109 protein-coding genes and 2 pseudogenes (2 of these 111 cut by a window edge) are annotated in these 112,790 nt (G+C 66.9%); 46 read left to right on the top strand and 65 right to left on the bottom strand.

Annotated elements, in window-relative coordinates; translation table 11 throughout:
* Together RJ1_RS08225 and RJ1_RS08220 are read right to left on the bottom strand one after the other, a co-directional pair.
* On the bottom strand, positions 1-33 hold the beginning of the coding sequence (locus RJ1_RS08225; protein WP_073359454.1) for a response regulator transcription factor. It extends 273 nt beyond the left edge of the window; 33 of the gene's 306 nt are visible here — the first part of the coding sequence; the start codon lies at positions 31-33; the stop codon falls past the left edge of the window.
* 106 nt (positions 34-139) lie between these two features.
* Entirely contained in the window at positions 140-1,231 is a 1,092-nt protein-coding gene (locus RJ1_RS08220) for a GmrSD restriction endonuclease domain-containing protein (protein ID WP_073359453.1), read from the bottom strand.
* 143 nt (positions 1,232-1,374) lie between these two features.
* Between RJ1_RS08220 and RJ1_RS08215 the strand changes: the two genes are divergently transcribed.
* The 3 genes from RJ1_RS08215 to RJ1_RS08205 all read left to right on the top strand — a co-directional run bounded on the left by RJ1_RS08215 (position 1,375) and on the right by RJ1_RS08205 (position 3,460).
* Entirely contained in the window at positions 1,375-2,394 is a 1,020-nt protein-coding gene (locus RJ1_RS08215) for an alpha/beta hydrolase (RefSeq protein ID WP_073359452.1), read from the top strand.
* Positions 2,391-2,852: an alternative ribosome rescue aminoacyl-tRNA hydrolase ArfB gene (gene arfB, locus RJ1_RS08210; RefSeq protein WP_073359451.1), complete on the top strand. Its 462-nt coding sequence runs from the start codon at positions 2,391-2,393 to the stop codon at positions 2,850-2,852. Before RJ1_RS08215 ends, arfB begins: the two co-directional genes overlap by 4 nt.
* A gap of 125 nt (positions 2,853-2,977) precedes the next feature.
* Positions 2,978-3,460, top strand: a complete 483-nt coding sequence (locus RJ1_RS08205) for a sigma factor-like helix-turn-helix DNA-binding protein (protein WP_073359450.1) — start codon at positions 2,978-2,980, stop codon at positions 3,458-3,460.
* Here RJ1_RS08205 and RJ1_RS08200 read toward each other — a convergent pair.
* From RJ1_RS08200 to RJ1_RS08190, 3 genes are read right to left on the bottom strand one after another with little or no spacing between them, the layout of a single operon-like run.
* Entirely contained in the window at positions 3,440-3,817 is a 378-nt protein-coding gene (locus RJ1_RS08200) for a VOC family protein (protein WP_073359449.1), read from the bottom strand. The genes RJ1_RS08205 and RJ1_RS08200 overlap by 21 nt on opposite strands.
* Before the next feature lie 40 nt (positions 3,818-3,857).
* Positions 3,858-4,421 (bottom strand): SRPBCC family protein, encoded by a 564-nt coding sequence (locus RJ1_RS08195; RefSeq protein ID WP_073359448.1) that lies wholly within the window; start codon positions 4,419-4,421, stop codon positions 3,858-3,860.
* A gap of 1 nt (position 4,422) precedes the next feature.
* Positions 4,423-4,734, bottom strand: a complete 312-nt coding sequence (locus tag RJ1_RS08190; protein ID WP_073359447.1) for an ArsR/SmtB family transcription factor — start codon at positions 4,732-4,734, stop codon at positions 4,423-4,425.
* 137 nt (positions 4,735-4,871) lie between these two features.
* Between RJ1_RS08190 and RJ1_RS08185 the strand changes: the two genes are divergently transcribed.
* From RJ1_RS08185 to RJ1_RS08135, 11 genes are all read left to right on the top strand, one after another.
* Entirely contained in the window at positions 4,872-5,798 is a 927-nt protein-coding gene (locus RJ1_RS08185) for an AurF N-oxygenase family protein (RefSeq protein ID WP_073359446.1), read from the top strand.
* Positions 5,795-7,582, top strand: a complete 1,788-nt coding sequence (locus RJ1_RS08180) for a DUF4873 domain-containing protein (RefSeq protein ID WP_073359502.1) — start codon at positions 5,795-5,797, stop codon at positions 7,580-7,582. The genes RJ1_RS08185 and RJ1_RS08180 overlap by 4 nt, the downstream gene beginning before the upstream one ends.
* 72 nt (positions 7,583-7,654) lie before the next feature.
* Positions 7,655-8,797, top strand: coding sequence for an XdhC family protein (locus tag RJ1_RS08175; RefSeq protein WP_073359445.1), 1,143 nt, complete (start codon positions 7,655-7,657; stop codon positions 8,795-8,797).
* A gap of 75 nt (positions 8,798-8,872) precedes the next feature.
* Positions 8,873-9,778 carry an FAD binding domain-containing protein gene (locus RJ1_RS08170; RefSeq protein ID WP_073359444.1) on the top strand — a complete coding sequence of 302 codons (906 nt, stop codon included), beginning with the start codon at positions 8,873-8,875 and terminating at the stop codon, positions 9,776-9,778.
* Positions 9,779-9,780: 2 nt separating this feature from the next.
* On the top strand, positions 9,781-10,365 hold the full coding sequence (locus RJ1_RS08165) for a (2Fe-2S)-binding protein (protein ID WP_073359443.1): 585 nt from the start codon (positions 9,781-9,783) through the stop codon (positions 10,363-10,365).
* The gene (locus RJ1_RS08160; protein WP_073359442.1) at positions 10,362-12,764 is read left to right on the top strand and encodes an aerobic carbon-monoxide dehydrogenase large subunit; all 2,403 of its coding nucleotides are present in this window, start codon (positions 10,362-10,364) and stop codon (positions 12,762-12,764) included. The genes RJ1_RS08165 and RJ1_RS08160 overlap by 4 nt, the downstream gene beginning before the upstream one ends.
* Positions 12,765-12,793: 29 nt before the next feature.
* The gene (locus RJ1_RS08155) at positions 12,794-13,687 is read left to right on the top strand and encodes an XdhC family protein (RefSeq protein WP_073359441.1); all 894 of its coding nucleotides are present in this window, start codon (positions 12,794-12,796) and stop codon (positions 13,685-13,687) included.
* Positions 13,684-14,571 (top strand): AAA family ATPase, encoded by an 888-nt coding sequence (locus tag RJ1_RS08150; RefSeq protein WP_073359501.1) that lies wholly within the window; start codon positions 13,684-13,686, stop codon positions 14,569-14,571. The genes RJ1_RS08155 and RJ1_RS08150 overlap by 4 nt, the downstream gene beginning before the upstream one ends.
* 12 nt (positions 14,572-14,583) lie before the next feature.
* Complete coding sequence (locus RJ1_RS08145; RefSeq protein WP_073359440.1) at positions 14,584-15,234, top strand: SRPBCC family protein; 651 nt, start codon at positions 14,584-14,586, stop codon at positions 15,232-15,234.
* Entirely contained in the window at positions 15,231-16,451 is a 1,221-nt protein-coding gene (locus RJ1_RS08140; RefSeq protein WP_073359439.1) for a vWA domain-containing protein, read from the top strand. Before RJ1_RS08145 ends, RJ1_RS08140 begins: the two co-directional genes overlap by 4 nt.
* 480 nt (positions 16,452-16,931) lie before the next feature.
* Positions 16,932-18,689, top strand: a complete 1,758-nt coding sequence (locus RJ1_RS08135; protein ID WP_073359438.1) for an MOSC domain-containing protein — start codon at positions 16,932-16,934, stop codon at positions 18,687-18,689.
* A gap of 6 nt (positions 18,690-18,695) precedes the next feature.
* Here RJ1_RS08135 and ligD read toward each other — a convergent pair whose 3' ends face one another.
* The 14 genes from ligD to RJ1_RS08065 all read right to left on the bottom strand — a co-directional run bounded on the left by ligD (position 18,696) and on the right by RJ1_RS08065 (position 34,457).
* Positions 18,696-19,667 carry a non-homologous end-joining DNA ligase gene (gene ligD / locus RJ1_RS08130; protein ID WP_073359437.1) on the bottom strand — a complete coding sequence of 324 codons (972 nt, stop codon included), beginning with the start codon at positions 19,665-19,667 and terminating at the stop codon, positions 18,696-18,698.
* 116 nt (positions 19,668-19,783) lie between these two features.
* Positions 19,784-20,218 carry a PAS domain-containing protein gene (locus tag RJ1_RS08125; protein WP_073359436.1) on the bottom strand — a complete coding sequence of 145 codons (435 nt, stop codon included), beginning with the start codon at positions 20,216-20,218 and terminating at the stop codon, positions 19,784-19,786.
* Positions 20,219-20,306: 88 nt separating this feature from the next.
* Positions 20,307-21,539 (bottom strand): class I SAM-dependent methyltransferase, encoded by a 1,233-nt coding sequence (locus tag RJ1_RS08120; RefSeq protein ID WP_073359435.1) that lies wholly within the window; start codon positions 21,537-21,539, stop codon positions 20,307-20,309.
* Positions 21,523-22,332 (bottom strand): glucose-1-phosphate cytidylyltransferase, encoded by an 810-nt coding sequence (rfbF, locus tag RJ1_RS08115; RefSeq protein WP_073359434.1) that lies wholly within the window; start codon positions 22,330-22,332, stop codon positions 21,523-21,525. The genes RJ1_RS08120 and rfbF overlap by 17 nt, the downstream gene beginning before the upstream one ends.
* Positions 22,329-23,519, bottom strand: a complete 1,191-nt coding sequence (locus RJ1_RS08110; protein WP_083400645.1) for a DegT/DnrJ/EryC1/StrS family aminotransferase — start codon at positions 23,517-23,519, stop codon at positions 22,329-22,331. Before RJ1_RS08110 ends, rfbF begins: the two co-directional genes overlap by 4 nt.
* Positions 23,516-24,544, bottom strand: coding sequence for an NAD-dependent epimerase/dehydratase family protein (locus tag RJ1_RS08105; protein ID WP_073359433.1), 1,029 nt, complete (start codon positions 24,542-24,544; stop codon positions 23,516-23,518). The genes RJ1_RS08110 and RJ1_RS08105 overlap by 4 nt, the downstream gene beginning before the upstream one ends.
* Positions 24,545-24,592: 48 nt before the next feature.
* Positions 24,593-25,522: a hypothetical protein gene (locus RJ1_RS08100; RefSeq protein ID WP_073359432.1), complete on the bottom strand. Its 930-nt coding sequence runs from the start codon at positions 25,520-25,522 to the stop codon at positions 24,593-24,595.
* Positions 25,523-25,848: 326 nt separating this feature from the next.
* Positions 25,849-27,987, bottom strand: a complete 2,139-nt coding sequence (locus RJ1_RS08095) for a hypothetical protein (protein WP_240319921.1) — start codon at positions 27,985-27,987, stop codon at positions 25,849-25,851.
* The gene (locus RJ1_RS08090; protein WP_073359431.1) at positions 27,980-28,825 is read right to left on the bottom strand and encodes a glycoside hydrolase family 16 protein; all 846 of its coding nucleotides are present in this window, start codon (positions 28,823-28,825) and stop codon (positions 27,980-27,982) included. The genes RJ1_RS08095 and RJ1_RS08090 overlap by 8 nt, the downstream gene beginning before the upstream one ends.
* Positions 28,809-30,143 (bottom strand): lipopolysaccharide biosynthesis protein, encoded by a 1,335-nt coding sequence (locus RJ1_RS08085; RefSeq protein WP_174694950.1) that lies wholly within the window; start codon positions 30,141-30,143, stop codon positions 28,809-28,811. The genes RJ1_RS08090 and RJ1_RS08085 overlap by 17 nt, the downstream gene beginning before the upstream one ends.
* The gene (locus RJ1_RS08080; RefSeq protein WP_073359429.1) at positions 30,140-31,525 is read right to left on the bottom strand and encodes a glycosyltransferase family 2 protein; all 1,386 of its coding nucleotides are present in this window, start codon (positions 31,523-31,525) and stop codon (positions 30,140-30,142) included. Before RJ1_RS08080 ends, RJ1_RS08085 begins: the two co-directional genes overlap by 4 nt.
* Positions 31,525-32,529, bottom strand: a complete 1,005-nt coding sequence (locus tag RJ1_RS08075; RefSeq protein WP_240319922.1) for a glycosyltransferase family 2 protein — start codon at positions 32,527-32,529, stop codon at positions 31,525-31,527. Before RJ1_RS08075 ends, RJ1_RS08080 begins: the two co-directional genes overlap by 1 nt.
* Positions 32,519-33,373, bottom strand: a complete 855-nt coding sequence (locus RJ1_RS08070) for a glycosyltransferase family 2 protein (RefSeq protein ID WP_073359428.1) — start codon at positions 33,371-33,373, stop codon at positions 32,519-32,521. The genes RJ1_RS08075 and RJ1_RS08070 overlap by 11 nt, the downstream gene beginning before the upstream one ends.
* 127 nt (positions 33,374-33,500) lie before the next feature.
* A complete protein-coding gene (locus RJ1_RS08065) occupies positions 33,501-34,457 on the bottom strand; it encodes a glycosyltransferase (protein WP_073359427.1) in 957 nt (318 codons plus the stop codon).
* Positions 34,458-34,745: 288 nt separating this feature from the next.
* Between RJ1_RS08065 and RJ1_RS08060 the strand changes: the two genes are divergently transcribed.
* Positions 34,746-35,234, top strand: a complete 489-nt coding sequence (locus tag RJ1_RS08060) for an FBP domain-containing protein (RefSeq protein WP_073359426.1) — start codon at positions 34,746-34,748, stop codon at positions 35,232-35,234.
* A gap of 106 nt (positions 35,235-35,340) precedes the next feature.
* Here RJ1_RS08060 and RJ1_RS08055 read toward each other — a convergent pair whose 3' ends face one another.
* Positions 35,341-36,471, bottom strand: coding sequence for an AbrB family transcriptional regulator (locus RJ1_RS08055; protein WP_073359425.1), 1,131 nt, complete (start codon positions 36,469-36,471; stop codon positions 35,341-35,343).
* A 93-nt stretch (positions 36,472-36,564) separates the two neighbouring features.
* Between RJ1_RS08055 and RJ1_RS08050 the strand changes: the two genes are divergently transcribed.
* The 6 genes and pseudogenes from RJ1_RS08050 to RJ1_RS08025 all read left to right on the top strand — a co-directional run bounded on the left by RJ1_RS08050 (position 36,565) and on the right by RJ1_RS08025 (position 41,474).
* Positions 36,565-37,263 carry a GntR family transcriptional regulator gene (locus RJ1_RS08050; protein ID WP_073359424.1) on the top strand — a complete coding sequence of 233 codons (699 nt, stop codon included), beginning with the start codon at positions 36,565-36,567 and terminating at the stop codon, positions 37,261-37,263.
* Between the two features lie 22 nt (positions 37,264-37,285).
* Positions 37,286-37,555 carry a hypothetical protein gene (locus tag RJ1_RS08045; RefSeq protein WP_143048936.1) on the top strand — a complete coding sequence of 90 codons (270 nt, stop codon included), beginning with the start codon at positions 37,286-37,288 and terminating at the stop codon, positions 37,553-37,555.
* 19 nt (positions 37,556-37,574) lie between these two features.
* Positions 37,575-37,793 (top strand): annotated as a pseudogene (locus RJ1_RS08040) (SLC13 family permease); the annotation flags it as partial.
* 141 nt (positions 37,794-37,934) lie between these two features.
* Entirely contained in the window at positions 37,935-38,996 is a 1,062-nt protein-coding gene (locus RJ1_RS08035; RefSeq protein WP_073359497.1) for a LacI family DNA-binding transcriptional regulator, read from the top strand.
* A gap of 248 nt (positions 38,997-39,244) precedes the next feature.
* Positions 39,245-40,432 (top strand): Gfo/Idh/MocA family protein, encoded by a 1,188-nt coding sequence (locus RJ1_RS08030; protein ID WP_073359422.1) that lies wholly within the window; start codon positions 39,245-39,247, stop codon positions 40,430-40,432.
* 40 nt (positions 40,433-40,472) lie between these two features.
* Positions 40,473-41,474 (top strand): sugar phosphate isomerase/epimerase family protein, encoded by a 1,002-nt coding sequence (locus RJ1_RS08025; RefSeq protein ID WP_073359421.1) that lies wholly within the window; start codon positions 40,473-40,475, stop codon positions 41,472-41,474.
* A gap of 3 nt (positions 41,475-41,477) precedes the next feature.
* On the opposite strand, the gene RJ1_RS08020 is transcribed toward RJ1_RS08025, so the two are convergent.
* Positions 41,478-42,371: a LysR family transcriptional regulator gene (locus tag RJ1_RS08020; protein WP_073359420.1), complete on the bottom strand. Its 894-nt coding sequence runs from the start codon at positions 42,369-42,371 to the stop codon at positions 41,478-41,480.
* 83 nt (positions 42,372-42,454) lie between these two features.
* Here RJ1_RS08020 and RJ1_RS08015 point away from each other — a divergent pair, with 83 nt between their 5' ends.
* The 8 genes from RJ1_RS08015 to RJ1_RS07980 are packed head-to-tail and all read left to right on the top strand — an operon-like array spanning position 42,455 to position 49,218.
* Positions 42,455-43,366, top strand: coding sequence for an EamA family transporter (locus RJ1_RS08015; protein ID WP_073359419.1), 912 nt, complete (start codon positions 42,455-42,457; stop codon positions 43,364-43,366).
* The gene (locus tag RJ1_RS08010) at positions 43,363-43,947 is read left to right on the top strand and encodes a biotin transporter BioY (RefSeq protein ID WP_174694949.1); all 585 of its coding nucleotides are present in this window, start codon (positions 43,363-43,365) and stop codon (positions 43,945-43,947) included. The genes RJ1_RS08015 and RJ1_RS08010 overlap by 4 nt, the downstream gene beginning before the upstream one ends.
* Entirely contained in the window at positions 43,944-45,065 is a 1,122-nt protein-coding gene (locus RJ1_RS08005; RefSeq protein ID WP_073359417.1) for an AMP-binding enzyme, read from the top strand. Before RJ1_RS08010 ends, RJ1_RS08005 begins: the two co-directional genes overlap by 4 nt.
* The gene (locus tag RJ1_RS08000; protein ID WP_073359416.1) at positions 45,062-46,189 is read left to right on the top strand and encodes a thiolase family protein; all 1,128 of its coding nucleotides are present in this window, start codon (positions 45,062-45,064) and stop codon (positions 46,187-46,189) included. Before RJ1_RS08005 ends, RJ1_RS08000 begins: the two co-directional genes overlap by 4 nt.
* The gene (locus tag RJ1_RS07995; protein ID WP_073359415.1) at positions 46,186-46,866 is read left to right on the top strand and encodes an energy-coupling factor ABC transporter ATP-binding protein; all 681 of its coding nucleotides are present in this window, start codon (positions 46,186-46,188) and stop codon (positions 46,864-46,866) included. The genes RJ1_RS08000 and RJ1_RS07995 overlap by 4 nt, the downstream gene beginning before the upstream one ends.
* Entirely contained in the window at positions 46,863-47,465 is a 603-nt protein-coding gene (locus tag RJ1_RS07990) for an energy-coupling factor transporter transmembrane component T family protein (RefSeq protein WP_073359414.1), read from the top strand. The genes RJ1_RS07995 and RJ1_RS07990 overlap by 4 nt, the downstream gene beginning before the upstream one ends.
* Positions 47,458-48,843 carry an AMP-binding protein gene (locus RJ1_RS07985; RefSeq protein WP_073359413.1) on the top strand — a complete coding sequence of 462 codons (1,386 nt, stop codon included), beginning with the start codon at positions 47,458-47,460 and terminating at the stop codon, positions 48,841-48,843. Before RJ1_RS07990 ends, RJ1_RS07985 begins: the two co-directional genes overlap by 8 nt.
* A 9-nt stretch (positions 48,844-48,852) precedes the next feature.
* Positions 48,853-49,218, top strand: a complete 366-nt coding sequence (locus RJ1_RS07980; RefSeq protein WP_073359412.1) for a VOC family protein — start codon at positions 48,853-48,855, stop codon at positions 49,216-49,218.
* On the opposite strand, the gene RJ1_RS07975 is transcribed toward RJ1_RS07980, so the two are convergent.
* Positions 49,215-50,195 (bottom strand): LacI family DNA-binding transcriptional regulator, encoded by a 981-nt coding sequence (locus RJ1_RS07975; protein ID WP_174694951.1) that lies wholly within the window; start codon positions 50,193-50,195, stop codon positions 49,215-49,217. The genes RJ1_RS07980 and RJ1_RS07975 overlap by 4 nt on opposite strands.
* A gap of 187 nt (positions 50,196-50,382) precedes the next feature.
* Between RJ1_RS07975 and RJ1_RS07970 the strand changes: the two genes are divergently transcribed.
* Both RJ1_RS07970 and RJ1_RS07965 read left to right on the top strand, forming a co-directional pair.
* Entirely contained in the window at positions 50,383-51,438 is a 1,056-nt protein-coding gene (locus RJ1_RS07970) for a Gfo/Idh/MocA family oxidoreductase (protein ID WP_073359411.1), read from the top strand.
* Positions 51,439-51,443: 5 nt separating this feature from the next.
* Entirely contained in the window at positions 51,444-52,226 is a 783-nt protein-coding gene (locus RJ1_RS07965) for a TIM barrel protein (protein WP_073359495.1), read from the top strand.
* 6 nt (positions 52,227-52,232) lie between these two features.
* On the opposite strand, the gene RJ1_RS07960 is transcribed toward RJ1_RS07965, so the two are convergent.
* The 3 genes from RJ1_RS07960 to RJ1_RS07950 are packed head-to-tail and all read right to left on the bottom strand — an operon-like array spanning position 52,233 to position 55,297.
* Positions 52,233-52,556 carry an AtuA-related protein gene (locus tag RJ1_RS07960; protein WP_073359410.1) on the bottom strand — a complete coding sequence of 108 codons (324 nt, stop codon included), beginning with the start codon at positions 52,554-52,556 and terminating at the stop codon, positions 52,233-52,235.
* Entirely contained in the window at positions 52,553-53,926 is a 1,374-nt protein-coding gene (locus RJ1_RS07955; RefSeq protein ID WP_073359409.1) for an acyclic terpene utilization AtuA family protein, read from the bottom strand. Before RJ1_RS07955 ends, RJ1_RS07960 begins: the two co-directional genes overlap by 4 nt.
* 60 nt (positions 53,927-53,986) lie before the next feature.
* Positions 53,987-55,297, bottom strand: a complete 1,311-nt coding sequence (locus tag RJ1_RS07950) for a CitMHS family transporter (protein ID WP_073359408.1) — start codon at positions 55,295-55,297, stop codon at positions 53,987-53,989.
* A gap of 155 nt (positions 55,298-55,452) precedes the next feature.
* On the opposite strand from RJ1_RS07950, the gene RJ1_RS07945 reads away from it, so the two are divergent.
* Positions 55,453-56,355, top strand: coding sequence for a LysR family transcriptional regulator (locus RJ1_RS07945; RefSeq protein WP_073359407.1), 903 nt, complete (start codon positions 55,453-55,455; stop codon positions 56,353-56,355).
* Positions 56,356-56,389: 34 nt separating this feature from the next.
* On the opposite strand, the gene RJ1_RS07940 is transcribed toward RJ1_RS07945, so the two are convergent.
* Positions 56,390-56,761: a hypothetical protein gene (locus RJ1_RS07940; protein WP_073359406.1), complete on the bottom strand. Its 372-nt coding sequence runs from the start codon at positions 56,759-56,761 to the stop codon at positions 56,390-56,392.
* A gap of 77 nt (positions 56,762-56,838) precedes the next feature.
* On the bottom strand, positions 56,839-57,321 hold the full coding sequence (locus tag RJ1_RS07935) for a DUF1707 SHOCT-like domain-containing protein (protein ID WP_073359494.1): 483 nt from the start codon (positions 57,319-57,321) through the stop codon (positions 56,839-56,841).
* A gap of 103 nt (positions 57,322-57,424) precedes the next feature.
* On the opposite strand from RJ1_RS07935, the gene RJ1_RS07930 reads away from it, so the two are divergent.
* Both RJ1_RS07930 and RJ1_RS07925 read left to right on the top strand, forming a co-directional pair.
* On the top strand, positions 57,425-57,949 hold the full coding sequence (locus RJ1_RS07930) for a PadR family transcriptional regulator (RefSeq protein WP_073359405.1): 525 nt from the start codon (positions 57,425-57,427) through the stop codon (positions 57,947-57,949).
* A 106-nt stretch (positions 57,950-58,055) separates the two neighbouring features.
* Positions 58,056-58,346, top strand: coding sequence for a hypothetical protein (locus RJ1_RS07925; RefSeq protein WP_073359404.1), 291 nt, complete (start codon positions 58,056-58,058; stop codon positions 58,344-58,346).
* A 22-nt stretch (positions 58,347-58,368) separates the two neighbouring features.
* Here RJ1_RS07925 and RJ1_RS07920 read toward each other — a convergent pair whose 3' ends face one another.
* The 3 genes from RJ1_RS07920 to RJ1_RS07910 form a co-directional block, all read right to left on the bottom strand.
* Positions 58,369-59,403: a Gfo/Idh/MocA family oxidoreductase gene (locus tag RJ1_RS07920; RefSeq protein ID WP_073359403.1), complete on the bottom strand. Its 1,035-nt coding sequence runs from the start codon at positions 59,401-59,403 to the stop codon at positions 58,369-58,371.
* A 72-nt stretch (positions 59,404-59,475) separates the two neighbouring features.
* Positions 59,476-60,441, bottom strand: coding sequence for a sugar phosphate isomerase/epimerase family protein (locus tag RJ1_RS07915; RefSeq protein WP_073359402.1), 966 nt, complete (start codon positions 60,439-60,441; stop codon positions 59,476-59,478).
* A 205-nt stretch (positions 60,442-60,646) separates the two neighbouring features.
* Positions 60,647-61,204, bottom strand: a complete 558-nt coding sequence (locus tag RJ1_RS07910) for a TetR/AcrR family transcriptional regulator (RefSeq protein ID WP_073359401.1) — start codon at positions 61,202-61,204, stop codon at positions 60,647-60,649.
* Between the two features lie 89 nt (positions 61,205-61,293).
* Between RJ1_RS07910 and RJ1_RS07905 the strand changes: the two genes are divergently transcribed.
* From RJ1_RS07905 to RJ1_RS07890, 4 genes are all read left to right on the top strand, one after another.
* A complete protein-coding gene (locus RJ1_RS07905; protein WP_073359400.1) occupies positions 61,294-61,692 on the top strand; it encodes a nuclear transport factor 2 family protein in 399 nt (132 codons plus the stop codon).
* A 34-nt stretch (positions 61,693-61,726) separates the two neighbouring features.
* Entirely contained in the window at positions 61,727-62,011 is a 285-nt protein-coding gene (locus RJ1_RS07900) for a putative quinol monooxygenase (protein WP_073359399.1), read from the top strand.
* A 311-nt stretch (positions 62,012-62,322) separates the two neighbouring features.
* Positions 62,323-62,778 carry an SRPBCC family protein gene (locus RJ1_RS07895; RefSeq protein WP_083400756.1) on the top strand — a complete coding sequence of 152 codons (456 nt, stop codon included), beginning with the start codon at positions 62,323-62,325 and terminating at the stop codon, positions 62,776-62,778.
* A gap of 348 nt (positions 62,779-63,126) precedes the next feature.
* Positions 63,127-64,731 carry an AMP-binding protein gene (locus RJ1_RS07890; RefSeq protein WP_083400648.1) on the top strand — a complete coding sequence of 535 codons (1,605 nt, stop codon included), beginning with the start codon at positions 63,127-63,129 and terminating at the stop codon, positions 64,729-64,731.
* Positions 64,732-64,775: 44 nt separating this feature from the next.
* On the opposite strand, the gene RJ1_RS07885 is transcribed toward RJ1_RS07890, so the two are convergent.
* The 5 genes and pseudogenes from RJ1_RS07885 to RJ1_RS07865 form a co-directional block, all read right to left on the bottom strand.
* Positions 64,776-68,030 (bottom strand): protein kinase domain-containing protein, encoded by a 3,255-nt coding sequence (locus RJ1_RS07885; protein WP_073359398.1) that lies wholly within the window; start codon positions 68,028-68,030, stop codon positions 64,776-64,778.
* A 208-nt stretch (positions 68,031-68,238) separates the two neighbouring features.
* Positions 68,239-69,519 (bottom strand): annotated as a pseudogene (locus RJ1_RS07880) (NAD(P)/FAD-dependent oxidoreductase); the annotation flags it as partial.
* A 58-nt stretch (positions 69,520-69,577) separates the two neighbouring features.
* The gene (locus RJ1_RS07875; RefSeq protein WP_073359396.1) at positions 69,578-71,011 is read right to left on the bottom strand and encodes an aromatic amino acid lyase; all 1,434 of its coding nucleotides are present in this window, start codon (positions 71,009-71,011) and stop codon (positions 69,578-69,580) included.
* Between the two features lie 83 nt (positions 71,012-71,094).
* Positions 71,095-72,477 (bottom strand): MFS transporter, encoded by a 1,383-nt coding sequence (locus tag RJ1_RS07870; protein ID WP_143048937.1) that lies wholly within the window; start codon positions 72,475-72,477, stop codon positions 71,095-71,097.
* 306 nt (positions 72,478-72,783) lie between these two features.
* On the bottom strand, positions 72,784-73,962 hold the full coding sequence (locus RJ1_RS07865) for a PucR family transcriptional regulator (RefSeq protein ID WP_073359395.1): 1,179 nt from the start codon (positions 73,960-73,962) through the stop codon (positions 72,784-72,786).
* A 340-nt stretch (positions 73,963-74,302) separates the two neighbouring features.
* On the opposite strand from RJ1_RS07865, the gene RJ1_RS47540 reads away from it, so the two are divergent.
* Entirely contained in the window at positions 74,303-74,767 is a 465-nt protein-coding gene (locus tag RJ1_RS47540) for a hypothetical protein (protein ID WP_240319924.1), read from the top strand.
* Positions 74,768-74,834: 67 nt separating this feature from the next.
* Here RJ1_RS47540 and RJ1_RS07855 read toward each other — a convergent pair whose 3' ends face one another.
* The 13 genes from RJ1_RS07855 to RJ1_RS07795 form a co-directional block, all read right to left on the bottom strand.
* Entirely contained in the window at positions 74,835-79,136 is a 4,302-nt protein-coding gene (locus RJ1_RS07855) for an NAD-glutamate dehydrogenase (protein WP_240319925.1), read from the bottom strand.
* 52 nt (positions 79,137-79,188) lie between these two features.
* Positions 79,189-80,127: a D-isomer specific 2-hydroxyacid dehydrogenase family protein gene (locus RJ1_RS07850; RefSeq protein ID WP_073359393.1), complete on the bottom strand. Its 939-nt coding sequence runs from the start codon at positions 80,125-80,127 to the stop codon at positions 79,189-79,191.
* 32 nt (positions 80,128-80,159) lie between these two features.
* The gene (locus RJ1_RS07845) at positions 80,160-81,176 is read right to left on the bottom strand and encodes an L-idonate 5-dehydrogenase (RefSeq protein ID WP_073359392.1); all 1,017 of its coding nucleotides are present in this window, start codon (positions 81,174-81,176) and stop codon (positions 80,160-80,162) included.
* Positions 81,177-81,217: 41 nt separating this feature from the next.
* Entirely contained in the window at positions 81,218-81,991 is a 774-nt protein-coding gene (locus RJ1_RS07840) for a glucose 1-dehydrogenase (protein WP_073359391.1), read from the bottom strand.
* Entirely contained in the window at positions 81,988-82,509 is a 522-nt protein-coding gene (locus RJ1_RS07835; RefSeq protein WP_143048997.1) for a gluconokinase, read from the bottom strand. The genes RJ1_RS07840 and RJ1_RS07835 overlap by 4 nt, the downstream gene beginning before the upstream one ends.
* 20 nt (positions 82,510-82,529) lie before the next feature.
* The gene (locus RJ1_RS07830) at positions 82,530-83,171 is read right to left on the bottom strand and encodes a TetR/AcrR family transcriptional regulator (protein WP_205415382.1); all 642 of its coding nucleotides are present in this window, start codon (positions 83,169-83,171) and stop codon (positions 82,530-82,532) included.
* 17 nt (positions 83,172-83,188) lie between these two features.
* Positions 83,189-84,334 carry a pyridoxal phosphate-dependent aminotransferase gene (locus RJ1_RS07825; RefSeq protein WP_205415383.1) on the bottom strand — a complete coding sequence of 382 codons (1,146 nt, stop codon included), beginning with the start codon at positions 84,332-84,334 and terminating at the stop codon, positions 83,189-83,191.
* A gap of 69 nt (positions 84,335-84,403) precedes the next feature.
* A complete protein-coding gene (locus RJ1_RS07820) occupies positions 84,404-85,219 on the bottom strand; it encodes an SDR family oxidoreductase (protein ID WP_073359388.1) in 816 nt (271 codons plus the stop codon).
* Between the two features lie 99 nt (positions 85,220-85,318).
* The gene (locus tag RJ1_RS07815; protein WP_073359387.1) at positions 85,319-86,632 is read right to left on the bottom strand and encodes an MFS transporter; all 1,314 of its coding nucleotides are present in this window, start codon (positions 86,630-86,632) and stop codon (positions 85,319-85,321) included.
* A 56-nt stretch (positions 86,633-86,688) separates the two neighbouring features.
* Positions 86,689-87,327 (bottom strand): RraA family protein, encoded by a 639-nt coding sequence (locus RJ1_RS07810; protein WP_073359386.1) that lies wholly within the window; start codon positions 87,325-87,327, stop codon positions 86,689-86,691.
* Positions 87,328-87,559: 232 nt separating this feature from the next.
* A complete protein-coding gene (locus RJ1_RS07805; RefSeq protein ID WP_073359385.1) occupies positions 87,560-88,573 on the bottom strand; it encodes a 5-oxoprolinase subunit C family protein in 1,014 nt (337 codons plus the stop codon).
* Positions 88,570-89,301, bottom strand: coding sequence for a 5-oxoprolinase subunit B family protein (locus tag RJ1_RS07800; protein ID WP_073359384.1), 732 nt, complete (start codon positions 89,299-89,301; stop codon positions 88,570-88,572). Before RJ1_RS07800 ends, RJ1_RS07805 begins: the two co-directional genes overlap by 4 nt.
* Positions 89,302-89,305: 4 nt before the next feature.
* Positions 89,306-90,103 (bottom strand): LamB/YcsF family protein, encoded by a 798-nt coding sequence (locus RJ1_RS07795; RefSeq protein WP_073359383.1) that lies wholly within the window; start codon positions 90,101-90,103, stop codon positions 89,306-89,308.
* A 234-nt stretch (positions 90,104-90,337) separates the two neighbouring features.
* Here RJ1_RS07795 and RJ1_RS46695 point away from each other — a divergent pair, with 234 nt between their 5' ends.
* Positions 90,338-90,487, top strand: coding sequence for an NADPH-dependent FMN reductase family protein (locus RJ1_RS46695; protein ID WP_162850365.1), 150 nt, complete (start codon positions 90,338-90,340; stop codon positions 90,485-90,487).
* A 111-nt stretch (positions 90,488-90,598) separates the two neighbouring features.
* Positions 90,599-90,778 (top strand): hypothetical protein, encoded by a 180-nt coding sequence (locus RJ1_RS45790; RefSeq protein WP_143169549.1) that lies wholly within the window; start codon positions 90,599-90,601, stop codon positions 90,776-90,778.
* Here the strand turns inward: RJ1_RS45790 and RJ1_RS46690 are convergent.
* The 17 genes from RJ1_RS46690 to RJ1_RS07710 form a co-directional block, all read right to left on the bottom strand.
* Positions 90,775-91,371: a hypothetical protein gene (locus tag RJ1_RS46690; RefSeq protein ID WP_162850366.1), complete on the bottom strand. Its 597-nt coding sequence runs from the start codon at positions 91,369-91,371 to the stop codon at positions 90,775-90,777. The genes RJ1_RS45790 and RJ1_RS46690 overlap by 4 nt on opposite strands.
* 561 nt (positions 91,372-91,932) lie before the next feature.
* Positions 91,933-93,042: an acyl-CoA dehydrogenase family protein gene (locus RJ1_RS07785; protein ID WP_073359381.1), complete on the bottom strand. Its 1,110-nt coding sequence runs from the start codon at positions 93,040-93,042 to the stop codon at positions 91,933-91,935.
* Positions 93,035-94,213, bottom strand: coding sequence for an acyl-CoA dehydrogenase family protein (locus RJ1_RS07780; protein ID WP_073359380.1), 1,179 nt, complete (start codon positions 94,211-94,213; stop codon positions 93,035-93,037). Before RJ1_RS07780 ends, RJ1_RS07785 begins: the two co-directional genes overlap by 8 nt.
* 1 nt (position 94,214) lies before the next feature.
* Entirely contained in the window at positions 94,215-94,988 is a 774-nt protein-coding gene (locus RJ1_RS07775) for an enoyl-CoA hydratase-related protein (protein WP_073359379.1), read from the bottom strand.
* Positions 94,989-95,046: 58 nt separating this feature from the next.
* Entirely contained in the window at positions 95,047-95,850 is an 804-nt protein-coding gene (locus RJ1_RS07770) for an SDR family NAD(P)-dependent oxidoreductase (protein ID WP_073359378.1), read from the bottom strand.
* A gap of 28 nt (positions 95,851-95,878) precedes the next feature.
* Complete coding sequence (locus RJ1_RS07765; protein ID WP_073359377.1) at positions 95,879-96,262, bottom strand: MaoC/PaaZ C-terminal domain-containing protein; 384 nt, start codon at positions 96,260-96,262, stop codon at positions 95,879-95,881.
* Positions 96,259-96,714 (bottom strand): MaoC family dehydratase N-terminal domain-containing protein, encoded by a 456-nt coding sequence (locus RJ1_RS07760; RefSeq protein ID WP_073359376.1) that lies wholly within the window; start codon positions 96,712-96,714, stop codon positions 96,259-96,261. The genes RJ1_RS07765 and RJ1_RS07760 overlap by 4 nt, the downstream gene beginning before the upstream one ends.
* A 1-nt stretch (position 96,715) precedes the next feature.
* Positions 96,716-97,903 (bottom strand): lipid-transfer protein, encoded by a 1,188-nt coding sequence (locus RJ1_RS07755; protein ID WP_073359375.1) that lies wholly within the window; start codon positions 97,901-97,903, stop codon positions 96,716-96,718.
* A gap of 59 nt (positions 97,904-97,962) precedes the next feature.
* On the bottom strand, positions 97,963-99,120 hold the full coding sequence (locus RJ1_RS07750; protein ID WP_073359374.1) for an acyl-CoA dehydrogenase family protein: 1,158 nt from the start codon (positions 99,118-99,120) through the stop codon (positions 97,963-97,965).
* 127 nt (positions 99,121-99,247) lie between these two features.
* On the bottom strand, positions 99,248-100,411 hold the full coding sequence (locus tag RJ1_RS07745; RefSeq protein ID WP_073359373.1) for an acyl-CoA dehydrogenase family protein: 1,164 nt from the start codon (positions 100,409-100,411) through the stop codon (positions 99,248-99,250).
* Positions 100,412-100,425: 14 nt separating this feature from the next.
* On the bottom strand, positions 100,426-101,625 hold the full coding sequence (locus RJ1_RS07740) for an acyl-CoA dehydrogenase family protein (RefSeq protein ID WP_073359372.1): 1,200 nt from the start codon (positions 101,623-101,625) through the stop codon (positions 100,426-100,428).
* Between the two features lie 59 nt (positions 101,626-101,684).
* Complete coding sequence (locus tag RJ1_RS07735; protein ID WP_240319926.1) at positions 101,685-102,986, bottom strand: MFS transporter; 1,302 nt, start codon at positions 102,984-102,986, stop codon at positions 101,685-101,687.
* Positions 102,987-103,030: 44 nt separating this feature from the next.
* Positions 103,031-103,825, bottom strand: a complete 795-nt coding sequence (locus tag RJ1_RS07730) for an enoyl-CoA hydratase/isomerase family protein (RefSeq protein WP_073359488.1) — start codon at positions 103,823-103,825, stop codon at positions 103,031-103,033.
* Between the two features lie 86 nt (positions 103,826-103,911).
* Entirely contained in the window at positions 103,912-105,120 is a 1,209-nt protein-coding gene (locus tag RJ1_RS07725) for a CaiB/BaiF CoA transferase family protein (protein ID WP_073359371.1), read from the bottom strand.
* A 179-nt stretch (positions 105,121-105,299) separates the two neighbouring features.
* Positions 105,300-106,205, bottom strand: a complete 906-nt coding sequence (locus tag RJ1_RS07720; protein ID WP_073359370.1) for a LysR family transcriptional regulator — start codon at positions 106,203-106,205, stop codon at positions 105,300-105,302.
* Between the two features lie 107 nt (positions 106,206-106,312).
* Positions 106,313-107,449 (bottom strand): CaiB/BaiF CoA transferase family protein, encoded by a 1,137-nt coding sequence (locus tag RJ1_RS07715; RefSeq protein ID WP_073359369.1) that lies wholly within the window; start codon positions 107,447-107,449, stop codon positions 106,313-106,315.
* The gene (locus RJ1_RS07710) at positions 107,446-108,225 is read right to left on the bottom strand and encodes an enoyl-CoA hydratase/isomerase family protein (protein WP_240319927.1); all 780 of its coding nucleotides are present in this window, start codon (positions 108,223-108,225) and stop codon (positions 107,446-107,448) included. The genes RJ1_RS07715 and RJ1_RS07710 overlap by 4 nt, the downstream gene beginning before the upstream one ends.
* Positions 108,226-108,701: 476 nt before the next feature.
* Between RJ1_RS07710 and RJ1_RS07700 the strand changes: the two genes are divergently transcribed.
* The 5 genes in view from RJ1_RS07700 to RJ1_RS07680 are tightly spaced (at most 14 nt apart) and all read left to right on the top strand, a layout consistent with a single transcriptional unit that may run on beyond the window.
* Positions 108,702-109,835 carry an acyl-CoA dehydrogenase family protein gene (locus tag RJ1_RS07700; RefSeq protein WP_073359367.1) on the top strand — a complete coding sequence of 378 codons (1,134 nt, stop codon included), beginning with the start codon at positions 108,702-108,704 and terminating at the stop codon, positions 109,833-109,835.
* Complete coding sequence (locus tag RJ1_RS07695; protein ID WP_073359366.1) at positions 109,832-110,902, top strand: acyl-CoA dehydrogenase family protein; 1,071 nt, start codon at positions 109,832-109,834, stop codon at positions 110,900-110,902. The genes RJ1_RS07700 and RJ1_RS07695 overlap by 4 nt, the downstream gene beginning before the upstream one ends.
* Positions 110,902-111,843, top strand: coding sequence for an SDR family oxidoreductase (locus RJ1_RS07690; RefSeq protein ID WP_073359365.1), 942 nt, complete (start codon positions 110,902-110,904; stop codon positions 111,841-111,843). The genes RJ1_RS07695 and RJ1_RS07690 overlap by 1 nt, the downstream gene beginning before the upstream one ends.
* A complete protein-coding gene (locus tag RJ1_RS07685) occupies positions 111,840-112,688 on the top strand; it encodes a MaoC/PaaZ C-terminal domain-containing protein (RefSeq protein ID WP_073359364.1) in 849 nt (282 codons plus the stop codon). Before RJ1_RS07690 ends, RJ1_RS07685 begins: the two co-directional genes overlap by 4 nt.
* 14 nt (positions 112,689-112,702) lie before the next feature.
* A protein-coding gene (locus RJ1_RS07680) for an acyl-CoA dehydrogenase family protein (protein ID WP_073359363.1) crosses the window boundary here: on the top strand, positions 112,703-112,790 show its 5' portion. Its footprint extends 1,136 nt past the window's final position; the window shows 88 of its 1,224 coding nt (coding positions 1-88); the start codon lies at positions 112,703-112,705; the stop codon falls past the right edge of the window.

The following is a 112,790-nucleotide window of genomic DNA, read 5'->3' as shown; positions in this document are numbered from 1 at the left end:
GGGGTGCCCGAGTGCGTCGGGTGCAGTGGTCATGCCGTTTCCATCTTTCTGACATGTACAGAGAGCTACAGGTACCCGACGTCCCTGCAGGCAGTTCAGGTTAACCTGCGGCGGCGGTGCGTGTCTCGGCAGGCCCGGATCAGCTCTCACAGCCGACACCGTCGCCGTCGCGATCCAGATGTGTCCCGTAGCCCGGCTCGCCGATCCGGACCGGCGCCGCACCGGCCGCCTTCGCCGCGGAGCAGTTCTTGTAGTAGACGTCGCTCGGCGGTGCCGTGTCGACGAACGGGACGGGTGCGGGCGCCGGTGCCGGAGCGGGAACGGGTGCCGGCGCAGGTACCGCTTCCGGCACCGTGGTGGTCGTCGGAGCAGGCGCCGCGGCGGGCGCTGCGGCCCCGCAGTCCTGCAGTACCCGGGCGATCGCGTCGTGCTCGGCCTGGGTGACCCACAGCCTGTACGCGGCCTTCACCTCCACCTGATCGGCCACGTAGGTGCACCGGTAGCTCTTGTTCGGGGGCAGCCAGGTGGCGGCGTCGCCGTCCGATTTCTGCTGGTTGGCGGGTCCGTCGACGGCCTTGAGGTTCCGCGGGTCGTTCGCGAAGTTCACCCGGGTCGCGGTGTCGAGCTGCTGGGCGCCCTTCTGCCAGGCATCGGACAGCGCGACGACGTGATCGATCTGCACGGCGTTCGACGTGCCCTCGCCGCGGACGAAGGAGATGGTGGTTCCGGTGTACGGGTCGCTCAGCGTTCCGGTCTGCACCGCGCAGTTTCCGGTTCCCGGCTTGAACACGATCTGGTCGAGATCGCGTCCGAGGATGTCGTTGCGCGTATCGCATCCGTTGTGACCGCCCTCGACCGTGACGTCGTCGGTCCAGGCCTGGCCGAAGAGATCCCGGTCGTAGCCGGTCTTCGGCGCGCGCCCCTTGATCTCGAGGCCTGCGAGCTGCTGGAGCGCGGCGGTCGCGTCGGCGCCGCCGACCGCGGGTTCGACCGGGGAGAGTGCGAGCGCAGACGAAATCGGCGCCGGTGTCGAGGAACTCGACGCGGCACGTGCAGTCGTCGACGCGGCGACCGCGGGCGTCGCGGACGCGGATACCGCTGTGGCCTGGGCCGATTGGTCGTCCTGGGTCGGGCTGAGGAAGGAGAACACGGCCACGGCTACGACGATGCCGCCGGTGATCCAGGGCCACTTCTTGCGAGTGACGGTTGATGTGGGCGGGGGGAACGTCATGCCGGTCCTTCAATGAACTTGGGGGGTCCGGTGTTCATCGCACGGAAAGCCTCTTCCGTTACTCGGCATCGGGAGAACTGTTAGCATCCCCCGGGACCGGAATTCGTGCGGGTGGAGGGCGGTAGACGGTCGTGAGACGACACATGTTTCGGGGGAAATTGCGCACAGCGGCCGTCGCGGCCGTGACCGTGGCGTCCCTCGGCCTCGGCGGCGCGGTTGCGACCGCCGATCCGATCATCGACACCGGTCGGGTGCTCGATTCCGCGGAGGCGCCCAACGGTTCGAAGATCGATCACGTCACCGTGATCGATCCGAGACATCTGACGCTGCACGTCTTCTCGGCGTCGATGCAGCGGGTCGTGCCGGTGGACGTCCAGCGCCCCGCAGACACGAGTGTGCCGAGGCCGACGCTGTACTTCCTCGACGGCCAGGTCCGCAGGGAGAAGACCGACGTCGAAGAGTTCCTCGCAGGTCAGAACGTGAACGTCGTGAGCCCTTCGGGCGGCGAGAACGCGTATTGGACGGACTGGAAGAGCCCCGACCCGGTGATGGGGGTCAACAAGTGGAAGACCTTTATGACTCAGGAACTTCCGCCGGTGGTCGACGCCGCCCTCGGCACCAACGGGGTCAACGCGCTGGCCGGCATGTCGCGGGTGGGCACGGCGGCTCTGCAGTTGGCGATCGCCGCTCCCGGCCTGTTCCGCGGCGTGGCGGCCTACAGCGGTTGCGCCCTGACCAGTGATCCGCTCGGTCAGCTCTTCATCAAGATCACCATGGACAACTACGGGTACGGCAGTCCGGTCAACATGTACGGCGAGTCGGACGATCCGGCGTGGGCGGCGAACGACCCCTACGTCAACGCCGGCAAACTGCAGGGAACGGAACTGTTCCTCTCCAACGGCAACGGTCTTCCGGGACGCTATGAAACCCTGGACGGTCCCGGGATCGACGGGAACGTCGCGCAGCTCGCGCGTCAGATCTACGCGGGTGGACCCATCGAGGCGGTGACCAACTACTGCACCCATCGATTCACGGACCGCCTGGGAGAGCTGGAAATACCTGCAACCGTGAGTTTCCGTAACTCGGGCACACACTCATGGGGGTACTGGCAGGACGACCTTCACGATTCGTGGCCGGTGCTGGCTCGGGCGCTGGGAGTGTGAGCGGAGTACCTCCCGAATCTCCCGGCGGCGACGTCACCGACGACCTCGAGATCACGCGGTCGCTCGTCGTCCCGGCCGCGGAGTTGCAGTGGCGGTTCTCCCGCTCCGGTGGTCCCGGCGGGCAGGGCGTCAACACCACGGACTCGCGGGTGGAGCTGCGGGTGAATCTGTGGACGCTGTCGACTCTGTCGCCCGCTCGACTCGAACGCATGCAGCTACAGCTGGGGCACAGGCTGGTCGACGGGGTGGTCACCGTGACGGCGTCCGAAACCCGTTCGCAACTACGCAATCGGCGCGCCGCCCGGGCACGGATGGCGGCGCTGCTGCGCGCAGCCGTTCTGGCCGAACCCCGCACCCGTCGTCCGACCAAGGCGACCAAGGGGTCGCACCGACGAAGACTCGAGGCCAAGAAGCAACGCGGCCAGACGAAGAACCTCCGGAAGAGGCCGGACGTGTAAGGGGGTTTACGCACCGGGAAATGGGGAATCTCCCGGATGTGTCCACTCCTCGTGTGTCGGAAGATGAGTACGGAAGCGCCGTGACGGGTCACCGGGTGCGGCGAGGTCGGGGGAACGAGGGCGACATGAGTGTGCTTGACGAGGAACTGCATTCGGCGGCCGCGGCCGCGGCGGCGGGGGACCGCGAGGCAGTCGAGCGCGTGATGACGACGCTGTGGCCGCAGGTGGTGCGTTATTGCCGGACGCGCGTGGGGAATTCCCTGCAGGCCACACGGCCGGCCGACGAGGTCGCGCACGAGGCCCTGCTCGCGGTGGCGCGAAAGCTTCCGTTCCTCGCGCGTAGCGACCATCCCGTGCGGGAGGTGTACCGCGCGGTGAGCAGGACCGTCGCGGACGCGTACCCCGGCGGGGCCGGAAGTTCCGACGTCCCGCCGGAAGTCGCGCGGGTGCTGCACCGTCTCGACCCCACCGCCCGAGAGATCGTCCTGCTGCGCGTCATCGACGGGCTGTCCGTTCACGACACCGCGGGCCTGCTCGGACTGCCGGTGGGCCGAGTCCTCGTCGTGCAGCACGAGGCCCTGCGGACGCTACGGCCGACGGCGGCCTGATCGGACGTAGCGCCGACCGGAGAGCACGCAGAACTCGTTACCCTCGGGATCGGCGAGCACCACCCAACTCTGCTCGCCCTGACCGACATCCGCGTGCCGGGCGCCGAGCGCGAGAAGCCGCTGGACCTCGGCTTCCTGATTCTCGGGGCGGAAATCGAGGTGGAGGCGGTTCTGAATCTGTTTCGGATCCGGCACCGCCACGAACAGAATTTCCGGGTGGCTGTCGGCGTCGGGCCGGATGTGAACGTCACCGTCGGAGTCGGTCACGGCGCCCCAGCCCAGGGCGTCGGCCCACCACCGCCCCAGGGACGTCGGATCGACGGCGTTGACCACCACGGCTTCCCACTGCAGTCCCATGTGTCGACGGTACTGGGGCCGGGGGACCGCCGTCGGGGATTTACTGCAGCGGTGGATCGATCGGTTCGATGCCGAGGCGCTCGGAGTACTGCTCGTTGAGTTCGCGCCAGCCGTAATTCATCGCGTCGGCGCCGACGATCGGTCCGATGGGGTTGCCGTCGAGCAGTGCCTCGGCGACGTCGAGACACATGTGCCACCCGGCGGCCGTCATCGCCGCGGTGCGCTGGTCGTCGAGCGTGTGACGCAAGGTCAACCGGGTACCCGAGTCGGTTGCCTCGACGGTCCACAGCAGGACGTCGTCGCCCCAGGCGTGTTCGAGGACGTGGGGTGCGTCGGCTCGGGTGACGGTGCCGTCGAGTTCGATGCGGTCCTCACCGTCGACCATGATCAGGGTGGCGGGTCCGACGGATCCGAGGTCGCGGTCGGCGGTGTAGGGCGCCCACTGTGGAAGTTCGCCGGGATCGGTGAGCGCCGTCCACAGCGCCGGGGCGGAGTGGGTGAAGTCGCGGACGAAGGTCAGCGCCCACCGGGTGCCGTCGGGGCTCGCCTCGACGTGCCGGAGTGGGCCGGGGCGGTAGTCGCGTCGCGCGTCGGGCTCGGTCATGTCAGTTCTCCTTCGAATCGAGGTGCCGCTCGAGGGCATCGAGGTGGTGGGTCCACAGCCGGCGGTACGGCTGCAGCCACGCGTCGAACTCGTCGAACGGCTCACGGTGCAGGCTGTAGATGCGCTGCTGGGCCGCGGTGCGGCAGGTGACGAAACCGGCCTGTCGCAGTACCCGCAGGTGTTTCGACACGGTCGGCTGCGGCAGGGCGAGCTGGTCGACGAGTTCGCCGACGCTGGCGTGACCGTTTCGCAGCCGTTCGAGGATCCTGCGCCGCTGCGGTTCGGCGACCACGGTGAACACATCGGGTGCCATGCTCCGAGTATGCGCTCACGCGTATATACGCGTCAAGGAATATGACCGTCGAGAACTGCAAATGTGAACGCGAGTCACACATAACCATTGACCTGCGTCACACCCGGGTTTACGTTTTACCTATCAACGGCCATGAGATGAAATCGCTCTCGACGAAGGGACCAGCGATGTCTCAGCGTTCACACACGATCGACCGCGAGGAAGTCGCCGGCCGGCTCGTCGCGGGATCCGTCAAGCGGTCGTACGCGCCCGTCGTCGACATCGACTGGGATGCGCCGCTCGAGGACGGAAAGTACTTTCTGCCGCCACGGGTCCTGTCGCTGTGGGGAACCGAGATGTGGGACCGGATGAGCGAGACGCAGCGCATCGAGCTGTCCCGGCAGGAATCGGCGAACATTCTCAGCGTCGGAATCTGGTTCGAGAACATTCTCAACCAGGCGCTCCTGCGCGCGCTGCTCCACAACGACCCGAGCTCACTCCACGCGCGGTACATGCTCACCGAGATGGGCGACGAATGCCGGCACATGACGATGTTCGGGCGGGCCATCGAGCAGATGGGCGCCAAGCCGTTCCAGCTCCGGTGGTATCAGGCCGTCGTGGTCAATCTGCTGCCCAAGACATTTCGCGGAACCATGCTCTGGGTCGCGGCTCTGATCGGCGAGGAGATCTTCGACGCCACGCAGCGGCGCGTCCTCGAGGACCCGCAGTTGCAGCCGATGATCTCCCGGTTGATGCGGATCCACGTCACCGAGGAGTCCCGGCACATCCGATTCGCCCGGGAAGGCGTGCGCAGACGCGTCGCGGAAGGCCATCGGATCGACCGGCTGTGGGTCGGGACGCTGCAGGGCGTCGGAGGACCGCTGTTCCAGCGGCTGTTCACCAACCCAGCCATGTACGAGCGGGCCGGACTGGACCCGAAGGAAGCGCGTCGACAGGCGCTGGCAAACCCCAATTTTCGCGAGAATCAGCGACGTGGGTTCGAGTCGCTGGCGGCGTTCCTCGAGGAGAACGGGTTGATGCGAGCCACCTCCCGCGCGCTGTGGCGGCGCGGGGGATTCCTGTGAGCCCCGGGACCTCCGAGCCGGACGTCCTCGTCGTCGGTACCGGTTTCGCCGGGTTGTGCATGGCGATCAAGCTGAAAGAGGCGGGGGAGGAGAACTTCGTCGTCCTCGAGAAAGCCGACCGGGTGGGCGGAACGTGGCGGGAGAACACGTATCCGGGGTGCGGCTGCGATGTGATGTCGCTGATGTACTCGTTCTCGTTCGCGCCCAACCGGAACTGGACCCGGATGTACGCGCGGCAGCCGGAGATTCTCGAGTACATCGAGAGGGTGGTCCGCGACTACGACCTGACGCCGCACATCCGGTTCGGCTCCGAGGTGATCTCCTACGATTTCGATGACACCACCGACCGGTGGCGGGTGGAGACCGGGTCGGGTGCCGTCTATCACCCACGCATCGTCGTTGCGGGCCCTGGGCCGCTGCACAAGCCCAGCGTCCCGGCATTTCCGGGGCGAGAGTCGTTTGCGGGTACGGCATTCCATTCGGCCGAGTGGGATCACTCGGTGGACCTGGCGGGCAAGCGGGTGGCGGTCGTCGGTACGGGTGCGAGTGCCGTGCAGTTCGTGCCGGAGGTGGCGAAGACGGCAGCGCACGTCGACGTCTTCCAGCGGACCCCGCACTGGATTCTGCCGAAGCTGGACCGTCCGATCACGACCGCCGAGAAGGCGGTCTTCGCGGGCGTTCCCGGTGTCCAGAAGGCCTACCGCGGGGCGATCTACTGGAGTCACGAGTCGCTGATCGCCGGCTTCCTGCATCCCCGACTGATGACGGTGCTCGAGTCGGCCGCGAAAGGGCTGTTGCGGAGGCAGGTGCGCGACCCCGCACTGCGCGCCACGCTGACCCCCGGCTACACCATCGGGTGCAAACGAATTCTGGTGTCCAGCAACTATTACCCGGCGCTGCAACGCGAGAACGTCGACCTGGTCACCTCAGGTATCGAGGAGATCACCGCCCGGGGGATCCGCACCGAGGACGGGACGACGCACGAGGCGGGCGTCATCGTCTACGGCACAGGATTCGCGGTCGGTGACCGGTTCGCGAACGAGCACCTCGTCGGCCGTCGCGGGCTGACGATCCAGCGGGCGTGGCGCGACGGAATGGAGGCGTATCTCGGGGTCGCGGTGTCGGGCTTCCCGAATTTCTTTCTCATGATGGGGCCGAACTCCGGCGGCGGCAATCAGTCCATCGTCTTCGTCATCGAGGCACAGGCGCACTACGTCATCCGGTGCCTGGCGCTGATGAAGAAGCGCGACGCGACGCGGATCGAGGTGCGCGCAGGCGCCCAGCGCGAGTTCAACAGGGTGGTACATCGCAAACTCGAGGGCTCGGTGTGGAATTCGGGGGGATGCGACAGCTGGTACCTCGACGCCACCGGCCACAATCGGGCGGCCTGGCCCGGTTCGAGCGCGTCCTACTGGAGGCGCCTGCGGACCCCTGACGACCGGCACTTCGAGCTGAGTTCACTCGCGGAGCGCGAAGACGACACGGAGTACACCGGGCCCGGCGTACTCACGTCCGGCGACCTGACGGTGCCGGTCGAGGTCTTTCTGAACGGCCACGTCGAACCGCTGGACGGGCAGTACCACTGGTACGGCCGGGTCGTCGGGGACGGCGTCGACGCGGCGAAACAGCGTGGCCGCATCCCGCTGTTCCTCACGATCGGTGACGGTTCCGCGGCGCCCGCCGCCCTCGCCGAACGTGACCCGTGGGGTCATTTCCGGATCGCAGGGGTCGGGGCGCCGCCGTTTCCTCTGGCACCGGTCGAGGTCGATGTTCCGGTCTCCTGAACCGAACTCGCCGCGGCGATAGTCTTGTAACCGAGCGTGTATCCCACGCCGGACTCGACTGGGAGGCTGCTGATGCGGGACGTACTGGCAGACCTGATGACCGTGTGGACCGCGGGTGGCACGGCGGGCGTCGGAACGGTGGTCCGCACGTTCCGATCCGCCCCGCGGCCGCCGGGGGCGTCGATGGTCGTGGCACCCGACGGGACCGCGTCGGGCTCGGTGTCGGGCGGGTGCGTCGAGGGGGCCGTGTACGAACTCGCGACCGAGGTCGCGGAGTCGGGGGTCCCCGTGTTGCAGCGGTACGGGATCAGCGATGAGAACGCATTCGAGGTGGGCCTCACCTGCGGCGGAATCATCGACATCTTCGTCGAGCCGGTGGCCCGTCACAGCTTTCCGGAACTGGGCGCGATCGTCGACGACATCGAGAACCACCGACCGGTTGCGGTGGCGACGGTGGTCGCGCATCCCGACGCCTCGTGGGTGGGGCGCCGGCTGGTGGTCCGGACCGAGGAGGCGAGCGGCTCACTCGGCTCGGGGCGCGCCGATTCCGCGATCACCGATGACGCCCGAGGGCTCCTCGCGGCGGGCGGAAGCATGGTCCTGACCTACGGCGCCGACGGTCAGCGCCGCGGCGAGGGGATGGAGGTGTTCGTCGCCAGTTACGCGCCGCGGCCGCGCATGCTCGTGTTCGGGGCCATCGACTTCGCGGCCGCGGTGGCGCGGCAGGGTGCGTTCATGGGATATCGGGTCACGGTCTGCGACGCCCGTCCGGTGTTCGCGACGCACGCGCGATTTCCGACGGCCGACGAGGTGGTGGTCGACTGGCCGCACCGGTACCTCGCTGCCCAGGTCGAGGCCCGGGCGATCGACGGCCGGACCGTCATCTGCGTCCTCACCCACGACCCCAAGTTCGACGTCCCTCTTCTGGAGACGGCACTGCGGATCCCCGACGTCGCGTTCATCGGCGCGATGGGATCGCGCCGAACCGACCTGGACCGGCGGGAACGCCTGCGCGAGGTCGGTCTGACCGACACCGAACTCGCCCGGCTGTCCAGTCCCATCGGCCTGGACATCGGTGCCCGGACGCCGGAGGAGACGGCGGTGTCGATCGCCGCCGAGATCATCGCCCGCCGGTGGGGTGGCACCGGGCGCCCGCTGGGGGAGTCCAGTGGTCGGATCCACCACGAGGAACCCGTCGAATCCGGCGTCGAATAGGGCGGTTCGCCGGGGTTGACGGACCACCGGTTCTTGCGGAGGCTGAGAGCATCCACATTTGTGAGGTAGGTCACAATGCAAGTACCAGGATCCTTCGAATACGAGAGGGCAACGGGCGTCGAGGACGCCATCGCCCTGCTGGACCGACTGGGCGACGAAGCCCGACTCGTCGCGGGCGGCCACAGCCTGCTCCCCATGATGAAGCTTCGCCTCGCCAACCCCGAGTACCTCATCGACATCAACGACCTCGAGGGCGAACTCGGATACATCACCACCGAGCGGGCGATGCTGCGGATCGGTGCGATGACGCGGCACCGCCGGCTTCTCGAATCGGACGAACTCGCGGCGGTGTTCCCACTCTTCCGCGACGCGGAGAAGGTGATCGCCGACCCGGTGGTGCGCAACCGCGGGACGATCGGCGGGTCGCTGTGCCAGGCCGACCCGGCCGAGGACCTCACCACCGTCTGCGGCGTCCTCGACGCCACGTGCGTGGTGCGCGGACCCGGCGGACGCCGCGAGATCCCGATGGCCGAGTTCCTCGTCGGCCCGTACGAGACGGCACTCGCACACAACGAGATGCTCATCGAGATCGTGATACCCGTCCACGGCCACAGCTCCAGCGCGTACGCCAAGGTCGAACGGCGGACCGGGGATTGGGCAGTCACCGCGGCCGGCGCCGCCGTCACGGTCGAGGGCGGCGAACTCGCCCGCGCCGCGGTCGGCCTGACCGCGGTCAACCCGGATCCGTCCGGACTCGCGGATGTCGCCGACTACCTGACGGGGCGGCCGCCCTCGGAGGAGGCGTTCGCCCAGGCCGGACGGATGGCCGCGCAGGCCTGCGAGCCCGTGGGAGACGCGCGCGGCACCGCCGACTACAAACGCCATCTCGCGTCCGAACTCACGATCCGCACACTCCGTACAGCGGTCGACCGGGTGCTCCGCAGCGATGTGGAGCACGAACCGACCGGAGAAGAGGCATAGCCATGCAGGTGAACATGACCGTCAACGGTGACGCGGTAAGCGCCGAGGTGGAACCGCGCATGCTGCTGGTCCATTTCCTCCGCGACCAACTGGGGCTGACCGGGACCCACTGGGGCTGCGACACCAGCAACTGCGGCACGTGCGTCGTCACCGTGGACGGCGATCCGGTGAAGTCGTGCACGATGCTCGCGGCGATGGCGGGCGGGCACGACGTCCGCACGGTCGAGGGCCTCGAACACGACGGCGAACTCGATCCCGTCCAGCAGGGCTTCATGCAGTGCCACGGACTGCAGTGCGGGTTCTGCACCCCTGGAATGATGATGACCGCCCGGGCACTGCTCGACCGCGTCGAGAGCCCGGACGAGCACACCATCCGCGAAGCGATCTCCGGGCAGATCTGCCGCTGCACCGGGTACACCACGATCGTGCGGTCGATCCAGTGGGCGGCGGACCATCGGGCGGGCGAAGCCGCCGAACCGGAACCGGCCGGCGACTTCGACGCGGAGGTCCAGGAAGACACGACGCGGGGCGCCGAAGGTGCACCGATGACCGTGGAGGAACACGCGACAACGGGAAGTAAGTCATGACCACCGTCGAATCGCGTCCGCCTTCGGGCGACGCCGACGTCGTAGACAACGACAAGAAGCCCTGCGGCCACGGTCGCATGCTCCGCAAGGAGGATCCCCGCTTCATCCGGGGGCTCGGAAATTACGTCGACGACATCACCCTCCCCGGCATGCTGCACCTGGCGATCCTGCGGTCACCGGTTGCGCACGCCCGGATCGTGAGCATCGATACCAGTGCGGCGCAGGAGCACCCGAAGGTGACGGCGGTCGTGACGGGCGCCGATCTCGCCTCGAAGAACCTCGCGTGGATGCCGACGCTGTCCAACGACGTGCAGGCCGTGCTGGCCACCGACAAGGTGCGGTTCCAGGGCCAGGAGGTCGCGTTCGTCATCGCCGAGGACCGCTATTCGGCCCGGGACGCACTGGAACTGATCGACGTCGAGTACGACATGCTCGATCCCGTCGTCGATGCGCGCGCGGCACTCTCGCCCGACGCTCCGGTGATCCGCGACGACCTCGACGGCAAGACGGACAACCACTGCTTCGACTGGGAGACAGGCGATGCCGCGGCCACCGAGGCCGTGTTCGCGAAGGCGGACGTGGTGGTGAAGCAGGAGATCGTCTACCCCAGGGTGCATCCCGCCCCGATGGAGACGTGCGGTGCGATAGCGGACGTCGACCGGGTGTCCGGCAAGCTCACGCTGTACTCCACCTCGCAGGCGCCGCACGCGCACCGGACGATCTACGCCCTGGTCTCGGGTATTCCGGAGCACAAGATCCGGGTGGTGTCCCCGGACATCGGCGGGGGTTTCGGCAACAAGGTCCCGATCTACCCGGGATACGTGTGCGCCATCGTCGCGTCGCTGGTGACCGGCAAACCGGTGAAGTGGATGGAGGACCGCAGCGAGAACCTGATGAGCACCGGGTTCGCCCGCGACTACATCATGGTCGGTGAGATCGCCGCGACCACAGAGGGCAAGATGCTCGCGATCCGCACGAAGGTGCTGGCCGACCACGGAGCCTTCAACGGGACGGCGGCGCCGGTGAAGTATCCGGCGGGTTTCTTCGGCGTCTTCACCGGCAGCTACGACATCGAGGCCGCGCACTGCGCGATGACGGCGGTCTACACGAACAAGGCGCCCGGCGGTGTGGCGTACGCCTGCTCGTTCCGCATCACCGAGGCCGTGTATCTGGTCGAGCGGCTCGTCGACTGCCTCGCATTCGACCTGAAGATGGATCCGGCGGAGCTTCGGCTGAAGAACCTGCTGCGCCCCGACCAGTTCCCCTACACCAGCAAGACCGGCTGGGTGTACGACTCGGGCGACTACGAGACGACCCTGCGCAAGGCCATGGACATGATCGGCTACGCGCAGTTGCGGGAGGAGCAGAAGGAGCGCCGCGAACGCGGTGAGCTGATGGGCATCGGCATGTCGTTCTTCACCGAGGCCGTCGGCGCCGGGCCCCGGAAGGACATGGACATCCTCGGCCTGGGCATGGCCGACGGGTGCGAACTGCGGGTGCACCCTACCGGGAAGGCCGTCCTCCGGTTGTCGGTGCAGACCCAGGGACAGGGGCACGAGACGACGTTCGCCCAGATCGTCGCGGAGGAACTCGGGATTCCGCCGGACGACATCGACGTCGTGCACGGCGACACCGACAACACACCGTTCGGGCTCGGCACGTACGGCAGCCGGTCGACGCCGGTGTCAGGCGCGGCCGCGGCGCTGGTGGCCCGCAAGGTGCGGGACAAGGCGAAGATCATCGCGTCCGGGATGCTCGAGGCCTCGGTCGCGGATCTGGAATGGGAGAAGGGCGAATTCCACGTGAAGGGTGATCCCTCGGCGAAGGTGACCATCCAGGACATCGCGATGCGGGCACACGGAGCGGGTGACCTGCCCGAAGGAATCGAGGGCGGACTCGACGCGCAGATCTGCTACAACCCCGAGAATCTGACGTACCCCTACGGCGCGTACTTCTGCGTCGTCGACATCGATCCCGGCACCGCTGTGGTGAAGGTGCGGCGGTTCCTCGCCGTCGACGACTGCGGCACCCGCATCAACCCGATGATCATCGAGGGCCAGGTGCACGGCGGCATCGTCGACGGCATCGGGATGGCGTTGATGGAGATCATCGAATTCGACGAGGACGGCAACTGCCTCGGCGGATCGCTGATGGACTACCTGATCCCCACGGCGCTGGAGGTGCCGAAACTGGAGACGGGCTTCACCGTCACCCCGTCGCCCCATCACCCGATCGGCGCCAAGGGCATCGGCGAGTCCGCGACGGTCGGGTCGCCGCCGGCAGTGGTGAACGCCGTCGTGGATGCGCTCGCCCCGTTCGGTGTGCGGCACGCCGACATGCCGCTCACCCCGTCCCGGGTGTGGGAGGCCATGCAGGGCCGCGCGACACCACCGATCTGAATGTTGCCCGGCACTCGGCAGGAGGCCCGATGGATCTGAAAGAGCGTGCGGCGCAATTGGTGCGCGACCGCAGGCCGTTCGTCCACGCAACCGTGGTGCGAGCGCAGCCACCTACGTCCAGCCATACCGGTGACGAGGCGATTCTCCTGCAGGACGGGACCATCGAGGGTTTCGTCGGTGGTCAGTGCGCGCAGAACTCGGTGCGGACGGCCGCCCTGGGTGTGCTGGAAACCAACGAGAGCGTGCTGCTGCGGGTCCTTCCCGACGGGGCCGTGCAGTTCCCCGAGACGCCGGGCGCATCCGTCGTGGTGAATCCGTGCCTGTCCGGTGGCGCCATGGAGATCTTCCTCGAGCCGCAACTGCCGCCGCCGGTGGTGAGGATCTACGGCACCACACCGATCGCGCAGGCGTTGGCGCGCATCTCGGAATTGCTGGAGTTCTCCGTCGAGCACGACGACGCCGGTCTCGAACAGTTCTCCGGCACGACGGCCGTGGTGCTCGCCGGTCACGGCGGCCCCGAGGCGGACGTGATCCGCGCGGCGCTCGACGCCGGGGTCGGATACGTCGGGCTCGTCGCCAGCCGCACTCGGGGCGGCGCCATTCTCGACACCCTGGGTCTCACCGAATCCGAGCGGGCCAGGGTGCACACCCCGGTCGGCCTGAACATCGGGGCGAGGACGTCGGCGGAGATCGCGGTGTCGATCGCCGCGGAACTGGTGCACGAACTGCGGACCGCGGGACTTCGAGCGCCCGAGCATGATCCGGATCCTCGGGCCGGGGTGTTCGAGGCGATCGACCCGGTGTGCGGGATGAGTGTCGTCGTCGGTCCGGACACCGTGCACCTGCGGCGGGGCGGCGACGACTTCTGGTTCTGTGGTCCGATGTGCCGGGCGTCGTTCGCGCGGGAGACGGGAGCGGTATGACGGAAGCGTTCGAGGACGTGGCGGACGTGGTCCGGCGCTTCGATGCCGAGGACTACCTCCTCGATGTCGGTACGGCGTCGGCCCTGTATCTGGCGGCCGTCCTGCGCCGTCCGCTGCTGCTCGAAGGGGAACCCGGCGTCGGCAAGACCACTGCGGCCAAGGCGCTCGCGAGCGTCCTCGGCGCACCTCTGATCCGTCTGCAGTGCTACGAGGGACTCAGCGCGAACGAGGCCCTCTACGACTGGAATTACCAGCGCCAGTTGCTCACCATCCGGTTGGCCGAGTCGCGGGGCGACGGACTGACGGAGGACGACCTGTTCGCCGAGGAATTCCTGCTTCAGCGCCCGATTCTCCACTGCGTCAGATATCGGGGGCCGACGCCGCCCGTGCTGCTGATCGACGAAATAGACAGGGCCGACGACGAGTTCGAGGCACTTCTCCTCGAATTCCTGGGGGAGGCCTCGGTCACCGTTCCCGAGTTGGGAACGTTCACGGCCGAACACCACCCGGTGGTGGTGCTGACGTCCAATCGGAGTCGCGACCTCCACGACGCCCTGCGCCGGCGTTGCCTGTACCACTGGATCGACTATCCCGAACCGGCGCGGGCGGCCGCCATCGTGCGCCGCACGGTGCCCGCCGCCGCGGCGCCCCTCATCGAGCACGCCACCCGGTTCGTCGGCCGTGCACGCGAACTCGACCTCGACAAGCCGCCCGGTATCGCGGAGACGATCGACTGGGTATCGGCACTCGCGGCGCTGGGAGTGGCCGACCTGGTTCGCGACGACGCGATCTCGAGCCTGAGTGCGCTCGCCAAGACCCCGGACGACCGCGCGATCGTTCAGGATGCATTCGCCGAGTACGCGCACGGCCTGGCCACCGGATGAGAGGCTTCAGCCATGAAGTTTGCCAACGAATTCACCGTCAGCGCACCGATCGAGCAGGCATGGGAGGTACTCAGCGATCTCGAGGAGGTTGCCCCGCTGCTCCCCGGGGCGCAGATGACCGGACGGGAAGGCGACGACTACCTGGGGAAGGTGAAGGTCAAGGTCGGACCGGTGACGAGTGAATTCAAGGGCAAGGCCACGTTCGTGGAGCGTGACTCGAAGGAGCATCGCGCCGTGATCGACGCCCGCGGCCGGGACTCGCGCGGCTCCGGCAACGCGTCCGCGACGATCACCGCGCAGTTGCACGAGACCGGTGACGGCACCCGCGTCACCGTGGACACCGACATGAAGATCGTCGGCAAACTCGCGCAGTTCGGCAGCGGGATGATTCAGCAGGTGTCGGAGAAACTCATGGGGCAGTTCGCGGAGTCGTTGGAAGCGAAGCTCGCCGGGGGTCCCGGTGAGGAGCCGGCATCCGCTCCCGCCGCAGCCGACTCCACGGGTACCGCGACGCTGTCCGTGGCCCCGCCGGCCGCGGAACCGGCTCCGCTGGACCTCCTCGCTCTCTCCGGGGCGGGGGCCTGGAAGCGGTACGCCCCGATTCTCGCCGCCGTCCTCGCGGGAATCGTGGTCGTGCTCGTGGTGGGCCGCCGCAGGCGATGAGTGCGACGGGCGTCCTGCGGGGCGTCGACCTCGCATCGTTCGCGGTGGCCCTCGTCGCCAGGCTGCGCGCTCGCGGCGTCGTGGTCTCGGCAAGTGGCCCTGCGGTGTTCGTGCAGGCGCTGCACCTGTCGCCGCCCAATTCCCGGTCGCGGCTGTATTGGTCGGCGCGGCTGACGCTCGTCAACCGCGTCGACGATCTCGCGCCGTTCGACGCGGTGTTCGCCGCGGTCTTCGACGATGCCGTCCTGTCACTGGACCCGCACGCCCGGCGCGGCGCCGCCCCGGGGCGAGACCCTGCACTGGCCGGTGTCCGCGACGGGCGCGACCGGCCCGGTGCGGCGGAGGACGTCGCTGGCGTGCCGTGGATGACACGACCGATGATGACCGGCGGCGACGACAGCGGAGAGGACGAGCTCGGGGACTCTCCGACGGCGGTGCCGGACACCCTGCCCAGCCGGCTCGTGGCCCGCGCCGACGAACCCTTCGCCCGGTTCGATGCCGCCGATCTCCGGCTCCTCGGATCCTGGCTGGAGCAGGCCACCGCGGGCTGGCCGACCCGCCGTACCCGGCGGCGCGAAGTGCACCGCCGCGGCCGCCGTATCGACCTGCGGGCCACGATGAACCGGTCCCGGGCCACGGGCTGGGAATCGGTGGTCCTCGCCAGGACCCGCGCCCGGCACCGTCCGCGGCGCATCGTGATGCTGTGCGACGTGAGCAGGTCGATGCAGCCGTACGCCGCGATCTACCTCCACCTCATGCGCGCGGCGGTGCAACGGCAGACCGCGGGCAGGCCGGAGGTGTTCGCCTTCTCCACGTCGCTGACGAGGCTCACCCCCGTGCTGGCCCACCGCAGCGCGGAGACCGCGATCCGTAAGGCGAACGAGAAGGTGGTCGACAGATTCGGTGGCACCCACATCGCGGGCAGCCTGAGCGAACTGCTGGCCTCGCCGCACGGCAACGCGCTGCGCGGCGCGCTCGTGGTCGTCGCCTCCGACGGCTGGGACAGCGACGATCCGGCACGTCTCGCGCACGCGCTCACCCGGGTGCGGCGCCGCGCCCACCGCGTGGTGTGGCTCAACCCCCGTGCCGGTGATCCCGACTTCCGGCCGCTCGCCGGCTCGATGGCGGCCGCACTGCCCTTCTGCGATGCGTTCCTCCCCGCACATTCGCTGTCCGCGCTGCGCGACGTGCTCGATGTCATCGGCCGAATGGGTTGAGCCGGTGGGTGGTGCGAATCCACCCCCAGGGTCCCTGCCCGCCGCGACACTCCTCCCTCACACTCGAGGAGACGGTGCACACCGCCCTTCAGCTCACAGGAGGACCACCAATGTCGAGTACCAGAAAACCGGCCAGAGTCGCCGCGGCGATCGGAGCGCTTCTCGCAGCCCTCTCGATCTCCCTGGTGGGAACAGCCGAAATCGCCGGCGCCAGACCATGTCAGAACGACTGTCACGCGCCCGTTCCCAAACCGCCGGTCGACGGCTGCCAACTCTGCAATCCCAATCCACCACCACCCCCGCCTCCGCCGCCCCCGCCGCCCCGGTAGGGAACAGCTCGGCATGCGAGACACGCGCCTCGGCCGCACGGTCGGGGCGCGTGTCGCGTTGCGGGCGAGCCGTCGTTGCTCCGCGGAGCGAGATGACGGATGATCGACCAGGGTCGATCGGGAGTCGTACCAACCAAGCGAGGCGAATGCCGTGGCTACGCTCAGTTCCGTGAACGTCGGGATGCCCCGGGACGTTTCCTGGCACGGGCGGACGGTACGCACCGGTGTCTGGAAGCGGCCCGTCGACGGCCCGCGCACGGTCCGGAGACTCAACATCGACGGTGACGGCCAGGGCGACCTCGGCGGTCACGGTGGTGAGAACCGTGCGGTGCTGGTGTACCAGACCGAGTCCTACCACCACTGGAGTGAGCACCTGCGACGCGACGATCTCGAGCCCGGACACTTCGGCGAGAACTTCACGGTCGACGGTCTGCCCGACGACGAGGTCTGCATCGGCGACCGCTACCGGATCGGCACCGCGGTCTTCGAGGTGACCCAGCCCCGTGTGACGTGCTATCGGGTGGGCCTGCGGATGAACGAACCGCAGATGGCGGCACTGCTCGTGTCCCACCGGCGGCCCGGGTTCTACCTCAGGGTGATCGAGGAGGGGGAGGTGGAGGCCGGGCAGGGCATCGTCAAGATCGCATCCGGTCCGGAAGCGGTGTCCGTCGCCGAGATCGATGCGCTCCTGTACCTGCCCGGCCACCCGCGGGATGCGCTCGAACGCGCCGTGCGCATTCCGGCACTGAGTCCCGGGTGGAAGGGCTCGCTGCGGAGCCTCCTGGACCAGGCCGACACGGGGGCAGGCGGAAACACCGGACTGACGAGAACGGCCGGCAGCCCCCCGCCGGCGTGGGCCGGATTCCGGGCGCTGACGGTCACCGGGATGCACGCGGAGAGCCGCGATGTGCTCTCGTTGTCGTTGGCTGCCGCCGACGGGACGGCCCTGCCGTCGTGGCGTGCGGGTCAGTCGGTCACGCTCCGCGTGCATCCTGACGAGGGCGCGCCGCTGATCCGGAGTTATTCGCTGTCCAATCGCCCCGGCGCCGCCGAATACCGGATCAGTGTGAAACGGGAACCGCACGGCGCGGCCGGTCGCTACCTCCATTCGCGTGTGCGCGTCGGCGACACCCTCGAGGTGGCGGCGCCGCGCGGGACGTTCTTCCTGGACGGCGGGGGGAGGCCGGTGGTGCTCGTGTCTGCGGGCGTGGGGGTCACACCCGTGCTGTCCATGTTGTACGCACTGGCAGAAGCGGATTCGACCCGGGCCGTGTGGTGGGTCCACGGTGCCCGCGACGGATCCGAGCACGCTTTCGCCGACGAGAGTCGGGACCTTCTGCGCCGGCTGTCGGGGAGCAGCGCACACATCGCGTACAGCCGACCCGCCGACACCGACCGTAAGGGCGTCGACTACGCCACGGCCGGACGGCTTTCCGCGCACCTGATCGACAGTCTCGGTCTGCCCCACGACGCGGATGCGTATCTCTGCGGGCCTGCCTCGTTCATGGCCGCCCTCGGGTCCGCGCTGACCGGGCACGGACTCGATCCGTCGAGGATTCACGTCGAAACGTTCGGTGCGGAAGGAGCCCTCAATCCCGGTGTGGTTCTGTCGTCTTCGGTTGCGCCCCACCCGCCGCCCGGACCACCCGGTGCCGGCCCCGCGGTCTCGTTCGCGCGCAGCGGGCTCACCGTGCCGTGGGATCCGGGGCGGGGGACGCTGCTCGAACTCGCCGAGGCCTGCGACGTCCCCACACGCTGGTCCTGCCGCACCGGCGTCTGCCACACCTGCGAAACAGCTCTACTGTCCGGACCCGTCGACTACGACCCGGAACCCGTCGAACGACCCGCCGAGGGGAACACCCTCATCTGCTGCACGCGCCCGGCGGACGACGTGGTTCTGGACTTGTAGGGTCGTCTACTCTTCGGCGCCACCGGGATCCGACTTACCGGCGGCCTCGTCGCGGTCGGCCCATTCCAGCAGCGGCTCCAGCGAGAACACGGCGTCGTCGATTCCGGCGTGCAGGTCGCCGAGTTTCGCGAACCGGTCGGGGACGGTGGCGATGGTGAACGCGTGCGGGTCCACGTCGTCGATCTCGTCCCAGGTCACCGGTGTGGACACCGTCGCGTCGGGCACACCCCGCACCGAGTACGCGCTGGCGATGGTGTGGTCGCGGGCGTTCTGGTTGTAGTCGACGAACAGCTTGCGCGGATCCCGGTCCTTGCGCCACCAGGTGGTGGTCACGTCCTGCGGCGACCTGCGCTCGACCTCGCGGGCGAAGGCCAGCGCGGCCCGCCGGACGTCGCCGAATCCCCAGTCCGGCCGGATCCGGACGTACACGTGCATCCCGCGTCCGCCCGACGTCTTCGGCCAGCCCGTGGCCCCCAGTTCGTCGAGCACCTCGTGCACGACCCCGGCGACACGCCGCACCGTGTCGAACCCGCAGTCGGGCATCGGATCGAGATCGATCCGCCACTCGTCGGGACGCTCGACGTCGGCGCGGCGCGAGTTCCACGGATGGAACTCGACGGTGGACATCTGCACCGCCCAGATCACGTCCGCCGGGTGCGTGACGCACAGTTCGTCGGCGTGGCGGTTGTATCGCGGGAACGTCACCCGCACCGTCTGCACCCAGTCGGGCGCGCCGTGCGGCAACCGCTTCTGGTGGACCTTCTCGCCGCTCAGCCCGTCCGGAAACCGGTGCATCATGCAGGGGCGCTCGCGCAACGCGCGGACGATCCCGTCGCCGACGCTCAGGTAGTAGTTCGCGAGATCGAGTTTCGTGGCGCCGGTGGCAGGGAAGTAGACGCGCTCCGGGTGCGAGATCCGCACGGTCCGGTCGCCGACCTCCAGTTCGACAGCGGGAGCCTTGCTCTTGCCGGTCGCCATGCAGCCAACGTAACCCGCGGTGCATCCTCAGTCGCGACGTTTGCACAGACATTCGCCGGATTCACCGGCAATTGCGCGGGTTTCTCACCAATGTCCGTGCGTTTGTGGAGGCGGGGTCAGAAGCCCGGCGCGCGGCCACCGTTCCACAGTTGCTCGGTGACGTCGTGGAAGCAGACGAGGGTCACCGGGTCGTCCTGCCGACGCAGGATCGGCCGGCTGATGAGTGCGCGGACGCGGGATCCGTCCTGGTGGGTGAGGTCGATGGGTGTGGTCGCGCTCTCGCGGAGGTGTTCCACGGCGTCCGCACCCGTTGTTGCCCCGTCCAGATCGAGCAGTTCGGAGACCGGGCGTCCGCGCAGGGTATCGACGGGATGGCCCAGCATCTCCTCGAAAGCGCTGTTCGCGTGGACGACGGTGCCGTCTTCCTCGACCGCCAGGACGGGAACCGGGAGGCGCTCGAGCAGGACGAGGGCGGGCAGCTGCTCGAGATAGCCCAGCGGGGTTCCCGGGGTCGGGCGGCGTCTCTCCTCGTGCTCTGCCTGTGCGCTCACAGACCTATACTCTCACTGATCAAGCCCCCATGAGTTCCGGTCGGGGTGATCAGCGGAAAGCGCCACGCCTACGGGCGGAGATCCGGGCTCAGTCGAGCACCGCCAATTCGGGCACGGGGACGACGAATTTTCCTCCCCACTCGCGGATGTACGACATGTCCCGAACCACCTCGTCCCGCAGGTTCCACGGGAGGATCAGGAGGTAGTCGGGCCGGGTGTCGCGGATGTGGTCGGGCGCGTAAATGGGCAGGTGGGTTCCCGGCAGGAACTTGCCCTGCTTGTGGGGACTCCGGTCGACGGTGTAATCGAGTAGGTCGTCGCGGATTCCGCAGTAGTTGAGCAGGGTGTTGCCTTTGGCCGGCGCGCCGTAGGCGGCCGTCGACTTTCCGCGGTTGCGTGCGTCGATGAGGAATTCGAGCAGCGCCCGTTTGGTGCGCATCACCCGCTCCGGGAAGGTGGCGTAGCCCTCCGGAAGATGCAGACCTGCGGCCTGCTCCTTCTCGCCCAGCTCGCGCAGTCGCCGGGACGTGAGGTGTCGGGGGTACTCGGCGTGACAGGCGTAGATCCGCAGGGAACCACCGTGTGTGGAGAGTTGTTCGACGTCGAACAGTCGCAGGCCGTGGGCGGCGAACACGCGCGTGACGGTCAGCAGCGAGAAGTAGGAGAAGTGCTCGTGGTAGATCGTGTCGAACTGGTTGTGTTCGATCAGCTGGAGCAGGTGCGGGAACTCCATGGTGATGACGCCGTCCACCGCGAGCACGGTCGCCATCCCGGCGACGAAGTCGTTCAGGTCGGGAACGTGCGCCAGGACGTTGTTGCCGATCAGCAGGTCTGCGCGGATGTCCTCCCCGACGAGTTTGCTCGCCATCGAGGTTCCGAAGAACCCGACGCGGGTGTCGATCCCGCGCCGCACGGCGACCTCGGCCACGTTCTCGGCCGGTTCGATGCCGAGCGACGGGATGCCGGACTCCACGAAATACTGGAGGAGATATCCGTCGTTGCTGGCGATTTCGACGACCTGCTTCGAACTGTCGAGATGGAACCGCGCCGTCGTGTCCTCGACGTAGGCGCGGGCATGGTCGAGCCAGCTCTGTGAGTACGACGAGAAGTAGAGGTAGTCGGTGAAGATGAACTCGGCCGATTCGAATTCGGCGAGCTGGACGAGGAGGCACTTCGAGCACACGTACGCGTGCAGCGGGTAGAACACTTCTCGTCGATCCAGTCGGTCGGCCGTGAGATACGAGTTGGCGAGCGGCGACATCCCGAGATCGCAGAACGACTGCTCCAGGGGGGTTCCGCAGTGCCTACAGGGAGTACTCATGATCGTCTCCCCTGCCACCCAGTCCGTCGTTCCAGATCTTCCAGGGGGCCTTGTCGTTGTCCCAGAGTTCGTTGAGGTAGATCTTGTCCCACAACGTGTCCATTCCCCGCCAGAAGCCGGGGTGCTGATACGCGGTCAGTTCGCCGTCGGCCGAAAGTCGCTCCAGCGGAGCCCCTTCGAAGACAGTGTCGTCGCCGTCGATGTAATCGAGGACGGACGGTGAGGCGACGAAGAATCCGCCGTTCACCCAGCCGCTGCTGCCGCGCGGCTTCTCCTGGAACTGCACCCGGTCCTCCTCCATGCGGAGAGCGCCGTAGCGGCCGGGCGGCTGCACCGCGGTGACCGTCGCGATCGAACCGGACGTCCGATGGAAGTCGGCGACCCGGCGAATGTCGACGTCGGTGACGCCGTCGCCGTAGGTGAAGGAGAAGACGTCGTCGCCGATGTGCTCCTTCGCCCGAAGTAGGCGTCCGCCGGTCATGGTCGAGGCGCCCGTGTCGAGCAGGGTGACGGTCCACGGCTCGGTCTTCGAGGAGAGCGTCTTGGTGGTGTCGGTGGCCAGGTCGATCGTCACGTCGGACATGTGCAGGAAGTAGTTGGCGAAGTACTCCTTGATCATGTAGCCCTTGTAGCCGAGCAGGATGATGAACTCGGTGACGCCGGCTTCGCCGTAGATCTTCATGATGTGCCAGAGGATCGGGCGTCCACCGATCTCCACCATGGGCTTCGGCCGGCTCTGCGACTCTTCGCTGATTCGGGTGCCGCGTCCACCGGCGAGAATGACGGCCTTCATGACGTTTCCTTACGTGGTCGAAGAATGGTGAGTAGGACGTCGCACACCCGGTCGACCTGTGCTTCGGTCAGCATGAGTGCCGACGGCAGATTGATCGAGCGTGCAGCGATGTCGTATGCGGTCTTGTTCCGGCGCGCCGCCGTCGCGACGGTGTCGTATCCCGCGAATGCGGGCAGCGAACTGAGTGGGGGCAGGAAGGGGCGGGTGTCCACCGAGTGCAGGTCGAACAGTTCCATCATTCGGCGGGCCGGCAGCCGGTAGGCCGGGTCGAGGACGGCGGTGACCATCCAGAACGTGTTCGTGAGGCCGTCCCGTCGGCGGTTCAGCTGCACACCGGGAACGTCGGCGAGGCGCTCTTCGTACCATTCGAAGATCTGCCGCTTCTTGTCCAGGAGTTCGTCGATGCGGGCCAGCTGGGCCCGGCCGAATGCGGCCTGCAGACTGCTCATCTTGTACTTGAAGGCCAGCTCCTCGGTGGTGAAGAACCGGTGGTCCGCCGGCGTGCGACCGTGGTCGCGCAACCGAAGTATCCGCTCCGAGAGGTCGCTCCGGTCGGTCACGACCATTCCGCCCTCACCGGTCGTCAGCGTCTTCGTGCCGTGGAAGCTGAAGGTCCCGACGTCGCCCAGCGTTCCGGCGAAACGATCGCCGAGCTTCCCGCCGATGGACTGGGCGGCGTCCTCGATGATCGGGAGACCGTCCGCGACCGAGCGAACGGCCTCCATGTCCGGCATGCCGCCGTACAGGTCGACGGTGACGACGGCCCTGGTGCGCCGGGTGAGGCACTCCGCGAGCGAATCCGGGGACAGGCACCAGGTGCCGGCGTCGATGTCGGCGAAGACGGGGGTGGCGCCGACGTAGGTGATCGGTGCCGCGGTCGCCACCCACGTCGATTCCGGGACGATCACCTCGTCGCCGGGACCCAGGTCGAGGGCGAGCATCGCGAGGTGCAGCGCGGAGGTGCAGTGGGGCACTGCCGCGGCGAAGTCGGTCCCGAGATAGTCGGCGAACTCCGTCTCGAAGAGGCCGACGGACTCGCCGGCGTGGGTGTACCAGTCGTTCGCCGCGGCTTCCGCGACGTACCGGACCTCGAGATCGGTCACCCACGGCCCGGCAACCGGGATGCGGTCCTGCTCGCGGAGGGCCGCGCGTTCCTCGACGTCCGGGACCGAGGCCGGCTCGATCATGGTGACACCCAGCGCAGGTCGCTGTCGAGCCGACCGTGATCGAGGTGTTGCTGGATGGTTCTCAGCCGGAAGTATTGCGGTCCCTCGAACCGCTCCGCTGTCATTCCGCCGTCGGAATATGCGGCCCAGAGTTGTTCGATTCCCCGGCGCAGGGTCCACTGGGGCCGATATCCGGGTAGCTCCCGCTCGATCTTCGAGAAGTCGACGCGGTAGTCACGGATGTCGGGCATCGCCCCTTCCGAATGCCCGACCACGCAATCGGGTACGACCTCGGCGACGAGTCTCGCGACGTCGAGCACCTGGTAGTTCTCGCCGACGCGCCCGACGTTGAACGCCTGATCGTGGACGATGTCTCTCGGGGCCGCGAGCGCCTGCGCGAACGCGTGCGCGATGTCGAGGACATGGACGAGCGGCCGCCACGGTGTGCCGTCGCTCTGCAGCAATACCTTCCCCGTGGTCGCCGCGTGCCCGAGCAGGTTGTTGACGACGACGTCCGCACGCAGTCGGCGTGAGAGCCCGTACGCCGTGGCGTTGCGCAGATACACCGGTGAGAAGTCGTCGCCGGCGAGCCGGGACAGTTCCTGTTCTACTCGGACCTTCGATTCCCCGTACGGTGTCACGGGATTGAACGCCGCCCCTTCGTCCAGTTCGAGGTCGCTGCCCGCGCCGTACAGGCTGCACGAGGACGAGAAGACGAACCGGCCGACGCCCGCGGCCTTCGCCGCCTTCGCGAGCCGGACGGATGCCTCGAGGTTGATGTCGTACGTCAGCCTCGGGTCGATGTCGGACAGTGGATCGTTCGACAGGGCGGCGAGGTGGACGACGGCGTCGAAGCCGGCGAGGTCGGCCGGGGTGACGTCGCGCACGTCGATGTCGAGCATCGGCAATGGTTCGGGAGGAGCGAGGAAGTCGCACCCGGCGAAGTAGCCGGTGTCGAGGCCGACGACCTCGTGTCCGAGGCCGACGAGCAGCGGAGTCATCTCGACGCCCAGATAACCCAGGTGCCCGGTTACCAGAATTCTCATGGGTGATGATGTGCTGTCGGTCATTTCACCGGCTCCTCGATGCTGCTTCTACGTGACTTCGAGTACGGAAGGGTCGAACACGAGGACGCCGTCGGTGCTGCCGCCCTCGTCGTACTGCGCCACGACGTCTTCGGGCACCCGGTCGTAGGTGTCGGCCCGCAGGTAGTCGCGGACGGAGGTTCCGGTCGAGTGGGAATCGACGTTCGGGGGGCCCGCCTTCGCGAGGAGATCGTCGAGGGCGATGGTGCGGAAGTCGAAACTGAATCGGGCCCGGCCGGTGGTGTTCGGCACCGTGGCGTGCAGTTGGGCGCCCGAGAACGACAGGATGGAGCCGACTTCCCCGACGATCCGGACTTCGCTGCCGGGGTCCTGTCCGCTGAGCCGCGGATGCGGCCGTGGGTCGTCCTTGATGTAGAGCGCGGCGTCGCGACGGGACGAACGGTTCCATTCGTAGGCGTCGAAGTCGGCGCTCGAATTGTCGGTCGGCCTCTGCCAGAACTCGGGATGGAACGCCATGCAGCTCTTGTCGGTCACGCCGAGAATCGGTGCCCACCAGTTGTTCTGGCACTGCGGTGAGGAATACCAGGTGTCTCGGTGCGGCGTGTAGTTGTACCCCAGGCCCGCAGTGAGATACGACGCCGGGGGGACTACACGCAGCTTGGGCACGTCGAAGTACGTCCGGGTGATGTCGGCTCCGAGGTCGACGAGAACGTCGCGGAGCAGTTCCTTGGAGTGGGGGTGGTGGGTGAATCCGGTCTTGAGCGGCCCGAGGATGCGCACGTACTCCTCGACGGGGAGGTCGTCGTGAGCGGTCGACGGATCGTGCGCACCGAAGGCGGCGTCGATCAATTCCCACGCGAATTCACTGAAGGCGCGGATCGAGTCGCGGGCCGGGAAGCAGAACACCTCGCCCGAGAAGATTCGCGAACGTCTGGCCTCGTCCGTCACATCGGACTCGGTCGAAATCACAAATGCCATGGGTCTGTCCTCACATCGTGTCGATACTCGGTAACTGTCGAAGGTTGCGTCGAATCTCGCTCGGCGGCATCGCCCTCCGTCGCCAGGTGCGCTGGGGCGCAGGAATATCCGGAGGCATCGTGGTCTCGCGCTTCACTCTGAGCGCGGCATTCGATATCGCCATCGTGCTGATCTCCCGCCCCGGCCCCGCACCCGCCGACTCGCCCCTCGCGGGGGCCTTCTCGGCTCGGGTTCCGATCAGACCAGTCTTCCACATTATTCGGCTAAAACAAACCTCTGCCCTGTTATTAATCGCTTCGTTGTTCTATGCCCTTGTTTATGTGGCCTCAACCGCCGGTGATGTCCGCTCCCGAACCGGTGCGGTCGAACTGGTAGACGGTCGTGTGCGCGTCCTGGAGACGGATCGACCACTGTGGGCTCAGACGAAACTGGTCCTCGAACCTCGCGACCGCCTCCGGAGTGAAGTACCGGTAATACTCGATGGCATCGTTCGATTGACTCGTGAACACGAAATAGGTTTCGGTGCTGCTCGATTCCGCAACCAGCGTGATGTCGTCGAACTGGTGGGCGTCGGGAAAGTACTTGGCGAACTCGGGCCAGCGGTCGACGATGGGCGTGTCGAAGTCCTGATCGTACTTGGCCAGATCGGCGTAGTCGGCGGTGGCGCGACTGGGAAACCCTGCCGAATCCAGACTGGTGATCATGGCGGGACCATGAATGTCCGCGGTCAGGTCGTCGAACAGCATGACCTGCGATCGGTATTCCACCACCAGCGACCACAGTCCGTAATAGCCTTGCATCCCGGCGACGGCCGCACCGCCCAGCGCGACAGCGGCGAACACCGTGGTCACCCGTTCGAGGGCGACATGACGACCGGTGACCGTGACCGCGGCGAGGAGCAGCGGCGCGATCAGGATTGCGCACCCCGGCAGCGCGTACAGGTACACCCGGAAGATGGCCTCACCGCCGTAGCTCTGCAGAAAGAGCAGGGAGAACGAACTGAACGCCATGATCATCGGAATGAGGAACGGCCGGCCCTGCCGCCACCACACGACGATTCCGACGAGGGCGAACAGGATCACCGCGGCGGACAGCCCGCGGCATACGGTCGAGGTGACGAGTTTGCCCAGGGAACCGGCGTACTCGACGTTGCTGGTTCCGTTGGCAACGGGGTTCGCGCCCGAGAACAGCCCGTGCGGGAGTACGACGTACATCCGCGGGACGAGGTAGCCGATGAGCATCGCCATATACGGAATGGGCAACCACCAGGGCTTGATCTGCCGTGTCACGACCAGCGCCACGATGACCCCGAGCAGCCAGTACGGCGTCAGCTGATGCGTCGGGATGAGCGCGGCGAACGCAAGCAGTGCAATGTAACCCGCCTGGTGGCAGGTGCGGGAGGCGACCAGCAGTGCCAGCACGCCGACCGCCATGAGTAATGCGAACGCCTGGGGAGCGAAATAGTCCTGCCCGACCCAGTTCGCGAGTTCGACGATCATCGCCGCCGCGAGCGCATGCCGGATCTCCAGCCCCAGCAACATCGCCAGTGCGCCGACGAGCAATGCCAGCAGGGCGTGCACTACCGGGGCGAACCACTGTGCGACGAGGAGCGAATCGACGGACGTGATGTCACCGAACCAGGCGAACGCCGTGAAGAAGGCGGGCCATTCGCCGTACACGTCGATCCCGCGCGGCGGAAGTGCCTGGTGCTGTTGGATGTAGTCCACCACACCGATGTGCTTGTACGTCCAGGTGTAGATCGGCGCCTCGGTGATCACGCTGACGGTTGCCCGCTGCACGACGATCACGGCGCCGACGATCACCGCGGCGGAGACGACGTGGTTCTTCCGCAACGCCCAGGCGAAGGCCCCGACCATCGAGACCACGACGACGACGAGTCCCGGCCCGGTGCCGACGGCCAGTAGTCCGAACTCGGAGTACGGCACATTCAGCAACCCGGGTAGGAGCGCCAGCCACACGCCCAGCGTGGCCAGCGTACAGAGCAGGGGCACGTTGCCGCGCAGGGTCGTTCCCCTCGGCCGGGCGGGCACGAGAGTGGCGAGTCCGCCCGCATGTCGCGCGTGCAGGAGCACCGAGAGAACGACACCGCCGACGAGGGTCAGCAGGAACGGGACGGGCAGCCAACGATTCGACCACCCGATGACGGCGGTGAAACCCGTCATCATCGACAGACCCGTCAGGGGTACCGCGGCGACGATCGCGGGCGTCTGCAGTCGCATCCACGTCACCACGGCCAGTCCCGGCCCGGTGAGAACGAAGGCCGCGAGCATGATCGCGCGCAACTCCGGCGACAGTGGAGTCAGCGCGAGCGCACCGACCGCCGCCGACACGAGGGCGAAGGTGTCGAAATGTGCGGCCCGGGCCGCACCGGAGGGCTCCTCGGCGGCGGTGGCATCGACTGCCTCGCGCCGGGGTGGGTCGAGCTGAACCGTGGACCTAGTCACCGGAAACACGCACCCAGTCGACGACCATCGCGGCCGGGAACGGCGTCGTACTGTCGGCGGGGCCGGGCCATTCTCCGCCGACGGCGACGTTGAGCAGGAGGAAGAACGGTTTGTCGAACACCCACCGCTCGTTCGGGGGAAGACCGGCCGCGGAGACCTCGCCGGTGATCTGGCCGTCCACTCCGAACGTCACCCTCCCGGGGGCCTTTTCCACCCAATACGTGTGAAAGTCGTCCACGAACGAGGCCGCCACGTCGGTGGTGGGTCCTGCCTGCCAATCGCCGCCGGTCGTCTTCGGCCCGATGACACTGCTGTAGAGCTGGCCGGCACCGCCGACCGTCTCGACCGCGTCGATCTCGCCGCTTTCCGGCCAGCCGACGACGCCGAGGTCGGTACCGAGCAGCCAGAACGCCGGATGCATTCCCGCGCCGCGAGGGAGCTTCGCGCGAGCTTCGGCGCGACCGTAGAGGAGGGAGGTCCGGCCCTGCGTCGTGACGCGGGCGGAGGTGTACTGGCCGCCGTCGTTGCGGGCCTCGATCACCAGATGCCCGGCACCGTCGAGCCGGACGTTCGAGGGTGAGGACGTGTAGGTCTGGGACTCGCCGTTTCCCCACCCGCCACCGCCGGTGTCGTAGGTCCACCACTGGGGATTCGGCGGCGACCCCGCAGGTCCGTTGAAGTCGTCGAACATGAGTGCCTGCTGCTTTTGATACCACGACACCGACTGCACCGCAGTGTCGGTGGGCGGACCGGCCGCCTGCGCGATCAGCACCGCGCTCACGCCGATCAGTGACGCACGGGCCACCCGGACCCACGATCGTCTACTCAACTCGCTCACCTCCCGAATCGTCCGCGGGAATTCGGTCGTACCCGCGTTCTTGTGAGGCCCGCCGCAGCCAGAAGACCACCGGACCGATCAGCACCAGCGCCGACACCGCCTCCGCCGCGAGGTAGGCCCAGCCCACACCGACGACGCCGATGGCTCTGGTGCCGATCAGGGAGCCGCCGACGACGATGAGCGTGGAGACACCGCGGACGGCGAGCGCCAACGTCAGCCGTCGGTGCACCCGCGCAAGACCTTCGTAGACGGCGCCCACCACGGACAGAGGTATGAACACGCCGGCCAGGTAGAGCAAACCGGTACTGTGCGTTCGGTACTCGGCTCCGACCACACCGAGCAGGACAGGACCGACCACCACCAGTCCCACCCCGCCGACACCCGCCACCACGGCGAGGGTGCGCACCAGACGGCGGGACAACGACGCGACCCTGTCCGGGTGGGCGGCGACTTCGGCCACGTACGGGCTGACGACCAGGTGCACCATGAGGTAGAGCGCGCTGATCATCGCCCACGCGATCGCGAAATACGCGTTCGCCTCGGCGCCGACCTGCGTGACCACGATCAGCGGCACCACGAGAGGACCGATCGCCCACAGTGCCGTGATGCCGAACGACGAACCGAAGTACGCCCAGAGTTCACGGCGGGGTGGGAGGGTCGGCGCCCCGAGGAATCGGGGATGGGAGCGGGATCGGCGGTGGAGCGCCACCAGAACGCACAGTGCGGCCACCGCTGCCGTCGCCCCCCACGCGGAGACGATGGACACCGCGACGTCGGTGCCGGCGAGCGCGAGCAGAACGACGAGTTTCGCCGCCGCATGGAAGGAATTCTTCGCGGCCGACCACCGCGCCACCCCGAGGCCGGCAGTGGCCTTGTCCTGCAGGGTGAACACGGCGAGAACCATCACGAACAGCGGGAAACACGCCATCGCCCAGCCGGATTCGAACAGCGGATCTCGTGGGCCGAACACGACGAGCGCGGCGCCCGACAGCAGGGACGTGGCCGAAACCAACAGGAATCCGTGCTTGAGCAATGGTCCGGTGCGGGTGCCCGCCAGCGGCAGGAACCTCTCGTACATCGTGTCGATGCTCAGTATCGACAACGTCGACAGCATCACCGCCGACGTGATGAGCGCCGAGGCCACCCCGACTTCGCGAGCGGGAAACAGGCGGGCGGCAGCGGCCCAGAAGATGAGTCCGAGCGCCCCCGCCACCACGTTGGCGAGAATGAGGGAGTTCGTGTTGAGTCGCAGATTCCGCTCGGCCGGGTGTTCGGAATCGGCACGGCTCGCCTCGATGCGGGGGATGCCGGGAGTCACGGCTCGCCGATCGGATGGTGCGAGATCGCGGTCTGCCGCAGCGCGTCCGGCTCCCGAAACGGCGCCGGTGACCGTCCTTCGCGCCGCGCCGACCGATACGCCCACGGACCTTTCACGATCGACCGGACGGTGGTGGAGCCGAGGCGCGGGGGAAGGAACTCCGCGAGGTTCGCCGGTGGGGCCGTCTCCTTCGACGACGCGCGGAGGTGGCGGACGAACGCGCCGCTGCGTCGGGCCGCCGTCGTCGCCGCGAGCGTCGCCATCTCGGGGTCGATCGCGATCTTCGCGAGCCACGCCCCCAGTCCCAGCCCGTAGCCGCGGGACTGGACGAGAATCCCTTCACGGTCGGCGCGGTGCCGGTGCCACACGATGGCGGCCGGGTCGTGGACCAGTTGGCGTCGGGAGCGCAGAATGCGGAAGAACATGTCGATGTCTTCGCCGCCGCCCGTCGGGGCGCCGGCGCCGAGCGCCTCGTCGAATCCACCGAGACGACGAACCACGTCGCGCTCCACCGCGAAATTCGCCCCCGTGCCGTAGCAGCGAACGGTGAAGGGAAACAGGGGAACGTCGTCCGGTGGCCGCGCCCAGTCGAAGACACGGGCGTCGGTCGAGTCCGACCAGCCGACCCGTCGATCGAAGTACGCCTGCGCCGGTGTCCGGATCTCACCGGCGGGCACCATCCCGGACACGCAGGAGACCGACGGTCCCCGCGCGAACCCGTCGACGAGCGCCGAGAGCCAGTGCCGATCGACGACCACGTCGTCGTCGGTGAACGCGACGATGTCGCCCGTGGCGGCCGACAATCCGGTGTTCCGGGCTCGGGAGAGCCCCGGGAGCGGCTCGCGGATCAGACGTACCCGCGGATCCGCGAGACCGAGCACGTAATTCCAGGTGGCGTCGGTTCTGGGGGCATTGTCGACGACGACTACGTCGAACGACGGGTAGTCCACTGCGAGGACGGACCGGAGGGCCGTTTCCAGCATCGACACCCGGTCGCGCGTGCACACGACGACCGTCACCGGCACGGCGCGCCCCTCGGCCACGCGAGCCGGACCGGTCCGCACGGGACGGTCCGGCTCGGTGACCCGCAGGCCCGCGACTCGGCGCCTGAGCTCGCCGAAGTTCACCGACCCTTCCGACACCTCGATCTCGACGAACCCGAGTGGGCGGCCGGCGGCGCGCACGAGCAGTCGCGCCCGGCTGTAGCCCTCCGCCCCCGTCAACCGGCACCCGACGGGTGTCCCCGCCGCGCGGCCGTGACGGTGCGCCTCCTCGATCGCGTCGATCCACACCTCCCCGATCCACACCGCACCCTCCCAATCCGGCCGCTCGGGACTGTCCAGGGCGGGGTGGAGTGTGAGACCGGGTGCGGAGGAAGTCATCAGGTCATCCGGGTGCGCAGCCGGATGGTGGTTCGGCCTTGTACGTATCCGGCGGTGGTCACGACCAGGCCGAGCAGCACGACAGCTGCTCGGGCGAGCCCGTCCCTTCGCATCGACCCCGCTTCACGCAGTACCGCACGCGGAAGGACGTGGAGGGTGTACGTGCACTCGCTGCTCAGTGCGTCCGACGCGGTGGTCAGCTCCGCGACGACGGCCTTCGACAGCCCTTCGTGACGACATCGCCGCACGAAATATCGCAGAGTGGTGCGGTCCGGCGATACGTGGTGCTGCACCCGCATGTCCGGATCGAACAGGATCTGGTTGGAGTCCTCGTTCGCCCGGATACGGATGCACAGTTCGGTCTCTTCGCCGCCGACGGGAACCGAACCGACGCGGCCCACCTCGGATCTGAATCCGCCCACGGCGTAGAGCACAGAGCGGCGCATCGACATGTTGCAACCGATGGGGTTGCGCACGGGCGCCACCCGGGTCGGCTGGCCGACGTAGCTGCAGCCGACGACCCAGTCGAATTCCTGTGGCAGCCAACGGGGGCGATCGCCGGGCCAGCTCGGGTCCGCGTACCCTCCCACCCCGGCAACTCCGCGGTTCCCGTAGTGGTGCATGAGTGCCTGCGTCCAGCCGGGCTCGGCGCGGGCGTCGTCGTCGACGAAGGCGACCACGTCACCGTGAGCGGCGCGCACGCCGGTATTGCGTGCCCCGGACAGCCCCCTGGTGTCCGCGTTCGCGAGGACCGTCACCCGCTCGTCCATGCAGTATCGATTGCATGCGCGCACATACAGTTCGTCGCAGTGATCGATCACCAGGATGAGTTCGGGAACGGGTCCCTCCTGCGACAGCACCGACTGCACCGAACGGCACAGATCGAACCAACGCCGTGTCGTATACGCGCAGATCACGACCGAGAGGGACTCGGCCCGCTCTGTATCGAAGTCGTCGGTCGCGTCCAGGAGCGAGTGCCGGGCGGCCGGGACGTCATCGGGCAACGTAATCACCGCGATCGCGGGAACGCCACGAATACACGGATCTTCTGGGAAGCGAGGTCGGCCGTTCGACCGATTCTTCGGTCGTCTTCACGCCGTTCCGATGTTCCATCCGGACGGTCCGGAGAACCCGGAACCCGTCGCGGACGACATTCAGATTGCTCTTGCCGCTGATCCGCCGCCGCTCGAAGCTCGGGATCTCGACGATGCCGAGGCCGGATGTCGCCATCCGGACGTTGATCAGCGTCTCGATTTCGAAGCCGTCGCCCCAGTGCGCGTCGGGTCGGTCCGTCGCCGGCAGCGACATCACGCTGACGTGCCGGCGCCAGAACGCGTTGTAGCCGTAGCAGAGGTCGGTGAACGAGACGGCGAATTCCATGTTCACGAACGAATTCAGCATTCGGTTGCCCAGCCGGCGGGTGAAGGTGATGTCGGCGCTCCCGCCACCCGCGATGAATCGGCTCCCTTTCGCGAAGTCCGCGCCGTGAATCAGTGCGTCGACGAAGGCGGGGATCTCGGCGGGATCGGTGGATCCGTCGGCGTCGATCATCACCACGATGTCCGAGGTGGCGTGCATGAAACCGCAGGCCAACGCGTTGCCTTTGCCTTTGCGGGTCTGCGTCAGGATCTTCGCGTCGGGCCACAGCTTTCGGGCGACGACAACCGTGTCGTCGACGGAGTTGCCGTCGACGAACACGAGTTCGTCGATGCCGGACGGCATCCGCGCCGCCACGAACGGCAGATTCTTCGCTTCGTTCAGAGCCGGCATCACCACCGACACGGTCGGTCGCGGCATGCTCTTCTTGTGGTCGTCTTTGGGGTGTAACTGGGTCACGTGTGCATCCATGGCCTTCACGTCCGTTGCGTCATAGGGGCTTTCGAGGCCCGTGTTTCCGGTGTCTTGACTCTCTCCGGGAGGGCTACTTCGCCCCGGAGGCTGATCGTTGTGGTGAGCGGTGCGTATCCAAGCGAATTCACCCTGGCCGTTCCCGATCATCCGTGGATCCGAGCGCGCGTTTGCGTCGCGACGCGCGGAGCGCGCTCAGGGCGAACAGCAGACTTCGCCGCATCTGCATGTCGTACGAATTGATCCGGCCGAGTACTCGGTCGGAGAGTGGTATCTCCCACTCGGGATCGTTGATCAGGCGACTCGCGAATTCGAGCTGCTGGGCGAGTTGCGAACGAGCCGAGGTCAATGCGGTGTTCGAGTCGCTGCCGATCCGGAACGACGCCAGGGTCCTCGGCACACCGACGAAGTCCCCCTTCTTCACCAGCCGCGACCACAGATCGAGTTCCATGGGGAACAGCAGTTCGCCCCGGAATCCACCGCACCGATCGAAATCGACTCGGCGGAACATCGCAGCGACCGGGGGGCCGATGGGGTTGCTGCCGCTCCGGATGATGCGCCGGACCACCCGCTGCCCCGGCTGGCGCCCCACGATTCCCCCGAGCCCGCGTGCCGGCCGAAGCAGGGCGCCCTCGTCGTCGATGAAATCGGTTCGCACCGACACGAGTGCCACCTCGGCGTCCGCTTCGAGCACCGCGGCTTGTGTTGCCACGCACTCCGGTTCGATGGTGTCGTCGGCGCAGACCAGCTTGACGAATCGTCCTCGGCTCTCGCGTATCGCGAGGTTGAAATTGTCCACCATCGGCACCGTCGTCGTGTTCCGGATGATCCGGACACGGTCGTCGTGGAGGCCGTCCAGGATGTCGCGGGTGCCGTCCGAGCTGTTGTTGTCGACGATCACGATCTCGAGGTCGGTGAAGGTCTGCGCCAGCACGCTGTCGAGCGTTGTCCGCAGATGACGCTCCGCCTGATACGCAGGAATGCAGAGGGACACGGTCGGGGGCCTCTCCCGGTCCAGGCCCGGCGTGGAGCCTGCTACGGCCTCGCGCCTCGACGTGTGCTCGGCGTCCGAATTCGTCACCATGCTGATCTCCCACCCCGGCCCCGCACCCGTCGAGGAATGCCGTGGCTGTAAGCATTCCCGGCTCGGGTTCCGATCAGACCAGTGTTCCACATTCAATGCCCAAAACATACCTCTAGTCCGTTATTAAAAGAATTACCTGTCGGTTCATGGGTTTTGCTGAATACGGTTCTCGTTTGCCTGTGCTGGGCTCGGCTCGTGGTTCGTCGGAAAATCCGTTGCTCGACGCCCCCGCTGTCCGTATTGTCACGTGGCTTTGTCAACCCGTCGACAGAAGGAGTTCCTCTCGTCATGGATCCCGTCACCGAACGCGACATCAGGTCGTCGTTCATCAACTGCTCCCAAGGCGACGCCAAGCGCCTACCCGTCCCTCGCGACCTGGACGACCGCCCGTGGGACGAACTCGACTTCCTCGGCTGGAGTGACCCGTCGTTTCCGGGCCGCTGCTATGTCGTCGTACCGCGGGAGGGCCGACTCGTCGGCGTTGCGCTGCGCTACGAAACCGGCGGATACCGCCGTGCGCAGATGTGCACGATCTGCATGACCACGCATGCCAGCGGCGGGGTGTCGCTCATGACCGCCCGCAAGTCGGGTGAATCCGGTCGCCGAGGAAACTCGATCGGCACCTACATATGCGAAGACCTCGCGTGCTCGCTGTATGCACGGCGGAAGAAGTCGCCGGCACTGGGCAGGCAGTACCGCGAGGATCTCGAACCCGAAGAGCGAATCGGGCGGGTCCGCGACAACCTCGACGCCTTCATCGCCAGGGTCTACGGCTGACCGCAACCCGACCCACCCACCACACAGCTGGGTAGCTGCTCACAAGTATCGGAGGTAGATGCCATGCGCCGACATTCGACGAACCACTTCCCGCGCTACGCGGTCGTCAGCTCACACCGGTCCGTCGCCGACGAGAACTGAAGTGGGCAAACGCCTTCGCCATGATCGGAGTGGTGACGAGCATGATCACCAGGCGCAGCACCTGAGCGGCTGCGACGAACGTGACGTTCGACGAAGTGGATGCCGACACCGCCAGCACCGCTGCCAGGCCGCCCGGAGTCGTGGCGAGGTACGCCTCGAGGAGGCTCGCGCCGGTGAGGTGGGCGAGTAGGACGCCCAGTCCCGCGCAGGCCGCCCCGACCAGCAGGGTGAGTGCGGCTGCATACGGGAGGATTCTCCCGATCGCCCGCAGGCTCGCCCGGTCGAAGGCGAGACCGGCCTGCCAGCCGATGAGAATCAGCGCGGCGGTCATCAGCATCGGCGGGACCGTGATCGCGTCGCTCCACCCGCCGAGTTCGAATCCCGCACTCACGGCCAGCGGTCCCAGAGTGGCGGGTGCGGGCAGCCGCACGAGTGACGCCACGGCCGTTCCGGCCACGATGAACACGGCCAGGAATGCCAGTGCGACATACCATTCGGATCCGCCGCTGTCGGTGTCGGCCACGGTCTCGGCACCGGTGTTCGCACGGAAACCGAACGTCACGATCATCGGCATCGTCAGTACGACGAGCGCCACGCGCAGGTACTGCACCACCGCGACGACTCGGTCGTCGCCGCCGAGTTCGCGCGCCATCGCGACGAGTCCGGTGGCGCCGCCCGCGGTCATGGACAGGGATCCGGTGACCGCGTCCACGTCACGATGCAACGCAAGGAGAGCGCCGGCCGCCACGCTGATCGCCAACGTCGCCGCGGCGATCGAGACCACCGGCACCCACAGCGAGCCCAGTGCGGCGATCGTTTCCCTGTGCACCATCAGTCCGACAGCGCTGGCCAGCACGCCTTGCGCGAGCTTTCCCAACGGTCGCGGCACGCGGGACGGTCCTTGCCCGGTGACGGCGAGCGTCGCCGCGACGATCAGAGCGGAGAAGAGGCCCGCCGCCGTCAGTCCGACGCTCTCGCCGAGGGCCCATCCTCCGAGGGAGAGCAGGATCAGTGCCGTCCAGCGCAGTCCGCGTCGACGCAGCCCGGAGATGCGGGTCGTGGTCGCGGACCGGTCGGACGAGCGCAGATCATTCACGGGTGGACGCCTTCCCAGGGCCGGCGCCCTGGCTCGATGGTGTACGTGAAGGTATACCTTAACAGATACCTTTTCGGACGTTAGGATGTATGCATGGCGGCTGGCAGCAAGGGTGAGCAGGTATACGAACAGCTCAGGCAGGACATTCTGAACGGGATTCTGTCGCCCGGGCAGTCGCTGAGTGCCATCGACGTGGGCGCGCGGTTCTCGGCGTCCCGTACCCCGGTCCGGCAGGCCTTCCTGCGGCTGGAAGGGGAGGGGCTGGTCTCACTCATCGATCGGCAGGGAGCGAGGGTCTCGCCGATCTCGATCAAGAGTGTGCGCGATCTGTTCGAGCTGCGCATCCTGCTCGAGTCGGCGGCCACGCGGATGGTCGCCGAAGCTGTCGTGCAGGACGCTGCGGCGAGGCAGCAGTTCGACGACGTCGCGGCCGAGCTCGAGAAGATCGCCGAGGAACCTCCGTCCGATGCTCGCCGCGACCGGTTCTACGAACTCGCGGAACGCTACGACCAGGCCGTGATCGCCCACACCCGGAACGCGCAGCTGGCCCGTTCGATCGCCGATCTGCGCCCTCACACCGAGCGGCTGCGCAACATCGCCCACTCCCAGCCCGACCGCATGGACGTCTCGCTGTCCGAGCACCTGTCGGTATGCCGTGCGATCCTCGCCGGCGACGGAGCCGCAGCTGCCGCGGCCTGCACCCGACATCTGAGCCAGACGCAGAAGACGATCCTCGACGCCGTCGTCAACCCGCAGGGATCGGCCATCGCCATCGACCTGGTCACCGCGTAGTCGTCACCGCGATCGCCACGGGGTGAGCGCCGGCCACCCCTGTGGGGCCTATCGGCAGTTGCCGCGCAGGCCGATGCTGGACGGACCTTCCGACACCGACGGGAATTCGTGCATGCATCAACTCTGGAAAATCGCTGCGGCCTATATTGCCGCCTTGCCGGTCTTCGTCCTCGTCGTTCTCCTGCTCCCCGACGATGCACCTCGACTGTGGGAGTTTGCCGGTCTGTTCCTGTTCGGGGCGGTGTTCGGAGGACTGGTCGTGTGGTCGCGCCGCGGCGACGCGCACAATTAATCGGCAGCAGCGGTGATCCGGTGCGCTGCTGCTGGTCGCGCTCGTGCTCTGCTACGTCATCGGTGTGACGTCAGCCTTCGCGTCGTCGACGGCGCTGCTGACGGCGGTCATTCCGCTCGCCCTTCCTCTGCTGGAAACCGGTGCACTCCCAGTCGTCGGGGTCGTGGCCGCGTTGGCGATCTCCGCCACCGTGGTCGACGTGTCACCGTTCTCGACGAACGGAGCGCTCGTGCTCGCCCGGCCTGTGCTGGTTGGTTCTCGTCGTGGCGCCCGGAGTGTTCGGGTCGCTGTAGAGGCGGCACGTAGCCCGGTCTAGTACTTCGGTCTATGTCGGATACTGTGGGTGTGCCTCGTGCTCGGTGAGCGAAAGGGTCTGCACATGCGAAGCGACGACGACGCCCGGAGTGGTGGTCCCGTGACCCCGAAACAGACCGTCACGATGCAGGACATCGCGGATCGGGTGGGTGTTTCGAAGGCGCTGGTGTCCATGGTCTTCCGCCGTGTCGCCGGCCCGAGCGCGGAGACGCGGAAACGGGTTCTCGAGGTGGCGGACGAACTGGGCTACCGGCCGAACCGCACGGCGGCGTTGATGTCGCTGCGGCGCACGCACCTCGTCGGCGTGATGGCTGACATCCGCAGTAGTTTCCACGCCGAAATGGTCGAATACCTCGTCGCCGCCGCCGACGAACACGGGTACGAGGTGGTGCTGGGTGCGGTCACGCCGACCCACGGGGAACGGAAGGTCGTCGAGACGCTGCTCGACTTCCGGTGCGAGGCCCTGATCCTGCTCGGCACCGAACTCGACGTGGACGTGCTCGACGCACTCGCCGAGCGGGTTCCGGTGGTGGTGGTGGGCCGTCGCGTCGGCGGCAACGTCGATGTGGTGCGGACGGCCGACGGCAAGGGCATCGGCACCGTCGTCGACCACGTCGTGGAACTCGGACATCGCCGGATCGCCCACCTCAGCGGTGGTGACGGCACCATCGCGGCCGACCGGCGATCCGGTTACACACGCGCGATGCGGCGGCACGGACTCGACGCCGACGTCGTGGACGGCGACTTCACCGACAGCGCGGGCACCGACGCCGCGCAGACCCTGCTCGCGCGGCCGCACCTGCCGACCGCGGTGATCGCCGCCAACGATCGCAGTGCGATCGGGCTCATCAGCGAACTGCGTCGGGTGGGCCTGCGAATTCCCGAAGACGTGTCGGTGTCGGGATACGACGACAGCACCTTGGCGCAGCTCGCGCACATCGATCTGACCTCGGTCAATCAGCAACCGCGGGAGCAGGCCACGAAGGCGGTCGAGGCCGTCATCGAACGCCTCGACCAGGGGCGGACCGAACCTGCCGCGATCGTCCTGCGGCCCCGGCTCGTCGTGCGCCGGACCACCGGTCCCGTCTCCGCGTCAGTGGAGGGCTCCCGGTCCGGCGTGTCCTGATCAGGACCGCCTACTGACGCAAGGCCTTTCGCTCGTCGCAATCCGCGGCTGCGTGCCTGTCGGCCGTCGTGCCGGTTTCTCGACGTGCACATTTTCTCGTCGCTCCGTTCAGGGCTTGACACCACGGCGTGACTCAGCTCATAGTAGTTGTACTAGACCGGTCAAATAGACCGAACTAGCCGGAGGCGTACGGCACACATCTCCGACTCGTCCGACCTGCAGGATCCCCACATCGAAAGGCTTCACTCATGACCTCCAACTCGATCGGTGTCGCCGTCATCGGCGGCGGCATGGCCGGACGAGCGCACGCCGCCGGATACCGGACCGCGTCGACCCTGTTCGGCACCGACCGCCCCGACGTGCGGTTGGTTGCCATCGCCGACACCAACGAGGCCGTCGCCGACGACACCGCCAAGCGGTACGGCTACGAGCGGGCCGAGTACAGCTGGCAGGCGATCGCCGAATCGCCGGACATCGACGCGGTGAGCGTCGTCGTGGCCAACCAGCTGCACCGGGAGATCGTCGAAGGGCTCCTCGCCGCCGGGAAACACGTACTGTGCGAGAAGCCCCTGGCCGGCTCGATTTCGGACGCCGAAGCCATGGTCGCGGCCGCCGCGGCCGCCGCGGACGCCGACACGATCGCGACGGTCGGGTACACCTACCGCCGGTCGCCCGCGATCCAGGCCATCCGGGACGAACTCGCGACGGGCCGCCTCGGCGACATCATCCACTTCAACGGGCACTACTGGTGCGACTACGGCCTCGACCCGACGTCGCCGATCACCTGGCGGTACCGCGGCGGCCCCGGGACCGGCGCGCTCGCGGACGTCGGCAGTCACCTGCTCGACATGGCCGAATTCGTGTGCGGCCCCATCGTCGAGATCAGTGGCGCGACCTTCACCACGGTGATCACCGAGCGTCCCGTGCCGGCCGGCGTCACGTACGGCCACACCAAGGCCGAGACCACCGGGGAGATGGCGCCCGTCGAAAACGAGGACCTCGCCACCTTCACCGCACGCTTCCAGAACGGCGCCGCCGGCACGTTCTCCGCTTCTCGTGTCGCGCATCAGCTTCCGGACGGTCTCGGATTCGAGCTGTTCGGGACGTCCGGTTCGGCGGCGTTCGACCTGGCTCGCGCCGCGGAGTTCTCGGTGTCCAGCGAGGGCCTCGACTCCACCGTCAACGGTCAGCGGCGGGTGATCGTCGGACCGCAGCACCCGTACATCCAGGGTGGTCTGCCGATGGACGCCGGCGGCGTCGGGCACGGCAAGGCCGAGTTCTTCGCGTACCAGGCCCGGGCGTTCCTCGACCAGATCGCCGGCATCGACAACCTGGGACCGCTGCCGTCGTTCGCCCACGCCCTGCGCGGCATGCAGATCGTCACCGCCGTCGCGGAGTCCGCCCGCTCCCACGGGGCGGCCGTCAAGATCGGCTGACCCCGTCACCTCGCCCGAACCTCACCTTTAAGGACCACTCATGAAACTCGGTGTGTACACCGCAATCCTGCACGACCGCAGCCTCCGTGAGGCGCTGGAGACCATCGCCTCCCTCGGACTCGACGGCGCGGAGATCAACGCCGGTGGCTTCATCGGCACCCCGCACCTTCCCGTCAAGGAGCTTCTCTCCGGTGAGGTGTCGCCGCAGGAGTACCTGAAGGTGTTCGACGAGACGGGTGTGTCGATCGCCGGCCTCAACTGCAACGGCAACCCGCTGCACGCCGATCCCGAGGTCGGCCCCGAGGACGCCGAGGATCTGCGTAACGCCATCCGTGTCGCCGGACTGCTCGGTGTGGACCGGGTGGTCGCGATGTCCGGGCTGCCCGCGGCCCACCCCGGCGGTCAGTGGCCAGCCTGGCACGTGAACACCTGGGACAGCGGCTATCTCGACTCCCTCGACTACCAGTGGGATCAGGTCGCGGTGCCGTTCTGGAAGGAGATCGACGCGCTCGCCCGCGAGAACGGCGTCAAGGTCGCGATCGAGATGCACCCCCAGAACCTGGTGTTCAACCCGCCGACCCTGAAGCGTCTGGTGGAGAAGACCGGTGCGACGAACGTCGGCGCGGAGATGGACCCGTCGCATCTGTTCTGGCAGGGCATCGACCCGGTCGCCGCGATCGACTGGCTCGGCGACCTCGTCTTCCACGCCGCGGCGAAAGACACCCGGATCAACGACAACTGCAAGATCTACGGTGTCCTCGACGACCGGTTCACCCGGATCCCCGCCGACCAGAACCCCACCGGACTCGGCGGCAGGCATGTGGTCAACAAGTGGCCCGAGGACTCGGCGTGGGACTTCGTCGCCGTCGGACGCGGACACGACGTCGATTTCTGGTCCCGCTTCCTGGCGGCCCTGCAGAAGGTCGACCCGGACATGGCCGTCAACATCGAACACGAGGACGTCGAACTGGGTCAGCTCGAAGGGCTGCAGGTCGCGGCCCGCACCCTGCAGGAAGCCGCGTCCGCGGCAGCAGCGCGGTAAGGATCACGTCGCGGGAGGTATGTCCCGGCGCCCTGCGGTCAATCGGTCCAGGACCAATCGCAGCGGCGGCCAGGTAGACCTCCCGCGGCGGGTCACGGCGTACGCCGTCAGCACGACCTGCGGGTCGGCGAGCGGGAGAACCGTGACCTCGCTGCGGGTGGGACGGTCGGCGGGGAGCAGGCCCACCCCGTAGCCGGCGGTGATGAGGTCTTCGACGAGATCGAGGCTGTCGATCTGGTGGGCGATCCGTGGGGTGAAACCGGCGAGTGACGCCAGCGTGCGGACGGCGTCCTCGTCGGCGGTGTTGCGGGAGTTCACGATCCACGGCGATTTCGCATACGCCGCGACGTCGGCAGGTGTGTTGTCGGCGGGCGCGGGGACGCCGAGCCCCCACGGCGTCGACCACAGGGGGACGGCCTCGAGCGCGGCGCCGGGTGACGCCGGCGCCAGGTTGTAGTCGTAGGTCAGGGCGAGATCGAGTTCGTCGTCGGCGAGCAACGCGAAGGCCTCGACGGGTTCGTATTCGCTGATCACCACGTCCACCTGCGCGTGGGTGCGGGCCAGTTCGGCCACGACCGGTAGCAGCGACACGCGGATGCCGGTCGCGAAACCCCCGACGCGCAGGGTGCCGGCAGGTTCGGCGTGAGGGTCGAGGTCGAGTCGGGCGGCGTCGACGGCCGCCAGGATCGTGACGGCGTGGTCGGCCAACCGGCGTCCGGCCGGGGTCAGCCGCACCCGTCGGCCGACCGGTTCGACGAGTTGTGCACCCGTCTCCTTCGCCAGGGCGGCGATCTGCTGGGACACCGTCGAGGTGGTCAGCCGGTGCGTCTCGGCGACCTCACGCATCGAGCCGAGACGCGACAGTTCGAGCAGGAGATGCAGGCGTCGGGTGTCCACCGCACAATTGTCCGCAATATCCGAACGGTTTGTCCATGAAAGTCACGTGGACGTGAACGGTCGTGGGGGATTTCAATGCTGGGATGACCAGGAACTCGACTCACGTCGGCGCGATGATGGCGCTCACGTCGATGCTGTGCGTGCAGATCGGACTCGCGATCTCGGTGGGCGTGTCCGAACGCGTCGGCGCCGAGGGTGCCGCCTGGCTGCGTCTGGCGTGGGCGGGGGTTCTGCTGGTCGTGATCGTGCGTCCCCGCCCGAAGGCGTTCACGCGTTCGTCCCTCGGCGCCTGTGTCCTGCTCGGGGTCGTCACGGCGGCCGTCACCATGCTGTTCATGGCCGCGGTGGAGCGGATACCGCTGGGAACCGCCAGCGCGCTGGAGTTCCTCGGGCCCCTCGGCGTCGCCGTCCTGCACGGGCGAGGCCGCCTGAAGTGGCCCGTGCTGGCGGCCGTCGGTGTCGTGCTGCTGACACAACCGTGGGCCGGCGGAGTCGATCCCGTCGGAATCTTGTTCGCCCTCGGCGCGGCCGGGTGCTGGGCGCTCTACATCGTGCTGACCCAGCGGGTGGGCGACGAGGTGGCCGGCATCAGCGGGCTCGCGGTGTCGATGCCGGTCGCCGGTCTGGTGGCGACCGCCGTGGGCGGGGCGTCGATGCTCGGGCAGATGACACCGGAACTGTTGCTCATGGGGCTGGGTCTGGCGATACTGCTGCCGGTCGTGCCGTTCACTCTGGAGATGCTCGCCCTGCGCCGCCTCACCACGGCGGCGTTCGGGACCCTGATGAGCCTCGAACCGGCGTTCGCTCTGATCATCGGGCTCGTCGTGTTGCACCAGGTTCCGGACCGTTGGGCCGTGGCCGGGATCGGGTTCGTGGTCGCGGCGGGCATCGGAGCGGCCCGGGCCGGGGCCCGGTCGTCGCCTGACACACCGCAGCTGCCGCCGACCTGCTACCTTGAACGTCGTTCAAGTGTGCAGCAAGAGGAGTCGTCGTGACAGGTGTTGGGAGTGCTCGGGTGTCGAGACTCGGTATTTCGGCGCGAGACATGGCGCAGATCGCGGTGTTCGCCGCACTGATCGCGGCCCTGGGGCTACCCGGCGCGATCACGGTCGGATTCAGCGGTGTGCCGATCACGCTGCAGACCCTCGGCGTCATCCTCGCCGGCGCGGTCCTCGGGGCGCGCAAGGGCACGGCCGCCGTCGGCGTCTTCCTCGCGCTCACCCTGATCGGCCTGCCACTGCTGTCCGGCGGCCGCACCGGACTGACGGCGCTCGCCGGACCCAGTGCCGGCTACCTCATCGGCTGGATTCCCGCGACGCTGGTCATCGGCCTCCTCACGGCCCGCATCCTGCCGAAGTACCCGCTCGTTCTCGGGCTGCTGATCAACGCCCTCGGTGGGATCGTCGTCATCTACGTCTTCGGCACCATCGGACTTCTGCTCCGCACCGATCTGGGTGTCGGCGCCGCCATCACCACCAACTTCGCGTTCATCCCCGGTGACCTGCTGAAGGTTGTCGTCGCGACGGTCGTCGCCAAGAGTGTGCACCGCGCGTACCCGGGCCTGATTCGTACGTGAGTTCCGAACTCGGCGGCGCCGGCGATCAGCCCGCCATCGATGTCGACGGCCGCACGTACACGTACGACCAGCTCGACCGCGCGATCGAGCAGTGGATCGACGCGCACGGCCCGCGCGCATCGGTCTACGACGCGTCCGAGTTGCCGGTCCCGGACGCGTTGATCTGCGTCTGCGCCGCCGCGCGGCAGGGAACCGCGGTGATCGTCGAGAACCCGGAGGCACGCCCCGACCGGACGGAGATTCCGCCGTCGGCCTTTCTGCTGGTGGCAACGTCCGGCTCGACCGGCAGGCCACGTCCCCTCGCGCGCACCGCGGCGTCCTGGTTCGACAGCTTCCCGGCCTTCACCGCGATCACCGGGATCCACGCCGCGGACCGGGTGCTGATCACGGGGCCGCTGCACGCCACGATGCACCTGTTCGGCGCGGTGCACGCCCTGTGGCGCGGCGCGTGTGTCACCGACGACCCGTCGGAGGCGACCGTGGTGCACGCCGTCCCCGCCGTTCTTCGCGACGTCGTGGGCAAGGCCCCGAAACTGCGTACGGCCGTCGTTGCCGGCACCGCACTGGACGACGGCGCCCGCGCGGTGGCGGACGGCATCGAGATCGTCGAGTACTACGGGGCCGCGGAACTCTCACTCGTCGCGGCGCGGCGGGTTCCGGAGCCGCTCCGGCTGCTGGACGGCGTCGACGCCGACATCCGCGCCGGTCTGCTGTACGTCCGTTCCCCGTACAGCGTGATCGGGGCACCGGACTGGTTCGGGGTCGGCGACCTGGCGGAACTCGGTGAGAACGGCGAGCTGACGGTCCGTGGCCGGGGCGAATCCGCGATCAACGTCGGCGGCACCACAGTGGTGGCCGAGGACGTCGAGCGCATCCTCGCGACACTCGTCGGCGTCGGTGCCGCCGCCGTGGTCGGATCGCCGCACTCGGTGCTCGGCGAGACGGTCACCGCCGTGGTCGAACTCGACGGCACCGCCGGAATCGAGGACGTCCGCTCGCGCGCACGCCGGGTACTGACGAAGGAAGCGATGCCCCGCCGCTGGGTGCGGATCGAGTCACTGCCGCGCACCGCCAGTGGGAAGGTCGCCCGAGGCCGAGTGAGAGACTTGCTGGCATGAGCTCTGTCCCTGTTCTGGTGGCGCCGCGTCGGACGCCGATCGGCAATGCCGGGCACGGGTTCGCCGATCTGACCACCACCGATCTGGCCGCCCCCGTGTTGCGCGAGGTTCTGGCGTCGCTGCGGGGGGCGGGTATCGACGCGGACGTCGACGACGTCGTGCTCGGCAACTGCCTCGGTCCGGGCGGTGACCCGGCGCGGGTCGCGGCCCTGCGGGCGGGACTGGGTGTGGAGGTTCCGGGTGTCACCGTCGACCGGCAGTGCGGTTCCGGACTCGACGCGGTGATGCAGGCCGCGCTGCGCGTGCGCAGCGGCGCCGACGAGCTGATCCTGGCGGGTGGCGTCGAATCGGCGAGCACCGCGCCGTGGCGGTTCTGGCCACCGGTCGCGGGCGCCGATCCGGTGCGGTACACCCGCGCTCCCTTCGCGCCGGAAGGTTTTCCCGACCCCGACATGGGGGTGGCCGCGGACGATCTCGCGCGGGTTCGCGGCATCAGCCGGGAGCGGCAGGACGCGTACGCGGCGCGTTCGCACACCCTCGCGGCGGCGGCCGACTTCTCGTCGGAGATCGTACCGATCGGCGACCTCGGGCGGGACCAGCGTATTCGGGCCGGCATGACCGAGACCCGGCTCGCACGACTGCGCCCCAGTTTCGGTGCCGGCGGAACGGCGACGGCCGGGAACTCGTGCGGCATCTCGGACGGCGCCGCGGTGCTGGCGGTGACCACCGAATCACTCGCTGCCGGACTGCCGGCGTTGCGGATACTCGGCTCGGCCGTCGCGGGATCGGACCCGGCGCTGCCCGGCCTCGGCCCGGTTCCCGCGATCCGCAAACTCCTGAAGAGAACCGGACACGACGTGGCCGATCTGGGCGTCGTGGAGATCACCGAAGCGTTCGCGTCGGTGGTGCTGGCCGTGTCGGACGAGCTCGGGCTGGACGAATCCGTGATCTGCCCGCAGGGCGGCGCCATCGCCATGGGACATCCGTGGGGTGCGTCCGGGGCGATCCTATTGGTGCGCTTGGCAAGTCAGATGCTCCGCAACGACGGGCCCGCGCTCGGGCTCGCGGCGTGCGCCATCGGCGGCGGCCAGGGCATCGCGATGCTCGTGGAGCGCGTGTCGTGAGTGAGATCGTCTTCGACTCGGTGAGCCATGCCTTCGGCGACCGCCCGGTGCTGCGCGGCGTCGACCTCCGGTTCTCGGAACGCCGCGTCGGCATCATCGGATCCAACGGTTCCGGCAAGTCGACCCTGGCGCGGATGATCAACGGGTTGCTGAAACCCACCTCCGGCACCGTCACGGTCGACGGCATCGACGCCGCGAAGAAGGGCGCGCAGGTGCGGCGCAAGGTGGGGTTCGTGTTCACCGACCCGGACACCCAGATCGTGATGCCCACGGTGTCCGAGGACCTGGCGTTCTCCCTGCGCCGGTCGGGTCTGAGCAAGCCGGAGGTCGCGGCCCGCGTCGAGGAGATCCTGGTCCGGTTCCGGCTCGACAAGCACGCCGAGCATCCCGCGCACCTGCTGTCCGGCGGGCAGAAGCAGTTGCTCGCGATCGGTGCCGTCCTCATCCGCAGGCCCGAGGTGATCATCGCCGACGAGCCGACCACGCTGCTGGATCTGCGCAACGCCCGCGTCGTCGCCGACGCACTCGATTCGATGGATCAACAGGTGATCGTCGTGACACACCAACTGGCGCTGCTGGAGAGTTTCGAGCGGGTCATCGTCATCGACGACGGACTCGTCGCGTTCGACGGCAGCCCCGACGACGCCCTCCCCGCCTACCGGGCGTTGGTCGAATGATCGGCCTGTACCGGCCCGGCGACTCGCTGCTGCACAGGATGCCGGCCGGCCTGAAACTGGTGCTGTTGATCGTGTCGATCCTGGCGGCCACTGTGTTCGCTCGGACCCCGCTCGAGGTCGGTGTCGTCGTCCTGGCGGTGGGGGCATTGTTCGCGGTGGCCCGCATCCCGTGGACCGTTGCGGTCGCGCAGTTGCGTCCGGTGGTGTGGATGTTGTTGATCATCGCCGTGTTCCAGGTGTGGATCACCTCGCCCGCGCGGGCCGTCGTCGTGTGCGGGGTGCTGCTGATCTCGGTGGCGCTCGCGGCGCTGGTCACGCTCACCACCCGGGTGACAGACATGCTCGACACCGTGTCGCGCGCACTCGGGCCGCTGCGGCGGTTCGGGGTCGATCCGGATCGGATCGGTTTGCTGCTCGCACTGACGATCCGGTGCATCCCGCTGCTGACCGGGATCGTGCAGGAGGTGGCGCAGGCGCGGAAGGCTCGCGGGTTGGAGTGGTCGATGACGGCGCTCGCCACGCCCGTCCTGGTCCGCGCACTGCGGACCGCCGACGCGATGGGCGACGCCCTCGTCGCGCGGGGAGTGGACGATGACTGAGTTGCCGGCCGAGCGGATCGCGGCGCGCGCGGCCGAGAACCCGGACACGGCCGCGGTGGTGTCCGCTCGGGAGACCGTCGACTACGGCGTCTTCTGGTCCAGGGTCGCTCGCACCGCAGCCGGACTCGACGGCATGAACCGGGTCGCCGTGCTGCCGACGTCGGACGTCGGGTCACTGGTCGCGGTGACGGCGGCGATGCACGCGGGCGTCAGCGTGGTGCTGCTGCATCGGCACCTGCTGCCCGCGCAGCTGACACGGGTACTCGAACTCGCGAAGCCGGGCGCTGTCGTGGCCGCGCCGAACCAGCACAAGAGGTTGCGCAGACTGGGATTCGACGGCGTCATCGAGACCGCCGACAGCCTGGAGTCCGACGGCGTCGCGGTCCGAGCGCATCCCGGCGCCGAGTTGCTGGTCGGCATCACCTCCGGCACCACCGGTGAACCGAAGCTGTTCGTGCGCAACCAGCGATCGTGGGCCACCACACTCGATCGCTCCGATCAGACCTTCGACATCGCCGGACGGGACCGGGTGTCGGTGCCCGGAGTCCTCGACCACACCCATTTCCTGTACGGCGCGTTGCACGCCCTCACCCGCGGCGCGACGGTGGATCTGCGCCCGGTCACGCAGTCACTGCTCGATGATCCGACGCATCTGTATTCGGTACCGACCATCGCCTGGGACGTCGTGCGGTCGGGGATCGGTCCGGTCGGCAGTGTCCGGGAGGTGCTGTCCTCGGCTGCCCGCTGGCCGCGCCCGGGGCGTCAGGCGTTGCAGGACGTGTTGCCCGCTGCGTCGCTCGTGCACTTCTACGGGGCATCCGAACTGAGCTTCGTGTCCTTCGATCGGGGGCTCGGTGCCGCCGACGAGCATTCGGCCGGGGAACTGTTCGACGGCGTCGACGTGGAGATCCGCGACGGCCTGGTCCACGTGCGCAGCGACATGCTGTTCGACGGGTACCTCACCGACAACGGCGTGGTGGACGGACCATCCGACGGGTGGATGACGGTGGGCGACCGCGGCCGGGTGGTCGGCACCGGCCTGCACCTGTTCGGCCGGGACAGCGACACGCTGATCCGGGCCGGGCTCAACGTGGAACCCGCCGCCGTCGAAGCCGCCCTGATCGCAATCACCGGGGTCGTGGAGGCCGCGTGCATCGGAGTGCCCGACAGTCGGATGGGTGAGGCGCCGGCCGCCGCGATCGTGGTGGACGGTGACGCCCCCGGTTCCGCCGACATCTGGCGGCACCTGCGAGCCACGCTGCCGAGCCCGAGCATGCCGGTGCAGGTTCTCGTGGTGGACAGCCTGCCGCGGACACCGCGCGGCAAACTCGACCGTCAGGCGCTCGCCGTCACCCTGGCGAACGGCATCGCCGGTTAGAGTTCCGGCATGTCACCTTCCGGCGCAGATCATCATCGACTGAACTACGTGGAGCTGTCGGTCACGGACCTCGCAGAATGCGAAGCGTTCTACCGTGCGGCCTTCGGCTGGGAGTTCAACGACTACGGCCCGCAGTACGCGGGAATCGTCGGGGCGGACGGGCAGGAGGTCGGGGGACTGCTGCAGGTGCCCGAACCCCGGCCCACCGGCGGACCGTTCGTGTTGCTGTATTCGGAGGACCTCGACGCGTCGGCGGACGCGGTGCGCGCGGCCGGCGGCAGTGTCGTCAACGGGCCCTACGACTTCCCCGGTGGTCGTCGCTTTCATTTCACCGACCCGAGCGGAAACGAACTCGGCGTCTGGTCGTCGACCTAGGAAGACCGGGGGACGGGTCCGGTGGTCGCGCGCCGGACGAGGTGCGGTGCGAGCACGAGGTCGACGGCCTTGTCGCCGGCGATCTGAGCCAGCGCGCCGTCGACGGCGGCCTCGGCCATCTGCGCCGCGTCCTGGGAGATCGTCGTCATCTGCACGTGCGGAATCTTCGCCAGCCGGGAGTCGTCGTAGCCCACGACGGAGATGTCGGCGGGCACGTCGCGGCCGCGGCGGACCAGGAGGTCCAGCACACCGGTGGCGCACCGGTCGTTGAACGCGACCACGGCGGTCGGGGGAGCGGTCAGCTCGAGGAGTTCCTGCATTCCCTGTGCGCCTTCGGTTTCCGTGGGACCACCGGCCACCACCGTTGCCGTTCCCGACAGCCCGTGCCGGTCCATCGCGGCCAGGAAGCCGGCCCGGCGGTCGGGGCCGCCGGGGGCGTCGGCGCCGTCGATGTGCGCGATGTGCCGGTGCCCGAGTTCGGTGAGGTGATCGACGGCGAGGGTGATACCGGTGACGTCGTCACCGCGGACGGCACCGACCCCGGGCAGGCCGCTCGCGCGCGCCACCACGAGGGAGGGCACGCGGTCGGCCAGTTCGCCGAGCGCATCGGCGTCGAAGCGGGACCCGAGGAGGATCGCGGCCTCGCATCGTTCTCGCATCAGCGCCTGCACCGCGACCTTCTCGGCGCGACTCGGGGCGACCGCGCTGAGCATGACGTCGTATCCGCGGCGTGAGGCCGCCGCGTAGATCTGCTCGACGAGATCGCCGTGGAACGGCTGCTGCAGTTCGAACACGACTCCGAGGAGCCGGGAACTGGATTGCCGCAATTTCTGCGCGCGACGGTCCGGGACGTAGCCCATGTCGTCGGCGATCTCGAGCACCCGCCGGCGGGTGGCGTCGCTGGCGCCCGGAACGCCCCGCATCACGATCGAGACCAGCGCTGTCGAGACGCCGGCCGCTCGCGCGACATCGCCCATCGTCGGACGTGCGCCACCGGTCGATCCGCCTGCCGGGTCGGCCACGTACACGGCTCCTGTCTTCGGGGGCCCGTGCTCGTCCGCTCGAAGCCGCTCTTGACCAATGATCGCACGAGTTCTACGGTTCAGGACTAGAACGTACTAGTTCGACTCGACCTGCACCCTTCCACCGCTCTGGAGCGCATCCATGTCACTCACCGACGCCGCAACCGCCCGCTCGACGACGCCCACTACCCACCCCGTACGGATCGCGACGATCGGCGCCGGACGCATCGGCTCCCACCATGCGGAGGTCGTGGCCCGCCACGTCCCGGGGGCGACGCTCGTCGCGGTCAGCGACCCGGTCGAGGAGTCGGCGCAGCGTCTCGCCGCCGCGCTGGGCGCGCCCTTCGCCACGGCGACCGTGGACGACGTGCTCACCGCCGACGAGATCGACGCCGTGCTGATCACCGCCCCCGCGCGCAGTCACACCGACCTGGTCGTCGCCGCCGCGGCCGCCGGTAAGCACGTGTTCGTCGAGAAGCCGATGGCCGTGACCCTCGAGGACGCCGACCGCGCCATCACGGCCGCCGCCGCCGCCGACATCGTGCTGCAGGTCGGGTTCAACCGGCGGTTCGCTCCCGGATTCGCCGCCGCCCGCGCGGCCATCGACGCGCAGAAGGTCGGAACCCCGCAGCTCCTGCGGTCCCTGACCCGCGACCCCGGCCCCTACACCGCCGACGCGGCACGCGTCCCGCAGTGGACGATCTTCCTCGAAACGCTCATTCACGACTTCGACACCCTCTGCTTCCTCAACCCGGGTGCCCGCCCGGTGCGGGTGCACGCGATCGCCGACGCCCTGATCCGGCCGGACGCCAAGAAGGCGGGCCACCTCGACACCGCCGTCGTGACCGTCCAATTCGACAACGGGGCCATCGCCACCGCGGACGCGAGCTTCAGCGCGCTGTACGGATACGACGTCCGCGCAGAGGTTTTCGGTTCCGGCGGCATGGTGACCGCCGGGAACGGGCGCAGTACCGACATGACCTACTACGGCCCCGACGGCCTGCACGCCGACACCTCGCGCCGCGACACCGACCTCCTGCACTCCGCCTACGTGGGCGAACTGACCGCGTTCGTCGACGCCGTCCGCGGCGGCACCCCGGCGGTCGTCACGGGCCAGGACGCCCGGACCGCGCTGTCGATCGCGCTCGCCTGCATCCGCAGCGTCGAGACCGGTTCCGCCGTCGACCTGGACCGGTGACCCCGATGACCACCTATGCGCTCGCCGCCAGCGCGGAAATGCTCTACCTGGACCTGCCGTTCCTCGACCGCGTCCGCGGCATCACCGAACGCGGACTCCAGGTGGAGATCTGGGACTGGTCCACCAAGGACGTCGACGCCCTCGCCGCCAGCGGCGCCGAATTCTCCTCCATGACCGGATATCTGGAGGGTGATCTCACCGAACCCGACGGCATCGACGCCCTGCTCACCACTGCCCGCCGGTCCCTCGACGTGGCGAAGCGGCTCGACTGCCCGCGACTGAACCTGCACGGGACCGGACTCGACGCCAAGGGTCTGCCCGTCCGGCCCGTCGACACCGTCACACCCGCAATGTGGCTCACCGCCGCCGACACCCTGCGGAAGGTCGCCGAACTCGGTGAGCAGGCAGGCCGGGTGTTCACGCTCGAGAACCTCAACCTCGCCGTCGATCATCCCGGCACCCCGTTCGGGACCGCAGCCGACACCCTCGCTCTCGTCCGGGCGGTCGACAGCCCGCATCTGCGGATGAATCTGGACCTGTACCACGCGCAGATCGGGGAGGGGAACCTCATCGAACTCGTCCGGGAAGCCCTGCCCTATATCGGGGAGATCCAGGTCGCCGACGTCCCCGGCCGCTGCGAACCGGGCACCGGCGAAATCCATTACCCGGCCATCGCTTCCGCCCTCCGCGACCTCGGCTACACCGGGGTGGTCGGACTCGAGGGCTGGGCGAAGAATGACCCGGACGACGCGCTCGACGCGTTCGAGGCGGCGTTCGCCTGCATCTAGGCAGTCTCACACCTCGAGGCTCAGCAGGTGGTACCCCAGCGTCTTGCCGTGTCCGTCGAGGACGGGTGAACCGGTGACGCCGCCACCGAGGACACCGGGCAACTCGAACACCATCGCCATCAGGTTCGGCTGGCAGGTGCGCCGGGCCCGCCCGGTGATCAGTTCGCCGTAGTGCGCGGCAACCACGTCCTCGGTGAGCCTCGACGTGAGATGGGCGTAGGCGTCGGGGTCTCGGGCGAGAACGGCGACGATGAGCGTGTCACCCTTGTCGCCCGCCCGGACGTCCGCGAGGTCGTCGACTCGCCGGACTGCTGCTGCTGTTGTCGTCATCGCGCGACCTCCGTGAGATGCACCTGCGTGGACACGAGGTGGCGGGGGATGGTGCACGACCGGATCGCGAGCACCTCGGTCGACGAGCGTCGGGCACCGCCCCCGCCGGCCGGTCCGTTGGTGTACAGGCTCTCCACCTCCCAGCCGACGAGGTCGGCTTCCTCGGGTGTCTGTACGCGGGCGGTGACCCGCACGCGTACCTCGCGGGCGTCGGTGTCGTCGTCGAGTCCGCGGAAAGCGGCACCGGCGCCGATGTATTCGACGGCGATGCTGTCTTCGCGGAGGCCGTGTACGTCCACGAGACGCTCGGTGACGATGTCGGCGGCGAGCCGGGCGCGCGGGTAGGCGCGCGGACCGGCGTAGCTGATCTGGCCTTCGCCGAGCCAGCCGCCGCGGAAGCCGAGCGTGACCTTCAACTGTTCGGGGCGGGGGCGCCCGGTGGCACCGCTGATCTCGACTCGGTCGGGTCCGACGCCGGTGAACGACACGGTGCCGAAGTCCGCGGTGACGTCCGGCGTGAGGTATGACGTGGGATCGCCCACCTCGTACAGGAGTTGCTCGGCGCAGGTCCGCTCGGTGAGTATGCCGCCGGAGCCGTCGAGCTTGCCGAAGGTCGCCGATGCGTCGGCGCGGACGTCGGCGAACGGGAACCCGAGATTCGCCATGCCCTTCACGGGTTTGGTGACGGGATCCGCGTAGTACCCGCCGGTGAGCTGTCCGGCGCATTCGAGTAGATGGCCGATTGCAGTTGAGGCGCCGATGGTTTCGTGGTCGTCGAGGTTCCAACCGAAGTGGTGGGCGAGTGGGGCGACGTAGAGGGAGGGGTCTGCCAGCCGGCCGGTGACGACGACGTCGGCGCCCAGCTCGAGCGCGGGAACGACGGCGTCGGCTCCGATGTACGCGTTCGCGCTGACGAGTGCGTCGTCGTGCTCGGACAGGCGCCGGCCCGTTTCCCACACGACGGGATCGTGGCGCAGAACCTGCTCGAGCACATCGTCCCCGGTCACGGCGGCCACACGCGCAGGTCGTTCGGCGAATCGAGACGCGATGCCGGAGACCAGTTCTGCGGCGGCCAGCGGATTCGCGGCACCGGCGTTGGTGACCACCGTCGTGCCCGACGTGAGTGTGTACGGAAGCACCGCCTGCATGCGCGCGGCGAGAAGCGGGTCGTAGCCCGCATCCGGGTTCTGGAGCCGGCGGGAGTTTCCGGCTGCCACGGTGCGTTCTCCGAGGCATTCGAAGATCAGGTAGTCGAGGTCGGCGTGCTGCGCGAGGTGCCGGGCGGGGTCGATGCGATCTCCGGAGAAGCCGGATCCTGCGCCCAGTCGCACGCTCCGCGAGGTGCTGCCGCGGGTGCTCGATGATGTCACGGGCTCGATGTCCTTTGGTCGTGTCGTGTGGTGTGGTGCGTGCGGGGGTGTCGCCGACGGCTACACCGAGATCGCCCCGGTCAGCAGCGCCACAACGGTCATCACGACCGTCGTCCCGAAGGCCCAGGCGAAGATGAACCGCTGGTGCCGGCCCAGATCGACCTTGCTCAGTCCGATCAGGATGAACGTCGAGGCGGTCAGCGGGCTGAGCGGGAAACCGGTGGTCATCTGGCCGAGGATCGCGGCGCGGCCGATCTCGGCGGGGTCGCCTCCGAACGATGCGGTGGTCTCCGCGAGCACCGGGACGACACCGAAGTAGTAGGCGTCCGGGGTGAAGACCAGGCTGAGTGGCATGGATGTCACCGCGGTGATCACGGGGATCAGCGAGCCGGCCGACTCGGGGATCCAGGAGACGAACGTCTGCGCCATCGCGGTGATCATCCCGGTGCCGTTGAGGATGCCGGTGAGCACCCCTGCAGCGAGGATCATCACCACCACCATGGTGACGTTGCCGCCGTGCTTGGCGAACAGGGCCTGCTGATCGTCCCACTTCGGGCAGTTGACGACGAGCGCCAGCGCGAACGCGATGGCGAACGCCACCTCCAACGGCACCAGCTGGAACAACAGGATCACGATCAGCACGAGGGTGAGTACGGTGTTGAACGCCATCACGGCCCGGTGGCGGCCGGTACGCACCTGCGGGTCGGCGACGTGCGGGGTGCCGGGACCGCCACCGGTGGGAAGTGCGAACTCGGTGACGCCGAGTCGTTTCCGTTCGACCCGCCCGATCATGTAGGCGGCGAACAGCACCCAGAGGACTCCGGCCGCCATCGCGGGCAGGACGGGTGTGAAGAGGTCGGCGCTCGTCAGGTCGAGCGCGGCCATGGCGCGGACGGTCGGGCCGCCCCAGGGAATCATGTTCATCAGGCCGGCCGCGAGGCAGACGATGCCGGTCAGCACGACGGGTCGCATCCCGAGCTTCTGGTAGATCGGCAGCAACGCCGAGATCGTGATCAGGAACGTCGAGGTGCCGTCGCCGTCGAGTGCGACGAGCAGCGTCAGCACCGCCGTTCCGACGGCGATCTTGGCGGGATTGCCGCCTGCCCACCGGACGACCCGGCGGATCGCGGGATCGAACAGTCCCACGTCGACCATCAGACTGAAGTAGAGGACCGCGAACGCGATCATGATGGCGACGGGGGCGACCTTCAGGAGACCGTCGCCGACCATCTCCCCGAGGTCGGGGGCCCAGCCGCCGACGATCGCGAACGTGATGGGCACGAGGATCAGCGCGACGAGGACCGAGACCCGTCGGCTGAACGCGAGCGCCAGGAAACAGACGATCGTGGCGAACCCGAGCGCGGCAACCATGTGACCTCCTTCGTAACGGAGTCCCAGTGTCGCGCGCCTCACAATTGCGGGTCAAATATCAATAGATGATTGATTCATGACTCGGACTCATTAATGCGTTCGCGCACCTCGCTCCGGGGATGCGAGCGCCACGCGCATGAATGTGGGCCATACTGATGCATGTGAGCATCAATCTCGGCGTCTCTCATCTGCGGAGCATCGTCGCCATCGCCGACTACGAGAGCTTCACGTCGGCCGCGCACGCACTCGGCGTCTCCCAGTCTTCGCTGAGCCGTTCCGTCGCCGAGGCCGAGCGCCGACTCGACGTCACGCTGTTCGAACGCACCACCCGCCGAGTCGAGCTGACTTCGCACGGGCGGGAGATCGTCGAGCACGCCCGGCGGATGCTCACCGACTTCGACGACGGGCTCACGCAGATCGAACGATTCGTCACCGGTGACCGTGGAATCGTGACGGTGGCGTGCCTGCCGTCGCTCGCGGCCACGTTCCTGCCCCCGTACGTCGTGGACTTCCGTGAGAGACACCCCGATGTGCGGCTCCAGATCCGGGACGGGCTGCGTCAGGAGGTGCTCGATGCCGTCTACTCGGGCACGGTCGATCTGGCCTTGGTGACGACGTCGGGGACCCTGCCCGGCCTGCAACAGGACCTGCTGACGAGCGACTCCTTCTATTGCGCTGTCGCGCCGACACATCCGTTCGCCGAGCGGCCGGAACTCCAGTGGTCCGATCTCGCGGGGCAGCCGTTCATCGCGTTCGGCCCCGAGAGCAGCATCGCCGCGCCCGTGCGCCGGGCCGTCGAGGACGCCCGCATCGAACTCGGTCCGGTGATGCAGGCGCAGAACATCGGCGCGGTCGCCGGGTTGGCGGCGGCGGGCCTGGGGGTGACCGCGGTGCCCGAACTCGTACTGCCCATGATCTCGTTCGCCGGCCTCGTGCACATACCCCTGCGGCCGACGGTCGAGCGCACCATCTCGCTCGTCCAGGTGGCGGGCCGTCCCCAGACGGCGAGCACCCGCGGTTTCGTTCGGACCCTTCTCGCCGACCGCGCTCCCCACTGACGCCGAGGCGAGTTCGACCCGGCGAAGGCGAGTTTCACACGGCGGACATCGTCGGCGCGGTCGCGTCGATCGGTCGCTGCGATCCGGACAGCCGTCCGGTGTGGGCCTCGATCATTCGCTGCTCGTTGCGTTGTGCGCCGCGCAACGGCAGGGATTGGGCGGCAGCGGTATCGAGGAGCGCTCGCAGTGCGGGTTGCTCTCCGGCGAGCCGGCGCCACGTCGCATTCAGGGGCGTGCCGTCCTCGACGGCCTGGTCGAGGCGGGCGGCGAGGTGATTGCTCCACCGGTGCTGAAGGGAGAGCAGGATGTTGTCGGCCGACCCGAAAAGCGCGAGGGCACCGGGCACTTCGTCGAACCGCAGCGCCGCCGCGGGGTCGACGTGCGCCGGCGCCAGTATCTCTTCCAGTACACCACGGCATCGTCACCCCGGGCGTGGGAGGGGCGGATTGAGCTCCGGCAGAAGCCTTCTCGTCACGCCGCGGTTCAGCCTCGTGCGGCGACACCGATGCGGTCGTCGCGCACGGCGCTCGTGATCTTGCCGCACGTGCCTTCGCGGCCGAGCAGCGTTCGGCCCAGCAGCACCAGCCCCCACGGGCCGATCACCCACACCGGCCAGAAGTAGAGCAGCGTGCCGGTGGCGAGCGAGACGATGCCCCAGATCGCGAGATTGATGCTTCCGGCGGCGAGCCAGGCGAGCCACTCGATCTGCTGATGACCCGGCAGGCGCCGACGCACCGGACGAGTCCGGGGTGTCGGCGTCGGCGCAGGCACCGGCACCGCGACCTGGGCGGGAAGGTCGACCAGCGCCTGGTGCGCGTCGTGCCGGGTGATCGACCGATACACCTGCGCGACCCGCTGATCGAACTCGCCGATCGTCAGCCGGCCGGCGGTGAGGTGCCGGCCGAGTTCACCGACGACCTGCTCGCGTTCGGAATCGGATATCCGGATGTTGTCCGTGTTCGGCATCGGACCCTCCTCGCCGATGACATTCCACTGTGGAATGTCGCTGATTCCATGATCGATATGCCACAGTGGAATGTCAACCCCCAATCGTGCGAAGGACCGTGTCATGGCCGAACGCCCCCTCAACGCCACCGCGGCGTCGCTGCTCGGGTTCCTGCACGAGGGATCCAAGACCGGATGGGACCTGGTGGTGACCGCCCAGGAACGCATCGGCAAGTTCTGGTCGATCACGACCAGTCAGGTGTATCGGGAGCTCGCGGCGATGGAGCACGCCGGGTTGATCGAGGCGGGGGAGCGGGGGGCCCGCGAGCGCAAGCCCTACACCCTGACCGAGGAGGGGCGCCGGGCGTTCGCGGACTGGATCGAGCGCGAGCCCGGCCCGGAGAACATTCGCTATCCGCTGCTGCTCACCGTCGCGTTCGGTGCGCATCTCCCGCCGGAGCGGCTGGCCGCGATGCTGGACGTGCACCGCACCGCCCACGAGCGGCAGCTCGCCGAGTACGAGCGTGACGCCGAAGTGCACGGATCCAACCGATATGCCCTGGCAACCCTCGACTTCGGGATCGTGTACGAACGGGCGGTACTCGACTGGTTCGATCGTGTCGAGGATCGGCTCGCGCACGGGCAGTGACCCGTCGGTGAGTCGGCGGGCATGCGGTTTCGGCCCCGTCTCGGATCGGCCTGCCCTACCGTGAAGCTGACGGTGTGGGCACCCCGGCGAGTGAGGGCAGGTAAGCATGAACGGATCCGATCTGGCCCGGCAGACGGCTCAACTGCGATCCGATCTGCACGACCTCATTCAGCGGATGAAGGAACTGACCGAGGCATTCGACGCACGAGGCGGCGCATCGCAGGGCGTCGCCGAGGACGCCGCACTGATCGAGGTCATCGACGGTCTCAGCGACGCACGCCTCGACCTGACCACAGCCGACAGGCACCTCGAGGCGGCGGTGTCACACGCCGAGCGCATCGACCGTCGGGCGGCGGACGACCACGCGAGTACTGCGGACGGCGAACCGGTCGGTTGACGCGTCCTCTGTCGGCGGTACCTCAGTCGACGGACGGCACGACGACCGAACGGCCCGTCTCCGCCGCCTCACGGGCCGCGGCCAGCACGGCGATGGTGCCGAGTGCGGTGCGGGCCGGCACCGGTTGCTCGCCGGTGCCGGCTACTGCGGCCGCGAATTCGGTGTAGTAGTCCTGGTATGAACCCTGTTGCGACGGGATCGTTTCCGCCCCATCCGCGGTGTGGAGAACGCCCCACCGTTCCCGTCGTTCGTAACCCCATCCGGTGAGGTCGTCGACGGGTCGCGCCCCCGCGAAGAGGGCCTGTGCCTGGACGTCCGTCCCGTCCGCGACGTAGCTGCCCACGCTGCCGAACGCACGCAACCTGCGTCCGTCGAGGTGGTTGAGTTTGCTCGACGAGACGGTCGAGTAGACCCCGCTTCGGTGGGTGATGTTGACGACGAAACCGGCGTCGGTGCGTCCCTCGGGGAGATCGACGTAGTCGAGGTGAGCGTCCACCCGCTCTGCCGGACCGAACAGCCACAGCACCTGGTCGACGACGTGCGCGCCGAGGTCGCGCAGCAGCCCACCGGTCGGACCGGCTTCGAGTGTGTCGGCGCCGTCCTGGTCGAAGTGCGATTCGACGCGCCAGATGTCGCCGAGTCGCGGCAGCACCGACTTCAGCGTGCGGATGTCGGCGTCGTACCGACGGTTGTGAAACACGCCGAGCAGCACGCCGGCTTCGGCGGCGGCGGTGATCATTTCGCGTGCCGTCGCGACATCCGGTGCGAAGGGCTTGTCGGCGACCACGTGCACACCCCGCCCGACGGCCTCGAGCACGAGGTCGCGTCGGGTCTGCGGTGGGGTGGTGATCGTGACGGCGTCGACGCCCGAGTCGATGAGTTCGCCGAGGCTCGAAAACACCGGAACGTCCGGGAAGTCGGCGGCGGCCTCGGCGACACGGGACGCCGACCGGGCTACGATGCCGCCCAGCGTGATTCCCTCTGCCGCCTCCACGAACGGCGCATGGAAGTACCGCCCACCCAACCCGTATCCGACGATTCCGATCTTCACACTCATCGTTGCACCTTATGTTAAGACATTCAGACAAGGCAAGGGTGTTCGGCCTGGGAGTCGACGTCGTGTCGGCCGTCAGACGTTCGCGGGAGTCCAGTCGGGTGGCTCGACGAGGGCGACCTGCTTCAGGAGGTCCGCCGCTCGGCCGACGCCTTCGAGGGAATTGACGAGGGCGTCCTCGTGCTCGATGTTGAGGGTGCCGTCGTAGCCGACCGCGCGAAGGTTGTAGACGACATCCGCCCAGAACGTGGCGCCGTCCGGGTGGCCGAGACCGAGGGTGACGTAGTTCCAGGCCCGCTCCAGTGGATCGGTCAACGGGACGGTATCGAGGAGTCCGTCGCGCTGCGCAGCCCAGGTGTTGATGCGAATGTCCTTGGCGTGCACGTGGAAGATCGACTTCCCCAGTGTGCGAATGACGGTGGGGATGTCGGCGCCCATCCACATCAGGTGGGAGGGGTCGAGGTTCGCGCCCACCACGTCGTCGCCGACGCTTTCGATCAGCCGGAGCATCGTCGACGCGCTGTGCACCAGCTGGCCGCCACATGCTTCGACCGCAAGTGTGACACCGTGGTCTCGGGCGAAGGCCGCGAGCTCCTTCCAATACGGAATCGCGACTTCGTTCCACTGATAGGCGAGGACGTCGAGGTTCTCCGGCGGCCACGCCGTGGTGATCCAGTTGGGGCTGGAGTCACCTTTCGCGCCCGGCAGTCCGGACATGAGGACGACGGTCGGGACGTCGAGCGCGCCGGCGAGTTCGACGGTCTGACGGACGACGGCGTCGTGCGCCTTTCCCGAGACGGGATGCAGTTGGTTGCCGTTGGCGTTCAGGGCGCTCAGTGTCAGCCCTCGGGAGGTGATCTGCCCGAGGAACTCGGCGCGCGCGTCTGCGGACGAGACCAGTGTGTCGAGGTCGGCGTGCGGAGCTTCCGACCAGTTTCCCGTCGCAACCTCGACCGAACTCAGCCCGTGCTCCTGCGCGAGGTCGAGGGCTGTTTCGAAGGGCAGATGACTGACCGAGTCGGTGATCAGGCCGATTTCCATGTTTCTTCTCCGTCGTCACTGGGTGCGGGGGCCACTAAACTAGTACGTTCTAGTAGAGGTATTTGTCAAGACATATCGGTGTTTCTGGAACGCGCTGAGATGACCCAACGGTGTTCGAAACGGTGGAGGTGAGGCCCTGGCGAAGCGCCGGCACGGGGCTGGGAACTCGATGAAAACTGTTGAACGGCCAACTATTCCGGACCAGTCACTCGAGGATGACGGCGGCGAGTTCGCGCGCGGCGCGAGCTGGATGCTGACCGTCCTGGGTCGCGCCCATCACCAAGGTGCCCTCGATCAGCAGGTGCAGCTGCTCGGCCCCGCGCTCCGGGCTGGCATGGCCCAACGCCACGAGCTCCCGCACGAGGAGTTCGCGGAGGCGCCGCCGGAACGCCTCGGTCTCCATGTGTGCCGGATGGTCGGGATCCGCAAGGGCAAGGTCGGCGGCGAAGTATCGGCAGCCGCGGAAAGCCTCGTTCGAGACGAGCTCGTCGAGCCGATCGAACAGACCGAGAAGCCTCGCTCGGGGCTCTGTGGCGCCGGCCAATGCGGCCTCGTACCACGCGAGATCCTCGTCGGCCGCGCGGCGGAGAACCGCCGCCACCAGTCCGTCCTTGCCTCCGAAGTGCTCGTACAGCGACCTGCGGGCAACGTTCGCCTCTTTGAGCAGCGCATCGACGCCGACAGAGGCGCCGCGTGAGTAGAAGAGGTCCTGAGCGGCCGCGAGAAGTCGTTCTCGGGGTCCAGGGGAGGGCTTTGTAGTCATCTGGTCCTAAAACTTCCGATTGACAGTAGACCGACCATTCTATACCGTGCGATGTAGACCAATCGTTCTACCGATGAGGAGTGTGCGACATGACCACCACTGCGCAGATCACCAAGGACACCGCCGACACCGTTGCCCGGTTCAACGACGCCTTCAAGCGCCGCGACAAGGCCGCGCTCGCCGCAGTCGTCCACGACGACTGCCTGATGGTGTCGGCCCAGCCGGCACCCGACGGCACGGCATACGTCGGAAAGGACCCGTGCGTGGCGTTCTGGGCGGAGCTGATGGACGACGTATCCACCAGGTTCGAGGTCCAGCACGTATTCGCCGACGGCGAATGGGCTGCCGTGCGGTGGCGCTACCGCTTCGGGCCTACCGACGCAGAATCCGTTCTCGGCGTGAACGTGACCCGGGTCAGCGGCGGGCGCGTGATCGAGCAACTCGGCTACACCAAAACGCCGGGTGAAGTACTCCCGCTTCCGGAATAGCCGTCGAGCATCGAGCCCGCCCCAAGGAGAAACCATGATCATCATTGCCGGCCACGAACTCGTGGATGCCAAAGACAGAGACAGGTACGTCGCCGCATTCAGCGAGCTCGTCTCATGCGCCCGCGAGTTCGACGGGTGCATTCACGTCGCCATCACGGCTGACTCGGTCAATCCCGAACAAGTCGATTCCGTCGAGGTGTGGCGAGACGCCGAAGCCCTGAACAAGTGGCGAATGCGGGCCAAGGCGCCCCGCACGAAGAAGCCCAAGTACTCGGCAGTGAGGCGGTACGACGCCACCGACGGTGGCTCCCTCTTCTGATCTGTCGAGACGCAGACGTTTGATGCCGCATCGATGACCAGTCGGGTGTGAAATCCTCTGCGGCGGCGCTGTCGAACAACCGCATGGTGTCGGCGACGAAGGCCCGCCGCGTCACGCCCGTTCGCCATCGAGAAGTCGTGAGACATCCTTCCGTCTACACCGTCTACCAGCGCTTTGGTGCGCTAATGATCAGTGACAGCGAACCCGGCACGAGAGGACAATCAAACGGACCAGTCTCCATTCTTTTGTCCCTCAGATTAATGGGAGGCGTGACGAGGCAGGTCACGGCCGATCCAGTCACCATCAAAGGGATGATCACCATGCCAGTTGTCGAGCAGTCCGTCGTCATTGCACGCTCTGCGTCGGATGTATGGAGTTTTCTCGTCGCGGCGGAGAACTGGCCGTCGTGGGAAGCGTCAAACGTCGAGTGCGAGCAGATCACTGACGGGGAACTCGGGGTGGGTACCCGGTGGCGCGGGGTAACCCGAATCCTGGGTAAGCGGTTCGAGTGGGTGACGGAATTCGTGGAGTACGAGCCCGCGAAGGTGGCCACGTCCAAGTCGGTGGAGGGCAAGATCGGCTTCACCGCGACCACCAAGCTCGAGGAGGTCGACGGCGGCACCCTGTTCACCTATCGAGTCGACAGCGAAAGTGGTCTCGGTGGGGTATTCGGCAAGCTGGCGGACCCCATCGTCACGAAGGCGTATTCACGCACGGTACGGGCAAGCCTCGACAACCTCGCCGACCTGCTGACCACCGACAGCTGACCCGGTCGTGTGACGCTACTGGGCCACTGACCTTGTGAGACGCGCCGACTGCTGTCGCTGTTCCCCGGCGTCGGCCCCGTCCCCGTCCATGTTCCGCAAACGGAGCAGGGGAGTGGCCTACCTGGGGTATCAGATCGACCTGGTCAATGCCGCAGACGGGTTGTGGGTCAACTAGACCGGGGACAGTAGCTGTTCACGGTCGGATGCTCGATGCGGAGGGCGAACCGATAGGTCGCGGCCGACCACGTGAACGTCAATTTTCGTCCGATGAAAGTCGTTCTGCGGGCGCACGTGCGTAGCGCGGCGCAGACTGAGTCGCAGGCGATGTCCACATCTCGGAGGTTTCCAGTGTCCGGACCGACCCTCTCGACCGCGAATTACACACCGCTCAGCCCGCTGCGTTTCCTCGAGCGGTCGGCGAGCGTGTTCCCGGACCGGGTTGCCGTCGTTCACGGCGACCGCCGTTACAGCTACCGTGAGTTCGGCGGCGAGGTCGAGAGGCTCGCCCGGGTCCTGCGCAGATGGATCGAGCCCGGCGACCGCGTCGCGTTCCTGTGCCCGAACACCCCCGAGATGCTGTTCGCTCACTTCGCGGTCCCGCTCGCCGGCGGCATTCTCGTCGCACTGAACTGGCGACTGGCGGGCCGCGAACTGGAGTACATCCTCGAGCACTCCGGGGCGAGTCTGCTGTTCGTCGACTCCGAACTGGTCGGATCCGTCGCCGGCACCCGCGACGCCGTCCCGGGCCTGCGGGAGGTGATCGAGATCCCCGACTCCACGATCGAGCCGCCCGTCGTTCCCGACGGGATCGTCACCGCGCAGTACGCCGACTTCCTCGCCGAGGCCGACACGGTGGACGACGCCCCGGTGCACTGGGGTGTCGACGACGAACAGCAGGTGATCGCTATCAACTACACCTCGGGGACCACCGGGAAGCCGAAGGGGGTGATGTACACGCACCGCGGCGCCTACCTCAACTCGCTCGGCGAGACGTTCCACAACGGTTTCACCGGATCCACGAAGTATTTGTGGACGCTGCCGATGTTCCACTGCAACGGGTGGTGCACTCCCTGGGCGGTCACCCAGGCCGCCGGCACCCACATCTGCCTGCGCGCGGTCAGCGGCGACGCGATCTGGGACGCGATCGACACCCTCGGGGTCACCAACCTGTGCGGCGCTCCCACCGTGTGTTCCACCATCGCCGAAGCGCCGCAGGCACATCCGGTGGACGCCCTGCGGATCACCACCGCCGCGGCGCCACCGTCGCCGACGGTGATCGCCCAGCTCGAGGCGATCGGGATCAGTGTCGTCCACGTGTACGGGCTCACCGAGGTGTACGGGCCGTACACGATCTGCGAATACCAGGACGCGTGGAGCGAGCGCACCGCCGAAGAACGCGCCGCCCTGCTGTCCCGGCAGGGTGTGGGCATGGTCCAGGCCGAGAACGCCCGGGTCGTCGACGCGAACATGGACGACGTCCCGGCCGACGGCGAGACCATGGGCGAGATCGTCCTTCGTGGCAACAACGTGATGCTCGGCTACTACCGCAACCCCGAGGCCACCGCGAAGGCGTTCGCAGGCGGCTGGTTCCACACCGGTGATCTCGGCGTCATTCACCCGGACGGCTACATCCAACTCAAGGACCGCGCGAAGGACATCGTCATCTCCGGCGGCGAGAACATCTCGACCATCGAGGTGGAGCAGGCGATGATGACTCATCCCGCCGTGCGCGACGTCGCGGTCGTCGGTGTCCCCCATCCGAAGTGGGGTGAACGGCCCAAGGCATTCGTGATCGTGAGGACGGGCGCCACGGTCACGGCCGACGAACTGATCGCGCACACCCGCGGTCGGATCGCGAAATTCAAGGTGCCCGACGAGATCGTGTTTCCGATCGAACTCCCCCGCTCGTCGACGGGGAAGGTGCTCAAGTTCGAACTTCGAGGTTCGAGGTGAGTCCCTGCGCGAGGTGCTCGCGCAGGGAGCGCTCGGAGTGGCGACTACGACGTACGTCTCTTTTCGACAACCCAGGCGGCGACCTGTGCGCGCGAGGTGAATCCGAGTTTGGTGAGTATGTGTTCGACGTGTCCTCGAGCGGTGCGCTGCGAGATGACGAGCCGGGTGGCAATTGCCTTGTTGGTCAGGCCCTCGGCGATCAGTTCGGCGACCTGTTGTTCGCGTTTCGTCAGGTGGGCGGATCCCTTGGGATTCGTTGTCGGGGTGTGCTCGCCGAGCGCGTAGGAGACAGCGGAAGCGAGATCCATTGCCCTGCCGTGCTGCCGGCTCGCCTCGAAGACGCGTTCGGTGAGCACCCGACGTGCGACTTGTTCGCACTCTTCGTGATAGACGAGCAGGTTGGGAACGAACACCGAAGGGCTACCGGCAACGCGACCGAGCGCTTCCGCGGCTCCCATCAGTGTGCTTGCACGTTCAGGGTCACTGGTTCCGGCGATCCAGGCGAGTACTTCGACGCAATTTGCGCAACCGACCGGGTCGTCGACGAGTCGAGCGAGCCGCACTCCTTCTTCGAGTAGCCCGGTTGCTCGACGCTGATCACCCAGTCGCCATTGTGCGACGGCCATCGCCCACAGTGCGTAGGACCGATAGACGGATTCACCGTGAGCTTCCGTGATCGCGAGAACTTCCTCGTAGCATTCGATCGCCCGGTGGGGTTCGGTGTCGGCCAGTTGATACGACAATCCGAGCAACGTCAGAGACTCGATCCGCAGTGCCAGATCGTTCTCGGCGTGTCGCAACACCGGCTGTGCCCGCTCCAGACGTGACGCCGCGCGCGTGAGATCGCCGGTGAACAATCCGACGATGCCGTCCGCGTGGTCGACGATCGCGTGCGCTATCGGGTCGGTCATCTGATCGGCGAGGATCCGCGCCTGCTCGACGAGGGCAGCACCTCGCTGATGGTCCTGCTGCTGTTCGGTCATGAGGCAGTCGGCGTACAGCGCCCGGAGATAGGTGACGGTCGGGCGCTCTTGCTGGAGTGAGAGGAATTGGTCGAGCCAGCGCCTCGCCTCGCTGAGCTGGCCTCGCGACCCCCAGAGCTGCATTAACGGTGTGGCAATGTGCAAACCGGCGTCGGCATCGTTGTCGGCGAGGCAGAAATCCATCGCGTCCCGCAGATTGGGTTGCTCACTGCTGAGTCGCGCGATCCACTCGAGCTGCCGGGGACCGATGAACTCGTCCTCGGCGGTGCGAGCCAGCCGGCGGTACCAATCCCGGTGCCGCCGGCGCAGGTGGTGGTAGTCGTCGTTCTGCTGGGCCTTTTCTCGTCCGTAGGCACGGAGGGTCTCGAGCAGCCTGAAGCGGACAGTGACGCCGTGCTCTTCGCGGATCAGGATCGACTTGTCGACGAGGGATGCCACCGAGTCCAATAACGCCTCCGGCGGCATGTTCTCCCCGCAGACGTGTTCTGCGGCATCGAGTTCGAAGCTGCCGGTGAAGACCGAAAGTCGTTCCCACGTCCGTTGTTCGAGCGGGGTGCACAGGTCGTAGCTCCAGTCGACGCACAACCGAAGCGTCTGCTGGCGCGAGGGTGCGCCGCGGCTCCCGCGGGTCAACAGCGCATAGCGGTCGGAAAGCCGTTGCAAGATCTGGTCGGGCGACATCGCACGCAACCGCGCCGCCGCCAGTTCTATCGGCAGAGGCAGACCGTCCAGCCGGCGGCAGATCCGCGCCACAGCGGACTTGTTGGCATCGGTCAACGCGAAGGTCGAGACCGCGGTGGTGGCGCGCTCGGTGAACAGCGACACGGCATCGTAGCGGGGCAGACCCTGGAGCGACGGCTCCCGGTCGGTGTCGGGGACGGTGAGTGGGGGCACGCGCAATGTTGCCTCCCCGGCGATGGCCAGGGGTTCTCGGCTGGTGGCGAGGATGCGCAGATTCGGGTTCTGTTGCAGCAGAACCGTCGCGAGGTCGGCCACCGCGTCGATCACCTGCTCGCAGTTGTCCAAGATCAGCAACAGTTCGCGGGAACGCAGGAAGTCCAGCAGAATCTCGCGTGGCGACCGGTCAGTTTGGTCCCGCACACCGAGGGTCGCGGCCACCACGTCGATCAGGCGGGACGGAGTATCGACCTCGTCGAGCTCGACGAACCATGCGCCGTCGGCGAACTCACGGCGGATGCTCGTTGCAAGGCGAAGTGCGAGACGTGTTTTCCCGACTCCACCGATTCCGGCCAATGTCAGCAGGCGCGACGACGCCAGCAGATTCTTCGCTTCGGTGAGTTCGTGCCTGCGACCGACGAAGCTGGACAATTCCAGGGGGAGGTTCCCCCTCTCGTGGCTGGAAGGATTCGTGTGAATCCGCTCCTGTGGTGCTGGTTCCGTTTCCGGTGCGGGTCGCACGTGGAGCGCCATGTCGTCTGCAGATATCCCGCGGCGACGTCGGATCTCGCGCAGGTTCTCGCCCAATGCCAGGGCCGATGGCTGCCGGTCCTCGGGGCGGCCGGACATCGCCTGCTCGATCACGGTCGCGACATCGTCGGCAATGCCGTGATCCCGTAGATCCGGTGCCGGTTCGCTTGTGATGCGGATGAATTGGGCGACCAACTGTTCGCCGCTGCGGCGCTCGAATGCGGCGTGTCCGGTGAGTGCGCAGAACAGGGTCGCTCCGAGTCCGTAGATATCGGAGGCTGGGCTCGGGGAGGCGCCGCCGAGCACCTCGGGTGCAGTGAACGCGGGTGAACCGGTGACTATGCCGGTGGCAGTCTCGAACCCGCCGGTGATGTGCGCGATTCCGAAGTCCGTGAGCGCCGGTTCACCATAGTCGGTGAGGAGGATGTTCGCGGGCTTGACGTCGCGGTGGACGATGCCCTGGCGGTGGGCGGCCTCCAGTGCGTCAGCCAGCTTTACGCCGAACTGCAGTACGTCGTCCACCCGCAACGGACCGTGCCGTCGGATGCGTTCGTCCAGGGAGCCCTGTGGATGAAAGGGCATCACGATGAACGGTTCGCCGCTTTCGGTGACACCGACCTGGAGGACATTGACGATGTTCGGGTGGCCGGTGAGGCGGCCCATCGCGCGTTGTTCGCGGAAGAACCGTTCCCTGTTCTCCTCCGCGAGACTGTTGGTCAGCACCTTCACCGCGACAGTCCGGTCGAGGGCGGATTGCCTGCACTGATACACGACACCGAACCCGCCACGCCCGATCTCCCGGGCGTCGGCGAATCCGTCCGCTCTCAGCTCCGACGTGACGGATGGGCTCACATCGGAGTGGGTCTCGAACGGATCGATGGGCATCATCCAGGTCGATTCATCCGGTCCACGATACGTACGACGAACTCTGCACGAGGTGCCTCTCGGTGGCGTCTCCCCAGGATATCGCTCGCGCCGACGACTGCGCCCGAGACCGTCTGCCGACGGAGATGAGCGCGGCCTGGCGGACGAACCGACGGGTCGGTAATCACACGGAAGAAGGGCTTCCCATCACACCGGGGAAGCGGCACATTCATCAGATGCGTCCTGCCAGTTGGAAAGGCAACATGGGTTCGGGGATCCGATGGGTGGTGAGCATCTCGGCAAGTCCCTCGGCTGTGGCGGGGGCGAGGGTCACGCCGAGCATGCCGTGGCCGGCGGCGACGTAGAGGCCGGTGTGGTCGGGTACCGGGCCGATGAACGGCAAACTGTCCGGCGTGGCGGGTCGGAGTCCGGCATGGGTGGGATGGAGGTCGGCGGCTGTGTGTGGCGCACGCTCCGACAGGTAGGGGCGTGTCTGTTCGATGAGTGTGCGGATTCGCCGCGTGGGGATGGTGGTCTCGTCAGCGCTGGGCAACTCGAATGCTCCTGCGATCCTTAGTGAATCGTGGTACGGGCTCACGCCGAGTTTCGGTTCCATCAGATAGAGCGAATGGCGCGGGAGAGTTCCGCTCCTGTGCAGGTCCACTGAATAGCCCTTGGCTCCGACGATCGGTAGTCGCGCACCCAACGGGATGAGGAGTGTATTGGTGGCGGCGCCAAGTGCGACGATGACCTGGTCTGCGCGGATTGCGGTGTCGGGTGTGTGGATCGTCCATTTCCGGCTCGTCGGGATGAGGGCCTCCACTGCGGTGTGCTCATGGACCGTGACGCCCATCTCGGTGATTTTCTCGTGTAGACCGTGCAGCAACGATTCGGGGTGGACATGGCGATCGATCGAGGTGTGGGCGGCAGCGTGCACTCCGCCGCCGATGGCGTTATCTCGTTGTCGTGCTTCGTTTCCCGAAAGGTATTCGATTGTGCCGGTGAATCCCATCGGGATCAGTTGGTCGAACAACTGGGTGAACCATTGCAGACCATCGGTGGACTTGGCCAACGCGAGCAGTCCGGCCGAATGCATCTCGAAATCGACTCCATCGTCGTGAAGTTCGTCGAAGAGGTCGAGAGTGTGGGCATTGAGGTGCAGCAACGCTCGGACGCCCTTCTCGTACGTGGCCGGTCGGGCCGCGCGCGCGAACTTCCACAGCCAGCGAATCCAGTCGGTGTCCAGACGCGGCCGGATCGACACGGCGCCGTTCGGGTCGAATGCGTGCTCGAGGCCGAGTCGGAGTATCCCGGGCGATGCCAGTGGAGTCGACAACGATGGTGTGATCCAACCGGCGTTGACCGCTGACGCCGAGTGGCCGATCGCACCGCGCTCGATGACCGTGACATCCTCACCCCGGCGGCGCAGACTCCATGCGGCGTTCAGCCCGATGACACCGCCGCCGATCACTGCGACAGTCATGTGTTTCTCCCTCTGTTCGTTCGCCGGAACCGCGGATGTGCAGTCGGCGGTATACCCGCTTTCAACGGCACGGTTGGGGTCGGCGGGACTAGGTGGTGGCTAACTCGGACACGCTCGGCGAGACGACTTCGGTGATCGGTTGACCGAGCAGGTCGACGACATCTTGCAGTCTCGTTCCGAAGTCGACGGGTGCGGTCCCGACGGGGAATCGCTGAAGAATCTGCTGGTTGAGCTCGGCCAGCCGCGGCGGCACTGCCTGTCCCTTCCGGGCGAGCGTATGAGCGGAGACGAGGGCGAGCAACGCCAGATTGGCGTCGAGTGCGGCGCCGGCGTCGACGGCCTTCCGCCAGGCGAGAAGGTCCGGTGTGCCGGTATCGGTCTGACCGGCTCCGCCCAGCCCGATCAATGAGGTCGTGGCGGCGGCGCGGGCCTCCTCAGCCCACCCGGCCGACGACATGTAGAAGAGGCTGACCTGGGATTCCGGTTCCGTGGCGACCAGTCCCTTGGGATCTTCGACGATCCGGTTGACCTGTGCGGTGACCAGCTGGCAGACGTCCGCCCACGCCCGCGCCAGGGAATCGAGGCTGGGAGCGACGACGGGGTTGTGGTACCCCCCGTTCGACAGGATCGTCCCGAACGGGGGGTGGATTGCGGGACCGACGAAAATCGGATTGTTCGACGACGCCGACAGTGCAATCTCGGCGCATTCTTCCGCCCCGGCCTGTGCCCGCCGCGCCCACCCGATCACTCGCGGCCCGCTGCGGAACGACACAGGCGCTTGGTACGGGAGCTCTCGGGAATGGTCCTCGGTGTCGATGAGACGGCGGATGTTGTGCAGCGCTTCCGCTTGATGCTCGTCCCGCCAGGCGGCGTCCAACTCCGGGGCGTAGTGGGCGAACGGAGCATTGATCGCCGCCGCGGCGAGAGCCATCGCATGCTCCATGACGGTGACCCGGTGACGCCCGGCCAGCGCGGCGTCGCTCAAGGCCGCCGCCGCGACCGGTGAACCGTTGATCAGGGCCATTCCCTCACCGAGTTCGAGGGTGCCGTCGAAGTGCGACCGGAACAGGTGGCCCAGGGGAATGATGTCTCCCGGTTCACCGTTGCCCCGCGCGGGCACGGGTGGAAGGTCGGATTCGGGCATGGCGAGCAGTCTCTGCACGGTGTCCACCCGCAAGCAGGCGGTGCCGTTCAACACATCGGCGAGTCTGGCCAACACGATGGTCCGGACCACGCGTTCGGGAAGGAGTGCGCCAACCGTGGCGGGCGTCGACGGTAGACGTGTCGCGAATTCGGCACGCCCCTCTGCGCCGAGGACGGACTTCGCGCCGACGTGATGTTTGGTGGTGATCCCATACAGGTGCTTGTCGGCGTTCGCCTCGACGAAAGCGAGGAATTCGTCTCGACGAGAACTGATCTCGCCGAGTGTGCGGTCGCTGATCACGCACTTCTCGCCACCCCACGCGACTCGGGCAATCGTGTCGAGGGTGAGATCGGCGCTGCTGTCGATGACGACAGTCATGGGGTTCCTCCGGTGGTGAGTAGGGCCTGATGGTCCGGGCGCCGCCCAGAACGACTAGCGGGGCCGGGCGGCGCCAGATGTGCTTACGGTTGTGATGCGAACGGCGAGTTGTCGTTTCGACTACCCGCCGCCGGCTCCGCGGGGTGTGGGTCTGTCTCACCTGCCGCCTGCGCGAGGGTCAACCCTGCCGTCTCCGGGGCCCAGACGTAGCTGATGAGGAAGCCGACGCCGGCGATTGCTGCCGTGAGCAGGGTGACTCCGTGGGCTCCGAACCGGTCGATCCCGACCGGCAGCAGCAGCGTTCCGATCGCCGCGCCGATACGGCTGAAGGACACGCAGATTCCGGTTGCGGTGGCGCGAATGCTGGTGGGGAAGAGTTCGCTGGGATACACGGTGTCGAGTGCGGACATTGCCGAGGAGACGAGCGCAAACAGGGCGAAGAGGGCGATGACGTAGCCCGCGGGTGCGTCCTGCCAGAGGCCGATTGCCAGTGTCGAGGCGGCGAGGAGCGCGAAGGAGATCAGGGTGTACGGACGCCTCCCGATTTTACTGATCGTGACCATACCGACGACGCCACCGATGAGCAGGAAGAGGTTGACGCTGGTGGTCTGCCAGAATCCCGATTCGATGTGTAGTGAGTCGAGGATGGTCGGCAGGAAGGTGAAGACAGCAAAGTAGGGGACGACCTGGCAGAACCAGAACAGGCAGCAGAACACCAGGCGCCTGCGGTGCTGCTTCGCGAAGACCTCACCAAGGGAACCCTGAGCCGGTTCTTCTTCTTCGGCGAGGTCCGCGAGGGTCGCGGTCGGGGAGACGTGCTTCCGCAGAATGGCGAGGGCTTCATCGGTGCGGCCGTTCTGGGCGAGCCAGCGCGGTGATTCGGGTGTCTTCCGACGCAAGACGAGAAGAACGAGAGCGGGAACGGCGCTCGTAGCCAGAATCCATCGCCAGGCGTTGTCACCGCCGACACCGGCGATGGCGGTCCCGACCACGATGGCAAGAACGTAGCCGACGGTCCACATCGCCGGTCCCATCGCGAGTAGGGTCGCCCGTTGTTTTCGCGGTGCGAACTCGGCGACCAAGGTGGTGGCGATGGTGTAGTCGGCTCCGACGGCGATACCGAGCAACACCCGCAAGGCGAGAAGCATCACGGCGTCGGTGATGGCGATCTGGGCGAGCGAGAGGACTACGAACAGGGCGAGGTCGATGACGAACATGCGCCGGCGACCGATCTTGTCGGTGAACCACCCGAACATGAGGCTGCCCAGGAACACGCCGATCAACGCGGAGGCGCCGATGAGGCCGCTCATCAGAGGACTGATGGGATGAGACTCGGCGAATAAGGGGAGGGCGGGAACGATGGCGCCGAGGATGTACCCGTCGCACAGGTGCCCCCCATTGCCGTACAGGGCCGTTTTCAGGTGAAAGCGCGACAGTTTCGCGTCATCGAGAGCATTTGTGGCCACTGGTTTCTCCTCGGGTGAAGTGCTGTTCGATTCAGCAGTCGTGGCGCTCGAGCACGTGATGCCGATTCGCGGGGCCACCGTGACCGCGCGGTCCGGACGGTGGTCGAGCGCACTGGTGGGTCACCTCATCGGTCATGCACTGTGGGGAGTTCATGGGCCGGTGCGACGCTCTCGGACTGTGACTCCGAACACTAGGGGCCAGTGCCGGGTGCGTCTTCCGTCCCTGTTCGAGGAAAAATCGGTGCCGTTCCTGATTCTGTCGAAAAGGCCAGGTAGCGCGGTATCAATGCCCCTGGCCGACCCGCGCTAACTATTGCGGATGAGCATCGCCAGACGGAGTGCGGACTGCAGTCCGTATCTGCGTTCACCTTGTTGCCACTCCGGCCCGAGGAACTCCCTGGCGCGGTCGAGTCGGTAATAGAGGGTGGTCCGGTGGATCGCTAAGCGAGCGGCGGCGCGGCGGGTGTCACCCCCGCAGTCGAAGTAGGCATCGAGGCTCTCTCGGATCAATGTGTTCCCCGCCTCGAGGAGACGAGAGGCGCCCGGAAACAGAATGTCGAGTGTGTTCGTCGTCCAGGGCAGGCCGTAGAAAACGATGTCGGCGCCGAGTTCATCCCAACCCAACTGATCGACCGTTCTGGTGTGTGCGACGGTGGCCGCATATGAGGATTGCTCCCCGGACTGCCGCAGTTCGGGAAGGGAAGACGCCGCTGATCCGGTGCCCGTGCCGTACAGCATCCAGCCGCGCCGTTGGGCAGCCTTCTGCAGTGCGTGACGGAAGGGGCGCTGCCGGGCGTGAGGGACGTCGGTGTTCATGATCAGGTGGACGCCGTCGTCGTCGTGTCCGAGTAGGGAGTGGCCGGTGGGGCGGGCGTAGACCACTTCCTGCACGGCGCCCCGCACCGTCGAGTGAGCGAGGGGCTCGGCGGAGTCGTCCGAGCGGCGCAGACGGGTGGTGACCACGGTCAATGGTGTTGTGAAATCGAGAAGCGGCTGATCTCGGAGGAGATCGGATGATGGCTCGACACCGAGAGGGTGCCTCAGCAGGGCACTTACCAGCTCGGTCTCCTGGTCGAGTGCTGTGGCCGTCGACTGTGACTGCCGGTGCAGCAATTCCGCGATATCAGCGCCGGCTTCCATCGCCGTGGCGATATCGGACTCATTCAGCGGTGGACTGTCGATCAACCAGAGATACCCGTGCAATTCGCCCTGGGCCCGCAGCGGAATGCAGACTCGTGGCAGGGTCTTCAGCTCGGGGTGCGGGGGATAGCGCACGGGCCCGGACGCATGTGCGATATCGAGCGAGAAGGCGTACTCGAATACCTCCGGGGATGAATGCCGCTGCAGGATCGATCGCACCCGGACATCGTCGAGGTCACCGTACTGCTCTGAGAGGGCGAGCGGACGCAGACCGCAGTCGTCGATCTCGATCGACCGACTCAATCGATCCGCGAGACTGTCCGCGTGCTGCTGAATGTCGTTCATTCAATACCTGTCGGGCGTGGACAAATCGGGATGCGCACCAGCCGGTGCAGCGTCACTGAAGGCGTTCATCTTACGGGTATTGCGACGACGTCCGTCAGTGCGCCGCCGAAGCTGCCGATCGGGGTTGAAGTCGCGTCGCCACCACGATCGGTTCGGGAGAATTCGTATGTGGCCTTTCATTGGTCTTCGTAGTTGTAGCTCGCGTCAGACTGTTGTCGATCAGGGCCGAGGTGGGCCGAGCCGCGTATTCCGGTAAAGGTGGCTGGTACATCCTGCCGGACCTGTACGCGTAGTCCGACGGTGAGGCTGTTCGAACGACCTTTTCGAGGGGAGCGGTTGAATGCTGCCCTACCTCCAAGCGCGGGCGCAGTCCGACCTCCGTATCGTTGTCGCGGCTGCCCAACCGGACCTCGTTCCGCATGGTTCCCACTTGACTCTCATGGGCTGCGGCTTCCGGACGCTGTACGACGCATCTCTCGCCACCCTCCCCGGCGTCCAGCGCCTCAGCTCAACCCTCGTCATGAAGAGCGTGGCCGACAACCGCCCCCTGCCTCTGTGCCGCATCGAAGGCCGTTGTGCGCACCTCGGCAGCTTCGTGCGCTTCGACTCGCTGCCAGCACAACTGCCTGATCAGCTGATGGGTTTCTCGTGTGAGGCCGAGTTGGCGGTAGTCGAAGTAGTCGAGCACGTGTCCCAGCCGAAGGTAATACTGCCGTGGAGTCAGTCCGAAGTGGACCAGTATTTCCCCGGCTGCAGCCCCGCCGAACGGCTGCCATTTCGCAGCGAATGCGACGAGTTCCGATGATTCGCGATCGCGGTCGCTTCCGCGAGAAATTCTCGGTGCGGCTGGTTTCGTCATCAGGCGAATCTCCCTAGTGCACGAGGGCTGACAGGTGCGGCGTCCGTGCCATGCTGCGCAATTGGCGGGCGGTGACCGACAGTGTGGCCAAGTCGAACGTGTTGCTCTCGAATACGCTCTGCAGAGTGGCCCTCGCTCTTTCGAGCCGGGCCGAATTGCCGGCCTCCCACTCGGCGATGCTGTCCTGCGGGTCCTGACCGGGCTCGCTGCTTGCGAGAACGTCGAGGCACAGTGCACGCATCGACGAGTACAGGTCGTCGCGTAATGCCTGTCGTGCGAGTGCGTGCCAACGGTCACCACGGTCGAGGGCGGTGACGGACGTGAGGAGTCGTCCCGCCTCGAGGTGTGCGTTCAGCGCCCAATACACCGCACCGACTTCCGTCGAATCCCTCTCGGACACTTCCGCGATCTCCACGATGTCGAGAAGCGCGAACACGTCGAGCGAGCGGAACACTCTGTGCGCGAGATCCTGTGGCGCACCGGCCTCGATGGCCGGAGCGGCCCTGCGACAGACATTGTCGACATCGATGCCCTGCAACCAGGAGGGCAGTATCGGAGTCAGTCGGCGAACGGCCGCGGCGAACCGCGTGATCTCGGCTCCGATGGCCAGTGGCTGGGGTCGATTCGCCAAGAACCATCTCGAACCCCGGCCGAGCAACCGCCGCGACTCGGCCTTCAGAAGGTCGGACGCCGCGGTCGGCATCTCCGTCCGGCGAATCTCGCCCCATACCGAACGCAGATCGAAGACATCCGCGGTGATCGTGAACGCACGCACGGCATCTTCAGTCGAGGCGGCGCAGTCTTCGTGGAGTCGGTGGACGTACGAGAGCCCGCCGTCGTCGACGACTTCGTTGATCACCATCGTCGTGACGATCTCGCGAGCGAGCGGGTGTGCGGTGCCGGGCGCGATCCTGTCGCGGACCTGCGCGGGAAAGTACTGGGGGAGCCTGTTCGACAGCTCACTGGTATCGGGGAGATGCCCTGCAAGCAGGTCCTCTTTCAGCGCGAGCTTGACGTGGGCGAGAAGTGTGGACAGCTCCGGCGAAACCAACCCTTGGCCGGTCGCGGCGCGTGCGCCCAGGTCCTCCTCGCTCGGAAGAGCCTCATGGGCTCGAACGAGACCGCGGTGGCGTTCGAGCGCGGTGATCTGTCGACGATGCACGGACAGCGACCTCGCCGCGGCGGCGCGAGTGGTGCCCAGCAGTTCGTTCTGCGAGGTGTTGTCGGCGAGGACCAATGCCGCGACGTCGTCGGTCATCGACGCCAGCAACGGGTTCCGCTGTTCCGCGTCGAGGGTGCCGGCGCTCACGGCGGTGTCGAGGAGAATCTTGATGTTCACCTCGTGGTCGGAGCAATCGACTCCCGCCGAATTGTCCAGCGCGTCAGAATTGATCCTCCCGCCGGCGAGGGCATACTCCGTCCGTCCCAGTGCGGTCACGCCGAGATTTCCGCCTTCGCCGATCACGCGGGCTCGCACGGTGCGGGCGTCGACGCGGACACCGTCGTTGGCCTTGTCGCCGACGTCGGCATGGGACTCGTCGCTCGCCTTGACGTACGTCCCGATGCCACCGTTCCAGAGAAGATCGACTGGTGTCCGCAGAATCGCGGCGATCAGGTCGGTGGGGGACAGCCATCTGGTCGATTCCGGCAGTGCGAGTGCGACTCTCACACGGGGATCGATAGGTATCGACTTCTCGGTGCGGGACCAGATATCACCGCCCTCACTGAGGACGGACCGGTCGTAGTCTTCCCAGGACGAGGTGGGCAGATCGAACAGTCGGGCGCGTTCGGCGTACGACCTCGAGGGGTCAGGGTCCGGGTCGACGAAGATGTGCCGGTGGTCGAATGCCGCCACGAGTCGGAGAGCGGGAGAGAGGAGCATCCCGTTTCCGAACACGTCGCCGCTCATGTCGCCGATCCCGACCGCGGTGAATGCGTCGGTTCGGGTGTCGACACCGAGTTCGCGGAAGTGTCGCTCGACGCTCTTCCATGCTCCCTTGGCGGTGATACCCATGCGCTTGTGGTCGTAGCCGGCCGATCCGCCGGATGCGAAGGCATCGCCCAGCCAGAAACCGTACTGTGCGGCAACGTCGTTGGCGATGTCCGAGAACGCCGCGGTTCCCTTGTCGGCGGCAACGACGAGATACGTGTCGTCGCCGTCGCGCCGCACCACTCCGTCCGGCGTGAGGACGTTTCCGGTCTCCCGGTCGACGTTGTCGGTCAGGTCGAGCAATCCCGCGATGAACTCCCGGTAGCACGTGATTCCTTCACCGAGCCTGGCCGTGCGATCGGCGTCCGCGTCGCCGGTACCGACGGGCGGCTGCTTCACCACGAAACCACCTTTCGCGCCGACGGGCACGATAACCGCGTTCTTGACTGCCTGTGCCTTGACCAGCCCGAGGATTTCGGTGCGGAAGTCCTCGAGTCTGTCGGACCATCGCAATCCTCCGCGCGCGATGGCGCCGAACCGCAGATGAACTCCTTCGACCCACGGCGAGTACACGAAGATCTCGAACCGCGGACGCGGGGAGGGCAGTTCGGGGATAGACCGGGGTTCGAGTTTGAACGCGAGGGCCCGGCGGGTCGATTGGTGTGCGGTACCGGAGAAGTAATTGGTTCTGAGGGTGGCCCGTATCAGTAGCAGGAAGGAGCGGAGGATCCGGTCGGAGTCGATCTCCGGGATCGCATCGATGGTGACGTTCAGCTGTTGTGCCATCGCGTCGGAGGCTTCTTCGTTCGCAACATCGGGGTCGAACTGCATCGTGAAGAGGGCGACGATCCGGCGGACGATGTCGGTGTGACGGCTCAGGACTCGGGCGATGTAATCCTGTGAGTAGGGGAACGCGGCCTGGCGCAGGTACCTGGAGTATGCCCGCAGCATCGCGGCCTGACGCCAATCGAGCCCGGCCCGAAGAACGAGCGCGTTGAATCCGTCGATCTCGGCAGATCCGTCCCACATCGCGGCGAAGGCGGCGGAGAACCGGGACGTGAGGTCCGCATCATCTCCCGCTCCGGCACGTGTGGCGTCGCCGTCGAAGGTGATACCGAAATCGTAGATCCAGCACTGCGTTCCGTCGCTGCGACGAACCGGGTACGGGTGCTCGTCGACGACCTCGACAGCGAGGGAGTGCAACAGCGGAAGTACCCGGCTCAGGGTGACCGGTTGCCCCGCCACGTAGAGGGTGCACCGCCACGGCGACTGCGTGCTTCCTGAGATGCGGTAGAGCGAGAGGGAGGAGGAGTTCGGCGGAAGGGATTCGAGTGTGGCCGTGTCTACCGCGGCCCGCTCGACGCCGTGCTCCTTCTTGTACGCCTCCGGCAAGGCTTCCGTGTACCGCTGCGCGCTGCCCGAGGTTGCGGCGTCCGGATGCCGGCCGAGGACCTCTCGGAACGTGTCGTCCCAGGTCTTGATCGTCGCACGCAGTCCGGCTTCGATAGCACCACTCACAGTGGAGGACGTCCGGGGTGCCCGATCCGGCTGGGAAGTGGACCGTACGTCGAAGCGGAGAACAGCCAGCACCGATCCCGCAACGGTCAGCTCACCTATCCCTGCCCGCCCGCCGAGGTGTCGTTCGACGATCTCGGTGGCCACTGCCCCCAGTCGGTGGTCCAGCCGGCGCAGGGGTACCAGAACAAGACAGGTGGTGCTGTGTGGCAGTGGGGCGGGCACGGTCAGCACTCGGACGTCGATCGCCGCAGCATCCCGGGCCGCGGTCACCGCCCACTCGAAGACCTCGTCGGCGGCGGGGAGCAGTAGATCGGCGACGGGGAGGGCGTCGACGATCCGAAGTGCGATGTCGTACGCGGGCGCGCGTCGTTCGACTCCCGCGCTTTCGAGAGCCGAGACCGCCCTGCCTCGGATGTGGTCGAAACGCAAGGGCTGCGCACCGTCCGCTATCAGGGTGAGGTCGGCGGCGAGATCACGGACGAGGCGCTCGGTCGCGCGTACGCGCCGGTCGTCGGTTGTCTCGGCGAGTTCGAGGGTCAGCCGCATTTCTGCGATGGTGTCACCCTCACCGAGGGGCGCCCCGGGAGCGGCGCCCAGGAGAGTCCCGTCATCGGCCCGGCGCACGCCGACCGAGGACCACTCGATGTCGAGCACCACCGACCCCGCCTGCACGGCGCACGCAGCCACGAGTGCCGGCACGTCCGGATGATCGTCGGCGACCACCCGGAGGACCGTCCTTCCCGCAGCCGACGCCGCGGCGTGCGTGAGAACCGTACGGGCCGGCCGCACGTGTGCGAAGGCGAGGCCGAGAGAGATCACGTCGGTAGGGACGGTGGAGGAGAGATCGGAAGGTGTTGTGGCCGTCACGGCAAATCACGCTCCAGGGACCGAGGGACGGGGAGGAGAACCGGCTACGGGATCAGTAGCCGCTGGCGGGGTCGATGACCGCGGCGAGAACCTGCCCGCGGGCGAAGCGGGACACATTGTCGCTGACGTGCTGGGCGAACGCGGGCGCCAGCGCGGACGGAGGGTTGGCCACATGCGGGGTGATGATGGCGTTCGGGAGGGCCCAGAGCGGGTGACCGTCGGGCAGCGGTTCGGGTTCGGTGACGTCGAGCGCGGCGCCGCCGATCCGCCCCTGGTTCAGTGCCTCGACGAGGGCGTCGGTGTCGATCAGGGAGCCACGGGCGATGTTGACCACCCAGGCCGTCGACTTCATCTGTGCGAGTTCCGGTTCACCCAGCAGATACTTGGTCTGGCCGGTGGCGGGTGCTCCGAGCACCACGTGGTCTGCCCGACCCCACACCTCGGCCGTGCGCTCGGCCGGCAGAGTCTCGACGGCACCGGGAACCGGCCTGCCGGAACGGGTCACGGCAAGGGTGTGCGCACCGACGGCGGACAGAAGCGGAATCAGTGCCCGCCCGATGCCACCGCAGCCGACGATCGCCACGAGTGAACCGCGCAGTGTCCGGACCTGAGCCCCGAAACCCGCCTGGTCCCAGGATGTTGCGGCGAGTTGACCCGGCAGCGCCCGCACGCCGGCAAGGAGCAGTGCCAGCGCATGCTCGGCCACACTGTCCGCGTACGCGCCTGCTGCGGAAGTCCACACTCGATCACTGCCGGCGTCGACGACACCGGACCGAAACCAGGTTTCGACACCCGCAGACGGCAGCTGCACCCACCGGACTTGTGTGGGCAGCGTCGGAAAGTCGCTCGGCGCCCCCGTCCAGACCACGGCGTCGGCGTCGTGCAGCCCGGTCAGTTGTCCGCCGCCCGCCGTGATGGCGTCGACGAGAAGCGGCGGCTGATCGGGGCCGAGATGCACGGTCGGGGTGGGCGTTGCAGTGGATGAAGACATGGGTATCCCTCGAAAGGTAGGGCCCGGGGTGTTCAGCGGAGGTCGAGGACGACCTTGCTGGCCTGGGTGCGGTCGCGGGCGACGGTGAATGCTTGTTCGCTCTGGTCGAGCGGGAAGCGATGGGTGAGAACGGGTTCGACGGGGAGCCCGGATGCCAGTAGTGCCAATGCGTCGTCGAACTCCGCGCCGAACCGGAATGCACCGACGAGCTCGATCTCCTTGGTGACCAGAAGATTTCCAGGGAAGGTGACGTCGCCGGGCGGGAGCAGACCGAGTTGCACGACGCGACCGCCGCGGCGGACGGCGCGGACGCACGCGCCGAGAGCTGCGGGCGCGCCGGAGGCTTCGACGGCGATGTCGATGTCGGTCGGCGCCGCGTCAGGGTCGTCGGCCCGCACAACCGCGGTCGCGCCGACAGCTCGGGCTACCGCGAGTGTTTCGGGGACGAGGTCGGACACGATGACGTCGCGGGCGCCCGCCGCGCGTAGAGCCGCGACGGCGAGACACCCGATGGGTCCTGCGCCTGTGACGAACACCGAGCGGCCCGTGACGTCTCCTGCGCGGGCGACTGCGTGCAGTGCCACGGACAACGGCTCGGCCAGCACCGCGGTTTCGAGGTTCAGTCCCTCGGGGAGCGCACGGATCTGATGGGCGGGCAGCACGATTCGCTGGGCGAATCCGCCCTGCACGTGTGGGAGGCGGGCTGCGCTGCCCAGGTACCGGGTGTCGCGGCAGACGTTCTCGCGGTGGTCGAGACATTCGGGGCACTTCCCGCACGGGGTGGCAGGGTGCACGGCGACGGGCGTGCCGGCCTCGGGGCCGTCGACGTCGGCCCCGAGTGCGGCGACCGTGCCGACCACCTCGTGCCCGAGGACCATCGGCTCCTGGACGAGGAAGTCGCCGACGCCGCCGCGATGGGCATAGTGCAGATCGGACCCGCAGACGCCGCCGTAGGCGACGTCCACCGCTATCTGGCCTCGCCCGGGTGCCGGGACGTCGATGTCCTCGACCCTCAGATCGTGTGCTCCGTGTACGACACAAGCCCGCATGTGTTCTGCGCTCCGCTCTTCGATGAAACTCGGTGTGGTCTCTAGACGACCGCGGTCATACCGCCGTCGACGTACAGAATCTGGCCGTTGACGAAATCCGATGCGCCCGAGGCCAGGAACAGCAGTGCACCGACCAGCTCGTCGGGGCGGCCCCAGCGTCCGGCCGGGGTGCGCCCCGCGAGCCAGGCCGAGAAGTCGCCGTCCTGGACCAGGGCTGAGGTCAGTTCGGTGTCGAAGTAGCCTGGCGCTATGGCGTTCACGCACAGCCCGTGCGGTGCCCAGTCCGCACACATTCCGCGGGTCAGCATCTTCAGGCCACCCTTGCTCGCGGCGTAGGGGGCGATACCGGGCCGGGCGAGATCGCTCTGGATCGAGCAGATGTTGACGATCTTCCCGACCCCACGTTGCACCATCGCGCGGGCGAATTCACGTCCCACGAGGAACGCGCTCGTGAGGTTGGTGTCGAGTACCCGCCGGAAGTCGTCCTCACTGAATTCGAGGAGGGGACTGCGGTGCTGGACGCCGGTGTTGTTCACCAGGATCCGGACGGGGCCTACCTCCTTCTCGATCGCGGCCGCGGCGTCGGCGACCTGGGCCGCGTCGGTGACGTCGAACGCGTAGGCGAACACGTTCGCCCCGGTGCGTTCGTGGATCTGCTTGCGGGCCAGCTCGAGTGCGTCGGAGTTCCGGCCGTTGAGTACGACGACGGCACCGGCCTGTGCGAGCCCCTCTGCCAGGGCGAAGCCGATTCCTCGACTCGACCCGGTGACGAGCGCGATCTGGTTTTCGATGTCGAACGCGGGGTGGCTGGTCACGCTGGTCCTCCGATGAAGGTCGGCCGGTCCTGATCCGTGTGCAGTCCACTCGCGTCGAGTGCTGCCCTGGCCAGGTCGGCGGGAGTCTGTACGGCCTCGAGTTCGATCCCGATTTCTCCGGGCTGCAGTCGCTCGAGGATCGCGAACTGGGAGTCGAGGAGGCTCGTGGGCATGAAGTGGTCGGTGCGAGCGTTCATGCGTCCCGCGATGAGGTCCGGGTCGGCTCGCAGATGAACGAAGAAGATCGGTGCGCCACCCGACCGGAGGACGTCCCGGTAGCGCCGTTTGAGGGCGGAACAGGCTATGACTCCAGGTATTCCGGTTTCGGCGCCGTCGGCGAGCCATCGGGCGATGTCCTCGAGCCACGGCCCGCGGTCGTCGTCCGTGAGCGGGACTCCGCGGCTCATCTTGTCGATGTTCGACGCGGGATGCAGTTCGTCGGCCTCGCCGAGTCGCGCTCCGGTGATCTCGGAGATGGCCTGAGCCACGGAGGTTTTGCCGCAGCCGGCGACCCCCATCACGACGATCTGCAGGGCCGTCACGTTCTGACCCCGTTGGACCACGACCGGGACAGGTCCTGCTCGCCGCGGGCGGCGGCCCAGCCTGTCAGAGCGCCGCGCAGTGCGGCGAAGAGCTGGGTGCCCACCTGCTCGGCCGACAGGCCCACCGTGTTGAGTAGGTCGAATATCTCTCGCGGGTCGAACAGGAGGTTCCAGAGGAACAGGGCCTCGTCGCCGATGTCGGCGATGCCGAGCTCTCGCGCCGACTGCTGCAGTGGCTCGAGCAATGCCTCCGCCTGCACGGTCAGGTAGTAGGTGTCCTCGCGCAGCCGTTCCAGGTATCCGTGCCGCGACCTGGTGGCGACCATGGCCTCACCGTGCTCGACGACGAGTCCCACCCAGCATCGGCAGAGCTCCTCGAGCCGTTCCAGTCCGACCGTGTCGAGCGTGCGAGCGTAGTCCCGCATCCGGCAACCGACCTCGAACCGGTACTCGCCGAGAATGTCGTCGACCGAACTGAACTGGCGGTACGCGGTGGCCGGCGACACCTCGGCGGCCTTGGCGACCTCGGTCATGTTGACAGGCTCGTCGTTGCCGGAGGACAACTTGACGGCTGCCTGGATCAGGCTGCGTCGATTCCGTTCGGTGTCACTGCGCATCGGCTTCTTGGCCATCGTCATGATCCTCTCCCTCGTTCTTACGCCAGCGAGGCCAGCCCGCGCGCCAGCCGGGCCACGCCTTCGGTGATCGCCTCCGAACTCGCAGCGTAGGACAGGCGCAGGTGACCTTCGCCGTGAGCGCCGAACTCGCTGCCGGGCCGGACCGCGACGCCGTGCTCGCGGAGGATCCGCACGACCTCGACGGAAGGGACGTCGGCCGAGTACTTCGGGAAGAAGTAGAAGGCGCCCTCGGGGTCTCCCAACTCCAGCCCGGGAACCTGGGACAGGGCGTCACGCATCAGGATCCGACGCGCCCGGTAGGCCTCCCGCATGGTGGCGACGTCGTCGGCGCACTCGGTGAGCGCGGTGAGGGCGGCACGTTGGACGGCCGTGTTGACCGAACCGTTGTTGCTGTTGTGCACCCGGGCGCAGGCGGTGATGACCGCACTCGACCCGGCCAGGTATCCCACCCGCCACCCGGTCATGGCGTAACTCTTCGAGAAGGTCTGGCAGTACAGGGTTCGTTCGACCAACTCGGGAATCTGCAGTGCCGAGGTGAAAGGCTCACTACCGTAGACGAGTTCGCTGTAGGCCTCGTCGGCGATCACCAGCGTGTCGGACTTCCGGAGGATCTCGCCGAGTACCTCGAGTTCCTTGGTGCGGTGCACGACGCCGGTGGGGTTGGAGGGGTTGCAGAACACGAACAGCTTCGCGCCGGCGAGTGCAGCGGCGAGCGAGTCGAGGTCCCAGTGCAGGTCGTCCTGCAGCGCCACCGGCACGCACACGCCACCGGCCAGGTGAACGAGATCCGCGTACAGGGAGTAGGTGGGGTCGGGAATCACGACCTTGTCTCCCGGGTTCACAGTTGCGAGGATCGCCGCTGCGAGTCCGCCCGTACCGCCGTGGGTGACGAGGATCTGGTCGGACCCGTAGGTCGTTCCGGCGAGGGCGCTCACCTGTTCCGCTACCGCGGCGCGCAGATCGGCGTCACCGAGTTGGGCGGCGTAGTGGGTGTAGCCGGCCTCGAGTGCGGCGGCTGCCGAGCGACGGATCCGCTCCGGGGTGTCGAAATCCGGTTCGCCCATGGCGAGGGACACCATGTCGCCGCCTGACTGCGGCTGCTGAGTCCGGAGTGAGGCTTCTTCGACCCGGTTCACCGCGTCCGAGGGGGCAAAGTTGATCACAGGTCTACCGATCCTTTCGAAATCTGCACGATCTCAATTGAGTACTGCATCGCATATGCGAATAGTTTCTCATCTACCGTGGTGCACGTCAAGGCCTCTGAGGATGTCTTCCGGCGCTCCCTTCCACCGGCTGACCTCGAGGTCGCCGGAGATGTCGCGCTGACGGGTCGGGGCGATGACGAGTTCGGGGATGACCGTCCGCGGCGGGAGTGTGGCGGCGAGGTGCACCGCGCGGGCGACGTCGTCGGGTTGGACCATGGCGTCACGTACTTCCTGGCTGGGCGGGTTGGCCCGGTTGTCCATGATCGGGGTGCTCACTTCGCCGGGCAGGATGCACGTGGCGCGGATGCCGTCGTTGCGGAACGTGTTGTGCAGGTAGGTCATGAAGTTCCGGACGCCGGCCTTCGCGGCGCCGTACGCCGCACCGCCCAGCAGATTGGGATTCGCGGCGGCCAGTGAGGAAACGGTGACGATCGTGCCGGCGCCCCGCTCGAGCATGCTGGGCAACACCGCCTGAGTCAGCAGATACACGGCGGTGAGATTCACACCGAGGATCTCGTTCCATTCGTCCTCGCTCGTCCACCGGACGTTGAGCACCCTTCCGCCCGCACCGGCGTTGTTCACCAGGATGTCGATCGGACCGGCCTCGCTCTGCACCGAATGGATCAACGAGTGAATCTGCTCGCTGTCCTCGATGTGCGCCGGCTTCACCAGTGCGGTGCCGCCGGCCTCGGTGATCGCGGCGGCGACCTCGGCGAGTACCGCCTCCCGGCGGCCGACCAGGACGACGGTGGCGCCCTCGGTCGCGAGCTTGATCGCCGATTCCCGGCCTATCCCGGTTCCGGCACCGGTGACCAGGGCAATCTTTCCGTCGAGCAATCCCATTTCGGGGTGTCCTTTCGTGTCGTGCGCAGAGAGAAAGCGAGGGCCGGGGCGGATACCGTCGGTGGTTTCCGCCCCGGCCGTGTCGTACGAACGCCGGGTCTACGTGTCCTGCAGGGGCCGGCCGGCGGTTTCGACGAGCTTCAGCGCCGTCAGCGCGGTGATGATCGCCGTCAGGATCACCGCGTACGCCGGGATGCTCTTGTCACCCGTCAGTCCGATGAGCCAGTTCATGACCAGTGGGGCGCTGCCACCGAACACGACCGTGGTGATGTTGAACCCGATGCTGTACGCGCTGTAGCGCACGTTGGTCGGGAAGAGTTCGACGAGCTGGACCTGGATCACACCGGCATGTCCGGCGAACAGTGCCGCGAGAATGATTCCCGCCAGCGCCGCGGCGGCGAGGTTGCCCGTCGAGATCATCTGGAAACACGGGTAGGACGCAACACCCATGGCGAGCGCGGAGTACAGCAGCACCGGCTTGCGCCCGATGCGGTCGGAGAGCCGCGCCGCGTAGGGGATCGCGATGAGGATCGCCACCAGGCTCACCGCGGTCACCAGCAGTCCCTGGAGCTGGCTGAATCCCTGCTCCTTCTTCAGGTAGGTCGGCATGTACACGAAGAGGATGTAGTAGCCGGGTCCGTTGAGTGCGGGAAGCGCGATGGTCATGGCGATGGCCTTCAGGTGCCGCTTCGAGGTGAGCGCCACCTTCAGCGGGTTCCGTTCGACCACCTTGGCCTCACGCAGGGCCTGGAATCGGGGGGTGTCCTCGAGCCGGTTCCGGATGTAGAAACCGACCAGACCCATCGGCACTGCCAGCAGGAACGGGATGCGCCACGCCCAGGATTCGAGCACGTCCTGGCCCAGCAGCTGGATGATCGCACTGGAGATCAGGCTTCCCGCCAGCAGGGCCGCGAACGAACCCATGGGCAGCCAGCAGGTGGTGCGGCCACGCTTGTCGTCGTCGGCGTACTCGCCCACGAACGACATGGCGCCCGACGCCTCGCCGCCCGCGGAAAAGCCCTGGATCATCCGCATGCAGATGAGCAGGATCGGCGCGGCCCAGCCGATCGTCTCGAAGCTCGGAATCATGCCGATGGCAGCGGTGGAACCGGAGATCATCAGCAGCAGGAAGGCGAGGAGAGTCTTGCGGCCCAGCTTGTCGCCGAGATAACCCGAGATGACACCGCCGAAGGGCCGCACCAGGAAGCTGATGAGGAACCCGACGTAGGTGAGCATGATGCCACCCGAGCTGCCGTTTCCCGGGGCGAACACGATAGCGAGGGTGGGTACGAGCAGACCGTAGATGCCGTAGTCGTACCACTCGACGAACGAGCCGATACCCCCGGCAATGGTGACCTTCTTGACTACCTTCCGGTTGTCGGAATCGGTCGCGGGTGGATTGGTGACAGTCATGACCTTGCGTTCCCTTTCTCCGGGATTATCGCTGATGTGGCGGACACGGGCATCTGTCAGCTGAAGGTCGCCGCAGCGACCTCGGCGTCCAGGGCCTCTTCACGCGCGACCACCGCGAGAACGGCGTCGAGCACTTCGCGGGCACGTGCAGGCGGAATGACGATGATGCCGTCGCTGTCGGCGCAGACGATGTCACCGGGATGGAAGACGACGCCGCCGATCGCGACGTCCTCACCGATCACGCCGGGTCCGTTCTTGAACGGTCCGGCCGGGGTCACGCCCCGCGCGAAGACCGGAAAACCGAGGTTCTCGATGGTCTCGCGGTCGCGGACGCACCCGTCGACGACCGCGCCGGCGGCACCACGTGCTGCGAAGCGCTGGACGAGGTTGTCGCCGATGAGAGCACGGCCGAGGTGACCCGCCCCGTTGACCATGACCACGTCGCCGGGCTGGATGAACTCCTGCGACTTGATGATGGCTGCGTTGTCGCCCGCCGTCGTGAGGATGGGGAGCGCTGTGCCGACGAACTTCGCGCCGGGCCAGATCGGGGAGATGCCGGAGTCGCAGATTCCCAGGCGCTCCATCGCGTCGCCGAGATTGGCGACCTGGAATCGGGCGAACTCTGCGACCAGCTCCGGCGCCGGCCGGGTCCAGCCGGCGGAGATGCGGAGTTGTGCGCCGTCCAGTTCAGACATCGGGGCTTCCCTTCGGTTCGTCTCGACTCGCGGGATCAACCACCGACAGAGTGAGAAATGTTTTTCTATTGAGAGCAGCTTCACACTTGGTTATGTCCGCGTCAAGACCTGTTTGTAAAGATCCGGTGACACGGGCGACCGATGTGTGAACTCCCGCAAAGGGAGGGAGCGTCCACGCACGCCACTGAGGCCCCGGAGCGGTGCTCCAGGGCCTCTGTACGGTGCGGGGACCTCAGGCGGTCGGCTGGACCACCCGGGTGTGATGCGGCAGGTTCACGGCGTCGAACACCCGCTGCACCGCCTCCTCCAGCTCGTCGAGGTCCGCCTGCTGCGAGCGGTACGTGGCGATTGCGTCTTCCATACTGCTCCAACGGATTCGCAGCTTCTGCCCCGGGCCGGCCTGGCCGAGAATCGACATCGACGAGGACGTCACCACCGCCACGATCGGATATCCGGCGGTCAGCGACCGCGCTCGCCCGAGGATGATCAGCTCGTCCGAGTGTGGAATCTCCACACCCCCGATGGGGACCCCGTGGGAGATGATTTCGTCGAGCCCCTCGGGGTGCGCGACCGGACCCGACAACCTGAGCCCGACGTGATTCGACCGATCTGTCACCGTGTACTCGGAGGATTCGAGAAGCTCCCGAATACCCCCGACTGCAGCCGTTTCCGGACCGTCGGTCACGTCGACGACCCAGCTGTCGCGGCGCCGGTCGGGGATCCGAACCGGGAGCCGGAGCAACGGCTGCTGCGCGTACGGGTGCACGAAGTCGACGTAGTCCGTCCGAAGCCGGACCCGCTGTCCGGCTCCGAGGCGTTGCGGAAAACCCATGCGCGCATCGGGGGCAGCGCTCCCGAGGAAACGGTCGGTTTCCAATTCGCCGTTCACGCACAGGTAGGTTCGAATACCGTTCCGCACGTTGCGAATCGTGATGCGAGATCCCGCCGGGACGCACAGCGGCGCCCACATCGGAGCGCGGTGCCCGGACACCCGGACGTCGGCGGTCGCTCCGGTGACCGCGATCAGCAGATCGGCCGTGACGGTCGCCGAGAACTCGGTGGCCATGATCTCGATCAGCGTGGCGCCCCGGGCATTACCGACGAGGACGTTGCCGACTGCGGCGGAGTACTGGTCGGAGGCCCCGCTCACCGGCACACCGAGGTGCTCCGACCCGGCCCGGCCCAGGTCCTGCAGTGTGGTCAGCCAACCCGGTTGCTGGACAATGATTTCAGCATCTGCGGTCATGATGTCAAGGCACCTACCGGTTCGAGAGGACGTCCGGCCAGCGTGGACCACTCGGATTCGGAGACGGCCCTGAATCGGAATATGTCTCCCGGCGTGTAGTGGACGACTGGATCACGGTGAATGTCGAACAGAGCGAGCGGAGTCCGGCCGAGGATGCGCCAGCCGCTCGGCCCGGGCGCCGGGCCGATGATGGCATTGTGGCCCGCCACCATGACAGCGCCCGCGGCGACGTTGGCGCGGGGCGTCCGGCAGCGGGCCACGGAACCCGGGAACGTGGCCCCGTGCATCATGGGCGCAATTCCCGAGCCGAGAACGTCGACGGTCATGGACGCCGACGTGAACAGGTCGACGAGTTCGTCTTCGGTCAGGCCGAGTTCACCGGCGACGGGCGCCAGGTCGGGTCCGTGCTCACCACCGAACACGGTCGGCACCAGAAAATGTCTCGCGGCCGTGTCGTCACCGTCGGTGTGCACGATGGCCCCGATCAGGCGGTCGAGATCGCGCGAGACGTCGTCGTGAATCACCTGGGCGCAGTCGAAACGCACCAGTACCGATTCGAGTCCGCCGACCACGTCGACGACTCCCCGAGGCGTGTCGGTGAGCACCGCCTTCCGCAGCGCACGCGTGACGGCGCGCCGGGTCTCGAGATCCGACCCCGACACCTCGATCATGACCGCAGCGTCGCCGTAGACGATCTGTGTGATTGCCGGCGTTGCGGAGGGCAGCATCGGATCAGACCGTGACGGCGCGAGCTTTGTCTGCCAGCACCTCACGCAGAGGCTTGACGGCGACGTGGGCGTCCACCAATGCCGAGCGCAGCTTGTTCGCGTTGACGATGGCCTCCGCGTTGTCGCCGTGCAGCAGGACGAGGTCGCATTCCTGCGGGATGTCGGTGCCGTGCACGGTGCGCACGACACCCTCCTTCGCCATCCGCACGGTACGGGCGGCAACCTCGTCGGCGTCGTGCAGCAAGGCGCCGGGCTTCGTGCGCAGCACGGGGGTGCCGTCGTCCTCGTAACCGCGGTCGGCGAGGAAGACGAGGGCAACACGCAGTCCCCGGGCGCGCGCTTCCTCGGCGAGCAGGCCCTCCTGCGTGACGACGATCAGCTCCGGGTCGAAGGCGGCGACGGCGTCCGCGACACCCCGCGCGTGCACCGGGTCGGTGACGGTGAGGTTGCCCATCCGGCCGTGCGGGTTGACGTGGCTGAGCGTGCCACCCTGCGCCTTCACGAAGGCGCTCAGCGCACCCATCTGGTACAGGGTGTCGGTGCGGATCTCGTCTTCGGTACACGCCATCGCCCGGCGGCCGAATCCGACCAGGTCGGGGTATCCGGGGTGGGCGCCTATCTCGACGCCCCGCTCGATGCAGGCACGAACCGTCCGCTCCATGACCCGCGGGTCACCGGCGTGGAAACCACACGCAACGTTGGCCATGGTCACCAGATCCAGCACCGCGTCGTCGTCGCCGATGGTGTAGTTGCCGAAGCTTTCGCCGAGATCCGCTACCAGGGCCAGAGACTTGTCAGCCATGAGTTCTCCTCAGAAGGTGTCCAGAGATCCGAGAACTGCGCCGAACGTCGTTGTTGCTGGCCCAGCCGTATCAGATTCCAAATATGCGAATAGGTTCTCATTTTAGTCGTGAGGTGTCAACGCCTCGGCACGATTTCTTCATGGCAGAGCGGGCCGGCGTTCGGGCGGTGTCCTAGAGGTGTTCGCGACCAGCGGCTTGCCGGAACCGCAGTTCCCGCCGTACACCCGCCGCTGGTGCGCATCCTCGGGCAGAAAGGCTTCGAGGTGGGCGACACCTTCTCATGTCGCGGGTTCGACACCGGGCTAGCGTTCGCGATCGTCGACGGTATCCACAAGGGGTTACCCGGCGTCACCGATCTCGAGTCCAACAGCGCTATCGCGTGATCGTCGGGCCGCCGAACGTCCGGGTGCCGGTCCGCGACCCCGCCGATCGGCCCGGTGAGTTTCGAAAAGTGGTACGCAACAATACAAATCACTACCAAGAATGGTGAGACGGTGCAGGCACGTGGAGACATGCCATACGGCTGTACCCACGACCCGCTCACCGACCGCGAGCTCGACGACAAGTTCGTCGAATGCATGACGGTTCCGGGAGTCGCCTGGGACGGCACCGAACTGCTCGCCCGGCCGCGCAATCTCGAGCATTGGACGAACGTCCGTGAGGTCCTGGCCTAATGCACACGCACACTCCACTTCCCGATTTCGCCGACCGAACTCGAATCCGCAACCACCGCTCTCTGCTCGCGTGTGCCTGTGCCGGGGTGTTTGCCCTCGTCGTCGGCTGCGCCAACAGCACGGAGTTGTCCTCGGCGAACGGCCGCACCACGATCAAGTTGGCGTCGTTCGCCGGTAGCTCGTTCCTTGTCGTGACCGCTGGTATCGAGCAGCTTCGATAGGGACGGCATCGACGTCGAGGTCATCAAGGTCAAGAGCACGGCAGAGAGAGCCGCGGCGGTGGCGAGTGGACAGGCCGACGTTGCGACCATACTCACCGAGGGCGTGATCTCGTCCCGGGCGTCGGGTTCGGACCTGAAGATATCGCCAATCTCCACACCGAGGATCAGCACATCCTGTACAGCAGGCCGGGCATCGACTCCATCGGACAGTTCGCCGGCCACAAGTTCGCGATCGTCGGACCCGGCAGAGGAGGAACCCTGGCCAAAGGCCTGTTCGCGGCGTCGGGGGTAGATCCATCGACCGTGGAACACATCGCTTCCGGACCCCTCGTGATTCGCGTACGGGCCGCAACGGGAGGCGACCTCGACCACCCGCCGAAAATGACCAGCTATCAGGCACCGGTTCACCAGACCACGAACACCGCGCGGAGGGTGCCGCACACAGGCTGGAGATCCGCAAGAAACCGGCCGATGGGTCGAATCCGCAGAAAACGGAGTTCGAGTACGACCGCGGGCCCAATAGGTGAGCGCAACGGCCCCTAATGGGTGAACACCGCGGCGGGGGTGTTCACCCATGGCGAGCGATGATGCGGGCCTTGGTCGCTCCACGAACTGACGGGCCGGTAATCACGCGTAAGAGGGGCCTCCAATCACACCTGATTCCGCTTGCGGCGGGCACGTTCGCGCACTACCGGTGAAGGGTAGTGATCGCTGCAGATCGTTCTGGTGGCCGCAGAGCGTCGTGAGTCGCGTTTTCACGCGGGGTTCTCAATCTGACTGGCAGTGTCCCGGATGCGACAACGCTTCCCGCAAGCCCTGCCGGGAGACCGTCGATCAACCACTTTCCTGCGTCACACGCTGCGATCCCACTTTCTCGTCCCTGGCTGTGATTACCGTCCGTCCTCACTCGTGGGCACCGGAGCGCCCTCAGAGTCACTCGGGTGCGGCGAGTACGGTTGCGCCGATCGCACGATGCAATTCGATCTCGTCCCCGTACCACGCGCGTAGGGCGAGGGCGCGCTTGTAGTACCAGTGCAGTTCCACTTCCGTGGTGAACCCGATCCCGCCGTGCATCTGTAGTGCGTCTTCGCACACGCGCAATGCCGCGTCGGCGGCGTAAGCCTTGGCCACTGCCGCGGTGTGGGCGAGTTCCTGCTCGGTCGAGGCCGGAGCGTCGGCCATCGCTGCGGCGCAGAGGTTCCTCAGGGAGCTCATGCGTTCATACATGTTCGCCACGGTGTGTTTGACGGCCTGGAATGTGCCGATCGCGGCACCGAACTGTTGCCGCTGCTGGACGTACTTCACGGTGCGGTCGAGTAGCCTCTCGGCGATTCCGGCCAACTCACACGCGATGAGTAGCCTTGCCCACGAACGTATCTGACCGACCAACGCGTTTGCCTCGGAGCCGACGGCCCACGGTGCGATGTCGCGGTGTGCACCGTTGAAGATCACCCGCCCGTACCGTGCGGTGGGATCAGCGCTGTCGATCTCCTCGACGACGACTCCTGGGTCGGCAGCGTCCACCACACACACCGCGTGGTCGTCACCGTGCCGGGCGATGACGACGAAGGAGTGTGCGTGGGCTGCGAATCGCGCCACCGCGACGCTGCCCTGCAGCCCGTCGTCGGTGAGGGTGATTTCGCCGACCTCGGAGAGCCAGTCGTCGGTGATTCCGGGGTCGGCGAGGGCGAGCACTGCTCCCTCGGCGACGGTGCGCTGCAGCCGCGCGGTCGAGGCCGCATCGTCGCGTCCGTTCAAAAGTACCGCCGGGAGGAGGAGACTCTCGAGCATCGGACCCGGCACCAGGTGCCGGCCGAACGTGGTGAAGACCGGGCCGAGCGCGCACAGCGGAAAACCCAGGCCATCGTGACGCTCGGGAACCGCGAGTGCGAACCAACCCAGCTCGGCGAGCTCAGCCTGGAACTGAACGTCCAGTCCGCCCTTGTCGAGTAGCGAGAGTCGCCGGTCCGAGTCGAACGATCGGGTCAGGTACTCGCTGACGGCGGATGTGAGCGCGTCTCGGTTGTCAGGATGGTCAGCCACGAGGAAGTCCTAGAAGTCGTTCGGCGATGATGTTGCGCTGGATCTGGGAGGTCCCGCCATAGATCGAGGCGGCACGAGAGTAGAGGTGGTTGTGGACCCATCGCCCCGCGTTCAGGCCGAACGGCCGGGCGGACGGCGACGACCGGAGCGGACCGAGTAGGTCGGCGATCGACGCGAAGATGGCCTGCTCGAGGTCGTTGAGGAGGAGCTTGTCGACCGAGTCCTCCGGCGTGGGACCCACGTTGTCGGCGAGGCGAGTGATCGTCTGGCGGGTTTGGGCATCGAGGACGTCCAACGCGACCCGGGCACGGCCGATCGCAGTGCTGACCCGGTCGGGTGCGGTCTCACCTCGGTCGTGGAAATACCGGCGGATCTCGGCGACAGCGTCGTCGACCGCTACCTTGTAGTCGACTCGACGTCGGAGGGTGTATCCGGCGCGTTCGGTGCCGAGTGTGTGGATGGCCAGTGGCCAGCCCTCGTTGATCCGGCCGACCAGGTTGCGTCGAGGGACGCGGACCTCGTCGAAGAAGACTTCGCAGAACTCTTCGTCGCCGGTCATCTGGACCAGGGGGCGGACGGTGATGCCGGGGGAGTTCATGTCCACCAGCAGATAACTGATCCCCTTGTGTTTCGGAGCAGCCGGATCGGTGCGGACGAGCAGGGCGCACCATTGGGACAGGTGAGCCCAACTGGTCCACACCTTCTGCCCGGATATCACGAAATCGTTCCCGTCGACCCGGGCACGGGCCCGGAGGGACGCCAGGTCGGAACCGGCGTCGGGCTCCGAGAAACCCTGGCACCAGATGTTCTCACCCGACAGGAGCCGAGGCAGCAGTTCCGTACGCTGCCAGGGCGAGCCGTAGTGGTCGATCGACGGGCCCACAACGTCGAGGCCGATCAGTCCGATCGGCTGCGGTGCGCGAGCTCGGGCAAGCTCTTCGGTGAAGACCAGGTGGTGCATGGGTGTCAATCCCTGTCCACCCGCCTCGACCGACCACGCGATGCCGACCCATCCGGCTTCGTACAGGGTCTTCTGCCAGTCACGTAGAACGGCGAATCGCTCGGTGAGCGCGAGTGGGACCTCCGGGATGGCGGCAGTGCCCAACCACTCGCGGGCCTGCTTCCGGTAGCGGGCCAAGTCAGAGGCGAGTTCCTCGTCGAGAATCGGCATGTCAGCGGCCCACGTAGACGGGCGTACGCCCCTCGACGACCGCGTTGACCGCTTCCTTGGAATCGTCGTACCCGGACAGTTCACCAGTCAGGCCCTGCTCGAACTCGTATCCGGACTTCAGTTCCATGTATTCGATGGTGTTCAGGCTGCGTTTGGCGAAGCCCAAGGTGACCGGGCTGTGACGAGCGATCGACTGTGCCACCGCCCGCGCAGCGTCCACGAGCTGCTCCGGCGGGACGATCTCGAGGATGCCGCCGTACGGCTGGAGCTTCTCCGCCTCGATCAGATCCCCGGTGTAATGCATGAAGCGGACCATCCCCTGCGGCACCAACCGGGACAGGTGCTTGGCACCGCCCATCACACCGACGTTGACTTCGGGAAGGGCGAACCGGGCTCCCTCGGCCGCCACCACGAGGTCGCACGACGCCGCGATCGCCAGGCCCGTGCCGACAGCCACACCGTGCACCGCTGCGATCACGGGAACCGGGTTGTCGTAGATCGCCCAGAACGCATTGCGCACCAACTTCATCCGTTCGGACGCATTCGACGGATCCATGGTCTGGAACTCGGCGAGATCGTTTCCGCCGCAGAAGTGCCGGCCCCGGCCCGCCAGGACGACAGCACGGGCGTCGGGCAGGTAGTCACGGATGTTGTCGAAGAAGCTCTTGATCTCCTCGTACATCTCGCCATTGACGGCGTTCACCGGTGGTCGATCGAGCCAGACCGTCCCGATCGATCCTTCCGCCTGCCAGTCGATGAACTTCAGATTCTTCATTGATGTTTCCTGTTTTCTCTCGAAATCGTTGAACAGCCAGGGGAGTGCCGGCGGAGGCTCAGCGGCTGCCGCCGTCGCAGACCAGGCACTGACCACTGACATAGTCGGTCTCGGGCAGGCATAGTGCGAACACGGCGCCGGCGGCCTCGTCCGGTCGTCCGGCCCGTCCCAGTGGAATGATGCGCTCGGCCGCGGCGAGCAGCTGCGGGTTGACGCCGACCTTGATCTCGCGGCCTTCGATGTCGATGGTGGAGTTGCCGTCTGCCGACCCCTTCGTCAGGCGGGTGTTGATCAGTCCGTAGGCCACGGCGTTGACGTTGACGTTGTATCGGCCCCACTCGCGGGCGAGGGTCTTGGTCAGGCCGATGATGCCGGCCTTGGCGGCGGCGTAATTGGACTGGCCGGCGTTGCCGACGACGCCGGCGTTCGAGGAGATGTTGACGACCTTGCGGTGGTAGTCGGTGGGGTTGGCCTTGATGTAGGGATGCGCCGCGCGCAGGATCTGGAACGGCGCCTTCAGGTGCAGGTCGAGGATGGTGTCCCATTGCTCGTCGGTCATCTTCTGGATGACGTTGTCCCAGGTGAATCCGGCGTTGTTGACGATGATGTCGAGGCCGCCGAATGTGTCGACGGCGGTGGAGACGAAGCGGTCGGCGAAGCCTTCCTCGGTGACGGAGCCGGCGCAGGCGACCGCCTTGCCGCCGGCGGCGATGATGTCCTCGACGGTTTCCTTGGCCGGTCCCGGGTCGAGGTCGTTGACCACGACGCGGGCACCTTCGGCGGCGAACTTCATGGCGATGGCGCGGCCGATGCCGCGACCGGATCCGGTGACGACGGCGGTCCTGTTGTCGAGCTTGCCCATGATGGGTGTCCTTTCGGTCGGGGGAGGATCAGGGGGTAGCGATGACGGCGTCGCCACGTAACGTGACGGAGCCGTCGGTGAGGGTGACGGTGAGGTCGAGGTGCGCCAGGCCGTCCTCGACCCTGACGACGGTCCCGGTGCAGATCGGCCGGGCGTGTAGCGGGGTGATGGCGGCGAAGCGCACACCGTAGGAGCGGATGCGTTCTTGCGGAACGTAGTTGGTCAGCAGCCGGCCGAGGTAGGCCATCGACAGCATGCCGTGGGCGAACACGTCGTCGAGGGCGGCCGAGCGGGCCACGTCGAGGTCGATGTGCATCGGGTTGTGGTCGCCCGAGGCGCCGGCGTAGAGGGCGAGCGTGGTGCGGCTGATGTCGGCAAGCTCCAGTGGGGGAAGGGTGTCGCCGGTCTTCACTTGGTCCCCTTCGGGTTGCGGACGACCAGGGTGTTGGTCAGTCGTGCGATCGGCTTGCCGTCGCGGGTGACGTCGACGGTGCGGACGAGAAAGTCCAGTGCACCGTTCTTCTTCGAGTAGGTGTCGGTCACGCGGCCCGAGTAGCTGAGCGTGTCGCCGGCGTAGGCGGGCGCGGAGTACTCGAATCGCTGCTCGCCGTGCAGGATGTACCGCACGTCGATGCCGAGGTCGCGGAGGAGGCCGAACGGATCGGGCTTGTCCATGTCCAGGCAGAACAGGAAGGTCGGGGGGACCAGGACGTCACGGTGACCGGCGGCCTTCGCGGCTTCGACGTCCGAATAGATCGGATTGGTCTCGCCGATCGCCTGTGCGAAGAACCGCAGCCTGCCGCGTTCGACGAGCACCTCGTGTCCGGGGAGCTCGCGGCCGATGACCGCGGGATCGATGGCCACGTCAGTCCACCTTCTTGTAGAGGGTTACGACGCAGGCGCCGCCGAGACCGAGGTTGTGCTGCAGGCCGATGCGGGCCCCGTCGACCTGGCGGGCCTCGGCCCGGCCACGCAGCTGCCACACCAGTTCGGCGCACTGCGCCAACCCCGTGGCGCCCAATGGGTGGCCCTTGGACAGCAGGCCGCCCGACGGGTTGGTCACGACACGGCCGCCGTAGGTGTTGTCGCCGTCGAGGATGAACTTCTCGGCGGTCCCCTCGGGTGTCAGCCCGAGGCCCTCGTACGTGATGAGCTCGTTGGCCGTGAAGCAGTCGTGCAGCTCGACGACCTGAACATCCTCGGGACCGATGCCGGCCGCCTCGTACACCTGGGCAGCCGCGGCGGCGGTCATGTCGTAGCCGACCAACTGCATCATGTCGCGTGCCTCGAACGTGCTCGGGGTGTCGGTGGTGAGCGCCTGGGCTTCGATGACCACGTCCGCGGCAAGACCGTGCTTGCGGGCAAAGTCCTCGCTGCACACCACCGCGGCGGCAGCACCACAGGTGGGCGGGCAGCATTGGAAGCGGGTCAGTGGTCCGAACATGTGCGGCGAGTCGAGGACCTGTTCTTCGGTGAGTAGTTCCCGGAAGACAGCATTGGGGTTGTGGGCCGCGTGCTTGCGGGCTTTCACCGAGATCTTGGCGAAGGTCTCCGGTTTGGTGCCGTATTTGCGCATGTGGGAAACGCCTGCGCCACCGAAGATCTGGGCCGCGCCCGGGGTGGCTTCGTCGTATCCCTGTAGGTCCGCCATGAGGTTGTTGAAGCGGAGCATCGGCGCCGGGCGGTCGTCCCAGACCCGCTTCAGCGCCCCGGGCCTCATCTGCTCGAACCCGACGGCCAGGGCGCACTCGACGGCGCCGCTGGCAACGGCCTGGCGGGCCAGGAACAGCGCCGACGAGCCGGTGGCACAGTTGTTGTTGACGTTGATGATCGGGATTCCGGTGAGGCCGACGCCGTACAGCGCGGCCTGACCGGCCGTGGAGTCGCCGTACACGTAGCCGACGTAGGCCTGCCGGATCAGTGAGTAGTCGACGCCCGCGTCCGCCAGCGCGGCGCGCGCGGCCCGGCCGCCCATGATGTCGTAGTTTTCGCTCTTCCCGGGCTTGGTGAAGGGGATCATTCCGACCCCGGCCACGTGGACCTTTCGTGTCACTGTCAAACTCCTGGTTTCGTCGGATGAAGATGTACTCGAGGCTGCCGAAGTCCGGGCGGTCAGAACCCGGCAGACTTGGCGATGATGGTCTTCATGACCTCATTGGTGCCGCCGTAGATGCGTGAGACGCGGGTGTCCGTGTACAGCCGGGCGATGGGGTACTCGAGCATGTAGCCGTAACCGCCGTGCAGCTGCAGGCACTTGTCGATGATCTCGCCCGCGTTCTCGCTGCAGAACAACTTCGCCTTGGCGGCGTCGGCGACACTGAGATCACCCGTCTCGTGCAGCTCGATGGCTTTGTCCACCATTGCCTGCGCGGCCTCCAGTTTGGCGATGCATTCGGCGATGACGAACTTGGTGTTCTGGAAGTCCGCTACGGGCTGACCGAACACCTTGCGGTCGCGGACATAGTCGCAGGCGAACGTGATTGCACTGGCGGCAGCGGCGGTCGTGCCGACCGCGATCATCAGGCGCTCCTGGGGCAGGTTGTTGGCCAGGTAGCCGAACGCCGCGCCTTCGTCACCGAGCATATCCTCGGCGGGCACCTTGACGTCGGTGAAGGAGAGCTCCGCCGTGTCGGAGGTACGCAAGCCGATCTTCTCGAGCTTGCGGCCCACCTTGTAACCCTCGCTGGTAGCGTCCACCACGAGGATGCTCAGGCCGGCGCGCCGGTTCTCCTCGGTGGCCGGGGATGTGCGGCAGACCACGAGGACGCGGTCGGCCTGGACACCGCCGGTGATGAAAGTCTTTGCGCCGTTGAGGATGTAGTGCGTGCCGTCCTCCGACAATCGGGCGTTGGTCCTGATGCCGGCGAGATCTGAGCCGGTTCCCGGTTCCGTCATGGCGATGGCGGTCATCATGTCGCCGCTGACGAATCCGGGCAGCCAGCGCTGCTTCTGCTCCTCGGTGCCGTAAGCCAGCAGGTAGGGCAGAACCAGGCCGGTGTGCACGCCGTACGCACCGAAACTGACTGCGGCACGTGCGGTCTCCTCAACCAGCACCACCTGGTATTTGAAGCCGGTTTCACCTGCCCCGCCGTACGACTCGGGCACAGTCATTCCCAGTACGCCCAGCTTGCCGAGCTGGCGGTAGAAGTCGCGCGGCACCATGCCCTCGCGCTCCCACTCGGTGAAGTTCGGGCTGACCTCCGACTCGATGAAGTCACGGATGACTCTACGGAAGTCTTCATGTTCCTGGTTGAATACATTGCGCTGCATGTCTATTCCTCAGTATCGGAGATGCGGGGCACGCAATCGTGCCGCCGAGGGGCGGTGATGAAAATGAGTACGTCAGCCGAGGAGCCGGGGACGGTCCGGGACGACGTCGACGCCGAAGCGAGGTCTGCTATCCGGAGGGCCGCAGGCCCGCCAGGTCGGACAGCCGATCTCGGTGACGCTGCAGCGGACCCAGCAGTGTCTGGGCGCTACGTGCGCGGCGGTACGCCAGATGCGCGGGATGTTCCCAGGTGAAGCCGATCCCACCATGGACCGAGATGTTTCCCTGCGCGCACACCGAGAGCGCCTCTACACAGGCGAGGAGCGCATGTTCGGTATCGAGCGGAGCGGGTTCGCCGTCGCGGTCGATTCCCTGCACCGCCTCGTCGAGCACGACGGCCGCGGTTTCGAGGGCGAACCACATATCGGCGAGTCGGTGTTTGACGGCCTGAAAGCTTCCGATCGGGCGGCCGAATTGCCGACGCGAACATGCATAGTCGACGGCCTGGGAGAGGGCCGTTCGTGCAGTTCCCAGGCATTCGGCGGCAAAGACGAAGGCCCCCAGATTCAGGGCTGTCGCCAGCGCGGCGGAGGCTCCCGAGGCGGGGCCGAGGGGGACAGCCGGTGCATCGACGAAAGCGAGGCGGGCCTGCTTGCGGGTGAGGTCCATGGTGGCCAGCGGATTCCGCTGGACACCGCCACCTTCTACCGGAGCGACGGCATAGAGTCCGGTTCCCGCGTCGTTTCGCGCCGTGACAATGACGAGTTCCGCTGTGCAACCATCGATTACGTCTGTCTTGGTGCCGGTGAGGAACCATCCGCCGTCGCGAAGTTCGGCACGGGTCGCGATGGGGTCGTGTGCGGACGAACTCGCGACGCTCGGGGCCGCCCTTTCCTCTTCTCTCAGTGCGACGGTTGCCGTGATTCTTCCATCCGCGATGGCGGGAAGGTAGCGTGTGCAGGCGGACTCGTCGCCGGACGCCTGTAGTAGCGCAGTCGCGAGTACGGTCGACAGCAGCGGGCCGCCGTACAGTGCTCGACCGGCCTCCTCGAATACGGGTGCGAGGTCGGCCGCCGAGAACCCGGCACCGCCATGTTCCTCGCTGATGAGCATGGCGGTGACTCCCATGCCGGTTGCGAGTTCTGACCACAGACCGCGGTCGTAGTCGTCGGGGAATTCCATCCAGTTCCGGACCGCCCCCTCGTCGTGTCGGAGGGCGAGCAGGCGGCGGACCGCAGTGGAGAGCTCGTCGCGCTCGTCGGTCGCCGTCGTGAATGGGGTGATCGTCGTCATTGCTCGTCCTTGGGCTAGGAGTTCTTCAGGCGATTGAACGGTGTGCCGCGTTCCGGGGAGGGTTCGCGGGGCAGTCCGAGGATTCGCTCGCCGATCGTGTTGCGTTGGATCTCATCGGTTCCGCCTCCGATTCCGAGACCGGGCGCGTCGAGGATTTCACGAGCCAGCGCGGTAGTGGCAGCGTCCGACGGGTCCCAGCTCGCGCCGGCGGTGAACGCGAGATCTGCGGCGACGCGCGCGTTGCGCTGGCCGTTCCTGGTGCGGTGCAGCTTACCCAGCGAGGTCTCCGGTCCGGGCAGGTGGCCGGCCAGGGTCCGGGCGCTGATCCTGCTGCTGATCAGCGCTGCGGCCCGCTCGCCCATCCACGCTTCGAGGAGGTCCTGTTGGACGGCCGACTCGCCGAGGCGGCCGTTGCACTCGGCCAATCGCACGAGTGTGTCGACGGGTAGTGGCCGGCGCGAGGACGCGCTGCCGGAACGGCTGACCGAGCGTCGCTCGCGTCCGAGCACCGATGTCGCGATCTTCCACCCGTCACCGGGTGCGCCGATCATGCGGTGGCCGGGTATGTGGACCTCGTCCAGGAAGACCTCGTTGAACTCGCTGTCTCCGGTCATCTGCCGCAATGGCCGAACCTCGACGCCGGGAGCGTGCATGTCGAGGACGAACATACTCAGCCCCTTGTGTTTCGGCGCTTCGGGGTCCGTTCGTGCGAGCAAGATTCCGACATCGGCGTACTGCGCATAGGATGTCCAGACCTTCTGCCCGGAGACGATCCAACGATCGTCGCCATCGGATACAGCTCGAGTGCGTACCCCGGGAAGGTCCGAGCCGGCGTCCGGTTCGGAGAACAGTTGACACCCGATCTGGGTTCCCGAAAGCAGTGCGGAGCCGAACTCGGCGGCCAGGTCGTGTTCTCCGAACTCGATGAGAATGGGCAAGATGAGGTGTTCGCCCACATGGTGGATCTTGTCCTCCGGCGGAGTGCTCTCGACGCTCAGTTCTGCGAATGCGGACTCGAACTCGTCCGGCATGCCCTGGCCGCCGTAGATTCGAGGGATGTTCAGTCCAGCTAGACCGGCGTCGAACAACGCGCGCCGATAGGCGGAACCGCGCGGGCGGAATTCGGTGTGCTGCTCGAGAATAGGTGGAACTTCGCAGGTGAAAAAGGTGTTCACTCGGTTGCGGAAGTCAGTGGCTGCGTGTGTCGTATTCATATCCAGTTCCGTGTTGGTTGATATGTCGCCCGAATCCGGCTGTCCCGGTGAGGGTGCGCTCATCGTGCCGCCTGCTCAGCGTGTACCGCGAACCTCGCGGCATCCCGGTCGGGACGCACTAGGAACGTTGCGGCGGCACCGCCGACGGCCATCAGCAGACCGGTGATCAGGAAGCCCTGTTCGTACCCGGAGATCCTGTCTGCCGCATTTCCGACGAAGTAGCCGAGAAGCAGCGGCGCGATGACACCCGCCATGCTGTAGAACGCAACGATGCATCCCAGGACCATCCCGCGCTTGCGTGGATGCACGACGTCGCCGATTGCCGCAAACGCGACCACATACGCCGCAGTGTTCGCCGAGAATGAGACGGTGATCAGGGCCATTTGAAGCCAGCCCGTCGGCAGTGCGGTGAAGCCGGCCATCGACAGGCCCGAAAGGACGATCAGGCCGCCGGCCAGATAGCCCCGGGCCACCCGCCGGGACGTGCCTCGTGACACAAGCCGATTCGACAACCACCCCACTGCCATCGATGCGACAGCGGCGACGGCATACGGAATCATGATCAGGCGACCGGTTGTGAGCGTGTCGTATCCCAGTCCATCGGAGAGATAGACGGGGAGCCACGCGACCTTCAGCGTGGTCGACCAGTACGAGAAGAACAACAACAGAGCGACACCGACGACCGTTCCCGTGGTCAGCACTGTGCGGAGCGAGCTCTCGGCCAACGGACTGTTGTCGGAACTCGACTCCCGGAGAACGTCGGATGGCGCGTTCCTGCCGAAGATCAACCACACGACGGCCCACAATCCGCCGGCGACGATGAGCACCCCGAAGGCGGCATGCCAGGACCAGGTCGCGATGACCCACGTCATGATCGGAGCTGCGAGCAACGGTCCGATCGCGGCGCCGGACGTCGTGATGCCGAGGGGCAATGCCCGTTTGTGGGCGGGAAACCAGGATTGGACGCAGTGCGTAGCGAGCGCGGCGGCGGGGCCTTCCGCAAACCCGAGAATGATTCGGCACGCGAGGAGAACACCGAAACCCACCGGGCCGAGGAGAGGAACCATCGTGACAACCCACACCAACATCAGCCCTGCGAGCAGCCAACGCAGGCTGACACGCGTGGACAGCGCTCCGAGCAGGATGGCACCGACGGCGAACAACCAGAAGAAGGCGCTCTGCAGGAGGCCGAACTGTTGCGGAGTGATGCCCAGATCCCGCTGAATATGTACCCCGGCAAACCCGAGTACCGCTTTATCGGCGAAGTTGAGCAGCATGAACAAGAACAAGAGAATGGTGATCAGCCAGGCACGTCTCGAGACCGGATGCGTCTCGGTGGACCGCACTGCGGTAGTGGTCATAGTGGTACTCCGAATGTGGATGAGGAATGGGGTCGGCGCAGGGATCAGCGGCCGGTGAAGACCGGCGGACGCTTTTCGAGGAAGGCTGCGGCTGCTTCCTGCACGTCATCGGATCGGGCGCACTGCACGAGGCGCTCCGCTTCCGCGGCGAGGTAGTCGCCGAGGGCCGTCGTAGACGACTGGAGAAGGTTCTGCTTCATCGATCGCAACGCGAGTGGGGCTGCGGCTGCCAAGCGTCGCGCGGTATCTTGCGCTGTCGCCTGCAAGTCGGCTGCCGGTACGACGGAACCGACGAGTCCCAGACCGAGCGCCTCGGAGGCGGAGACCTTCCGAGGCATGAGGTATAGCTCTCGCGCGAGTGCACCGCCGAGCAACCTGCTCATGAACCAGATGCCGCCCAGATCGCCCGGAAGCCCTGCGGTGAGGAAGGCAGTGTTGAAAACCGCTCGCTCGGAGGCAATCCGAAGGTCTGCGGCGAGAGCGAGCGACAAGCCGGCGCCGGCGCACCCGCCGTCGATTGCCGCGATCGTGACTTGGGGCATCTGGTGGAAGTGGTTCAGCATCGTGTTGATCTGCCGGAAACGCTCGGTGTCATCGGCGACCGATTCTCCGCGAACAGTTTTCGTTTCGCGAGGCGCTGCGAGATCCGTGCCCACGCAGAAGTCTGACCCTCGACCGGTCAGGATCACAACCCGAACATGGGAGGAAGACGACAACCCGCTCAGGGCCGCCCCGAGATCGTGGAGCAAGTCGAAGGACAGGGCGTTGCGACGATCAGGGTTGTCGAACTCGATCGTTGCCGTTGCCCCCTCGATCCTGGTCGTGACTCGATTGGCCATGGTGTCTCCTCGAATGTTGTGTCGAAGTAGCGTGTTCCGGGTGTAGCCCGTGGTGTCGCGGATGGCGTCGCCGGTGACCCGACCGATCACCCGGCGAGCGCGGCATCATCCTCGGTCCGTACGATCCCGGCGGCGAGGAGTGCGGCCAATTCGGGCTCGGTGTAGCCGATCTCGGCGGCGATCTCGGCGGAGTGTTCACCGAGTCTCGGCACCCGCCGCACAGCACGGTCGTGCTGTGCGCCCAGCCGATAGGGCATCCGGACCACGTCGAACAGGCCGCCGTCCGGGCATTCGCCGCGGGTGAAGAGCTCGCCTGCGGCGACGTCACCGGCACTGCGAACCTGGTCGTAACTGCGTACGGCGCCGACCACGACGCCGTTGCCGGCGAGCAGTTGTACACACTGTTCGCTGGTGCGGTCACCGAGGGCGTCGGACAGGGCGACGAGGAGCTCGTCCCGGTTTGCCACGCGCGCCTCGTTGTCGGCAAATCGCGGATCGGTGGCCAGGTCCGGTCGGCCGAGCACGTCGCACAGGCGCGGCCAGTGTTGCGCGGAGTACCCGGAGACCACGATGTAGCCGTCTGTGGTTGCGATCAGGTCTGCGGCCGGTGCGACCCCGGGTTGTCCGTTTCCGCGGCGTTGCGGGGCGACGCCGGTGAGGTCGTAGGAAGTCCACTCGGTGGACTGCAGGTGCACGGCGACCTCGAGCAGGGAGACCTCGATCGGGGCGATCCGACCGAATCGTTCCCGATCGAGTAGTGCCGCGAGAATGGCCTCGGTGAGAACGTGAGCGGTCGCGGCGTCGATGATGGTGGTACCTACTCGAAGCGGGGCGCCGCCCATTTCTCCCGTGATGGCCATCAGGCCGCTTTCGGCCTGGGCTGCGATATCGAGTCCGGGCCGGTTTCGGGATGGTCCGTGCAGTCCGAACCCGCTTACCGTGGCGTAGATCGCTCGTGGGTTCAGTTCCCGAACTCGGTCAGGTCCGAGGCCCAGCGCCGCCATCGCGCCCGGACGCATGTTCTGGATGACGACGTCGGCGTCGGTGATCAGCCGTTCAGCCACCTCGAGTCCGCGGGGGTCCTTCAGGTTCAGGGCGATCGAGCGTTTGCCGCGGTTGTAGGAGCGGAGAATCGCGTCCCCGAGCGAAGTGCCGGATCTCACCCAATCACCCTCGGGTGGCTCAACTTTGATCACATCGGCACCGAGTTCGGCGAGGGCCTGCGAAGCGCCCGGGGCTGCGACGAACTGGCCGAAGTCGACTACGCGGATCCCCTGGAGCGGGCTGTGCTTCATGGTGTGGTCCGATCTCGTGAAGAGGTGCGAAGGAGGCGGTGCACCTGCCCGGTGGCGGTGTACCGAAGTGAGGCGTGCAATGCGGCGGTTGATGCCATCGCGGCCCCGGTCCTACGACCATACGATCGGATGTGATGTATATCTAGACTAATATTGACTATGCATACCCTAGTTTGTGGCTATATTTCTGATTCGCGCACCGTTGTGGATTCCCGAGACTCTCGCGCGACTGCGAGGAACGCCTGGGCTGCCGGTGAGGGGTCGTCGGATCGGTAGTAGATCGCATGACCGGTCGGGAGGTTGGCGTCGAAGCTTCGGACCACCGCCCCCAAACGCTCTGCTAGTTCAGCCTCGCCCGACGGCAGGATTCCCCCTCCGACCCCGGCGAGGATCAGGGGAAGGACCATCTGTCGATGGGCGGTCTCGACAACCGAATCGATGTATGGGAGTCCTCGCGCAGCGAGCAGTCCGTTGAGGTGCGAGCGGCCGGCGGTCCCGGGGAACGGGCCGGAAATCCAGTCCCGGCCGATCAAGTCCTCCAATCGGAATGGACGGTCCGGAAATCGAGAACCGGGCGGCAGGACGGCCAGCACCTCGCACTCGCCCAGCGACAGCATCTGAAATCCAGTAGCAGCTGGGGGAGTTTCGTTCAATAGCAACTCGATGTTTCCGCGCGCAAGATCGTCGAACCCGCGAAGCCCGATCGGGACCGTCCGGACGCGAATATTGATTCCCGGGTGCCGCTCCCGATAACGGGCAATCAGCCCGGAGAGGGGGTCGATCGCGCGGTTGACCACACACCCGATCTCCAACTCACCGGACTGCAGTTCGGAGATCTCTTCGATGGCCCACCGGGCCGCATCGAGAGCCCGCAGTGCCGCGCGGGCGGGCCCGACGAGTGCCCGCCCACCGGCAGTCAGGCTCATCCCGCGACCCCGGGTGAAGAGCTTGCACCCGAGTTCGTTCTCCAGTTCTTGAATCGTGTTCGACACCGACGGTTGGCTCAGCTGTAGCCGCCGTGCCGCCGCCGATATCGAGCCCTCATCGACCACCGCGAGGAAGTGCACGAGAAACCGCTTGTCCATAGTCGTGGACTATATAGGCGTTCATTCATATGGGTCCGGTCTCCCGCTTGATCAACCCCCAGTTCGACACCGTTGGTACGTGTGGATGGAACGCGACAACCCGGTTGTCAGTCCCGAACTGGTTCGATCCAGACATCGCTGAATGCGCGCCTCTGTGGCGACCCGAAACGTGGCACGGGCGATGGCGTGCGGGAGAAGCGTGGCGCAGGCGCCGGTTGGGTGATGCCGTTCAACTCGATCAACGTTCCCCGTGCGATGAGGTGCTGGTCGTCAGTGGCTTCGTCGTAGTCGAGGACGGGAGACACACATGCATCGAGGGGTTCGAAGATGCGAGCCCACTCGTCACGTGTTCTGGTCATGAATGTCGTCGTGAAGATCTCGCGCATTTCATCCCAACGCTCCGTCTCGAACCGACCCGGGACGACAGTCGGGTCGAGCCCGAGACCCTGTACGAGTTCGGCGAAGAACTGTGGCTCCAGCGCTCCCACGGCCATGTATCGGCCGTCCGAGGTTTCGTAGGTGTCGTAGAACGGGTAGCCGCCGTCCAGCATGTTGGTGCCCGGTGTGTCGTTCCACTGTCCGGCGCCGCGTAGGGCCCAGATCATGTGGCCCAGGACGCTTGCCCCGTCGACCATTGCGGCGTCGATGGTCTGCCCTGTGGCGGAATGGACGCGTTCGAACAGCGCTGCAAGAATTCCGACGACGAGAAACATGGATCCGCCACCGAAGTCCCCGACCAGGTTGAGCGGTGCCTGTGGGCGCTCGCCGTTGCGGGCCATCGCATGCAAATGGCCGGTCATGGCAAGGTAGTTGATGTCGTGCCCGCCACGCTTGGCGGCGGGTCCGGCCTGACCCCATCCCGTCATGCGTGCGTAGATCAGGCCGGGGTTCCTGGTGGCGCACTCGTCGGGGCCGAGCCCCAAGCGTTCGGCGACGCCCGGCCGGAATCCTTCGATCAGGACATCTGCCTTCTCCACCAGTGTGAGTACGTGCGCAACCTCGGTGGGGTCCTTCAGGTCTGTCTCGATGATGGTGCGTCCGCGCGCGACGTGTTGTTTGTAACCACCGTGAAGTTCTGCAGTGCTGCCGTGCCGCCCGATCTGTACGACGTCGGCGCCCATGTCGGCGAGCAGCATCGCGGCATGCGGTACAGGTCCGACTCCCGCGATCTCCAGGATCCGGACACCTGCTAGTGGTCCGGAGGATGCGAGAGGACCAGTCGGGCGTGAGAAGTTGTTGGTCATCGTCCGGTGAACCTCCCGGGCCGGCGCGCCGCTACTGCGGCGACGCCCTCACGAAAATCGTCGGTGTGGAACAGTTTTTGCTGTTCCTCCTGCTCGTGCGCCGTCGCGGCGGCGAACTGCTCCGCGAGGTCTCCGCGAAGTGTCTGCCGGATAGCTCGGACCGCGAGCGGTGCGGACGTCGCTATCCGAGCCGCGAACGCGCGCGCCTCGTCGCGGAGGTTGCCGTCCGGGTCGATCACGGTGTCGACCAACCCGGCGGAGTGGGCCTCCGCGGCATTGATCCTGCGTCCTGTGAAGAGCAGGTCCATGGCGACCTGCTGCCCGACCACTCGGGGCAATGTCACGGACAGCCCGAAGCCGTGGTGGATGCCGATTTGGGCGAAGTTCGCTGCGAAGCGGGCCTCCGGTGACGCAATCCGAAAGTCTGCGGCCAGGACCAGTCCCAGTCCGCCTCCGATGGCGGCGCCCTGTACCGCGGCGACCATGGGGAGGGGCTGCCGGAACAGTCTGAGCGCCTGCTCGTATACCGCGCCCGGGTCACGGTCGTCGGGCGAACTGGTGAAATCAGCTCCCGCGCAGAAGGTTCGGCCTTTGCTGCACAGCACGATCGCTCGAGTGTCGCCGTCGTCGGCCAGGCCCTCGCACGCCTCGGCCAGGCGAGTCAGTAAGGACAGGTCGAAGAAGTTGCTGGGTGGACGGTCGAACTCGACGACGGCGACGTGGTCGTCGCCGACCTCGACCGACACATCGACCAGGTCAGGTATTGGGTGGACCACGATTGTGGCTCCTTCTGGGGGTAGATGACTTCGTGAACGTGATCGAGACTGCCGCGCTCCGATCCGCCGGCAGTGTCGCTCGCATCGGAACCGGGGCCGACGTCGACAAGGCGTGTTCGGCGCCGGCCGGTGCAGCCGCGTGCTCGTCAGACGGCTGCGTCGCCGAGTGGCCCACCTACGTGCTCGAAGGGCGGCGAAACTGAAGTGTCTCGTGGCAGCGTCAGGCGCCACCCTACCTTAACTCGACATTAATGTCGATACCGAAAATTCGGTGGCGCGGATGCGCGAGTGAGTCTTGCCCAACCGTCGGGCCGGATGTACTGTCCAGGCATTCGACAAGGATGTCGACTTACGGGTTGCGGCGACTGACACCACCCTGGCGACCTCGATCCGGCATGAAGGCAGATCCGGCATGAAGGCAGTGGTGCTGCATTCATCCGACTCGGCATCTCGAGTACTGAAGAACTGGAGAACTGATGCATTTCCCACCCACCGTCCTCACCCCGGACGAGCGATCTCTACGAGCGAGCGTGCGCGAGTTCCTGCACGACGAGCGGAGCCGCATCGGGAGCGGAAGCACGAACTTCGGCGGCGGCTCGGATCGGGAGTTCAGTCGCAGACTGGCCGACCGGGGATGGGTCGGGATGTCGATCCCCACTGAGTTCGGCGGGCACGGCCGGACCGCAGTGGATCGTTTCGTCGTGGTGACCGAACTGCTTGCAGCGGGTGCCCCGGTGTCGGCGCATTGGATCGCCGACCGGCAGACCGCGCCCAGCATCCTGAAGTTCGGTACCGACGCGCAGAAGCGATGCTTTCTTCCCCGGATCGCCAAGGCGGAGTGTACTTTCTGCATCGGGATGAGCGAGCCGGACTCGGGATCCGATCTCGCCTCGATCAGGACCGCCGCCACCCGCACCGACGGGGGATGGCTGCTCACCGGCACGAAGGTGTGGACCTCGGGCGCACACGAGGCGGACTTCGTCCTCGTGCTGTGCCGGACGTCGCCGCTCGGCGAGAACCGACACGAGGGCATGAGCCAGCTGATCGTCGACCTCACCAGTCCCGGTGTCGCCGTCAACCCGATCATCAGCATGAACGGAGCGCACCACTTCAACGAGGTGGTATTCGACCAGGTCTTCGTCCCCGACGATCTGCTCCTCGGCGAGGAGGGTCAAGGGTGGCGTCAGGTCAACTCCGAACTTGCGTACGAACGTTCCGGCCCTGACCGATGGCTGTCCACCTATGGGTTGTTCCGCGCCTTCCTCGGCAGCAATGCCGACACGACCTCGGACGCAGTGACCAACGCGGTGGGCCGCATCGCGGCACGATACCGGACTCTGCACAATCTCTCGCTCTCCGTTGCTCGGATGATCGATGAGGGCGGGGCCCCCGCTGCGGAGGCGGCGCTCGTCAAAGACCTCGGCACCGTTTTCGAGAAGCAGGTCGCCGAAACCGTACGCGACCTGGCGGGAATCTCGCCCGATATCGATGCACCGGAGACCGAAGCGGGAATCCTCGCCGACGCGATCTTTTCGCTACCCGCCCTGACCATTCGAGGTGGGACCACGGAGATCCTCCGCGGTGCCGCCGCCAAGGAGCTCATCCGATGATCGCCGCAACGATCGACCCGATCCTGACCGAGACTGCGCTCCGCATTTTCGCGGAGCACTGCAGCCCTGAAAAACTGGGTGAAGCCGAGAAGGCGGGCTGGTCGGAGGCTCTGTGGACCACTTTGTCCGACAGCGGGCTCACGAGGGTCGGCGTCGACGAATCGGGCGGCGGGAGCGGCGGGTCGGTGATCGAGGCTGCCGAACTCGTGCGGCTCGCAGCCTATTCGGCTGCCCCGGTACCCCTGGCCGAGGCGCTGCTCATCGCCGGTCCCGTCCTGGCGTCGGCGGGGTTGCCGCTGCCGGAGGGTCCCGTCTCGGTGGCTCCGGAGCCCGGGGAAATTCATGCCGAAAGGGCGTCGGCCGAGTGGACGCTCAACGGGCGGGCGACCGCGGTGGCGTGGGCGCGGATTTCGGCGCAGATCGTCGTTCTCGCCGAGAGCGCTGACGGGCCGGTCCTTGCGGCGGTCCCCACCGCAGAGGTCGAGATCGCGGCCGGACGCAACCTGGCCGGCGAGCCACGCGACACCGTGATCATGCGCGACGTGCGGGTCGGCACCGCGATCCTGGCATCCCGGATCAGCCTCGACGCCGAGACGTGGCGTGCCCGTGGAGCAGCGGTCCGCGCCCTGCAGATCGCCGGGGCACTCGAGAGGACCCTCGAACTCACGGTCCGGCACGCGAAAGAGCGCCACCAGTTCGGCCGGCCTATCGCCCGGTTTCAAGCAGTCGGACAGTTGATCACTCTCCTCGGTGAATCTGTGGCACAGGCGCGCATGGCCGCCGAGGTCGCAGTGGTCTCCCATCGGCTCGAAGACGCGATGATCGCGAAGATCATCGCCGGCGAAGCCGCCACTCAGGGCGCGGCGAACGCGCACCAGATACACGGTGCAATGGGCACCACGCGGGAATGCCACCTGCACTGGTTCACCCGCCGCCTGTGGTCGTGGCGCGACGAGTTCGGCGCCGAGACCGCATGGGCCCGGCGTCTCGGAACGAACATCTCCCATCGGGGCTCCGATGGCCTGTGGAACCTGATCACCGCAACTACGATCGAAGGACAAGACTGATGAACGGAATTTTGGACGGCAAAGTCGTCGTCATCACGGGCGCCGGCCGAGGAATCGGGCGGGGTTATGCGCTCGAATTCGCGCGACACGGAGCCAAGGTCGTGGTGAACGACCTCGGAGGTCCCGCGGACGGTTCGGGTTCGGGCAGCGGCGGACCGGCCGACGACGTCGTCGCCGAGATCGTCGCGGCAGGGGGTGAAGCGGTCGCCAACACCGATGACGTCGCCGACGAACAGGGCGCGCGCAACCTCATCGATACCGCGATCACCACCTTCGGCGGGCTCGACGTTCTCGTCAACAACGCCGGCATCCTGCGCGACCGCACCGTCGCCAACATGTCTTTCCAGGAGTGGGATTCGGTCATTCGCGTACACCTTCGAGGAACCTTCGGCCCTACGCACTACGCGGTGCAGTACTGGCGCGAGCAGCACAAGGCAGGCAATCCCGTCGATGCACGCGTGATCAACACGTCCTCCTCCTCGGGGCTGTACTGCAACCCGGGCCAAGCCAACTACGGCGCGGCCAAGGCGGGAATCGCCGCATTCACCGTGATCACCGCCCAGGAGGTCGCCCGCTACGGAGTGACGGTCAATGCGATCTACCCGACCGCCCTCAGCCGTCTGACCGAGGACGTGTTCAGCAAGATCAAGGCGAAGTTCGACACGATCGAAAGCGACTTCGACGCTTTCGATCCCGACAATATCGCCCCGGCGGTGGTCTGGCTCGCCGGCCCGGCAGCGCGGGACATCACCGGCCGCGTGTTCGGTCTGCGCGGAGGGAAGATCACGGTCGCCGAGGGATGGGTCAGCGGCCCGACGGTCGAGGTGGACCGTCGCTGGCGTGTCGAAGAGCTCGACGCCATCATCCCCGACCTGGTCTCCCAGGCTCGCCCGAACGCCGGTACGGATGGTCGGCCCAAGCATGCGGTGGCGGCGTCGTGACTCTGGATCTGCAGGCAGTCGGCCGCAGCGCCGGCCCCGACACCGTGAGCTGGACATCCTTCGACGCGTTGCTGTATGCGCTCGGAGTCGGAGCCGGACAGGATGACTCGGCACAAGAGCTCGAATTCACCACGGAGAACACCGAGGGCGTACCGCAGCAGGTTCTGCCTACCTACGCAATCGTGCTCGCGCAGCGGGCGCCCGGTCTGAAAGTCGATATCGGCGACGTCGATCGCACCAAGGTCGTCCATGCCGGACAGGGGCTCATCATGCACCGGCCGCTTCCCGTCGAGGGGAAGGCGAGCCTGACCAATACGGTGACGGGAATCTACGACAAGGGCTCGGGAGCCCTCGTGAGGACGAGCGCCGAGGCGGTCGACTTGGAGACGGGCGAGAAGATCTTCACCACGGAGGGCGCGATCTTCATCCGCGGTGCCGGCGGTTTCGGAGGCCCGCAGGATCCAGCGGCCGGCTGGTCGGTGCCGGAAGGGGAGCCGGATCAGGTCGTCTCGGCGGCCACACGGAGCGACCAGGCGCTCCTCTACCGCTTGTCGGGCGACCGCAATCCGCTGCACTCGGATCCTGCATTCGCCGCCCGAGGTGGTTTCACCGCACCGATTCTGCACGGCCTCTGTACCTTCGGGGTCAGCGCCCGAGTGGTGCTCCGTGCGATCGGCGTAGCTGCAGACCAGCTGGCGTCGATCGACGGCAGATTCAGCAAGCCGGTCCTGCCCGGCGAGCGCCTCACCGTGTCGGTGTGGAGCGACGGCAAGACGCACCTGTTCCGAACCACCAATTCGAGCGGGGAAACCGTTCTCGACCGTGGTGTGCTGACCACCCGTTAGGAAGTAACGACGCCATGGAAAACATCGACGAGTTTCGAGCACGCGCACGCGCGTGGCTCCACGCACATGCCCCGCGAACGGACATCACGCACGATCTCGCGG

The organism is Rhodococcus jostii NBRC 16295 (assembly GCF_001894825.1).
Classification (GTDB): Bacteria; Actinomycetota; Actinomycetes; order Mycobacteriales; family Mycobacteriaceae; genus Rhodococcus_F; species Rhodococcus_F jostii.
Note: the sequence above shows the minus strand (reverse complement) of the source record. Positions and strands in the feature narration are given on the sequence as shown.

What these genes read in the sequence shown, in the direction of transcription:
- RJ1_RS08120 (WP_073359435.1), bottom strand. Translation starts at nt 21,539, where the DNA reads ATGAGTACTCCCTGTAGGCACTGCGGAACCCCCCTGGAGCAGTCGTTC.
- RJ1_RS08110 (WP_083400645.1), bottom strand. Translation starts at nt 23,519, where the DNA reads ATGATCGAGCCGGCCTCGGTCCCGGACGTCGAGGAACGCGCGGCCCTC.
- RJ1_RS07850 (WP_073359393.1), bottom strand. Translation starts at nt 80,127, where the DNA reads ATGTCTTCATCCACTGCAACGCCCACCCCGACCGTGCATCTCGGCCCC.
- RJ1_RS08105 (WP_073359433.1), bottom strand. Translation starts at nt 24,544, where the DNA reads ATGAGAATTCTGGTAACCGGGCACCTGGGTTATCTGGGCGTCGAGATG.
- RJ1_RS08065 (WP_073359427.1), bottom strand. Translation starts at nt 34,457, where the DNA reads ATGGTGACGAATTCGGACGCCGAGCACACGTCGAGGCGCGAGGCCGTA.
- RJ1_RS07775 (WP_073359379.1), bottom strand. Translation starts at nt 94,988, where the DNA reads ATGAAGAATCTGAAGTTCATCGACTGGCAGGCGGAAGGATCGATCGGG.
- RJ1_RS07820 (WP_073359388.1), bottom strand. Translation starts at nt 85,219, where the DNA reads ATGGGATTGCTCGACGGAAAGATTGCCCTGGTCACCGGTGCCGGAACC.
- RJ1_RS07965 (WP_073359495.1), top strand. Translation starts at nt 51,444, where the DNA reads ATGACCACCTATGCGCTCGCCGCCAGCGCGGAAATGCTCTACCTGGAC.
- RJ1_RS07920 (WP_073359403.1), bottom strand. Translation starts at nt 59,403, where the DNA reads ATGAGTGTGAAGATCGGAATCGTCGGATACGGGTTGGGTGGGCGGTAC.
- RJ1_RS08150 (WP_073359501.1), top strand. Translation starts at nt 13,684, where the DNA reads ATGACGGAAGCGTTCGAGGACGTGGCGGACGTGGTCCGGCGCTTCGAT.
- RJ1_RS08215 (WP_073359452.1), top strand. Translation starts at nt 1,375, where the DNA reads ATGTTTCGGGGGAAATTGCGCACAGCGGCCGTCGCGGCCGTGACCGTG.
- RJ1_RS08015 (WP_073359419.1), top strand. Translation starts at nt 42,455, where the DNA reads ATGACCAGGAACTCGACTCACGTCGGCGCGATGATGGCGCTCACGTCG.
- RJ1_RS08000 (WP_073359416.1), top strand. Translation starts at nt 45,062, where the DNA reads ATGAGCTCTGTCCCTGTTCTGGTGGCGCCGCGTCGGACGCCGATCGGC.
- RJ1_RS07910 (WP_073359401.1), bottom strand. Translation starts at nt 61,204, where the DNA reads ATGACTACAAAGCCCTCCCCTGGACCCCGAGAACGACTTCTCGCGGCC.
- RJ1_RS07980 (WP_073359412.1), top strand. Translation starts at nt 48,853, where the DNA reads ATGTCACCTTCCGGCGCAGATCATCATCGACTGAACTACGTGGAGCTG.
- RJ1_RS07690 (WP_073359365.1), top strand. Translation starts at nt 110,902, where the DNA reads ATGAACGGAATTTTGGACGGCAAAGTCGTCGTCATCACGGGCGCCGGC.
- RJ1_RS07700 (WP_073359367.1), top strand. Translation starts at nt 108,702, where the DNA reads ATGCATTTCCCACCCACCGTCCTCACCCCGGACGAGCGATCTCTACGA.
- RJ1_RS07900 (WP_073359399.1), top strand. Translation starts at nt 61,727, where the DNA reads ATGATCATCATTGCCGGCCACGAACTCGTGGATGCCAAAGACAGAGAC.
- RJ1_RS07745 (WP_073359373.1), bottom strand. Translation starts at nt 100,411, where the DNA reads ATGACGACGATCACCCCATTCACGACGGCGACCGACGAGCGCGACGAG.
- RJ1_RS07970 (WP_073359411.1), top strand. Translation starts at nt 50,383, where the DNA reads ATGTCACTCACCGACGCCGCAACCGCCCGCTCGACGACGCCCACTACC.
- RJ1_RS07795 (WP_073359383.1), bottom strand. Translation starts at nt 90,103, where the DNA reads ATGGCTGACAAGTCTCTGGCCCTGGTAGCGGATCTCGGCGAAAGCTTC.
- RJ1_RS07725 (WP_073359371.1), bottom strand. Translation starts at nt 105,120, where the DNA reads ATGAAGCACAGCCCGCTCCAGGGGATCCGCGTAGTCGACTTCGGCCAG.
- RJ1_RS07720 (WP_073359370.1), bottom strand. Translation starts at nt 106,205, where the DNA reads ATGGACAAGCGGTTTCTCGTGCACTTCCTCGCGGTGGTCGATGAGGGC.
- RJ1_RS07935 (WP_073359494.1), bottom strand. Translation starts at nt 57,321, where the DNA reads ATGCCGAACACGGACAACATCCGGATATCCGATTCCGAACGCGAGCAG.
- rfbF (WP_073359434.1), bottom strand. Translation starts at nt 22,332, where the DNA reads ATGAAGGCCGTCATTCTCGCCGGTGGACGCGGCACCCGAATCAGCGAA.
- RJ1_RS07715 (WP_073359369.1), bottom strand. Translation starts at nt 107,449, where the DNA reads ATGACCAACAACTTCTCACGCCCGACTGGTCCTCTCGCATCCTCCGGA.
- RJ1_RS08140 (WP_073359439.1), top strand. Translation starts at nt 15,231, where the DNA reads ATGAGTGCGACGGGCGTCCTGCGGGGCGTCGACCTCGCATCGTTCGCG.
- RJ1_RS07830 (WP_205415382.1), bottom strand. Translation starts at nt 83,171, where the DNA reads ATGACGATGGCCAAGAAGCCGATGCGCAGTGACACCGAACGGAATCGA.
- RJ1_RS07985 (WP_073359413.1), top strand. Translation starts at nt 47,458, where the DNA reads ATGACTGAGTTGCCGGCCGAGCGGATCGCGGCGCGCGCGGCCGAGAAC.
- RJ1_RS08145 (WP_073359440.1), top strand. Translation starts at nt 14,584, where the DNA reads ATGAAGTTTGCCAACGAATTCACCGTCAGCGCACCGATCGAGCAGGCA.
- RJ1_RS07895 (WP_083400756.1), top strand. Translation starts at nt 62,323, where the DNA reads ATGATCACCATGCCAGTTGTCGAGCAGTCCGTCGTCATTGCACGCTCT.
- RJ1_RS07875 (WP_073359396.1), bottom strand. Translation starts at nt 71,011, where the DNA reads ATGACTGTCGTCATCGACAGCAGCGCCGATCTCACCCTCGACACGATT.
- RJ1_RS08200 (WP_073359449.1), bottom strand. Translation starts at nt 3,817, where the DNA reads ATGGGACTGCAGTGGGAAGCCGTGGTGGTCAACGCCGTCGATCCGACG.
- RJ1_RS07905 (WP_073359400.1), top strand. Translation starts at nt 61,294, where the DNA reads ATGACCACCACTGCGCAGATCACCAAGGACACCGCCGACACCGTTGCC.
- RJ1_RS07800 (WP_073359384.1), bottom strand. Translation starts at nt 89,301, where the DNA reads ATGCTGCCCTCCGCAACGCCGGCAATCACACAGATCGTCTACGGCGAC.
- RJ1_RS07845 (WP_073359392.1), bottom strand. Translation starts at nt 81,176, where the DNA reads ATGCGGGCTTGTGTCGTACACGGAGCACACGATCTGAGGGTCGAGGAC.
- RJ1_RS08205 (WP_073359450.1), top strand. Translation starts at nt 2,978, where the DNA reads ATGAGTGTGCTTGACGAGGAACTGCATTCGGCGGCCGCGGCCGCGGCG.
- RJ1_RS07735 (WP_240319926.1), bottom strand. Translation starts at nt 102,986, where the DNA reads ATGACCACTACCGCAGTGCGGTCCACCGAGACGCATCCGGTCTCGAGA.
- RJ1_RS07780 (WP_073359380.1), bottom strand. Translation starts at nt 94,213, where the DNA reads ATGCCGATTCTCGACGAGGAACTCGCCTCTGACTTGGCCCGCTACCGG.
- RJ1_RS08050 (WP_073359424.1), top strand. Translation starts at nt 36,565, where the DNA reads ATGGCGGCTGGCAGCAAGGGTGAGCAGGTATACGAACAGCTCAGGCAG.
- RJ1_RS07865 (WP_073359395.1), bottom strand. Translation starts at nt 73,962, where the DNA reads ATGAACGACATTCAGCAGCACGCGGACAGTCTCGCGGATCGATTGAGT.
- RJ1_RS08175 (WP_073359445.1), top strand. Translation starts at nt 7,655, where the DNA reads ATGCGGGACGTACTGGCAGACCTGATGACCGTGTGGACCGCGGGTGGC.
- RJ1_RS07930 (WP_073359405.1), top strand. Translation starts at nt 57,425, where the DNA reads ATGGCCGAACGCCCCCTCAACGCCACCGCGGCGTCGCTGCTCGGGTTC.
- RJ1_RS08220 (WP_073359453.1), bottom strand. Translation starts at nt 1,231, where the DNA reads ATGACGTTCCCCCCGCCCACATCAACCGTCACTCGCAAGAAGTGGCCC.
- RJ1_RS08070 (WP_073359428.1), bottom strand. Translation starts at nt 33,373, where the DNA reads ATGGATGCACACGTGACCCAGTTACACCCCAAAGACGACCACAAGAAG.
- RJ1_RS08160 (WP_073359442.1), top strand. Translation starts at nt 10,362, where the DNA reads ATGACCACCGTCGAATCGCGTCCGCCTTCGGGCGACGCCGACGTCGTA.
- RJ1_RS08030 (WP_073359422.1), top strand. Translation starts at nt 39,245, where the DNA reads ATGACCTCCAACTCGATCGGTGTCGCCGTCATCGGCGGCGGCATGGCC.
- RJ1_RS08170 (WP_073359444.1), top strand. Translation starts at nt 8,873, where the DNA reads ATGCAAGTACCAGGATCCTTCGAATACGAGAGGGCAACGGGCGTCGAG.
- RJ1_RS07805 (WP_073359385.1), bottom strand. Translation starts at nt 88,573, where the DNA reads ATGACCGCAGATGCTGAAATCATTGTCCAGCAACCGGGTTGGCTGACC.
- RJ1_RS07945 (WP_073359407.1), top strand. Translation starts at nt 55,453, where the DNA reads ATGCATGTGAGCATCAATCTCGGCGTCTCTCATCTGCGGAGCATCGTC.
- RJ1_RS07835 (WP_143048997.1), bottom strand. Translation starts at nt 82,509, where the DNA reads ATGGGGGTCGCCGGCTGCGGCAAAACCTCCGTGGCTCAGGCCATCTCC.
- RJ1_RS08080 (WP_073359429.1), bottom strand. Translation starts at nt 31,525, where the DNA reads ATGACTTCCTCCGCACCCGGTCTCACACTCCACCCCGCCCTGGACAGT.
- RJ1_RS07695 (WP_073359366.1), top strand. Translation starts at nt 109,832, where the DNA reads ATGATCGCCGCAACGATCGACCCGATCCTGACCGAGACTGCGCTCCGC.
- RJ1_RS07915 (WP_073359402.1), bottom strand. Translation starts at nt 60,441, where the DNA reads ATGGAAATCGGCCTGATCACCGACTCGGTCAGTCATCTGCCCTTCGAA.
- RJ1_RS08165 (WP_073359443.1), top strand. Translation starts at nt 9,781, where the DNA reads ATGCAGGTGAACATGACCGTCAACGGTGACGCGGTAAGCGCCGAGGTG.
- RJ1_RS08060 (WP_073359426.1), top strand. Translation starts at nt 34,746, where the DNA reads ATGGATCCCGTCACCGAACGCGACATCAGGTCGTCGTTCATCAACTGC.
- RJ1_RS07810 (WP_073359386.1), bottom strand. Translation starts at nt 87,327, where the DNA reads ATGTCTGAACTGGACGGCGCACAACTCCGCATCTCCGCCGGCTGGACC.
- RJ1_RS08155 (WP_073359441.1), top strand. Translation starts at nt 12,794, where the DNA reads ATGGATCTGAAAGAGCGTGCGGCGCAATTGGTGCGCGACCGCAGGCCG.
- RJ1_RS07950 (WP_073359408.1), bottom strand. Translation starts at nt 55,297, where the DNA reads ATGGTTGCCGCGCTCGGGTTCGCCACGATCGTCTGTTTCCTGGCGCTC.
- RJ1_RS08190 (WP_073359447.1), bottom strand. Translation starts at nt 4,734, where the DNA reads ATGGCACCCGATGTGTTCACCGTGGTCGCCGAACCGCAGCGGCGCAGG.
- RJ1_RS07730 (WP_073359488.1), bottom strand. Translation starts at nt 103,825, where the DNA reads ATGGCCAATCGAGTCACGACCAGGATCGAGGGGGCAACGGCAACGATC.
- RJ1_RS07925 (WP_073359404.1), top strand. Translation starts at nt 58,056, where the DNA reads ATGAACGGATCCGATCTGGCCCGGCAGACGGCTCAACTGCGATCCGAT.
- RJ1_RS07750 (WP_073359374.1), bottom strand. Translation starts at nt 99,120, where the DNA reads ATGCAGCGCAATGTATTCAACCAGGAACATGAAGACTTCCGTAGAGTC.
- RJ1_RS07885 (WP_073359398.1), bottom strand. Translation starts at nt 68,030, where the DNA reads ATGATGCCCATCGATCCGTTCGAGACCCACTCCGATGTGAGCCCATCC.
- RJ1_RS07740 (WP_073359372.1), bottom strand. Translation starts at nt 101,625, where the DNA reads ATGAATACGACACACGCAGCCACTGACTTCCGCAACCGAGTGAACACC.
- RJ1_RS08025 (WP_073359421.1), top strand. Translation starts at nt 40,473, where the DNA reads ATGAAACTCGGTGTGTACACCGCAATCCTGCACGACCGCAGCCTCCGT.
- RJ1_RS07815 (WP_073359387.1), bottom strand. Translation starts at nt 86,632, where the DNA reads ATGACTGTCACCAATCCACCCGCGACCGATTCCGACAACCGGAAGGTA.
- RJ1_RS07960 (WP_073359410.1), bottom strand. Translation starts at nt 52,556, where the DNA reads ATGACGACAACAGCAGCAGCAGTCCGGCGAGTCGACGACCTCGCGGAC.
- RJ1_RS47540 (WP_240319924.1), top strand. Translation starts at nt 74,303, where the DNA reads ATGCTGCCCTACCTCCAAGCGCGGGCGCAGTCCGACCTCCGTATCGTT.
- RJ1_RS07990 (WP_073359414.1), top strand. Translation starts at nt 46,863, where the DNA reads ATGATCGGCCTGTACCGGCCCGGCGACTCGCTGCTGCACAGGATGCCG.
- RJ1_RS08100 (WP_073359432.1), bottom strand. Translation starts at nt 25,522, where the DNA reads ATGGCATTTGTGATTTCGACCGAGTCCGATGTGACGGACGAGGCCAGA.
- RJ1_RS08035 (WP_073359497.1), top strand. Translation starts at nt 37,935, where the DNA reads ATGCGAAGCGACGACGACGCCCGGAGTGGTGGTCCCGTGACCCCGAAA.
- RJ1_RS07770 (WP_073359378.1), bottom strand. Translation starts at nt 95,850, where the DNA reads ATGGGCAAGCTCGACAACAGGACCGCCGTCGTCACCGGATCCGGTCGC.
- RJ1_RS07975 (WP_174694951.1), bottom strand. Translation starts at nt 50,195, where the DNA reads ATGGGCGATGTCGCGCGAGCGGCCGGCGTCTCGACAGCGCTGGTCTCG.
- RJ1_RS08195 (WP_073359448.1), bottom strand. Translation starts at nt 4,421, where the DNA reads ATGACCGAGCCCGACGCGCGACGCGACTACCGCCCCGGCCCACTCCGG.
- ligD (WP_073359437.1), bottom strand. Translation starts at nt 19,667, where the DNA reads ATGGCGACCGGCAAGAGCAAGGCTCCCGCTGTCGAACTGGAGGTCGGC.
- RJ1_RS08185 (WP_073359446.1), top strand. Translation starts at nt 4,872, where the DNA reads ATGAAATCGCTCTCGACGAAGGGACCAGCGATGTCTCAGCGTTCACAC.